This is a genomic window from Ruegeria sp. HKCCD7559 (assembly GCF_013110575.1).
Classification (GTDB): domain Bacteria; phylum Pseudomonadota; class Alphaproteobacteria; order Rhodobacterales; family Rhodobacteraceae; genus Ruegeria.
On sequence record NZ_WVQU01000001.1, the window covers coordinates 168,019 to 283,361 of the forward strand.

At 57.3% G+C, this 115,343-nt stretch carries 104 protein-coding genes and 5 tRNA genes (1 of these 109 running past the window's edge); 59 read left to right on the top strand and 50 right to left on the bottom strand.

Features of this window, described 5'->3' with window-relative positions; all coding sequences use genetic code 11:
• The 3 genes in view from GS605_RS00845 to GS605_RS00855 are tightly spaced (each overlapping or abutting the next) and all read right to left on the bottom strand, a layout consistent with a single transcriptional unit that may run on beyond the window.
• A protein-coding gene (locus GS605_RS00845) for an SDR family oxidoreductase (protein WP_171722786.1) crosses the window boundary here: on the bottom strand, positions 1-791 show its 5' portion. The gene continues 142 nt to the left of window position 1, outside the view; only the first 791 of its 933 coding nucleotides appear in the window; it begins with the start codon at positions 789-791; its stop codon lies off the left edge, out of view.
• On the bottom strand, positions 788-1,690 hold the full coding sequence (locus GS605_RS00850; RefSeq protein ID WP_171722787.1) for a bile acid:sodium symporter family protein: 903 nt from the start codon (positions 1,688-1,690) through the stop codon (positions 788-790). Before GS605_RS00850 ends, GS605_RS00845 begins: the two co-directional genes overlap by 4 nt.
• On the bottom strand, positions 1,687-3,003 hold the full coding sequence (locus GS605_RS00855) for an NAD(P)/FAD-dependent oxidoreductase (protein WP_171722788.1): 1,317 nt from the start codon (positions 3,001-3,003) through the stop codon (positions 1,687-1,689). Before GS605_RS00855 ends, GS605_RS00850 begins: the two co-directional genes overlap by 4 nt.
• A 65-nt stretch (positions 3,004-3,068) precedes the next feature.
• Here GS605_RS00855 and GS605_RS00860 point away from each other — a divergent pair, with 65 nt between their 5' ends.
• Entirely contained in the window at positions 3,069-3,728 is a 660-nt protein-coding gene (locus GS605_RS00860; RefSeq protein ID WP_171722789.1) for a TetR/AcrR family transcriptional regulator, read from the top strand.
• A gap of 256 nt (positions 3,729-3,984) precedes the next feature.
• Positions 3,985-4,680 carry a THxN family PEP-CTERM protein gene (locus tag GS605_RS00865; RefSeq protein ID WP_209832326.1) on the top strand — a complete coding sequence of 232 codons (696 nt, stop codon included), beginning with the start codon at positions 3,985-3,987 and terminating at the stop codon, positions 4,678-4,680.
• Between the two features lie 390 nt (positions 4,681-5,070).
• Here GS605_RS00865 and GS605_RS00870 read toward each other — a convergent pair whose 3' ends face one another.
• Together GS605_RS00870 and GS605_RS00875 are read right to left on the bottom strand one after the other, a co-directional pair.
• Positions 5,071-5,691 carry a pyridoxamine 5'-phosphate oxidase family protein gene (locus GS605_RS00870; RefSeq protein ID WP_171634247.1) on the bottom strand — a complete coding sequence of 207 codons (621 nt, stop codon included), beginning with the start codon at positions 5,689-5,691 and terminating at the stop codon, positions 5,071-5,073.
• 12 nt (positions 5,692-5,703) lie between these two features.
• Positions 5,704-6,168: a nuclear transport factor 2 family protein gene (locus tag GS605_RS00875; protein ID WP_171634244.1), complete on the bottom strand. Its 465-nt coding sequence runs from the start codon at positions 6,166-6,168 to the stop codon at positions 5,704-5,706.
• Positions 6,169-6,460: 292 nt separating this feature from the next.
• Here GS605_RS00875 and GS605_RS00880 point away from each other — a divergent pair, with 292 nt between their 5' ends.
• The 3 genes from GS605_RS00880 (at position 6,461) to GS605_RS00890 (ending at position 9,775) form a co-directional block, all read left to right on the top strand.
• Complete coding sequence (locus tag GS605_RS00880; RefSeq protein WP_171634241.1) at positions 6,461-7,024, top strand: TetR/AcrR family transcriptional regulator; 564 nt, start codon at positions 6,461-6,463, stop codon at positions 7,022-7,024.
• Positions 7,025-7,166: 142 nt separating this feature from the next.
• A complete protein-coding gene (locus GS605_RS00885) occupies positions 7,167-8,324 on the top strand; it encodes an acyl-CoA dehydrogenase family protein (protein ID WP_171228939.1) in 1,158 nt (385 codons plus the stop codon).
• A gap of 179 nt (positions 8,325-8,503) precedes the next feature.
• Positions 8,504-9,775, top strand: a complete 1,272-nt coding sequence (locus tag GS605_RS00890) for an FAD-dependent oxidoreductase (RefSeq protein ID WP_171722790.1) — start codon at positions 8,504-8,506, stop codon at positions 9,773-9,775.
• A 2-nt stretch (positions 9,776-9,777) separates the two neighbouring features.
• Here the strand turns inward: GS605_RS00890 and GS605_RS00895 are convergent, their stop codons facing one another.
• Positions 9,778-10,479, bottom strand: coding sequence for an SDR family oxidoreductase (locus GS605_RS00895; protein WP_171634230.1), 702 nt, complete (start codon positions 10,477-10,479; stop codon positions 9,778-9,780).
• A 103-nt stretch (positions 10,480-10,582) separates the two neighbouring features.
• Here GS605_RS00895 and GS605_RS00900 point away from each other — a divergent pair, with 103 nt between their 5' ends.
• Positions 10,583-11,434, top strand: a complete 852-nt coding sequence (locus GS605_RS00900; RefSeq protein ID WP_171634228.1) for a LysR substrate-binding domain-containing protein — start codon at positions 10,583-10,585, stop codon at positions 11,432-11,434.
• Here the strand turns inward: GS605_RS00900 and GS605_RS00905 are convergent.
• Entirely contained in the window at positions 11,425-12,327 is a 903-nt protein-coding gene (locus tag GS605_RS00905; RefSeq protein ID WP_171722791.1) for a LysR family transcriptional regulator, read from the bottom strand. The genes GS605_RS00900 and GS605_RS00905 overlap by 10 nt on opposite strands.
• Before the next feature lie 75 nt (positions 12,328-12,402).
• Here GS605_RS00905 and GS605_RS00910 point away from each other — a divergent pair, with 75 nt between their 5' ends.
• From GS605_RS00910 to GS605_RS00930, 5 genes are all read left to right on the top strand, one after another.
• Complete coding sequence (locus GS605_RS00910; protein WP_171722792.1) at positions 12,403-15,615, top strand: reductive dehalogenase; 3,213 nt, start codon at positions 12,403-12,405, stop codon at positions 15,613-15,615.
• Between the two features lie 125 nt (positions 15,616-15,740).
• Positions 15,741-16,607 (top strand): xanthine dehydrogenase family protein subunit M, encoded by an 867-nt coding sequence (locus GS605_RS00915; protein WP_171634219.1) that lies wholly within the window; start codon positions 15,741-15,743, stop codon positions 16,605-16,607.
• Positions 16,604-17,083 (top strand): (2Fe-2S)-binding protein, encoded by a 480-nt coding sequence (locus GS605_RS00920; RefSeq protein WP_152458906.1) that lies wholly within the window; start codon positions 16,604-16,606, stop codon positions 17,081-17,083. Before GS605_RS00915 ends, GS605_RS00920 begins: the two co-directional genes overlap by 4 nt.
• On the top strand, positions 17,083-19,338 hold the full coding sequence (locus tag GS605_RS00925) for a xanthine dehydrogenase family protein molybdopterin-binding subunit (protein WP_171722793.1): 2,256 nt from the start codon (positions 17,083-17,085) through the stop codon (positions 19,336-19,338). Before GS605_RS00920 ends, GS605_RS00925 begins: the two co-directional genes overlap by 1 nt.
• A complete protein-coding gene (locus tag GS605_RS00930; RefSeq protein WP_152458904.1) occupies positions 19,331-19,576 on the top strand; it encodes a MoaD/ThiS family protein in 246 nt (81 codons plus the stop codon). Before GS605_RS00925 ends, GS605_RS00930 begins: the two co-directional genes overlap by 8 nt.
• Here the strand turns inward: GS605_RS00930 and GS605_RS00935 are convergent.
• Positions 19,573-20,277, bottom strand: coding sequence for a DUF374 domain-containing protein (locus GS605_RS00935; protein WP_171722794.1), 705 nt, complete (start codon positions 20,275-20,277; stop codon positions 19,573-19,575). The two genes, GS605_RS00930 and GS605_RS00935, sit on opposite strands and share 4 nt — an antisense overlap.
• A 141-nt stretch (positions 20,278-20,418) precedes the next feature.
• On the opposite strand from GS605_RS00935, the gene GS605_RS00940 reads away from it, so the two are divergent.
• Positions 20,419-20,494: transfer RNA gene (locus GS605_RS00940), tRNA-Trp, on the top strand.
• 427 nt (positions 20,495-20,921) lie between these two features.
• Here GS605_RS00940 and GS605_RS00945 read toward each other — a convergent pair.
• Positions 20,922-21,689 (bottom strand): alpha/beta fold hydrolase, encoded by a 768-nt coding sequence (locus tag GS605_RS00945; protein WP_171634209.1) that lies wholly within the window; start codon positions 21,687-21,689, stop codon positions 20,922-20,924.
• 378 nt (positions 21,690-22,067) lie between these two features.
• Here GS605_RS00945 and lptF point away from each other — a divergent pair, with 378 nt between their 5' ends.
• A complete protein-coding gene (lptF, locus tag GS605_RS00950) occupies positions 22,068-23,207 on the top strand; it encodes an LPS export ABC transporter permease LptF (RefSeq protein ID WP_171722795.1) in 1,140 nt (379 codons plus the stop codon).
• A gap of 3 nt (positions 23,208-23,210) precedes the next feature.
• Here lptF and GS605_RS00955 read toward each other — a convergent pair whose 3' ends face one another.
• Complete coding sequence (locus tag GS605_RS00955) at positions 23,211-24,044, bottom strand: LysR family transcriptional regulator (protein ID WP_171722796.1); 834 nt, start codon at positions 24,042-24,044, stop codon at positions 23,211-23,213.
• Positions 24,045-24,145: 101 nt separating this feature from the next.
• Between GS605_RS00955 and GS605_RS00960 the strand changes: the two genes are divergently transcribed.
• Positions 24,146-24,748, top strand: coding sequence for an HD domain-containing protein (locus tag GS605_RS00960; protein WP_152458899.1), 603 nt, complete (start codon positions 24,146-24,148; stop codon positions 24,746-24,748).
• Positions 24,749-24,787: 39 nt separating this feature from the next.
• Here GS605_RS00960 and speB read toward each other — a convergent pair whose 3' ends face one another.
• The 10 genes from speB to GS605_RS01010 form a co-directional block, all read right to left on the bottom strand.
• Positions 24,788-25,630 (bottom strand): agmatinase, encoded by an 843-nt coding sequence (gene speB, locus GS605_RS00965; RefSeq protein ID WP_171722797.1) that lies wholly within the window; start codon positions 25,628-25,630, stop codon positions 24,788-24,790.
• Positions 25,627-26,796, bottom strand: coding sequence for a carboxynorspermidine decarboxylase (gene nspC, locus GS605_RS00970; RefSeq protein WP_171722798.1), 1,170 nt, complete (start codon positions 26,794-26,796; stop codon positions 25,627-25,629). Before nspC ends, speB begins: the two co-directional genes overlap by 4 nt.
• A 106-nt stretch (positions 26,797-26,902) precedes the next feature.
• Complete coding sequence (locus GS605_RS00975) at positions 26,903-28,126, bottom strand: saccharopine dehydrogenase family protein (RefSeq protein WP_171722799.1); 1,224 nt, start codon at positions 28,124-28,126, stop codon at positions 26,903-26,905.
• Between the two features lie 25 nt (positions 28,127-28,151).
• Complete coding sequence (gene speA, locus GS605_RS00980; RefSeq protein ID WP_171722800.1) at positions 28,152-30,041, bottom strand: biosynthetic arginine decarboxylase; 1,890 nt, start codon at positions 30,039-30,041, stop codon at positions 28,152-28,154.
• 101 nt (positions 30,042-30,142) lie between these two features.
• Positions 30,143-31,228 (bottom strand): DUF1513 domain-containing protein, encoded by a 1,086-nt coding sequence (locus tag GS605_RS00985; protein WP_171722801.1) that lies wholly within the window; start codon positions 31,226-31,228, stop codon positions 30,143-30,145.
• 3 nt (positions 31,229-31,231) lie between these two features.
• Positions 31,232-32,242: an imelysin family protein gene (locus tag GS605_RS00990; RefSeq protein ID WP_171722802.1), complete on the bottom strand. Its 1,011-nt coding sequence runs from the start codon at positions 32,240-32,242 to the stop codon at positions 31,232-31,234.
• A 3-nt stretch (positions 32,243-32,245) separates the two neighbouring features.
• Positions 32,246-33,793: a di-heme oxidoredictase family protein gene (locus GS605_RS00995; RefSeq protein ID WP_171722803.1), complete on the bottom strand. Its 1,548-nt coding sequence runs from the start codon at positions 33,791-33,793 to the stop codon at positions 32,246-32,248.
• Positions 33,753-34,238, bottom strand: coding sequence for a bacterioferritin (gene bfr, locus GS605_RS01000; RefSeq protein WP_170346155.1), 486 nt, complete (start codon positions 34,236-34,238; stop codon positions 33,753-33,755). The genes GS605_RS00995 and bfr overlap by 41 nt, the downstream gene beginning before the upstream one ends.
• On the bottom strand, positions 34,186-34,479 hold the full coding sequence (locus GS605_RS01005) for a bacterioferritin-associated ferredoxin (protein WP_171722804.1): 294 nt from the start codon (positions 34,477-34,479) through the stop codon (positions 34,186-34,188). The genes bfr and GS605_RS01005 overlap by 53 nt, the downstream gene beginning before the upstream one ends.
• Before the next feature lie 86 nt (positions 34,480-34,565).
• Positions 34,566-35,837 (bottom strand): imelysin family protein, encoded by a 1,272-nt coding sequence (locus GS605_RS01010; RefSeq protein ID WP_171722805.1) that lies wholly within the window; start codon positions 35,835-35,837, stop codon positions 34,566-34,568.
• Between the two features lie 249 nt (positions 35,838-36,086).
• Between GS605_RS01010 and GS605_RS01015 the strand changes: the two genes are divergently transcribed.
• On the top strand, positions 36,087-36,644 hold the full coding sequence (locus GS605_RS01015; RefSeq protein ID WP_171722806.1) for a DUF2796 domain-containing protein: 558 nt from the start codon (positions 36,087-36,089) through the stop codon (positions 36,642-36,644).
• A 472-nt stretch (positions 36,645-37,116) separates the two neighbouring features.
• Here GS605_RS01015 and GS605_RS01020 read toward each other — a convergent pair whose 3' ends face one another.
• Complete coding sequence (locus tag GS605_RS01020; RefSeq protein WP_171722807.1) at positions 37,117-38,067, bottom strand: GlxA family transcriptional regulator; 951 nt, start codon at positions 38,065-38,067, stop codon at positions 37,117-37,119.
• A 167-nt stretch (positions 38,068-38,234) separates the two neighbouring features.
• On the opposite strand from GS605_RS01020, the gene GS605_RS01025 reads away from it, so the two are divergent.
• The 4 genes from GS605_RS01025 to GS605_RS01040 are packed head-to-tail and all read left to right on the top strand — an operon-like array spanning position 38,235 to position 42,709.
• Complete coding sequence (locus GS605_RS01025; protein ID WP_171722808.1) at positions 38,235-38,945, top strand: GntR family transcriptional regulator; 711 nt, start codon at positions 38,235-38,237, stop codon at positions 38,943-38,945.
• Between the two features lie 7 nt (positions 38,946-38,952).
• Positions 38,953-39,870 carry a dihydrodipicolinate synthase family protein gene (locus GS605_RS01030; protein WP_171722809.1) on the top strand — a complete coding sequence of 306 codons (918 nt, stop codon included), beginning with the start codon at positions 38,953-38,955 and terminating at the stop codon, positions 39,868-39,870.
• 5 nt (positions 39,871-39,875) lie between these two features.
• Complete coding sequence (locus GS605_RS01035; RefSeq protein ID WP_171722810.1) at positions 39,876-41,372, top strand: aldehyde dehydrogenase; 1,497 nt, start codon at positions 39,876-39,878, stop codon at positions 41,370-41,372.
• On the top strand, positions 41,369-42,709 hold the full coding sequence (locus tag GS605_RS01040) for an FAD-binding oxidoreductase (RefSeq protein ID WP_171722811.1): 1,341 nt from the start codon (positions 41,369-41,371) through the stop codon (positions 42,707-42,709). Before GS605_RS01035 ends, GS605_RS01040 begins: the two co-directional genes overlap by 4 nt.
• Positions 42,710-42,719: 10 nt before the next feature.
• Here the strand turns inward: GS605_RS01040 and GS605_RS01045 are convergent, their stop codons facing one another.
• The 4 genes from GS605_RS01045 to GS605_RS01060 form a co-directional block, all read right to left on the bottom strand.
• The gene (locus tag GS605_RS01045) at positions 42,720-43,454 is read right to left on the bottom strand and encodes an SDR family NAD(P)-dependent oxidoreductase (protein ID WP_171722812.1); all 735 of its coding nucleotides are present in this window, start codon (positions 43,452-43,454) and stop codon (positions 42,720-42,722) included.
• Positions 43,451-44,182: an SDR family NAD(P)-dependent oxidoreductase gene (locus GS605_RS01050; protein WP_171722813.1), complete on the bottom strand. Its 732-nt coding sequence runs from the start codon at positions 44,180-44,182 to the stop codon at positions 43,451-43,453. Before GS605_RS01050 ends, GS605_RS01045 begins: the two co-directional genes overlap by 4 nt.
• Positions 44,183-44,197: 15 nt before the next feature.
• Entirely contained in the window at positions 44,198-45,301 is a 1,104-nt protein-coding gene (locus GS605_RS01055) for a mandelate racemase/muconate lactonizing enzyme family protein (protein WP_171722814.1), read from the bottom strand.
• A 72-nt stretch (positions 45,302-45,373) separates the two neighbouring features.
• A complete protein-coding gene (locus tag GS605_RS01060; RefSeq protein WP_171722815.1) occupies positions 45,374-46,921 on the bottom strand; it encodes a trimethylamine methyltransferase family protein in 1,548 nt (515 codons plus the stop codon).
• A 227-nt stretch (positions 46,922-47,148) separates the two neighbouring features.
• On the opposite strand from GS605_RS01060, the gene GS605_RS01065 reads away from it, so the two are divergent.
• From GS605_RS01065 to GS605_RS01075, 3 genes are all read left to right on the top strand, one after another.
• Positions 47,149-48,621 (top strand): NAD(P)/FAD-dependent oxidoreductase, encoded by a 1,473-nt coding sequence (locus GS605_RS01065; RefSeq protein ID WP_171722816.1) that lies wholly within the window; start codon positions 47,149-47,151, stop codon positions 48,619-48,621.
• Positions 48,622-49,608 carry an alpha/beta fold hydrolase gene (locus GS605_RS01070; protein WP_171722817.1) on the top strand — a complete coding sequence of 329 codons (987 nt, stop codon included), beginning with the start codon at positions 48,622-48,624 and terminating at the stop codon, positions 49,606-49,608. It begins immediately after the preceding gene.
• 72 nt (positions 49,609-49,680) lie between these two features.
• Positions 49,681-49,757, top strand: a tRNA-Met gene (locus GS605_RS01075).
• Between the two features lie 385 nt (positions 49,758-50,142).
• Here the strand turns inward: GS605_RS01075 and GS605_RS01080 are convergent.
• Positions 50,143-50,217 (bottom strand) — tRNA-Thr (locus tag GS605_RS01080).
• Between the two features lie 83 nt (positions 50,218-50,300).
• Here GS605_RS01080 and GS605_RS01085 point away from each other — a divergent pair.
• The 21 genes from GS605_RS01085 (at position 50,301) to GS605_RS01185 (ending at position 64,423) form a co-directional block, all read left to right on the top strand.
• Entirely contained in the window at positions 50,301-50,456 is a 156-nt protein-coding gene (locus tag GS605_RS01085) for a hypothetical protein (protein WP_171118532.1), read from the top strand.
• A 6-nt stretch (positions 50,457-50,462) separates the two neighbouring features.
• Positions 50,463-51,731: a UDP-N-acetylglucosamine 1-carboxyvinyltransferase gene (gene murA / locus GS605_RS01090; RefSeq protein ID WP_171634135.1), complete on the top strand. Its 1,269-nt coding sequence runs from the start codon at positions 50,463-50,465 to the stop codon at positions 51,729-51,731.
• On the top strand, positions 51,728-52,204 hold the full coding sequence (locus tag GS605_RS01095) for a DUF2948 family protein (protein ID WP_171722818.1): 477 nt from the start codon (positions 51,728-51,730) through the stop codon (positions 52,202-52,204). The genes murA and GS605_RS01095 overlap by 4 nt, the downstream gene beginning before the upstream one ends.
• Positions 52,205-52,726, top strand: coding sequence for a GNAT family N-acetyltransferase (locus tag GS605_RS01100; protein WP_171722819.1), 522 nt, complete (start codon positions 52,205-52,207; stop codon positions 52,724-52,726).
• A 61-nt stretch (positions 52,727-52,787) separates the two neighbouring features.
• Complete coding sequence (hisD, locus tag GS605_RS01105) at positions 52,788-54,089, top strand: histidinol dehydrogenase (protein ID WP_171722820.1); 1,302 nt, start codon at positions 52,788-52,790, stop codon at positions 54,087-54,089.
• Between the two features lie 98 nt (positions 54,090-54,187).
• The gene (locus tag GS605_RS01110; RefSeq protein ID WP_171722821.1) at positions 54,188-54,667 is read left to right on the top strand and encodes a UPF0262 family protein; all 480 of its coding nucleotides are present in this window, start codon (positions 54,188-54,190) and stop codon (positions 54,665-54,667) included.
• A gap of 3 nt (positions 54,668-54,670) precedes the next feature.
• Positions 54,671-55,123 carry a low molecular weight phosphatase family protein gene (locus GS605_RS01115; protein WP_171634118.1) on the top strand — a complete coding sequence of 151 codons (453 nt, stop codon included), beginning with the start codon at positions 54,671-54,673 and terminating at the stop codon, positions 55,121-55,123.
• Positions 55,124-55,125: 2 nt separating this feature from the next.
• Positions 55,126-55,524: a ketosteroid isomerase-related protein gene (locus tag GS605_RS01120; RefSeq protein ID WP_152458860.1), complete on the top strand. Its 399-nt coding sequence runs from the start codon at positions 55,126-55,128 to the stop codon at positions 55,522-55,524.
• On the top strand, positions 55,517-56,110 hold the full coding sequence (locus GS605_RS01125; protein WP_171722822.1) for a GNAT family N-acetyltransferase: 594 nt from the start codon (positions 55,517-55,519) through the stop codon (positions 56,108-56,110). The genes GS605_RS01120 and GS605_RS01125 overlap by 8 nt, the downstream gene beginning before the upstream one ends.
• 62 nt (positions 56,111-56,172) lie before the next feature.
• Positions 56,173-56,442: a DUF4242 domain-containing protein gene (locus GS605_RS01130; protein ID WP_171722823.1), complete on the top strand. Its 270-nt coding sequence runs from the start codon at positions 56,173-56,175 to the stop codon at positions 56,440-56,442.
• Positions 56,443-56,509: 67 nt separating this feature from the next.
• Positions 56,510-57,385: a carbon-nitrogen hydrolase family protein gene (locus tag GS605_RS01135; RefSeq protein WP_171722824.1), complete on the top strand. Its 876-nt coding sequence runs from the start codon at positions 56,510-56,512 to the stop codon at positions 57,383-57,385.
• A gap of 91 nt (positions 57,386-57,476) precedes the next feature.
• The gene (infA, locus tag GS605_RS01140; RefSeq protein ID WP_005978431.1) at positions 57,477-57,695 is read left to right on the top strand and encodes a translation initiation factor IF-1; all 219 of its coding nucleotides are present in this window, start codon (positions 57,477-57,479) and stop codon (positions 57,693-57,695) included.
• Positions 57,696-57,706: 11 nt separating this feature from the next.
• Positions 57,707-58,285 carry a nucleoside triphosphate pyrophosphatase gene (locus tag GS605_RS01145; protein WP_171722825.1) on the top strand — a complete coding sequence of 193 codons (579 nt, stop codon included), beginning with the start codon at positions 57,707-57,709 and terminating at the stop codon, positions 58,283-58,285.
• Complete coding sequence (locus GS605_RS01150) at positions 58,282-59,304, top strand: ribonuclease E/G (RefSeq protein WP_171722826.1); 1,023 nt, start codon at positions 58,282-58,284, stop codon at positions 59,302-59,304. Before GS605_RS01145 ends, GS605_RS01150 begins: the two co-directional genes overlap by 4 nt.
• On the top strand, positions 59,301-59,483 hold the full coding sequence (locus GS605_RS01155; protein ID WP_171722827.1) for a DNA gyrase inhibitor YacG: 183 nt from the start codon (positions 59,301-59,303) through the stop codon (positions 59,481-59,483). Before GS605_RS01150 ends, GS605_RS01155 begins: the two co-directional genes overlap by 4 nt.
• Before the next feature lie 79 nt (positions 59,484-59,562).
• Positions 59,563-59,637: transfer RNA gene (locus GS605_RS01160), tRNA-Phe, on the top strand.
• Between the two features lie 164 nt (positions 59,638-59,801).
• Positions 59,802-61,007 (top strand): integrase arm-type DNA-binding domain-containing protein, encoded by a 1,206-nt coding sequence (locus GS605_RS01165; RefSeq protein WP_171235721.1) that lies wholly within the window; start codon positions 59,802-59,804, stop codon positions 61,005-61,007.
• Complete coding sequence (locus GS605_RS01170) at positions 61,000-62,019, top strand: hypothetical protein (protein ID WP_171722828.1); 1,020 nt, start codon at positions 61,000-61,002, stop codon at positions 62,017-62,019. Before GS605_RS01165 ends, GS605_RS01170 begins: the two co-directional genes overlap by 8 nt.
• A gap of 117 nt (positions 62,020-62,136) precedes the next feature.
• Positions 62,137-62,337, top strand: a complete 201-nt coding sequence (locus tag GS605_RS01175; RefSeq protein ID WP_171235723.1) for an AlpA family transcriptional regulator — start codon at positions 62,137-62,139, stop codon at positions 62,335-62,337.
• A 59-nt stretch (positions 62,338-62,396) separates the two neighbouring features.
• The gene (locus GS605_RS01180; RefSeq protein WP_171235724.1) at positions 62,397-62,813 is read left to right on the top strand and encodes an AlpA family transcriptional regulator; all 417 of its coding nucleotides are present in this window, start codon (positions 62,397-62,399) and stop codon (positions 62,811-62,813) included.
• Positions 62,810-64,423, top strand: coding sequence for a tyrosine-type recombinase/integrase (locus tag GS605_RS01185; RefSeq protein ID WP_171235725.1), 1,614 nt, complete (start codon positions 62,810-62,812; stop codon positions 64,421-64,423). The genes GS605_RS01180 and GS605_RS01185 overlap by 4 nt, the downstream gene beginning before the upstream one ends.
• Before the next feature lie 153 nt (positions 64,424-64,576).
• Here the strand turns inward: GS605_RS01185 and GS605_RS01190 are convergent, their stop codons facing one another.
• Together GS605_RS01190 and GS605_RS01195 are read right to left on the bottom strand one after the other, a co-directional pair.
• Positions 64,577-67,621 (bottom strand): efflux RND transporter permease subunit, encoded by a 3,045-nt coding sequence (locus GS605_RS01190; RefSeq protein ID WP_171235726.1) that lies wholly within the window; start codon positions 67,619-67,621, stop codon positions 64,577-64,579.
• A gap of 3 nt (positions 67,622-67,624) precedes the next feature.
• Positions 67,625-68,974, bottom strand: a complete 1,350-nt coding sequence (locus GS605_RS01195; protein ID WP_171722829.1) for an efflux RND transporter periplasmic adaptor subunit — start codon at positions 68,972-68,974, stop codon at positions 67,625-67,627.
• A 290-nt stretch (positions 68,975-69,264) separates the two neighbouring features.
• Here GS605_RS01195 and GS605_RS01200 point away from each other — a divergent pair, with 290 nt between their 5' ends.
• The 3 genes from GS605_RS01200 (at position 69,265) to ppk2 (ending at position 73,312) form a co-directional block, all read left to right on the top strand.
• Positions 69,265-70,530 (top strand): MFS transporter, encoded by a 1,266-nt coding sequence (locus GS605_RS01200; protein ID WP_171722830.1) that lies wholly within the window; start codon positions 69,265-69,267, stop codon positions 70,528-70,530.
• Positions 70,531-70,697: 167 nt separating this feature from the next.
• Entirely contained in the window at positions 70,698-71,840 is a 1,143-nt protein-coding gene (locus GS605_RS01205; RefSeq protein WP_245223199.1) for a patatin-like phospholipase family protein, read from the top strand.
• A 683-nt stretch (positions 71,841-72,523) separates the two neighbouring features.
• On the top strand, positions 72,524-73,312 hold the full coding sequence (gene ppk2, locus GS605_RS01210; RefSeq protein WP_171722831.1) for a polyphosphate kinase 2: 789 nt from the start codon (positions 72,524-72,526) through the stop codon (positions 73,310-73,312).
• Positions 73,313-73,419: 107 nt separating this feature from the next.
• Here the strand turns inward: ppk2 and GS605_RS01215 are convergent, their stop codons facing one another.
• From GS605_RS01215 to GS605_RS01225, 3 genes are all read right to left on the bottom strand, one after another.
• Positions 73,420-75,204, bottom strand: coding sequence for a Na/Pi cotransporter family protein (locus GS605_RS01215; RefSeq protein WP_171235731.1), 1,785 nt, complete (start codon positions 75,202-75,204; stop codon positions 73,420-73,422).
• A gap of 277 nt (positions 75,205-75,481) precedes the next feature.
• A protein-coding gene (locus GS605_RS01220; RefSeq protein WP_371807718.1) for an IS3 family transposase occupies positions 75,482-76,635 on the bottom strand; the annotation gives its coding sequence in 2 pieces (ribosomal slippage) (positions 75,482-76,368 and positions 76,368-76,635; 1,155 coding nt in all).
• Positions 76,636-76,681: 46 nt separating this feature from the next.
• The gene (locus tag GS605_RS01225; protein ID WP_171722832.1) at positions 76,682-77,053 is read right to left on the bottom strand and encodes a hypothetical protein; all 372 of its coding nucleotides are present in this window, start codon (positions 77,051-77,053) and stop codon (positions 76,682-76,684) included.
• 299 nt (positions 77,054-77,352) lie between these two features.
• On the opposite strand from GS605_RS01225, the gene gltS reads away from it, so the two are divergent.
• Positions 77,353-78,588 (top strand): sodium/glutamate symporter, encoded by a 1,236-nt coding sequence (gltS, locus tag GS605_RS01230; RefSeq protein ID WP_171722833.1) that lies wholly within the window; start codon positions 77,353-77,355, stop codon positions 78,586-78,588.
• 622 nt (positions 78,589-79,210) lie between these two features.
• Here gltS and arcC read toward each other — a convergent pair.
• The 5 genes from arcC to GS605_RS01255 are packed head-to-tail and all read right to left on the bottom strand — an operon-like array spanning position 79,211 to position 85,302.
• Positions 79,211-80,149 (bottom strand): carbamate kinase, encoded by a 939-nt coding sequence (gene arcC / locus GS605_RS01235; RefSeq protein ID WP_171235734.1) that lies wholly within the window; start codon positions 80,147-80,149, stop codon positions 79,211-79,213.
• A gap of 2 nt (positions 80,150-80,151) precedes the next feature.
• A complete protein-coding gene (gene argF / locus GS605_RS01240) occupies positions 80,152-81,150 on the bottom strand; it encodes an ornithine carbamoyltransferase (protein ID WP_171235735.1) in 999 nt (332 codons plus the stop codon).
• A 55-nt stretch (positions 81,151-81,205) separates the two neighbouring features.
• The gene (locus GS605_RS01245) at positions 81,206-82,429 is read right to left on the bottom strand and encodes an arginine deiminase (protein ID WP_171230806.1); all 1,224 of its coding nucleotides are present in this window, start codon (positions 82,427-82,429) and stop codon (positions 81,206-81,208) included.
• Entirely contained in the window at positions 82,426-83,805 is a 1,380-nt protein-coding gene (locus GS605_RS01250) for an amino acid permease (protein ID WP_171235736.1), read from the bottom strand. The genes GS605_RS01245 and GS605_RS01250 overlap by 4 nt, the downstream gene beginning before the upstream one ends.
• A gap of 9 nt (positions 83,806-83,814) precedes the next feature.
• A complete protein-coding gene (locus GS605_RS01255; protein ID WP_171235737.1) occupies positions 83,815-85,302 on the bottom strand; it encodes a YfcC family protein in 1,488 nt (495 codons plus the stop codon).
• A 263-nt stretch (positions 85,303-85,565) separates the two neighbouring features.
• Here GS605_RS01255 and GS605_RS01260 point away from each other — a divergent pair, with 263 nt between their 5' ends.
• From GS605_RS01260 to GS605_RS01270, 3 genes are all read left to right on the top strand, one after another.
• On the top strand, positions 85,566-88,229 hold the full coding sequence (locus tag GS605_RS01260; RefSeq protein WP_245223188.1) for a cation-translocating P-type ATPase: 2,664 nt from the start codon (positions 85,566-85,568) through the stop codon (positions 88,227-88,229).
• 434 nt (positions 88,230-88,663) lie between these two features.
• Complete coding sequence (locus tag GS605_RS01265; protein ID WP_171230802.1) at positions 88,664-89,134, top strand: phosphate-starvation-inducible PsiE family protein; 471 nt, start codon at positions 88,664-88,666, stop codon at positions 89,132-89,134.
• A 105-nt stretch (positions 89,135-89,239) separates the two neighbouring features.
• On the top strand, positions 89,240-91,372 hold the full coding sequence (locus tag GS605_RS01270) for an adenylate/guanylate cyclase domain-containing protein (protein WP_171722834.1): 2,133 nt from the start codon (positions 89,240-89,242) through the stop codon (positions 91,370-91,372).
• A 238-nt stretch (positions 91,373-91,610) separates the two neighbouring features.
• Here GS605_RS01270 and GS605_RS01275 read toward each other — a convergent pair whose 3' ends face one another.
• A complete protein-coding gene (locus GS605_RS01275; RefSeq protein WP_171722835.1) occupies positions 91,611-92,408 on the bottom strand; it encodes a hypothetical protein in 798 nt (265 codons plus the stop codon).
• A 494-nt stretch (positions 92,409-92,902) separates the two neighbouring features.
• Here GS605_RS01275 and GS605_RS01280 point away from each other — a divergent pair, with 494 nt between their 5' ends.
• A complete protein-coding gene (locus GS605_RS01280; protein ID WP_171722836.1) occupies positions 92,903-93,361 on the top strand; it encodes a DUF6538 domain-containing protein in 459 nt (152 codons plus the stop codon).
• 274 nt (positions 93,362-93,635) lie between these two features.
• On the opposite strand, the gene GS605_RS01285 is transcribed toward GS605_RS01280, so the two are convergent.
• The 3 genes from GS605_RS01285 to GS605_RS01295 all read right to left on the bottom strand — a co-directional run bounded on the left by GS605_RS01285 (position 93,636) and on the right by GS605_RS01295 (position 95,348).
• Positions 93,636-93,710 (bottom strand) — tRNA-Gln (locus tag GS605_RS01285).
• Positions 93,711-93,800: 90 nt separating this feature from the next.
• Positions 93,801-94,790 carry an NADPH:quinone reductase gene (locus tag GS605_RS01290; protein WP_171722837.1) on the bottom strand — a complete coding sequence of 330 codons (990 nt, stop codon included), beginning with the start codon at positions 94,788-94,790 and terminating at the stop codon, positions 93,801-93,803.
• Positions 94,791-94,886: 96 nt separating this feature from the next.
• Complete coding sequence (locus tag GS605_RS01295; RefSeq protein WP_171723623.1) at positions 94,887-95,348, bottom strand: SH3 domain-containing protein; 462 nt, start codon at positions 95,346-95,348, stop codon at positions 94,887-94,889.
• Positions 95,349-95,546: 198 nt separating this feature from the next.
• Here GS605_RS01295 and GS605_RS01300 point away from each other — a divergent pair, with 198 nt between their 5' ends.
• From GS605_RS01300 to GS605_RS01325, 6 genes are all read left to right on the top strand, one after another.
• On the top strand, positions 95,547-96,533 hold the full coding sequence (locus GS605_RS01300; RefSeq protein WP_171630745.1) for a D-glycerate dehydrogenase: 987 nt from the start codon (positions 95,547-95,549) through the stop codon (positions 96,531-96,533).
• Between the two features lie 20 nt (positions 96,534-96,553).
• Positions 96,554-96,943, top strand: coding sequence for a GFA family protein (locus tag GS605_RS01305; protein WP_171630747.1), 390 nt, complete (start codon positions 96,554-96,556; stop codon positions 96,941-96,943).
• Between the two features lie 110 nt (positions 96,944-97,053).
• On the top strand, positions 97,054-98,841 hold the full coding sequence (ggt, locus tag GS605_RS01310; RefSeq protein WP_171722838.1) for a gamma-glutamyltransferase: 1,788 nt from the start codon (positions 97,054-97,056) through the stop codon (positions 98,839-98,841).
• Between the two features lie 93 nt (positions 98,842-98,934).
• The gene (locus tag GS605_RS01315; RefSeq protein WP_171630751.1) at positions 98,935-100,344 is read left to right on the top strand and encodes an FAD-binding oxidoreductase; all 1,410 of its coding nucleotides are present in this window, start codon (positions 98,935-98,937) and stop codon (positions 100,342-100,344) included.
• Positions 100,345-100,430: 86 nt separating this feature from the next.
• Positions 100,431-100,709, top strand: coding sequence for a hypothetical protein (locus GS605_RS01320; protein WP_171630753.1), 279 nt, complete (start codon positions 100,431-100,433; stop codon positions 100,707-100,709).
• Positions 100,710-100,851: 142 nt separating this feature from the next.
• Positions 100,852-103,359, top strand: coding sequence for an FAD-dependent oxidoreductase (locus GS605_RS01325; protein ID WP_171630755.1), 2,508 nt, complete (start codon positions 100,852-100,854; stop codon positions 103,357-103,359).
• A 43-nt stretch (positions 103,360-103,402) separates the two neighbouring features.
• On the opposite strand, the gene GS605_RS01330 is transcribed toward GS605_RS01325, so the two are convergent.
• The 3 genes from GS605_RS01330 to GS605_RS01340 all read right to left on the bottom strand — a co-directional run bounded on the left by GS605_RS01330 (position 103,403) and on the right by GS605_RS01340 (position 105,534).
• Positions 103,403-103,738, bottom strand: a complete 336-nt coding sequence (locus tag GS605_RS01330; RefSeq protein WP_152458825.1) for a carboxymuconolactone decarboxylase family protein — start codon at positions 103,736-103,738, stop codon at positions 103,403-103,405.
• Between the two features lie 72 nt (positions 103,739-103,810).
• Positions 103,811-104,464, bottom strand: coding sequence for a DUF938 domain-containing protein (locus tag GS605_RS01335; protein ID WP_171722839.1), 654 nt, complete (start codon positions 104,462-104,464; stop codon positions 103,811-103,813).
• Positions 104,461-105,534 carry an FAD-binding oxidoreductase gene (locus GS605_RS01340; RefSeq protein ID WP_171722840.1) on the bottom strand — a complete coding sequence of 358 codons (1,074 nt, stop codon included), beginning with the start codon at positions 105,532-105,534 and terminating at the stop codon, positions 104,461-104,463. Before GS605_RS01340 ends, GS605_RS01335 begins: the two co-directional genes overlap by 4 nt.
• Positions 105,535-105,720: 186 nt before the next feature.
• On the opposite strand from GS605_RS01340, the gene GS605_RS01345 reads away from it, so the two are divergent.
• Both GS605_RS01345 and GS605_RS01350 read left to right on the top strand, forming a co-directional pair.
• Positions 105,721-106,125, top strand: a complete 405-nt coding sequence (locus GS605_RS01345; RefSeq protein ID WP_253283249.1) for a hypothetical protein — start codon at positions 105,721-105,723, stop codon at positions 106,123-106,125.
• A complete protein-coding gene (locus tag GS605_RS01350; protein ID WP_171630763.1) occupies positions 106,122-107,354 on the top strand; it encodes an HlyD family secretion protein in 1,233 nt (410 codons plus the stop codon). Before GS605_RS01345 ends, GS605_RS01350 begins: the two co-directional genes overlap by 4 nt.
• Before the next feature lie 60 nt (positions 107,355-107,414).
• Here GS605_RS01350 and GS605_RS01355 read toward each other — a convergent pair whose 3' ends face one another.
• The 7 genes from GS605_RS01355 to GS605_RS01385 form a co-directional block, all read right to left on the bottom strand.
• Positions 107,415-108,560, bottom strand: a complete 1,146-nt coding sequence (locus GS605_RS01355; RefSeq protein WP_171722841.1) for an iron-containing alcohol dehydrogenase — start codon at positions 108,558-108,560, stop codon at positions 107,415-107,417.
• Between the two features lie 67 nt (positions 108,561-108,627).
• Entirely contained in the window at positions 108,628-110,010 is a 1,383-nt protein-coding gene (locus tag GS605_RS01360; protein WP_171722842.1) for an aldehyde dehydrogenase family protein, read from the bottom strand.
• A 94-nt stretch (positions 110,011-110,104) separates the two neighbouring features.
• On the bottom strand, positions 110,105-111,457 hold the full coding sequence (locus GS605_RS01365; protein ID WP_171722843.1) for a glutamine synthetase family protein: 1,353 nt from the start codon (positions 111,455-111,457) through the stop codon (positions 110,105-110,107).
• 90 nt (positions 111,458-111,547) lie between these two features.
• Complete coding sequence (locus GS605_RS01370) at positions 111,548-112,579, bottom strand: TRAP transporter substrate-binding protein (RefSeq protein WP_170343589.1); 1,032 nt, start codon at positions 112,577-112,579, stop codon at positions 111,548-111,550.
• A 67-nt stretch (positions 112,580-112,646) separates the two neighbouring features.
• Entirely contained in the window at positions 112,647-113,972 is a 1,326-nt protein-coding gene (locus GS605_RS01375; RefSeq protein ID WP_171205339.1) for a TRAP transporter large permease subunit, read from the bottom strand.
• Complete coding sequence (locus GS605_RS01380) at positions 113,972-114,490, bottom strand: TRAP transporter small permease subunit (RefSeq protein ID WP_152458809.1); 519 nt, start codon at positions 114,488-114,490, stop codon at positions 113,972-113,974. The genes GS605_RS01375 and GS605_RS01380 overlap by 1 nt, the downstream gene beginning before the upstream one ends.
• A 16-nt stretch (positions 114,491-114,506) precedes the next feature.
• Complete coding sequence (locus GS605_RS01385) at positions 114,507-115,268, bottom strand: N-formylglutamate amidohydrolase (RefSeq protein ID WP_253283229.1); 762 nt, start codon at positions 115,266-115,268, stop codon at positions 114,507-114,509.
• Positions 115,269-115,343: the final 75 nt, after the last annotated feature.

Below are 115,343 nucleotides of genomic sequence, written 5' to 3' on the forward strand. Positions count from 1 at the left end.
GACAGACCCAGCGGACGTGCAGCGGCCAAAGCCGATTTCAGCGCCCAAGCGGGCAGGCGCAGAACCGGTTTCCCCATCGCACGCGCCAGATCGGTCACGCCCATCGCGCCGTCCCCGGCGACGTTGTAAACGCCAACCGGCCCGTCGGTTGCCGCGCGCTTCAGGATGCGTGCCAGATCATGCGTCCAAATGAACACAAACGGGCTTTCGCTGCCGACGACGGCCAGCAGGCGGGGTTTGCGAAACAGGGCGGTGATCTGGTTTTCGGACCCGGCCCCCAGAACCGTGCCCACGCGCAGCACGACCTGTTCCAGATCGGGGGCGGCACTGCGAACCTCGGCCAGCATCTCTTCGACCTGCCTTTTGTGATCGGAATACGGAAACTCGGGGTTGCCGCGCAACGGATCATCCTCGCGCAGGGGCACGGGGTTGTCCGGGTGATAGCCGTAGGCTGCACCCGAGGATGTGACCACCAATCTTCGCACTCCGTTGGCAAGGGCCGCGTTCACCACCTTGCGGGTGCCCTCGACATCAACCGCATATGCCGCCGCCCGTTCCATTTTTGGCGGAGGCGTCACGATGGAGGCCAGATGCACTATGACATCAGGCTTCACGTTGCAGATCACGCGCGCGGGCGCGTCGGTCGTCACATCCAAGGGCAGATAGTGGACGTTTTCCGGCATGCTGTCGGGGCGTTTGATATCCGTTGCAAAAACATCGTGCCCCTTGAGTTCGGGCAACAGTGCCTGCCCGACCATACCGGCGGCGCCCGTGATCAGGATACGGCTCATCGCGCGGCCTCGGTTCGGGCCATGAACGACGCCAGGGCAATCCCCGAGATCGCGTGCCAGATGCCCCAGAACGCGGCCACCACGGCCATGCCGCCCAGCCCGTGAAAAAAGGCAAAGATCAGCACCAGCCCAAGGCCGGAATTCTGAATGCCGGTTTCGATGGTGATGGCGCGGCGATCGAAAGGGGACAGCCGGGTCAGAGTGGCCACAACCCAACCGCCCCCCAGCGCCAGGGCGTTGTGAAGGATCACAAGCCCGGCAACAGCCCCGGCAAAGCTGAGGAAGAACCCCCAGTTCGCGCCCAGGGCAAGTAAGATGAAAGCCGAAAAAATACCCATCGACAGGTATTGCAGCGGCGCACGTAACCGTGCGGTCAGGGCCGGGCGGCGCTGGTTCAGAGCGATGCCCAGGACCAGAGGCAGGATCAACATCAACCCGACAAGGATTGCGATTTGCACCGGGTCAATCTGGGTCTGTTGCAGGATCGCGCGTGTTGGCGGATACAACCCGCCCCAAAGCGCAATGTTGAAGGGCGTCATGAAAATCGCGCCGATGGTGGCAAAGGCGGTCATCGACACCGACAGCGCCGCATTGCCACCGGCGCGGTGCGTAATGAAGTTCGAGATATTGCCCCCCGGACAGGCTGCGACAAGGATCAGCCCAAGCGCAATAGACGGTCGAGGGGCCGTCACCCACACAAGTGCAAAAGTCAGCGCCGGCAGGACCAGGAATTGGGATACCAGCCCGACGATCACTGGCTTCGGCGCGCGCCTGAGGCGATCAAAATCCCTTGGTGTCAGATCGATCGCAATCGAGAACATCACGATCGCCAGTATCGCATTCAACAGCGTCAGAGAGGCCGGGCTGAAATTCAGCGTAATTTCGTCGATACCACTCATACGGCGGCTTTCCGCAGCCGTTCGATCCATCCGGTGACAGCCTTTCTGTAGGTGGCCTTGTCCACGTAGTAAGCCATTCGCGGCAGATCGATATAGCTCATGCCTCCGGTGGCGCGCGTATAGTCTTTTTGTTTTTTGGATTTCAGATCGGCCGCCACCGGGCAGCCCTTTTGAAGACCTTTGATATAGCGCGCCACCATTTCGGCCTGCTCGTGCCTGCCTTGCCAGCCCAGACCCGTGGCCTCGACCATGCCCAGCACAAAAAGATCGTCCCGTTCGGGGTGCATCGCGTTCAGGTACAGATGTGGAGCATCGCCCTGCCAGTTCAGCAGGCCCTGGTCGATGAACGGATAGTGCAGCTTGTATCCGGTCGCGGCGAGAATCATGTCATAGTCTGCGCGCGTGCCGTCCTTGAAATGCACGGTTTTGCCTTCCAGGCGGTTGATATCGGGGCGAATGCGCAGGTCGCCATGGCCCGCGTGATACAGGACAAGCGAATTCACCACCGGGTGGCTTTCGTAAAGCTGATAATCGGGCTTGGGAAAGCCGTATTTCTGCGGATCACCGACAAACCAACTGAGGATGAGGCTGTCCACCTTGCGCTTCAGCCACATCGGCAGGCGGATCTTGCCGCCCATCGTGTCGGCCGGTCTGCCGAAAACGTATTTCGGCACGAAGTAATAGCCGCGCCGCATCGACAGATCGCAGCGTTCTGCGTGATGGATTGCGTCAACCGCAATGTCACAGCCGGAATTGCCCGCGCCCACGACCAACACACGCTTGCCGTCGAACTGACTGGGGTACCGATATTGCGAGGCATGAATCAACTCGCCGTCAAACGTGCCGGGAAAGCTGGGCATATTCGGTTCCGACAAGGTGCCGTTTGCAATCAGAACCCCTGCGAATTCGGCCTGATGTTCACCTTGGGCGTCCCGCCAGCCAACACGCCAACCATCACCGGATTTGCCTAGCGGAGTGATCCGGGTGACTTCTGCATTGAACCTGTAGCTTTCACGCAGGCCGAAACGATCGGCAAAGGACCGGAAATAGTCGCGCATCGCCCGGTGCGAGGGGTACTCGGCCACCGCCTCATCCATCGGGAAATCCTCGAATTCGGTCATGCGTTTTGAAGAGATCAGATGCGCCGATTCATACATGGTTGATCTGGGGGCATCGATATCCCACAGACCGCCCACATCCGAATGCAATTCGAACCCCTGAAAGGCGATGCCCTGTTCCTTCAGCACCTTGGCTGCGGCCAAACCCATCGGCCCCGCCCCGATCAGGGCGAATGCGTTGCGCGTCTGTGTCATGAACCCTCCCGAAGTTCGTGACGCTTAACTTGAACGAACGACCAAAATAAGGCAAGATGAAATTCATGAGTCCAAAAAACATCGAAAAACCAAGGCAAAGAGCCCCGTCCAGGCGATCGCTTGAAACCAAGGCGCGGATCATGGATGCGGCTGAAACCGTCTTTGCCGAACGGGGATTCGAGGGTGCGTCGATCCGGGATATCGCGGCCTTGGCAGGGGTTCAGATTGGTCTTGTGCACCATCATGGTGGTGGCAAGGAGGAATTGTTTTACAAAACCGTGGCGCGGCGCGCGGACGCGCTGGCGCAGCTTCGGATCGACGCGTTGAACAGGGCCAAGGCCGTCGCTCCGCTGACGCTTCACAGCATTCTGGACAGCTTTATCCGACCCTATGTGGACCTGGCAGAAACGGGTGGGCCCGGATGGATGGCATATGGGCGGTTGGTGGCCCACGTATCGGTTGACCCCAGGTGGCGCGATATCGCAGCGGAATGTTTCGACCCTACCGCCCAGCTGTTCATAACCGAGATCGCCACGCTTTACCCGGATGTCGATCCTGCGGTTTTGGCAAGTGGCCAGGTTTATTCGGTCTCGGCGATGCTGGCCCATCTCAACAGCGGATGGCGGGTCAAAGCCCTGTCGCAGGGCGGTGACGTATCAGGCATGGAGCGTCTGGTGGACTTTTGCGCCGCCGGTATCGAAGCAATGGTACGATCCGACCATTGATGAACCACCACGCGGCGCCCGGTTGCGTGTTCAATCGTTCAGTTGGCGCCTTGTATCCGAAGTATCTGTTTCCAAAAGTTGGACAATTGGCGCCTACCAGATGATTGTGTCCTTTTCGACGCTCTTTGGGGCGTCATTCGCCTTGATTGAGGTGAAAACGTGGCGTCAATGTGGCGTTTGAGCTAGGAATATGATCCTGTTGTGCTGCTCTTTCCCAGAGTGGTTTGTAACGAGTATTCATACGTAAGGTGGGCACATGACTTTGATACGAAACATAGCTGCGATCGCTGTTGCAGGTGTGATGGCTGCAAGCGGTGCGTCGGCGCTGACCATTTCCAGCATCTCGCCCTCTTGGCAAAACGTAAATCCAAGTTCCGGCGTTACTGAAAGCACCTCTGGTTCTACGATTTCTCTTCGGTGGGGAAGTGGCAGCAGCTCAAGTGGTTACGATTTCACGCCAACTGGCACGCCAATTTCAGGTCTGTTGCCTGGAACGGCATTTGCTCTGGGTCAGTTCTCGCATCTGAATTTCCCGATCACTGGAACAACACTGAGCTCGGTCGACCTTCTTGTCGATATATTGATAAGCGGTGGCCCTCTGGTGTCCTCTTCGTTTGCCCTGACGCATAACGAGACATTGAATCGCCCAGCGAACTGTCCGGCGGATTCCACCCCTTGTGATGACATCGTGACCATTGCCAACAATTTGGGCTCTCAAAGCTTTAATTTCCGTGGACAAAATTATGTGTTCTCGGTCCTCGGTTTCTCTCAGGACGGCGGCAGCACCATTTCTAACGGCTTCAGCACAACGGAAAACATGCAAAACGTCGCAACGCTGTATGGGGAATACACGATTGCCCCCGTGCCGCTGCCCGCTGCTGGCTGGCTGCTTCTTGGCGGCATCAGCGGTTTGTTTGTGATGGGGCGTCGGAAAAAGCGCAGCACGGCCTGATTTGGCTTTACATGCTCTCACCATTATTGGTGGTGAGAGCAGACCCGGAACTGTGCCGACCTTTTTCGACCAGGATTTTCAGCCTGACAGCGCATGCGCCCCCTGGGTTCGACTTGATAGCTTTGGTTGGAATCGACAAGCGCGCTTGTTGGACACCTGTCGCGGTGACGCGCAGTCATCATTCTTGCTGCAAATGTTCGAACAAAATCTTGCTGAATACCGATGGCGGCGATGTTCGTACCGCACTGGGTGAAGCGAAAAAACCGAACATGATGATCAGAATGATCAGAGCAGTACCGGCAAGGCAAGCCGCCGAGAGGTGAAAGACCGAGCGAACCATTGCGACACTCCCTTCTCTTGATATCCGTAAATTTTGTGAGGGCTGAAACGTCAACCTGACTTTGCCAATTGCTGTTTCAGCCTTTGGTTTTCCGCCTGCAACTCTGCCAACTGCTGCCCCAGCCTGTTCAGATGAGGGCGCAACTCTGCTTCGGTGAAGCGCGGCGTGATGTGGCTTGGGCAGTTCCAGTCCAACGCCTCGACGCGGATGACCACGGCCCGTTCGGCCGGTGCCTCGGCCTCTTCCGGGTAAAGGGTGGCGGCCGCTGTTTCGCCTTCCGTGAACACGACACGCCCAAGGATCTTGAGACGGCGTCGGTTGGCGTAATCCATCAGGATCATTGCAATACGATCATTGCCGTCCAGATTCCCGCGCGAGATATACTGTTTATTGCCGGAAAAATCCGCATATCCGATGGTCTGAGGGCCAAGCACCTTCAGAAACCCTGTCGGCCCGCCCCGATACTGCACATAGGGCCAGCCGGTCTCGGACACGGTGGATTGATAGAACCCGTCCCGCGCCTGAATGAACTCTTTCTCGGGGTCTCCGATCAGATGGCCTTGCCGCGGGCCACCTGCAATGAACTTGGCATAGGTTCTGGCCGATCCCATCCTTTCTTGATGGGCGCGGACTGCGGGTGTGAAGGTCAGTTCGGAAAAAGCGCGGGGCATTGGAAAATCCTTTCAAAGACCCAGTTCGGACAACCCGGGGTGGTCATGAGGGCGTTCGCCCAAGGGCCAATGGAACAGCCTGTCATCTTCGGCTATCGGAAGATCGTTGAGCGAGGCATGGCGATGTGACATGCGCCCGTCATCGGCGAACTCCCAGTTTTCATTGCCATAGGATCTGAACCACTGACCGCTGTCGTCGCGCCATTCATAGGCATAGCGTACGGCAATGCGATTTCCGGCAAAGACCCACAGTTCTTTGATCAGGCGATAATCCAGTTCCTTCCGCCATTTGCGGGTCAGAAAGGCGTGGATGTCGGCATGGCCGGACAGGAATTCAGCCCGATTCCGCCATTGACTGTCATCCGTATAGGCGGGCGTCACGCGGTCGGGATCGCGGCTGTTCCAGGCATTTTCCGCCGTGCGCACTTTTTGAGTGGCAGTTTCCAACGTGAAGGGAGGCAAGGGAGTTCTGGACATTTCGCAAAGGCTTTCAGGTGAGGGAGGCGGCAAGAAGAGCCATGGTCAGAAGGAAGGGGACGTACTGAGGTGGAAAAATGCTGGCGCGACGTTTCATCGGTCAAATCCTCGGGTGTACAGATCGGTTAACTTATAGGCAAAGTGTACCGATCTGTAAACTTTTGCAAGTGGAAATTTCATGGTGAGACAAGGCGCCTGGTAAAACTATTTCAAAACAACGCTTTGGCCTGGGGTCATTGTACTTCACGCTCCATGGTAATATGTACAGAACGGTACACCATGGAGCCGAATCATGCGCCCAAACAAACGGGATGAGTTGGTCAGCAAGGCCCTGAAGGTCTTTTACCGCGACGGGTTTCACGCAACCGGCATGGACAAGCTGGTCGTGGAAACAGGCGTGTCCAAGACGTCGATGTACAAGCATTTCCGCACCAAGGAAGACCTGATCGTCGCCGCGCTGCGCTTGCGGGATGAGAACTTTCGCGACTGGTTCTTTCAGCGCATCGACGAGATGGCGGAAACACCGGCCGAGCAGATCATCGTCAGTTTCGATGCCCTGAAAGAGTGGTTCGAAGAGGACGGGTTCCGGGGCTGCATGTTCATCAAAGCCGGGGCCGAGTATCAGGACAAGGATCACCCGATCCATGTACAGGCCGCCGAACACAAACAGCTTTTGCTGGAACACTTCACGGCCATAGCCCAGCAGGCCGGCGCGCATGATCCTCGGAAGCTCGCGAGTCAGATCGTGTTGTTGCAAGAAGGAGCCATCGTTTCCGCCGTTCTGCTCAAGAACTGCGATCCGGCGGAAGACGCCAAGGATGCGGCCAAGCACCTTTTGGCCAAAGCACTGACTTAACCCCGCCAGCCAATAGGTATTCTCTGACATCGTAGGCCAGGGAACGTTGCGTTGTTCCGCAAAGGGACGCGGCGTCACAAGGATTGGCGTGAACCGAACACGGCGCTAGCCTTTTCCGGAAAGACCGATTGGAGGGCGTTCAATGTCACTTTTCACTTCGACTGCGGCATGGGTCACTGATGAACACCGCATGTTCGCGGATATGGCGGGTCGGTTCATGGATGACGAACTGTCGCCTAATATCGAAACCTGGGTTGAAAACGGCGTTGTGGATCGCGATTTCTGGCGCAAGGCCGGCGAAACCGGGCTGATGGCGGGTGCGATCCCCGAAGAATATGGCGGCGTCGGTGGCGGCATGGGCTTTGACGCCATCACGGCCTACGAACAGGGCGCGCGGGGTGATGCGGGTTGGGGTTATGGCATTCAGTCGATCGTGACCCACTATCTCACCGCGTATGGCAGCGAAGATCAGAAGAAGAAGTGGTTGCCCAAACTGGCGTCGGGTGAATTGGTCGGCGCGTTGGCAATGACCGAACCCAGTACCGGTTCGGACGTGCAGGCGGTGCGGACGACTGCCGAGAAGGACGGCAACTCCTACCGGTTGAACGGGTCCAAAATCTTCATCACGAACGGACAGACTGCGGATCTGATCATCGTGGCCGCCAAGACCGACAAAACCGCTGGCGCACGCGGCGTTTCGTTGATTGTGGTGGAAACTGACGGGTGTGAAGGTTTTCGCCGGGGGCGGAACCTCAAGAAACTGGGCATGAAGGGCAATGACACTGCCGAACTGTTTTTCGAAGATGTCAAAGTGCCGATGACAAACCTGCTGGGCCCCGAGGAAGGGCAGGGATTCTATCAGCTTATGAAACAGCTGCCGTGGGAACGGCTGAATATCGCGATCATGGCGCTGGGCGCGATCGATTTCGCCATCGGCGAAACCGTGAAATACGTGCAGGAACGCAAAGCCTTCGGGCAGCGGGTGATGGATTTTCAGAATACCCGGTTCAAACTGGCGGAATGCAAGACCAAGGCCGAGGTTCTGCGCAGTTTCATCAATGATTGTATCGGGAAACTGGAAGCAGGCGAGTTGGACGCGGCAACTGCTTCGATGGCCAAATACTGGGGGTCCGAGGTGCAGAACGAGATCATGCATGAATGCCTGCAACTGTTCGGCGGCTACGGGTTCATGATGGAATACCCGATTGCGCGTCTTTACGCGGATGCCAGAGTGCAGATGATCTATGGCGGCACCAATGAGGTCATGAAAGAGCTGATCGCGCGATCGCTCGACGTCTGAGCCCACCACGCGGGCCCTCCCGCCCGTCGTCTTCATTCCTGACGGAATGACTCCTCCGGTTGGGCCCGGCAGGCCCGGGCCTGCCGGGCCTGTTTCGTTGTCGCAGCACGGGTCAAAAGGCCGCTTGCAAAGGGGGGGTGTCGGTATGATGATCCGCCGACAAGACTCAGAGGCCCGACGTGAACGATCCCGAACAATCACTTTGGCAGACCACCTGCACCGAGACAGTCCCCGCACCGCCCCTGACCGCTGAAGCAGCGGTTGATCTGGCTGTCATCGGAGGTGGCTACACCGGCTGTTCAGCGGCTTTGACCGCTGCCCGCGCCGGCGCGTCGGTCTGCCTGCTCGAGGCGCAGGAAATCGGGTTTGGCGGTTCGGGGCGCAATGTCGGTCTGGTCAATGCGGGGCTGTGGCTGCCGCCGGATGACATCCGGGCGCATATCGGTATTGAACCGGGGAACCGTTTGATCGACTTGCTGGCCAAGGCGCCGGCGGATGTGTTTGCCTTGATCGATGAATATGGCATTGCGTGTGAGCCCGTGCGCAGCGGAACCCTGCATTGCGCTCATTCCGCGTCGGGTTTGAAGGACCTGCATACGCGTCATGCGCAGTTGAGCGAAGCCGGAGCGCCGGTTGTGCTGTTGTCGGCGGACCAGGCCGGTGAACGCACCGGCAGCCAGGCCTTTCACGGTGCCTTGTTCGATCCACGGGCAGGAACCATTCAGCCTTTGGCCTATGCGGTGGGTTTGGCGCGCGCGGCGTCACAGGCCGGGGCGCGGATACACACGCAAAGCCCCGTACAGACCATGACATATGAGGGCGGGCACTGGGTTCTGGTGACACCGGGCGGGACGGTTCGGGCAAGATCGGTCATTCAGGCGACGAATGCCTATCATCTTGCGCTGCCGGATACCGCGCCTGCCTATGTGCCGGTCTACTATTTCCAGTATGCCACGGCCCCGCTGACCGACAATTTGCGCGCCAGTATCCTGCCAAGGAAAGAAGGGTGCTGGGATACCGGGCTGATCATGACGTCATTCCGGCTGGATCAGGCGGGTCGGATGATCGTTGGCGGCATGGGGGATCTGGGACATGTCGGCCGGGTTGCACATTCCGGTTGGGTCCGGCGCAAGCTGGCCGAGCTCTATCCGCACTTGGCCGACCAGCCGTTGGAACACGGGTGGCACGGGCGGATCGCAATGACATCGGATCATATTCCAAAGATCACGCAGATCGGCCCCAACGCTTTGGCCGCACACGGGTATTCCGGTCGCGGCATCGGCCCGGGCACGGTGTTCGGCCGCATGATGGCCGAAAGCCTTCTGGCCGGTGATCCCTCGCTTCTGCCGGTTCCCGCCGTGTCGGAACACCGCGAAAACTGGACGCGCGTGCGCCGCGCATTTTTTGAATCCGGCGCGGCGCTGACGCATCTTGTAAAGGCGCGGTTCTAAGTTCAGACAGACCGGGTGATACCGCCGTCCACCCGGATATTCTGTCCGGTGATGTAACCGCCGCCTTCCGAGGCGAGCAGAGCGACGACCGAGGCGATCTCGTCGTAGCTGCGCCCATAACGACCCATCGGAATGCGGCTGCGGAATTCTTCTTTCTCGGGCAGGCTGTCAATGAAGCCCGGAAGAATGTTGTTCATGCGGATGTTCTCGGCGGCATATTTGTCCGAGTACAGCTTGGTGAAGGCGGCCAACCCGGCGCGGAACACGCCCGACGTCGGGAAAACCGGATCCGGCTCGAAGGCGGCAAAGGTCGAGATGTTGATGATCGAGCCTCCTCCCTGCGCCTGCATGATCGGGGTCACAAGCCGGGTTGGGCGCACCGCGTTCAGGAAATAGACATCCATGCCGGTGTGCCAATCCTCATCCGTCAATTCAAGGATCGGGGCACGGGGGCCGTGACCGGCAGAATTGACCAGAACGTCAACACGCCCCCAATGGGCCATGGCGGCATCGACAAGTTTCTGCAAATCCTCGGTGGACTGGTTCGAGCCGGTAATACCGACACCGCCCAGCTCTTTTGCCAAAGCTTCCCCTTTGCCCGAGGAGGACAGAATGCCGACCTTGAACCCGTCCGCCGCCAGCCTCCGGGCGGAATCCGCCCCCATGCCACTGCCGCCCGCTGTGATAAGTGCTACCTTTTCCATCTGACATCTCCGTTTTCAGTTGATCCCAAGATGGCTGTCGGACAGTGGTTTGACCAATCAGTTCTGCTGCCTCTATTCTGTAGAAAATCTACAGGATAACAGCATGACCGCCCTTCCACCCCTTAACGCCTTGCGCGCTTTCGAGGCTTCTGCCCGTCACTTGAACTTTCGACTGGCCGCCGAAGAGCTGGGCGTGACGCAGGGCGCCGTGGCGCAGCAGGTGCGCGGGCTTGAGGCGCGATTGAACGAGGTTCTGTTCGACCGCCTGCCGCGCGGGTTGCGCCTGACGGATGCCGGGCGGCGGTTTCACGCGCCCCTGCGACGTGCTTTCAGGTTGATCGAAGAGGCTGTGGCCGACTTGTCTCCGGACCGGCGGATCACATTGTCGGTCACGCCCAGCTTTGCCTCGAAATGGTTGGTGCCGCGTTTGTCGGGCTTCACGGACCTGTATCCGGACGTCTCGGTTCAGGTGGATGCGCGCGAGCGTCTGGCGGATTTCAGTTCGGATGGCGTCGATCTTGCAGTCAGGCAGGGTCGGGCGCCGTTTGCGGCGGAACTGGAGGCGGTGCCTTTGTTCTCGACCGAATTCATCCCGGTATGCAGCCCTTCTGTTGCGGGCGGAATCAGCACCTCTTCTGATCTGCTGACGCAAGTGCTGCTGAACGACACCCACGGATTGTGGCCCTTGTTCCTTGAACGGGTGGGGGTAAGCGGAAAACCCAGAATGATGAGCTTCAGCCAGACCAGCCTTGCGATCGATGCCGCAGTTTCGGGGCAGGGGATAGCACTGGCCAATGCGCCTCTTGTCGCGCCCGAGGTGGCCTCGGGCCGTCTTGTTCAGCCGCTTGCGGATGTCCTGGTTGCAGATCTGGGGTTTTACGTGGTTGCGCCCCGCAAGCCGCGCCAGCCGCAACTGGTCAGGATCATGCGCGACTGGCTGTTGTCTCAGGTCTGAAGAGACGCGGCGATCGCCTCGATCCGGGCCCGCAACCAGCGATGTGCCGGATCATTGGCCGACCTTTGGTGCCAGACCATGTAGATCGACACCGGGGCGCATTCGAACGGCAGTGGCGCGCAATCCAGCATGGCCAGCGGGCCCTGTTTCATCAGCGCCGTGTCGGTCGAGATCAGGTCGCTGCCCAGTATGAAGGCCGGGATGGCGTTGAAATGCGGCAAGGTCACCACTGCTGGCCTGATCTGGCTTTGATCGACGCCACGCATGACGGCGCGGGCATTGCGGCCATCGGCAAAGCGAACCTCGACATGATCGCAGTTGCAATAGGCGTCCCAACTGTCCGGCGGCGTGCGCTGTGTGGCGTCATAGAACAGCATCAGCGGGCTGGTCATCAGGCGTTTTTGAAAGATATCCGGCCCGTCCGGCGGCAACGGGGTCAGCATCAACTGGCATCTGTCACTGCGCAGCAGCTCGGGGTCGGGCACGCCTGAAGGAATGAATTCCAGCCGCAGACCTGCGTCTTCGGCACGTGTTTCTCGTAACAGCTGCGGAAAGATCAACTCGCGCGGCATGTCATTGGTGGCGATGCGGATCCTGATCTGTTCAGACTGCGGATCGAACGGCCGCCCTTCGGTCAGCGCCCGCATTCCGTCCAGCACCTTTTGTGCGGGCTCCTTCAGGGACAAGGCGCGCTCGGTCGGGGTCAGGCCCTGACCGGACCGAACAAACAACGGGTCGCCCAGCACCAGCCGGAGCTTGGCCAGCGTGTGGCTGATGGCCGATTGCGTGACGCCCAGCCGATCCGCAGCTTTCGAAACCGAGCTTTCCTCGAGAATGGTCAGAAAGGTGCGCAGAACCTTGCCGTCGAGATCAGTGAAATCGATTTTCTTCATACCGCTTATGATTATGCATGAATGGTTTCGCTGTCCATGACGGGGTAGGGGATGAGTGGCAACAGGAGGCGCATAATGGGATTCCGCTTTTTCTCGGACAAGAACCGGCCCGTTCACATGGGGCGATACCCGTTGGAGCGTTTGACCCGACAAGATACCATGCCGGATTTGTCGCGCGTGCCCGCCATGGGCGAACTGAGTTTCCTCCGGCCGGAACGGCCCTACAGCATCGTCAACGCCATGGGCGAGTTTCAGGCGATGCTGGACGCGATCCGCGACGGGTTGGTGAACCCGATTGCATCCGAGATCCCCTCAGATCCGCAGGAGCGCGCCAACCATCTGAAGGCATTTGGGTATTTCAACGACGCATCGATGATGGGCTGTGGGCCGTTGCCGTCGGATGCACTGCTGGAGGAACCACGCCGCAACCCCGATATCGACCGGCTTGCCCACGCATTGCGCACGCGCCAGACCAAAACGCTGGCCTCTGGGATCGATCTCATCATGGCCGATCTGAAAGACAGTATGGAGGCCGCGCCCAAGCCGATTGACGACCACCGTCACGCCATCGTCTTTCTTTACGAACACAACCGCGACCCTGACCCTTCCGAACCCGGTGCGGACTGGATCATCGACGCGCAGGATCATCGTGCCTGCCTGCTGGCAACCGAGAATGCCGTGGTCATCGCCAACTATATCCGACTGCTGGGTTTTGACGCCCGCGCGCACAGCATGATGTCGTCCGAAGTTGATCTGGGCAAGCTGGCCATGGCCGCCGGTCTGGCCTCGGTCGAGGGCGACCAGCTGGTTGCGCCTTGGCTGGGCACCCGGTTTGGCCTTGCTGCCGTGACGACCGAGATGCCCATCGCGCATGACCGGCCGCTGAGGCCCATGCCGCAACAGCCGTGGTTTCGGACCCAAGGTCCGGCATGGTGGCTGGGCACGGGATTTGCCAAGAACGCCCTCAACCGTGACCCATATGCCAAACGACGCTATGTGGACGGGGCCCATCCCTTCGAAAAGCTCAAACGGGTCGAGGCTCCGACAACCTATATCGACGAAGAGAATGTGGCCCGCGTTCCCAAGCGCGCCGACATGTTCGCCCGCGCCCAGTTCGGCGACATGGGCAAGTCATTGCAGGACGCCGCGAAAGGCGGGTACTACGTGCGCAAGGCCGCGCCCAGCTTTGCCCAGCGTCGCGCGCTGGGTGCATTCGTTCTGTTGCAGGATGGTGAAAGCGCCGAGGTCGCCGGACCCACCGATGCCGAGCGCAATGCGGCGAACATCAAGGCGGCGACCTATTTCCTTGGGGTCGATGCGGTGGGCCTCAGCCGCTGCCCGGAATGGGCGTGGTATTCTCATGACGCCACGGGCGAAGAAATCGTGCCGCCGCATGATCAGGCCATCAGCATGATCATCGATCAGGGCTATGAAACGATGGAAGGTGCCAGCGGTGACGACTGGATCAGCGTCGCCCAATCCATGCGCGCCTATCTGCGCTTTTCGCTGCTGGGCGGCGTGATTGCCCAACAGATCCGCAACCTGGGCTACAAGGCCAAGGCGCATACGGTGATGGATGGCGAGGTGCTGCAACCGCCGCTTTTGCTGCTTTCGGGGTTGGGAGAGGTCAGCCGGATCGGAGAAGTGATCCTGAACCCCTATCTGGGCCCGCGTCTGAAATCAGGCGTGGTGACGACCGACATGCCGATGACGCATGACAAACCCATCGATTTCGGCCTGCAAACCTTTTGCGAATCCTGCAACAAATGCGCCCGCGAATGTCCCTCGGGCGCGATCACCGCCGGACCGAAGCTGATGTTCAACGGTTACGAAATCTGGAAATCCGACAGCCAGAAATGCGCCACGTACCGTGTGGCGACCCCGGGCGGCGCGATGTGCGGGCGCTGCATGAAGACCTGCCCGTGGAACCTCGAAGGCCTCTTCGCTGAACGCCCGTTCCGCTGGGCTGCGATGAACATCCCCACCGCCGCGCCCGCGCTGGCCAGGCTGGACGATGCGGTCGGCAATGGCGGGCTGAACGACACCAAGAAATGGTGGTGGGATATCGAGTTGCAGCCCGACGGCGCCTATCGCCCTACGACGCACTTGTTGAACCGGCGCGATCTGCAAAAGGATCTGGACCTGAAATACGAGGATCAGACCCTAGCCGTCTATCCCGCTTATCTGGCTCCGCACCCATGGCCCTATCCCTTTGCAATGGACCGAGAGGCCGGGATTGCAGCCTATGAGGCCATGGTGACGGCTGACGAGTACAAGGCCCGCAAGGCAGGCGGGGACATGTCGATCATCCATCGCTATCAGATCGCTGGTGATGCGCCTGTGATGCGGGTCGCCGTGACCAAGGTTGAAAAGATGACGGCGGATGTCACGAAATACGAATTTGCATCGCTGGACGGTGCGCCCCTGCCGGGATGGACAGCGGGCGCACATCTGGACGTTCTGGTCGCGCCGGAATTCCTGCGGCAATATTCCATGTCCGGCGACCCGTCGGATCGTACGAAATATCAGATCGGAGTGCTGCGCGAGGATGACGGGCGCGGCGGGTCCGCGCTGTTGCATCGCATCTTCTCCGAGGGCCGAAAGGTTTTCGTGTCCAATCCGATCAACCACTTTGAATTGGATGAAAGGGCCACCAGAACATTCCTCATGGGTGGCGGCATCGGAATCACCCCGATGATCGCATTTGCCCATCGTCTGCATGCGCTGGGCCGCGAGTTCGAATTACACTATTCGGCCAGCACACGGGGCGGGGCGGGGTATCTGGATGATCTGGCCGCCATGCCCTGGGCGGATCGCGTTCATTACCATTTCTCGGATGAAGGCACCCGCGCCGACCTGAATGTAATTCTGTCCGGCTACCGGCATGGATGGCATGTCTATACCTGCGGGCCGGATCGTTACATGGACGGCGTGGTTCAGGCGGCCGAGCAGCAGGGCTTTCCCGAAGAGGCGCGTCACCTGGAATATTTCTCGGTTCCTGAAACGCCTGAATATGAAAACCACGCGTTTGAGCTCAAGCTTGCGCGTTCGGGCCGGACACTGCCCGTGCCCGCAGACAAGGACGCCGCACAAATTCTGAACGAAGCCGGTATTCATGTGGATGTGAAATGCGCAGACGGCATCTGCGGCGTCTGTAAATGCGGTGTCATTTCGGGCGAGGTCGAGCATCGGGATTTCGTTTTGTCCCGCAAACAGCGCGAAGGCGCCATGATCCTGTGCCAAAGCCGCGCGGCGGAACCTGATGGGGTGATCGAGATCGATCTCTGAACCCTGTCCAAAAGCGACATTTGGAAGTTGAATTTTGATCGCTCGGCCCATGGACGCCGGACGAGGGGTGAATTAACGTCGCCGCGAACCCAGATATTCCTGACCAACAGGTACGAGGTAGCTTCATGGATTATCACAGCCCTGCCAGCTTTGCCGAAGCTTCGGCTCTGGCCGCGAACGCGACGGGCATCACACGTTTTCTGGCGGGCGGTACGGATGTACTTGTGCAACTGCGCTCGGAACTGGTGACGCCCGATACGCTGATCGACATCAAGAAGATCGACGGCGTGCGTGACATCACCCGCAATGCCGACGGCAGTTGGACGATCGGCGTGGCCGTCACCGGCGCCGAGATGAGCGAGCACCCCGAGCTTGGCCGCGACTGGCCCGGTGTGGTCGAGGCGATGGACCTGATCGGTTCAACTCAGGTTCAGGGCCGCGCGACGCTGACGGGCAATCTGTGCAATGGCTCACCTGCGGCTGATTCCGTGCCCGCCATGGTGGCCGCAGGCGTGACCGTCACCGTAACCGGCCCCGATGGCACGCGTGACGTTGCGGTCGAGGACATCCCGACCGGGCCCGGCAAGACCTCGCTGGCGAAGGGCGAGTTGATCTCGGCCGTCAACATCCCTGCCCGAGGCAAGAATGGGGGCGACGCCTATCTGCGGTTCATCCCCCGTACCGAAATGGACATTGCGGTGGTGGGCGTAGGTGTGAACCTCCGTCTGGACGGTGAAGTCATCACCGAGGCGCGCGTGTCGCTGGGTGCCGTGGCACCGACCGTTCTGTTGGTTGAAGACTGTGCCAACGCGATCATCGGCAGCACTTTGGACGATGCCGCCCTTGACGCACTGGCCGCGGCCGCGTCCGCCGCCTGCAATCCGATCGACGACAAACGAGGTACGATCGCATTCCGTACCGAAGTCGCCGGCGTTCTGGCCAAACGTGCCGCAAAGATCGCCTATGCCCGCGCGAAGGGAGAAAACGCATGAGCAAGCTCCACGTATCCACCACCGTGAACGGGGACGCAGTCGAATACCTGTGCGACCCGCGCGAAACCCTGCTGGACTGTCTGCGCGACAAACTGAACCTGACCGGCGCCAAAGAGGGCTGCGGCACCGGTGATTGCGGCGCGTGTTCGGTCACCGTCGATGGCCGCCTTGTGTGCTCGTGCCTGATGCTGGGTGTCGAGGCCGAAGGCAAGCAGATCGAAACCGTCGAAGGGATTGCGGATGGTGACATCCTGCACCCGTTGCAGAAGAAGATGATCGAATACGCCGCGCTGCAATGCGGCATCTGCACCCCGGGCATTCTGGTGGCGGCGAAGTCGCTGCTGGAGAAGAACCCCAATCCGACCGAGGAAGAAACGCGCTATTGGCTAGCGGGCAACCTATGCCGCTGCACCGGTTACGACAAGATCATTCGCGCCGTGATGGACACGGCGGCTGAGATGCGGGAGGCGTCATAATGGCTCTGGACGATCGCAAAACTGACTTCACCTTCGTTGGCACCCGCCCCGATCGCCCTGACGGTCTGGACAAGGTGACGGGCCGGGCCAAGTTCGGTGCGGATATCTCGGCCCCCGGCATGTTGCACGGCGCGATTCTGCGCTCACCCCATGCCCATGCCCGGATCGTCAGGATTGATACCTCGAAAGCCGAGGCATTGAAGGACGTCAAAGCCGTCGTGACCCGCGCCGATTTCGCCGATGTCCCGTTCAAGCCCGGGCTTGAAGGCGAATTCTGGAATGTGCTGGAAAATGTCATGGCGGGGGAAAAGGCGCTCTATGACGGGCACGCGGTAGCTGCGGTGGCGGCCACATCTGCCTTGGCGGCACGTGATGCGCTGAAACTGATCGAGGTCGAATACGAGGTGCTGCCGCACGTCACCGATGTGGACAAAGCGATGGCCCCGGATGCGCCGGTGATCCGGGAAGGTGCTGCGGATTATTCGGTGCCGGAAGGGATGCACCCGAACGTCGTGCGTTATCACGAAAGCGGTCACGGTGACGTCGAGGCGGGCTTTGCCGAGGCCGATCTGGTTATCGAAGACAGCTTTGTCACCGAGGCGACCCATCAGGGCTATATCGAACCGCATGCCTGCCTGGGCATGTTGGGCAATGACGGCAAGGGCGAGTTGTGGTGCACAACCCAAGGTCACTGGATCGCGCAAAAGACCTGTGCGGCGCTGCTGGGAATCGAAACCTCTCAGCTGCGCGTCACGGCGTCTGAAATCGGCGGCGGTTTTGGCGGCAAGACCACGGTGTTCATCGAACCCGTCGCGCTGGCGCTCAGCCGCAAGGCCAACCGTCCGGTCAAGATCGTGATGACCAGGTCCGAAGTTTTTCGTGCCACCGGGCCGACCTCTTCGGCGTCGATGGACGTGAAGATCGGCATGAAGAAAGACGGCACGATCACGGCGGCGCAGGGTGTCTTCCGCCTGCAAGGCGGGGCCTTCCCCGGCGCCCCGGGCGATATGACGGCCATGTGTGCCTTTGCGCCCTACAACCTGACCAACGTCAAGCAGATCGGTTACGATGTGATGTCGAACCGTCCGAAACAGGCCGCGTACCGCGCGCCGGGCGCTCCGATGGGCGCCTTCGCCGTTGAATCCGTCCTTGATGAGCTCTGCAACAAGCTGGGCCTTGATCCTATTGATGTGCGTCTGAAAAATGCCGCGCATGAGGGCACGAAGGCCAGCTATGGCCCGACCTACGAACGCATCGGTCTGGTGGAAACGCTTGAGGCTGCCAAGGCGCATCCCCATTACGCGGCACCGCTGAAGCCGGGTCAGGGGCGCGGGGTTTCCTGCGGTTTCTGGTTCAACCACGGGGGCGAGACCAGCGTCTCATTGGCACTGTCCGAGGATGGTTCGGCGCAGTTGATGGTCGGCACACCCGACATCGGCGGGTCGCGCGCATCCATGGCCTTGATGGCGGCCGAGGTTCTGGGCATTCCGTATGAAAACATCCGCGTGACCATCGCCGACACGGCGACGCTGGGTTACAACGACGTGAGCCATGGTTCGCGCGTGACCTACGCGTCGGGCCTCGCGACGATCAAGGCCGCAAGACACGCGGTCGAGAAACTGTGCGAACGTGCGGCGGCCAAGTGGGGCATCCCGGTCGATGCGGTGAAATGGGAAGACGGCTGCGCGGTGCCCTCGGGGCCTAATGCGGGGGATTTCGACCCGATGCCTTTGGCCGACATCACGGCGGATATGGGATCGACCGGAGGCCCGATTTCGGGCCATTTCGAAGCAACCCCCGAAGGCGCGGGCGTATCCTTTGGCACCCATATCGTCGATGCCGAGGTCGACCCGGAAACCGGCAAGACATCGATCACCCGGTACACGGTCATTCAGGACGCCGGCAAGGCGATCCACCCGACTTATGTGGAAGGGCAGTTTCAGGGTGGCGCCGCACAGGGCATCGGCTGGGCACTGAACGAGGAATACATCTATGGCGAAGATGGCCGGTTGCAGAACTCGATCTTTCTTGACTACCGGATTCCCGTTGCCAGTGACCTGCCGATGATTGACACGGTGATCGTCGAAGTGCCCAACCCGGGCCACCCGTTCGGGGTGCGCGGCGTGGGCGAGACGGGCATTGTGCCGCCCCTGGCCGCCATTGCCAATGCGGTGTCCAATGCGGCGGGTGTTCGGATGAAGCAACTGCCGATGTCTCCGCCGCGCATTCTGGCGGCCCTGAAAGAAAATGGTTGAGGTCCACCTTTGGTCCGGCCTCCGGTCACTGACCGGGGGCCAGCAAGTGGTTGAGGTCGAGGCCAAAACCACCGGAGAGCTATTACGGGCTTTGGTCCGTGCCCACCCACAGTTGCAGGCCCCCATTGATGCAGGGGTCTCCATCGCGATCGACGGGCGCGTCATAGCCACCGGGCTTACCGAGCCGATTCCCGAAGGCAGTGAAGTCTATCTGATGCAACGTCTCAGGGGCGGTTAGGCGTCAGGTGACCAGGGCTCGCGCCCGACCATCCGGTCAGCTTCTGCCGTGATGTCGTTCATGTGCTGCTCCAGGCTCAGGCGCAGGGTCTCGATTTCCTCTTCGCTGGCCTTGCGGGGCACTGTTTCAGTCCATTCCCGGCACAGAAACACGCCTTCATTTCGCCAGGGGCGGGGCATCAGAAGGTGATCCCAGGTTCCCGCTTCGCGACCATGTTTCGTGGAAAAGGTGATACCGAATACGCGCTTGCCCGAGGTGCGCGCCCATACCAACGGAACCGTCGACAGAACCCGTTCGGGCCCGCGCGGACCATCTGCCGCGATCCCAATAGAGATACCCTGCTTCATCTTGCCCAGAACCTGACGTGACAAGGCGACGTGGCGTGTGTTGCTGGCCATGGCGATCGTGTCCATGCCAAACAGCTTTTGTACTCGGCCCACCATGCTGCCCGCCCGGGCAGAGGAGGTGATCGAACAGATGCGCCCCTTGTCCAGCGGGAAGAAATAGGGCGACTGCGCCAGCCGTTGATGCCACAGCACGACGATGACCGGCTCACCTTGTTCGGCCAGCTGATCCAGTTCTTCGTATCCGATGCGCTGCCAGCGTGTGTTGCGGTTGACCAATCGAATGTAAGTGGCGATCCGGCGGGCCACCCAGTTCAGCACGGCTTCGCTGTCTGCGATCTTCTTGCGGAGGTTCACACGGGGTTCCTTTTGCTGACCGGACCTTGTCTTAGCGCACTGCACATTTTGCGCAACTTGTTTGTCGGCTCAGATAGTGGCGTGGAATTCGAAAAAGCCTCTTGAGTCCGCCGCGCGGCTGTCATATCTGGGGCTCACCATAGGGGTATAGCTCAGTTGGTAGAGCGACGGTCTCCAAAACCGTAGGTCGCGGGTTCGAACCCTGCTGCCCCTGCCATCCGCATTAAAACACCATTCGGCAATCGTGCCTGGCGCGTTTCCAGCGCGCGCGGCTTTCGGCTATGGCCGGGGCGGACCGGCAATAAGAACGCATGCAGGCTTTGTGAGCCGCAGTGCAGCCAAACCCTATATGCCATCTAAAAATACCGGCCCAGAGTGTGAACAGCGTCACTGACTGACATCGGGAAGTCTGGTTATCTGAGGATGTCAAAGAGTTGGCGTTCAGGTTCTGCACAGAACGCAGGTTTTCAGTTTCTCCCTTGTGACTGGGGCGCGCTTGTGGTCGAGCGCGCCCTTTCCGTTTCTGGTCAGCAACCCATAGTGACGATATCAGAACGTGCAGAGAATCCGTCCAAAGACGGTACTTGAGCAGAACCTGCAAAATCGGGCTTTGCACCATAGAAAGGTGTTGGGCGACCGGTCAGTCAGGCCAGCAGCGCCAGATCCCCGATATTTGTCTTGTGCCGGGTCGGCATCGTTTTTGCCGGATGGCCGTCGATCGTCAGGGCGAGGTCCTCATAAAACCCGCCGCTGTCGAACCACCAGCGATGCGACTTCATCATCTTGCGCTGCCCTTTGGGGACGTCTCGTTGATATTGGTGGTCACAGAAAATATCCCAATGACCTTTCGAGGTCAGCTTCGGCATCCCGACACGACCAGCGCGACGCCGACCGCCGTGAACAATCCCACCGGCCAGGGCCAGCACCTTGTCTTTCCGGCTATAGTAATTGGTGAATCGCTTGCACCGTTTTTTCAGGACCAGATCGCCCCATGCGCCCTTTTCCAGCCATTCTGAATCGATGTCCGCTGACGCAAACATGACCTGATCCGCCGACCATATCTTGTTGCCTGGCCCGGCCGAATCCCCGAAGTCCGAGAAAGCGCGCAGTACCACCAACGCCCCCATGGAATGCGCGATCAGATGCACCTTGGGGCGTGGCGACATCCCCAACAGCGGCAAGATCCCGTCCCCCACCAGATGCGGCGCCACCGCCTTGGCATCGGAGCGGTCCGAGTCGTAGGTGTGCACCGATCCGTCGCTGGGCCAGTCAAAGGCAACGACCGCGCCCTGATACCCGTTGCCCCTGAGATTGGTTTCTATTTTCCCCAGCCGGTCCAGCATGTCCTTCTGGCTGGTGTTGAACCCGTGAACATAGATCAGGACGGCCGAATCCCCGCCCTCCTGTCGCACGAGATCCAGCCATTTGGTTTTTTTGATAATACTACCCTTACGAATTTTTCCACCAGGGCTTTGCTGGGTGATGTGAACATACCTGGTCTTTGCCGCCGGCTTAAACGTGAACTTTTTCTTCGGGGCGTTATAAGTGCGGCGTGAAAAAAACAGTGCCAAGTCGAAAACTCCCTTCTGAACAATTCCTGAATTGTGCCACGAACTGCCATTTTCACAAAGGGTTGGCCTTTAACCTCTTCGGGGCCAAATCGGCGTCGTTGGGAGAATGCGGGAATGCGCCAAGGTTGCATACCGGGGCATCCTGACGTCCAATGCCTGTTTCCTCTGCCGGCTTAATGCCCTAGTGTCCGCTGCAAACGAACACACGCACGAGGCCCCATGTCGCGTTTTGATGGATATTTCCTGCGGCAATTGCTGATTCTGTTTGGCTTTTTCACCCTGGTGCTTGTCGGTGTGTTCTGGATCACCCGGTCTGTCAGCCTGTTTGACAGGGTCATCAGCGGTGGGCAGTCGGCGATGGTCTTTCTGGAATTCACCGCGCTGACTTTGCCGACCCTGATCCGCACGGTCATGCCCATGGCGGTGTTTGCCGCCGCCGTCTATGCCACAAATCGCCTGAGCCGCGAAAGCGAACTGACGGTTATGCTGGCCACCGGATCCAGCCCTTGGCGGCTTGCCCGGGCGGTGCTGCTGTTCGGTGTGATTACCGGGGTGATGATGGCGATCATCAGCGTGTTCCTGCGCCCGGCCTCGGTTGAACAGCTGGAAATCCGGCAGGCTGAAGTGGCCGGAGATGTGACGGCTCAACTGTTGAACGAAGGCGAATTTCTGCACCCCGCCGAAGGTGTCACGGTTTACATAGGCAGGATTGATCTGGACGGCACACTTCATGAAGTCTTCGTGTCTGATCGCCGCGATCCTGAAAACGCGGTCAGCTATTCAAGCGTAACGGCCTATCTGGTCAACAATGATGCTGGCATTCACCTTGTGATGGTTGATGGGGTTGCATTGCGCCTGAACAAGGAAGGCAAGGTGTTGTCATCGACCCTGTTCCAGGACGCGTCCTACGACATCTCGGAACTGACGAATACAAATCCGATGGCCCGGCGCAGCCTCGAAGCCATTCCAACCGCCGACCTGATCCGCAACCGGGATGAGGTTTCAGCCACGGAGGGGTTCAGCCAAGGCAAACTGATCGAAGAGCTGCACCAGCGGTTCTCGTGGATTGCGATTTGCATCGCCGTGGCGCTGGCCGGGTATTCAACCCTGATGCTGGGCAGCTTTTCCCGGTTTGGATTGTGGCCTCAGATATTGGGCGCCTTCACCATTCTTGTGCTGCTTGAAGGTGTGCGCGGGTTTGTTTCCCCGGTGGTGATCGATGACCCGGAGCTTTGGTTTCTGCTGTACCTTCCCGCAATCATAGGGGTGCTGATCTCGGGCCTTTTCCTGCTTGTTGCTGGTCGGCCGCTTGTGCGAAAACGGCAGCGCGATCCCCAGATCATGCCGACACCGGCCTGAGTTCTAGCCGCGAAGATCCACCAAACAGCTGTGAATGTCGTCAAATTCCTCGCGATCACCGCGGGTGACCAGATACATGGGCAGCGGCAAGCTGATACTGTCCTCGACCCGCTCCAGAGCACCCGAGGCCAGATGTTCGGAAATGACGTAATCGGGGAAATAGCCGTTTCCGCCTCGGTGCAGAACATATCGCAGCGCCATCATGCAATTGCCAAGAAACACTGTCTGACCCGACGCCCGTCGCGCAGCCGATCTGACATGGTCCTGATAGACCTCGCCCAGTTCAAGGTTGACGAAGATCATGTCATCGTCCGTGCCGTCAGCCTGTGGCGTCCGGACCAGGGACAATAGCTCGGGTTCAAGCGCGTACCATGTGACACGCCGGTCCGCCGGCTTTTCATGTGTGATCGCCGCGTCCAGCACATGGGTTGCCACCGCTTCGACCATGTTCAGGTCGTGGTCATAGTTCAGCGTCAACAGCAATTTGCCAAAGCGCTGTTCAAACCGAACCGCCAGGTCCACCAGCAACGGATCCCAGATGCTGAGCTGGCCGCCCAACCGCAGTGCCGGGCGGTTCTGTGCCTGTCCCGGCAGGTCGCGCGATGCAAAGCCCCAAAGGGACAACATCTGTTCCGCATAGGGTTTGAACTGCCGGCCGAACTCGGTCAGCGCCGTTCCTCCGGCACCGCGCGTGAACAGCGCCCTGCCGGTTTCCTCCTCGATCAGGCGAATACGCGCGCTGACAGCGGTCTGCGTCACATTCAACTTGCGAGCGGCGGCATGAAAGCCACCGGCTTCGGCCACGCAGAGAAAAGTTTCCAGAGCTTTGAATTGCATGTCGAAAGTATTTTTTGATCATTGCGATAAAATCAATTCATTTTTTTGAAGGGTGGTTTCGAACTACGCTTTCGCTCAGGACACATGCCAAAGGATCAGCCATGCTGGACAAAAGCCACAAACCCACCTGGACCAGTTTCGAAACAGCCACCAAGGCCGACTGGGACGCCGTGATGGAGTATGAAGAGGCGTATAATGCGGCCCTGCCAGACCGTATCCTCGATGCCATCCGCTCGTTGGACGAAGAATGGACGCCCTATCCGGTCAACCGTTACCAGCACAGCCTGCAAGCCGCGACCCGTGCTTACGAGGACGGTGCGGATGAGGAACTGGTGGTGGCGGCGTTGATCCATGATACCGGCGATATTCTGTCGCCCTACAATCACGGAGAGCTGTCAGCGGCGATGATGAAGCCTTACGTCAGCGAAAAGACGTATTGGATTCTCAAGCATCATTGTGTGTTTCAGGGGTACTACTACAACCACCATCTGGGCGGCGACCGCAACGCGCGCGACAAATATCGCGACAGTCCTTATTGGGAAGATTGTCGCTATTTCTGCCATGAATATGATCAGAAGGCGTTTGACCCGAATTATCCGACCAAGCCGCTGGAGTTCTTCGAACCTATGCTGCGCCGCGTCCTGAACAGGGGCGAAGGCCATATGGAGTTGAACGAAACCGCCGATGACGGCAAAACCGGCTAGGAACCGGATCAGGCGGGCCAGCCCGGCCCGCCTGTCTGATCAGCAGCTCGCCATCAGGCGATAGACGATCTGAGCCGCGGTGAAATCCCAGGCGGCATTGCCGTCGGGGGCCAGTTCGACCACGTCGAAGCCGACGCATTTACGACCCTTCAACGCATGTTCCACCAGGCGAAGCGCCTGATAGTATCCCAGCCCGCCCGGAACAGGCGTGCCGGTCGCGGGCATCTGCGCCGGGTCCAGCCCATCAACGTCAAAGCTGACATAGACCAGTTCGGGGAAATCCTCGGGCAGGTCGACGGCATGGATGTTGCCGGTCACCAGCTCTTCGGCATCCACGTGGAAGACGAGGTTCCTCAGGCGGCTTTTGGCTTCCTCGGTGGAAAAGGCGCGCACGCCGAACTGGGCCAGTGGGATACCTTCCTCGGCCAGCAGATGCATCACCGAGGCATGCGAGTGTTTTTCGCCCTGATAGGCGTTGCGCAGATCGGCATGGGCGTCGATCTGCACGATACCGACGGGCTGGCCCAGGGCGCGGGTCACACCCATGACCGCGCCATAGCTGAGCGAGTGTTCACCGCCCAGCGTGACCGGCACCTTGCCGGCACGGACGGCGGCCTCGGTGTGCTGGGCGAGGCGCTCCATGACGTCCGGCAGCGGGCCGGCGCAATCCAGTGGGGCTTCGGTAAAGATGCCTTCGACGCAGGGTTCCGCGTGACCCGTGATGCGTTCGAGTTCATTGCTGGCCTCGATGATCGCTTCGGGGCCTTTGGCGGTGCCAGACCCGTATGAGACCGTGCGCTCCAGCGGCACCGGGATCACACGGAACCGGGCGTCTTCGCTGCGTTCGGCCTCGGTCAGTTCGCTGTCGAGGAAAATGCTCATGAAAGTCTGTCCTTAAAGTCGTCATAGCCGAATTCCCTGATGATCTTCAGGTCATCGGTTTCGCTGTTCCACAGGGCGATGGTGGGCAGGGGCACGCCGTTGAACGTGTTGGTCTTGACCATCGAGTAATGCGCCTGATCGAGGAAGGCAAAGCGCTGCCCGATCCGCAGCGGCTCGGCCCAAGTGTAGTCGCCGATCACGTCGCCCGCCAGGCACGAGGGGCCGCCGAGGCGGTAGGTGTGGCCAGCTTCGGCCTCGTCCATCAGGGCGGGCCGATAAGGGGCCTCGATCACGTCGGGCATGTGGCAGGTGGCCGAGATATCGGTGATGGCGAGGTTCATGCCATTGGTGGGCAGGTCAAGGATTTCTCCGACCAGAATGCCTGCGTCCAGGGCGACGGCCTCACCGGGTTCGAGGTAGACGTCGACACCATATGCCTCGCGTATGGTTTTGATGAAGGCGACCAGCCCGTCGCGATCATAGTCGTCGCGGGTGATGTGATGGCCACCGCCGAAGTTCAACCATTTGAGCTGACCCATGAAGGGGGCGAGTTTGGGTTCCACGGCGGTCCACGTGCGTTGCAGCGGCTCGAACCCCTGTTCGCAGAGCGTGTGCATGTGCAGCCCGTCCACGCCCTCCAGCGCCTTGGCGTCCAGCTGGCTGACCGGGGTGCCGAGGCGTGAACACGGTGCGCAGGGGTCGTATTTCGCAACCTCGCCTTCGGAGTGTTCAGGGTTGATGCGCAGCCCGACCTGCCGCCCCGCGGCCTGTGCCTTGGCAAGAAAGCGGTCTTTCTGCCCGGGGCTGTTGAAGATGATGTGGTCCGACAGGGCAAGGATTTCGTCGATGTCGGAATCCTTGTAGCCCGCGCAGAATGTGGCGACCTCGCCGCCATATTCCTCGCGGCCCAGCCGGGCCTCGTAGATGCCGCTGGCGCAGGTGCCGCCGAGATACTGTCGCACCAGAGGGGCCAGCGCGAACATCGAAAAGGCCTTGAGCGCCGACAGGACATGCGCGCCAGAGCGCTCACCGATATCGGCCAGAACCTCCAGATTTCGCTCTACCGCCTTTTCGTCGACGACGAAACAGGGTGACGGCACGCGTGTCAGGTCGAAGTGGCGGAAGGCTCCGGCGTCTCCGGCCTGTGTGGTCATCATGTCGGACATGTCGGGCGTCTCCGATTGTGAAAAGCCCGGGGGGCCTGCCCCCCGGACCCCCGGGGATATTTTTAGCCAGATGAAGCAGGGCGGTCGCGCGGACCGCCCCGAGGGATCAGAAGTCGACGGGGCCGTCGAGTTCGTGGACCTGCCAGGGAAGGCCGTGGGTGTTGAGCATGTCCATGAAGTCATCCGGGTCGAGCTGTTCCATGTTCCAAACGCCCGGTTCGCGCCAGTTACCTTTCAGCACCTGTGCTGCTCCGATCATCGCGGGGACGCCGGTCGTATAGCTGACCGCTTGTGATCCGACCTCGGCATAGCATTCTTCGTGGTCGCAGATGTTGTAGATGTAATAGGTCTTTTCGCCCGATCCGTCCTTGGCCTGACCCGTGGCGATGTCGCCGATGCAGGCCTTGCCCTTGGTTTCGGCGCCCAGATCGCCGGGATCGGGCAGCAGGGTTTTCAGGAACTGGATCGGGATGATTTCCTTGCCGTCATGCATCACCGGGTCGATGCGGGTCATGCCGACATTTTCCAGAACTTTGGCGTGAGTGATGTAAGCGTCACCGAATGTCATCCAGAAGCGGGCGCGTTCGATCTCGGGGAAGTGGGTGCTGAGCGACTCCAGTTCCTCGTGATACATCAGATACATATTCTTGGGGCCGATGGCGGGGAAGTCGAACTCGACCTTGTGGGTCATGGCGGGGGAGTGTTTCCACTCGCCACCTTCCCAGTGGCGCACTTCGGCCAGCACTTCGCGCAGGTTGATCTCGGGGTTGAAGTTGGTGGCGAATTCTTGGTCGTTGCTGCCGCCATTGGCGTCGAGCACGTCGATCTGGCGGATCGTGTCCAGCTTGTGTTTCTTGAGCCACTTGGCGAAGACGGATGTCACGCCCGGATCGAAACCCGAGCCGAGGATGGCGGTCAGGCCAGCCTGTTTGAACTTGTCCTGATAGGCCCATTGCCAGTGATATTCGAACTTGGCCTCATCCTCGGGCTCGTAGTTCGCAGTGTCGAGATAGTGGCACCCGGCCTCGAGGCAGGCGTCCATCAACACCAGGTCCTGATAGGGCAGGGCCAGGTTCACCAGGATCTCGGCACCGGTTTCCTTGATCAGCTTCACCGTGTCCTCGACCTTGTAGGCGTCAAGCTCGGCGGTGGCGATGTCAACGCCCACGCGCTCTTTCACCGATTTGGCGATGGCGTCGCATTTCGACTTGGTCCGGCTGGCCAGTGTGATTTCGGTGAAGATGTCCGAATTCATCGCCATCTTGTGCACGGCGGCGTGGGATACGCCGCCCGCGCCGACAACCAGTGTTTTGCCACTAAGTGAACCCATGGGGGTAATCTCCTCTCACAGGGGGTTATTCGTAATAGGTGTAGCCGTTGATCGAGTCGCGATAAGCGCTCATCAGGGTTTTGCGGTCCTTGGCTTTCAGAGTACCGGTCGAGATCGCCTCGTCCACCATTTTGCGGAAGGCGGCGACGCAGTCGGTGGGGTCGAATTCGACATAGGACAGCACCTGACTGATCGTGTCGCCCTCTTGTTCGTGCAGCAGGTCGAACCCTCCGTCAGCGCGCAGGTCGATGGTGACGACGTTGGTGTCGCCGAACAGGTTATGCAGATCGCCCAGCGTTTCCTGGTAGGCGCCGACGAAAAAGACGCCCATGAAATATTCATCATCTTCCGGCAGGGTATGCACCGGCAGACTGGGTGAAACACCGTCGGCCAGGATGAACCGGTCGATCTTGCCGTCGCTGTCGCAAGTGATGTCGGACAGGACTGCCCGGCGGTCGGGTGTCTGGTTCAGGCCCTGCAAGGGCACGATGGGATGCAGCTGGTCAATGGCCCAGACGTCCGGCAAGGACTGAAACAGAGAAAAGTTGCAGTGGTAGATATCGGCCACTTTCTCAAGCTGGTCGTCCACGTCGGTTTCCAGATCGTCACTGGCCGCCAGCGCCTTGAGGCGGGCCATCAGCGACAGGTAGATCCGTTCGGCCCGGGCCATCTGGCGCAGGTCTACATATCCACGGCGGAACAGGGCGCGCAATTCGTTGCGATAGAAGGTGGCGTCGTTCCAGCATTCCTGAAGACGGTCTTTGCTGAGATAGCCGTGCACCGCGGCAAGGTCTGAAACCATGTGGTGATCGTCGGCTTCAACCTCGGGGCCGTTGGGCGCATCATAGAGCGTGCTTTCCAGCACGTTGAACACCAGCATCGACGACGTCGCCACCACCGCGCGGCCGCTTTCGGTAACCAGCGTCGGGTGGTCCACCTCGGCCTCGTCCATGGCATAGGCCACGGTTTCCACCACATTAGCGCAATATTCCTCGACCGTGTAGTTGATCGAGTTTTCAGCCGCCTTCTTTTCACCGGTATAGTCCACCCCCATACCACCGCCGAGGTCCAGATGGGTCAGCGGCACGCCCTCGCGCGTCAGTTCGGTGTAATAGCGGCAGGCCTCGCCCACCGCGCGGCGCACGTCGTTGACGTCCTGCACCTGAGAGCCCAGATGCGAATGCTGCAACTTCAGGCAATGCAGAAGGCCCGCGTCGCGCAGCTTGTCCACCGTGGCCACCAGTTGATCGGTGTTCATACCAAAGGCGGACCGGTCGCCCGAGCTTTCTTCCCATTTGCCGCTGATCTGGTTGGTCAGCTTGACCCGCACGCCAATCAGGGGTTCAATGCCCAGCTCTTTGTATACTTCGATCACCGTGTCAGCCTCTTTCGGGCTTTCAAGAACGATCACCGTGTTGAACCCGATCTTGCGGGACAGGATGGCCAGCTGGATGAATTCGGCATCCTTGACGCCGTTGCAGACGATCAGCGCCTCGCTGGCCAGCCGATGTGCCAGTGCGATCACCAGTTCGGGTTTGGACCCGGCCTCGAGCCCATAGTTGTACTTCTTGCCGAATTCGACGATCCGGTCGACGACCTGGGCCTGCTGGTTCACCTTGATCGGGAACACACCGCGATAGCTGCCTCTGTAGCCGACGCGGGCGATGGCTTCGCGGAAGCTTTCGTTCAGATGCGCGATCTCGTGTTCCAGATAGGAAGAGACGCGCAGAACCATCGGGGCCTTGATGCCTCGGTCGTTCAGATCGCTGAGAATACCTGGCAGGCTGATCGCGCCAACATCGGGAGCCAAGGGATTGCGCAGACCTATCTCGCCCTGCTCCGTCACCTCGATGAGGCCTTTGCCCCATTTCTCAACTCCGTAGATCGAATGCGGTGCGTCGGGCGTCTGTTTCAATCAAGTCGGTCCTTAACGTTGGGGTGCCAGTTTCGCGCCCGGCAATACGGCAGCTGTTTGATTCTTCCAAGTCTAAACTATGTGACGGAAAAATCCGAATTTCATGCCGGTGGGCTGATCGGGACCAGATGGTTGTCCCACTGGCACTTCGCGCGGGTCCGGATCTCGGGGTGCGCAGTGGTCAACGCGCCGAACACACCGGTTCCGGTGGTGAAAACCAAATCGTTTGGGCCGGAACCAAGCCCGCAGACATCCTCAAGCTCGAACGCATCGCTGAATGTGCCACTGGCCACGTCGAACCGCTGCAACGCATTGCCGCGTGGACAGGTGATGGCAACGGTTGTGCCATCCGCCGAAAACGCGATGCTGCCCGCATAACCTTGCAGCGTGCTCTGATCCTGCACCGGCGCAGACAGAAGGTACGGGGTTTCCCCCTGACGGTGCAGGCCCAGCAAGGGCGGATGTTCGGCTTTGCTGCCCTGCCACTGCATCGCAAAGCCCACCAGCCCGTCGCGACGGACCGCCAGATGGCGGATCGAGTTCTTGTGAAGCGAAGGCGACAGCGACACCTGTTCCTGAACCAGGCCCGTTAGGGAAAGGTAGGTCAGGTTGGGCTTCATCGTCGGCAGGTTCAGCTTCGTGCGCCCGGTTTCGGGATGAGTTTCGATACCGCCATTGGCAATCACAAGCGTTTTCCCACCCGGCATCAACCGCATGTCATGCGGCCCGACGCCGCCGGACGGGAATTCGCCCAAGCGCGCAAAGGTTTCAGCGTTCCAGACGCCTATGATACCTTTTCCGGCCTCGTAATCGTTTTCGGTGGCAAAGAAAATCGCGCCGTCGGCTGAAAAAGTACCGTGACCATAGAAATGCCGGCCTTCCGGCGCCGTCAGCCGCGCGATCGGTGATCCCGTCACGCAATCAATCACCACGGCAAAGGTGCCCGGACGGCGCGCAAAGGCGACGGCCTGTGCTTTGACCGGATGTGCCGCCGCCGCATGCCCGCGCGCGGGCAGGGGCACGGAAAACAGAAGGGTTCCCTGTGCATCCAGACCGGCCAGTCGATACAAACCATCCGGAAACAGCGCTGCGGCCAGAAACTCCGGCGTGCCCACCGAGGCCCATCCATGGATCGGAGGAAGAGAGGTTGCAGCAAGCCCTGCAAGGAAACGGCGACGCGATGTCACGGATCAGTCTCCGTCCAGAGAATTGAAGCCTGCGCTGACGCCCAGCGTCGGGCCAAGTTCAGTCGAAGCAATTGCGCGAATATCGTGGATGGACTGTTGCAGGGCCTCGATACGGAACCGGGCCTGCGGATCCGCAACGCCGGCCAGCGCCGGGTCGTCAATGGGCTGGGCATTCTCAATGGCGCGCGCAAAAGCAGCATCCAGATCCGCGGCGATATCGGGATGATCAAAGGCCAATCGCGAGGCAAGATCACGAAGGGCCATCAGCGAAAGTTCGACATGGCGCAAGGATCGCTTCGACCGCCACGCTTCGGCGCGGTTCGGACGCGGGCGGTCGAACGTGCCCAACGGGCGACCAAGCCGAGTGTCGGCCGTGAATTCAAGACCCGTGGACAACGCCTTGAACAGTTCCTGCATCGCTTCGTCCTGCGTTCGGAAGCGGCCGTTCTCGCCGGGCCGGGTCAGGCTGGGGGCATAGCTTTGCCAGTCATCGGCCATCGCCTGCGCGTTGGCATCAATATCCGCCGCGATCGCCTGAATCAGCGCGCAGCGGTAATCCGCATTGCCCTGCTCTGCAAAGGCGGGATCGAACAGCATTCGTTCCAGCGCAAAAAACCCGCGCCCGGCTATGGATGTCTCGGCATAGGCTTCGGGGTCTTGCACGGCGTCATCCTCGGTTGCGATATGCTGGGACAGGGCTTTGGTGGTGAACCCTTTCGTGTCGGGCCAGAACGCCATGGCAAATGCACGATCATCGACCTCGGTCGGACCAAACCGCAGGTGACTGGCGGAAATCCAGCTGTCGAAGGCCGCATCATAAGCCGCGCGCAACGCAGGTGAGGTCGGATCGCAATCCACCCGCGATGCACTGACCAGAGCCCCGGTCGTTTCCGGCAGCTTGTCGAACCTGGGCAGTATATGTGTCTCGGCAACGTCCATCAGGATCGGTGCGCGGTCCTGAGCCTGTGCGGCAAGAGGCATCATCAACGCGGCAATAATCGTAAGAAAACGCATGGGTCAGAGGCTCTCCAGAAAACGGATCAGGGCGTCGCGGTCAGTTTTCGGCATCGACACAACCGCATCGCGCGCGGCCTGGGCTTCGCCGCCGTGCCACAGGATCGCCTCGAGCAGATTGCGTGCCCGCCCGTCATGCAGAAACTGCGTGTGGCCCGAGACGCGTTCGGTCAGACCTGTGCCCCACAAAGGCGGCGTCCGCCATTCGCGCCCCGTCGCGCGGGCCTCGGGGCGGTGATCCGCCAGACCTTCGCCCATGTCATGCAGCAGCAGATCGGTGTAAGGCCAGATCAGCTGAAAGCTGTGCTCGGGCCGATCTTCCAACCGGTGGGTGACATGGGCCGGAGTATGACACGATGCGCAGCCGGTCGTGTGAAACACCTCTTTGCCGCGCAAAACCTCGGGGTCGTCGACATCACGGCGGCCGGGCACGCCCAGATTGCGGCTGTAGAAATCCACCAGGTCCATGCCCTGCTGATCGATCTCGAACTCGCGGGTATCGGTGTCGCCATGCGGGGCCTCGACGCAGTTCACCTGCAAGTCCGTGCAGTCCCCCTGAGGTGCCGGGTAAAGCGGGCTTGAAATACCGATATCCCCGGCAAAGGCTGCGGCGGATTGCTCCATCACCGTCGGCATGCCTGCCTTGTGCCCGAACCGGCCCATCATCGGGGCGCCGTATTCAACAGACCAGACGATGTTCGGACGGCCCGAGATGCCATCCCCATCCACGTCGTCGGGATCAGCCTTGGCCAGAAGGTCTTCGACCGGGATCGCCTCGAGCAGGCCAAGCCCGATCATCTGTGGTGCGACCCGCGGGCTCAGCATTGCATCCGGGTGCAGCGGGCCATAGCCCAGATCAGCGGCCCTGTAAGTCGGGCGGCGCAGTGACGCGGTCTCGCCGTCAGAGAGTTCAACAGGGACTTCTTCGTAAGAGATATCCAGCCGATATTCCGCCGGATGCCCCGCAAGCGCGAAATCCTGCATCTGCCCGCCATAGTTGGGATCGGGCCGGGTGGCGATGTAATCTTCGATCTCGGCATACCCGTCTTCCGGCGCGCCGGGGATCGAGACCCGAAGGAACATCGAGACCGCGTTGTCATCGGGCCCGTTCGGTGTGTGCCCCCGCCCATCCTTTAAATGGCAACGCTGGCAGGATCGCGCGTTGTACAGCGGCCCCAACCCGTCAGAGGCCAATGTGGATGATGGTGACGACACCCAGATTTTCTTGAACAACCCGTTGCCGACCTTGAAATCCAGCTCCTGCTCGAAGCTCAGATTGCCCGAGGGTTGCGAGAACGCATCCGCGTCGTTGCGGACCCGGACAGTTGCCGCCCCGGCAGAGAGTTCTTCGAACGGCTGCGACACGCCAAAATCTTGCGGGGGTGCCGTCACGGCGGCAATGCGGGCGCGTTCCTCGTCGGTGCGGGGGGTGAATTTCAGATGCAGGTCCCGCAGCTCGGCTGCCAAGGAGGGGGTGGCCGCAAGGGCGGCCACTGACAGGGCAAAAAGACTATTCGCCTTCGTCCATTTTCGATGCGTTGAGTTGCGCATAATTGGCTTCGCCGATCCTTTCATACAGGTCGAGCTGCGTTTCGAGGAAGTCGATATGTCCCTCTTCATCGGACATCAACTGTTCGAACAGCGACATGGAGACAAAGTCGCCGGCCTCCCGACAATACTCGCGCGCTTCCTTGTAAAGTGCCCTGGCGTCGATCTCGGCCGCCAGGTCGCATTCCAGCGTTTCCTTCGGCGTCTGACCGATCCGCAACGGGTCCAGTTTCTGAAGGTTGGGGTGACCTTCCAAAAAGATGATCCGTTCGATCAGCTTGTCCGCGTGGCCCATCTCTTCGATGCTTTCCTCGCGGCTTTTCTTGGCCATATGGCCAAGGCCCCAGTCTTCTTGCAGGCGGTAATGCAGCCAGTATTGACTGACGGCAGTCAGCTCATGCCGCAGAGACTTGTTCAGATATTCGATGACCTTCGGATCGCCTTTCATCAGCCTTCTCCTGTGTTGCTCCGGCACGCAAAGTGCGGAGTTGCATGGGGACTTCCAGATTACCGCTGGCCCGCATTGTGTCTAGGAACAGCGGCATGCACCCGCCACAATCCGCCGATTTGCCAAGGGCATGGTAGATCTTGCCGGGGGTGATTATGGTCCGCGGATCCGCCGTGCGCATCCAATCGATGGCGGCACGGATGTCGTGATCGGATATGTTGGTGCAGTGGCAGACAATCATTGGTCTTGGCTCGTTTCGCCGCCCTGTCAGGCGATCAGTAAGGTTTGCAGGGGCCGGAAAGAAACCCTCTCCGGCCCGCTTGAAGATTAATGGAAGACGGCGTCCGGGTTATCCAGGCTGTCTGACCCTTCAAACGCAACCCCGTCCAGCTCCAGCGCGGTTACGATGCGCTCGATCGTTTTGGTCTGATCGATCAGGCCGTTGACGCCGCCCATGATCAGGGCCTCACCGCCTTCGTTACCGCGCTCAAGCATCTGGTCATAGGCAAATCCCGCCTCGGCCGTTGTCTTGATCTTGCCCAGGGCCTGCATGGTGGCGGCCAGTTTCGCTTTCATCTCGGTATCCAGCGCCGGATCGGTGGCGATGACCAGATCGGCCAGAGATGCGCCCGAAACCGGGGTGCCATCAATGCGGGTATAGCTGCCCAGATAGACGTTCTGGATGCCCAACCCGTCATAGTAATGGCTGTTGTGGGTGTTGTCCGAAAAGCAGTCATGTTCTTCTTCGGGATCGTTCAGCATCAGGCCAAGGCGCATCCGTTCGCCGGCTTGCTCGCCATACGAGAGAGAACCCATGCCGGTCAGGATCGCGCTGATGCCTGCTGCTTCGTTCTCCACAAGGGCTGCGCGCGCCGCTCCGCCGTCTTTCCACTGATCCGCCATCCAGGCCAGATCGCTGACCAGCAGTTCGGTCGCAGCGCTCAGATATTGCGCGCGACGGTCGCAATGGCCGCCGGTACAGTCCTCGCCCTGCGCATAATCGGTCGCTGGGCGGTTGCCGGCACCGGCGCCATGGCCGTTCATGTCCTGACCCCACAGAAGGAACTCGATGGCGTGATAGCCGGTTGCCACATTCGCCTCGATACCATCGGCTTCGTGCAAGGTGTCGCTCAGCAGTTCGGGGGTGATTTCGCTGGCATCAATGGTCTCGCCCGACAGTTGGAAACTGGGGTTGGCGATGACGTTCAGCACGGCAAATTCGTTTTCGTCCGTCGCGCCGCCGTAGGCCGCGTCGACATAGTCGATCAGCCCTTCGTCCAAGGGCCAGGCGTTCACCTTGCCTTCCCAGTCATCAACGATGGCATTGCCGAAGCGATAGACTTCCGTCTGCTGATAGGGGACACGCGCAGCAACCCAGGCCGCGCGCGCCGCGTTCAACGTTGCGTCCGAGGGATCGGCGATCAGCGCGTTGACCGCATCCTGCAATTTCCTGGCTGAAATCAGGCTGTCCTCAAATTTGGCTTCCGCAATATTGGCATAGGTGTTCAGTACATCTGCCTTGCTGGGGGCATCACCCGAGATCGCGGCGGTTGCCATGCAAAATGTCAGGGCGCTGGCAGTGGTGAATAACTTGGTCATAGGAGTTCGATGCTTTCCTGTCAGAACTGTCGGATCGCGCGGGGATGCCCCGCGGGTTTTGCGAAGAAATAACTGAGTGATTTAGTCGGCAATGTCAACCTGAGTTTTATTGTCGGATATAGGTGGTGATGGTTGAATCCCACGCTCCTCCCCAAATCTGGCGAGCTCCGATCCGAGGGTTAACGTTGCGTGGCAGGTGATTCGCGGTAAAATCACTGTTGTGATTCTGTTAAAGGCGGTTTTTGGTTAATGAAGTGCTCTGTTCTGGCGTTGTCTCTTTTTCCGGCAGCTCTTGCCGCTCAGGCGACGCAGATCACGCCCACCCATCAACATGGGTCCGGTCACTTGGAAATCGTGTTTACGGACACGGAATTTACGCTGTCGCTCAGGGTTCCAAGCATTGACATCATTGGGTTCGAGACCCCGGTGGCAAGTGATGACGAGCGTACGCGTGTCGCCATCGCGATTTCCGAACTGTCCAAACCACTGGATCTGTTTGTCGTCCCGCCCGACGCCGTGTGTTTTACCGCATCTGCAAACGTGATCCTGACGCATGATATTCCGGGGCAGCAGGACAACGCGGGCGAGGGGGGCACGTCATTCGCAACGGGCGAACATTCGGAATTTCAGGCTGACTACGTTGTTCAATGTCAGGACATGGATGCGCTGACCACGATGGAATTTGCGTATTTCCAGCGGTTCAACGGGACAGAGAAGCTGAACGTTCGCGTCGGATCAGGCGCGGCGACCAGCGCCCATGAAATCACGCGCGCCGCGCCCAGGCTGGATATGACGCAAATCCGTTAGAAATGGCGCTTGAGCGCCTGTTGGGCGGTTTCAGGCACGCAGCCGAATCTGTCGAGCCAAGATTGCCCCGTCCATCCGTGGGGTGCCGGGCAGAAAACGAACACCTCAGATCGAAGCAGATTGCTCCCCGGTGCGATCTTTAAATGCAGCAAGGACGAAACCTGTAATTTATATTTTTCACAAGTGGTTATGGCCTTTGAGGTTGCCGGACTTCGCTGAATCAAAAGTCTCCAATTGAGGCAAAGATTAACGAATAAGGGCACAAGAATCGCATGTATGACAAGTTCTCGCAAAACTTATGCCAATATCCAAATCTATTGGTACATCATCCTGCCGATCTGTTGACTAGTCCGGTTTTAATGAGGGGGTATCTCGGCAGGGTTAGGGGGATGCCCGTTCAGGCCCGTCATGGGCCGAAAAAGCGCGGCATCCCCTGCCGTTTCGATTGCGGCAAACCCACTACCACACAATGTCAGTCGATCTTGTTGCGTTGCGCGTGCGGGGTGACGCCAAAGCTTGATCGGTAGACGCGCGAAAAATGGCCCGGGTTTTCAAAGCCACAGGCCACGGCAACCTCGGTGACGGATGCTTCGGTCTGAAGCAACAATTTCTGGGCGCGCTCCAGCCGCATTTCCATGAAGTATTTCTTGGGCGACGTGTTGAGGTATTTTCCAAACAGCCGCTCAAGCTGTCGGGTTGAAATGCCAAGCTCTTCTGCAATGAACGAGGGGGAAACCGGGGTTTCGATACTGTCCTGCATGATGGTGATCGCCTTGGCGAGGTGCGCATTGCGCATTCCGTTGCGTGATTGCAGGGAAACCCGTTGTTTAGCTGTGGCATTGCGTACCGCGTTATAGACCATCTGATCCGCCACATCGATGGCCAGTTCTTCACCGTGATCGCGTTCGATCAGGTGCAGCATCAGATCCGCCGTTGCCGTTCCGCCAGATGCGGTAATGTGCTTTTCATCGGCCACGAACACGCTGCGTACCAGGTTGACCTCGGGAAAGGCCTCCATGAACGCGTCGTGATATTCCCAGTGGATTGCCGCTTGCATTCCGTCGAGAAAGCCAGCCTCGGCCAGCACCCATGCCCCCGAGCACAGGGCGCCGATTTTCGTGCCGCGCGCGCGTTCGCGGCGCAGGGTTGCAAGCAGGGGGCGGGTGACGTGGTCACGCATGTGAATGCCCGACAAGACAAACAGCTGATCACATTTGGCCAGACCCTGAAGGCCGGAATGCACCAGCGTGATGGATCCGTTCGAGCACACGGCCTGCTCGCCATGTTCTGATAGAAAGGACCAGCGGTACAGTTCATCGCCGCTCACAAGATTGGCGATCCGCAAGGGTTCGACTGCGCATGAAAACGCAAGGTGCGAGAACTCCTCGACAAGGACGAAAGTGATGTGCCGCGTCTGAGGCATGAGCAGTACCGTTTGCAAGCTGGGACAAAGCCCAGAACATGAGTCTATTTCGCAGGCCATATGCTGCACGAATTATTATTGTATACAAGTTGTATTTTTATGGAATACAAAACTGTGACCGCACGCGATTCGACCGCGTTCGCCGAACAGAAGGATGAGGCCAAAGCATGAAAGACGAAGCCAAGTCTCGCAAAAGCGCGCTGAAAGAGCACCTGAAAGTGTCCATCCTCACGCTGCGCCTGCGCCCGGGCGCCGATCTGGACGAGGCGCACTTGTCCGAGGAATTCGGCTTGTCGCGCACGCCGCTGCGCGAGGTGTTTCGACAATTGGCTGGCGAAGGCTATCTGGATCTGCGGGCAAACCGCAGCGCCCGGGTTTCGGAAATGTCCTACACCACACTGCGCGACTTCTTCCTTGCCGCGCCCATGGTATACGGAGCGATCCTGCGTTTGGCGGCTTTGAATGCGTCGAACGCCCAGATCAATGATTTGAAAGAGGCCCAGCAGGCGTTCAAGGCGGCCCTTCGGTCCGGGTCCGGCGAGGACCGAGCCTTGGCCAACAACCGCTTTCATGACGTGACCGGCGAAATGTCCGGAAATGTCTACCTGCTGCCGTCGTTCAACCGGCTGTTGATCGATCACGCCCGGATCGGCATGACGTTTTATCGGCCTCAGACGGCTGAGATGTCCGAGAACCTGTCTCAAGCAAGCCGCCAGCACGACGCCATCATCGCCGCCATCGAGGCGCGTGACGAGGCGGCTGCTGCGCAGCTGGCCGAAGATCACTGGAACCTGTCACGCGATCAGATCGAGATGTTCGTGATGCCTGACGCGCTGGATGTCCCGATGGGAATCCCGCCCCTTTCGAAACCTGCATGAGGACGGAATGAACCCGATTTTCAAGTTTGAGGGGATTTATACCCCTGTGGTCACGCCCTATCACGACGATGGCAGCGTGAATTGGGACACGCTGTCCGACGTGATCGAATACCTGGTCGAAAACGGCGTGCATGGCCTGATCTCGGGGGGGTCGACCGGAGAGAACTATGCCCAGACCGTCCACGAACGTGTCGAACTGGCCCGGTTCACGCATGAGCAGTTGAAGGGCCGGTTGCCATTGGTGGTTGGCACAGGCGCGATGCTGACGCCGGATTCGATTGCCCTTGCCGCTGGCGCGCGCGAAATCGGCGCCGATGCGATCCTGCTGGCCAGCCCGCCGTATTCGGTGCCGACAGATCGGGAAAACGCGCTGAATGCGCTGGCCATCGACAAGGCCGCGGACCTGCCGGTGATGCTGTACAACTACCCGCACCGCACCGGCACGATGATGGGTGAGGAATTCCTCGACCGCGTTGGCCGCAGTCGCAACTTCTGCGGCATCAAGGAAAGCTCGGGCGATATCAACCGGGTGCATTTGCTGGCCCGCGACTATCCGCATATCCAGCTTGGCTGCGGCATGGATGATCAGGCGCTCGAATTCTTTGCCTGGGGTGCGCCGTTCTGGGTGTGCGGCGGGTCCAACTTCCTGCCTGCCGAACACGTGGCTCTGTATCAGGCCTGCGTGGTCGAAGGGAATTTCAACAAAGGCCGCCGGATCATGTCTGCGATGATGCCGCTGATGCGGGTGCTGGAACAGGGTGGCAAGTTCATCCAGACCATCAAGCATGGCGTCACCATGAACGGGATCGATGCGGGCGCTATGCGGCCTCCGTTGAAGGGATTGAACAAGGACGACAAACGCGCGCTGGAACAGGTCACGCGCGTGCTGAAAAAGACAATCGCCGACATCGTGGCGGAAGGGTAAGAGACATGGATCTGCTGACACAGGACGAATACAAATCCATCGCCGCAGGCCTGAACCTGCCGACCGGGGCGTTCATCGACGGCGCATTCCGCCCGGCGATCTCGGGTGAGACGTTTGCAACCGTAAACCCGGCCACCGGCGACAAGCTTGCCAATATCGCATCCTGCGGTGCGGCGGATGTGGATTTTGCAGTCGAAAAAGCGCGTGAGGCATTCGACGATGGCCGCTGGTCGAAACTGCACCCGTCCGAGCGCAAGGACGTGCTGATCCGGTTGGCCAAGCTGATAACCCGCAATGCCCGCGAACTGGCGGTGATGGAAAGCATCGACAGCGGCAAGACCATCTTTGATTGCGAAACCGTGGACGTGCCCGAGACGATCCACTGTCTGAAATGGCACGCCGAGGCGATTGACAAGATCTATGATCAGGTCAGCCCTGCCAGTGACGATCATATCGCCATGGTGGTGCGCGAAGCGATTGGCGTTGTCGGTCTGGTGTTGCCGTGGAACTTCCCGCTGCTGATGCTGGCGTGGAAGATCGGGCCTGCCTTGGCGGCGGGATGTTCAGTGGTTGTGAAACCCGCGGCTGAAACCACACTGACCGCGCTGCGTATGGCCGAACTGGCGATGGAGGCTGGCCTTCCCCGCGGCGTTCTGAACATCGTACCGGGTGGCGGTGTCGACGTGGGCGAACCCATCGGGCGGCACATGGATATCGACATGGTTTCCTTCACCGGCTCGACGGTGACGGGCAAGCGGTTCCTGACCTATTCGGCGGAAAGCAACGCCAAGGAAGTGGTGCTTGAGATGGGCGGCAAGAACCCTGCCATCGTCATGGACGACGCCGAAAACCTAGACCGGGTGGCGGCGCATGTGGTGAACGGTGCGTTCTGGAACATGGGCGAGAACTGCTCTGCCTCGTCGCGCCTGATCGTGCACAAAGACGTGAAAGCCGAACTGCTGGACCGCATCGCGCATCACGCCAAACAGTGGAACATCGGCGACCCGCTGGATCCTGAAACCCGCATGGGCGCGCTGGTCAGCGAAGGGCATTACAACAAGGTCTGCGGATATCTCGATCAGGTTGAAAACGTGGTGATCGGCGGCAAGGCCGATAAAGGCTTCGTCGAGGCGACCGTCGTCGAAGTGCCGGGCAATGACGCCGTGCTTGCCCGAGAGGAGATCTTCGGCCCGGTCCTGTCGGTGATCGAAGTGTCGGGCTTTGACGAGGCCATCAAGATCGCCAATGACACCGACTATGGCTTGTGTGCCTCGATCTTTACCGCCAACGCCAAACGGGCCATTCGTGGTGCGCGGGCGATCCGGGCGGGCACCGTGACCGTCAACAGCTTTGGCGAAGGCGACATCACCACGCCGTTTGGCGGCTACAAGCAATCGGGCTTTGGCGGGCGCGACAACTCGATCCATGCGCATGATCAGTACACCCAGCTGAAAACCATCTGGATCGATCTTGCAGACGACGCCGGCGAGGCTATGGATTGACACGATACGAGGCAAAAAGACTGCCGCGGCAGACCGGTCCGGCGGGATGGAATGCCATCCTGCCGCCCCAGGACCCTCTACCAGAGCTCGAACAGGACCTGGCCGCCGACATCACCATTGTCGGCGGAGGGTTTGCCGGGCTGACGGCGGCGCGGCGATTGCACCAACTGGACCCTTCGCTGAAGATCGCCCTGCTGGAAGCGGGCCGATTCGCCGATGGTTCGGCGGGGCGGAACTCGGGGTTCATGATCGACCTGCCGCATGATCTGGCCTCGGACAATTACGCAGGCGATGGGCTGGAAGCGGATCGCGTCGCCATTGCCCTGAACCGCAAGGCCATCGCCTTCGCGACCGAGGTCGCCGCCGATTGCGACCTGCCGCAGGAAATGTTCGACCCTTGCGGAAAATACAATGCAGCCGCCACACGGGCAGGAGACGCCCATAACCGCGCCTTCGCCGAGCATCTGACCAAACTGGGTGAGCCGCACACGCTGTATGACCAAAAGCAGATGCAAGAGATCACGGGCAGCCCGCATTATGTTTCGGGGCTGTTTGCGCCGGGGACGGTGATGATCCAGCCCGCAGCCTATGTACGGGCGTTGTCGGGTCAATTGGCTGACCAAATCAACGTATTCGAGAACGCGCCAGTCACCAGCTTTGAAAAGCGGGGCGCAGGTTGGGTGGTCAACACCGCCAGGGCCAAAGTCAGCACCGGGCGGATCGTTCTGGCCAACAATGGCCATCTGGAAAGCTTCGGATTCTACCAACGGCAATTGATGCATATCTGCCTCTACGCCTCGATCACGGCCCCGCTGACCGAGGCGCAGATCAAGACACTGGGCGGGCAACCGCGCTGGTCGGTGACCCCGGCGGATCCGATGGGCACCTCGGTCCGGCGCATTTCGGGCAGCTATGGGGATCGCATCCTGATCCGCACCGGATCCAGTTTTCACCCGACGATAGAAACCACCCGGATGCGGTTGCGCAATGCCGGCTGGGTGCATGACCGGAAGTTCCGTGAACGCTTTCCGCATCTGCCCGATGTACGGATGGAGCATCGCTGGGCCGGGATGCTGTGCCTCAGCCGCAACGGATCCGCAGCGTTCGGCGAAGTGGCGGATGGCGTGTTCTCGGCCTGCTGCCAGAACGGCCTGGGCATCGCCCGAGGCACCCTGCAAGGCATGGGCATCGCGGAACTGGCGCTGCAAGGCGGATCAGAGATCGCGGATCACTTTCTGGCGCAGCCGGATCTTCCGCGATTGCCGCCCGAGCCATTCGCCTCGCTTGGGGCGAACAGCTATCTGATCTGGAAAGAATGGCGGTCCGGCAAGGAATGACGCGTGGGCATCAGGGCAAGCTCAGCTTGGCCATACGCCCACCATCTATCGTAAAGACCTGCCCGGTGATGAAACCCGCATCCCCGGACGCCAGAAACGCGACGAGCGCGGCAACTTCTTCAGACCGCCCTGTTCGGGCCACCGGGTGGATCTTGGCGATGTCGCGACGGAATGCGGGCGGGTCGGGCATGGATTCGATGAAATCCTCGTTCAACTCGGTATCGATCCAACCGGGCGCGACGGCGTTGCAGCGGATACCTTCGCCCCCGTGATCCACGGCAACGGCGCGGGTCAGGCCGTGCAACCCTGCCTTTGATGCGCAATAGGCAGCGTGACCAGGATTGCTGCCTAAGCCTTCGATGGATCCGGTGTTGACGATGGCGCCCTTGGTCTGGCGCAGATGCGGCAGCGCGGCCTTGATCATCAGGAACGGGGCGGTCAGGTTCACCGTCAGGTTGCGGTGCCAGTCCTCAAGGCTTATTCCTTCGACCGAGGCTTCCTGCATCATGCCGGCGTTGTTGACCAACACGTCCAGACGCCCGGCTTTCGCGATCACTTCGTTGACCACCTGTGCCGGGCTGTCGGGAAGGGTGAAATCTGCAGCAATGCCTTGGAATTCGGTGTCCTGACCACGTTGGGCGGTGAAGACCAGTGCGCCTTCGTCGTGCAAACGCCGGGCAATGGCCTTGCCGATGCCGCTGCGCCCGCCGGTGACCAGTGCCACCTTTCCATCGAACCGCCTCATGATACCGGTTTCCCTCCATTCACCTCAACCAGCGTGCCGCAAACATAACGCGACGCGTCCGAGACCAGGAACATGACAACATCAGCAATGTCCTCGGGCTCGGCGATCCGGCCCAGCGGCACGGTCCGGCCCAGTTCGGCCACGGCTGTATCGGGGTCAAAGCCCCGCGTTTCAAAGCCTGATCGCAGCATCGGGGTATTCACCTCATTCGGGCAAACGGCGTTGATGCGGATACCCTGATGGGCGTGATCCATGCCCATGCACTGGGTCAGGGACGCGATGGCCGCCTTGGTCATGCAATAGACCGCATGATTGGGGCCGGGGCGCAGCCCCCAGCAGGACGCGGTGTTGACGATGGCCCCGCCGCCAGCGTCCGCCATGATCGGAATTGCCGCACGACAAATGCGGAACGGGGCTTCGACATTGACACCCAATGACAGAGACCAATCCGCATCAGACGTATCCGTGACCGACCCGCGCGTGATGACGCCCGCATTGTTGATCACGATGTCAAGCCCGCCCAATGCGGACGCGGCTGCGCCGGGCAGCTGGTCTGCATATTCGGGAACAAGCAGATCACCGGGCAGATGTGCCTCGGCCTCGATGGCATCGACAGCCCGGTCGGCGACTGCGACCCGCGCCCCGGTATTGCGCAGGCGTTGAACGATTGACGCCCCGATGCCGCCAGCCGCGCCAGTGACCAGAGCCGATTTTCCTTTCAGGTTCATATTGTCATCCATTTCTTAGAATGATGCGACAGGTGTGCCGAGCAGGCTTTCATCAGGAACCACGCCCAGCCCCGGCCCGGTTGGCAGCGCGATATGCCCGGCGTCGACCCGGATGCCGTTTTCGGGATCGTAGTTGCCTTCGATATATGGCGCAGCCAGCCAGACGCCTTCCAGCAGGTCGGGCCGAACGGTTGCACCGATATGGGTGCATGCAGCGGCGATGATGTCCCCGCCCCAGCTGTCATCGCAGGTATGGGGCAGGTTGCGCGCCTCGCAGATATCACGGAAGGCGCGCATCGGGTGCAAGCCGCCGATGCGGGTGACCTTCATGCCGAACCCGTCGACCAGACCGGTGCCCGCCGCCGAGACCACGGTGTTCAGGCTGGTGCTGTTTTCATCCATATAGATGCCATGCGTGACCTGAGGCCGGATCTTCCTGAGATCTTCGATTGTGTTGCAGGGCTGTTCCATGATGAAGGGGATTTCGGGGCATTCGCGGCTGACCCGCAGGGCGTCTCGTGTGGTCCAGCCCCGGTTGCCGTCGACAGCCAGACGCATACCCGATCCCTTGACCACGTCCCAAACCTTTCGAATGGTTTCGATGTCGATCTCGACCGGGCGGCCTCCGACCTTGATTTGCAGACGCGGGTAGCCTTCGGCCATTTTCTCGGCAGCCAGTTTCGCGATGTCGTCGGGTGCACCGACGCCCGTGGCATAATAGGACGGCACCTTTTCCGAGACCGCTCCGCCCAGCAAATCGGAAACCGGAACACCCAAGTGTTTGCCAAGCAGGTCGTGCGCCGCAATGTCGATGGCGGCCTTGGCATAACCATGACCGTTCAACAGCCCATCCATCCGGCGATGCAAGGCCAGAGGCAGGACCTCTGTTCCGATCAGGCCCGGGGCCATTTCGACCAGAGCGGCGCGCGCCCCGGCGGCGTGCGCCTCGGCATAGGTCGGGCCAACCGGGCAGGTCTCGCCCCAGCCGGTCAGACCGTTGTCCGACACGATTTTGACCAGCGTGGTATCCAGCGCCCAGACCTGAGCGTTGGCCATTGTATAGGGCCCGTTTTTGACCGGCAGGTCGTGGCTGTAGATATGCAGTTCGGCGATCTTCATCTTGGTTTACGTGTCTTGAGTGGAAAAAAGGACCCACCCGGATGACGGGTGGGCAAGTACGGGGAGTGCGGATCAGTATGTTTGGTTCAACTCGTCCGCCGCCGGGATTTCCCTTTCGCGACGCGCGATATAGTCCACAAGGGCCTCGTTCTTGGCCTCGTCCAGCTTTGGTTCTTCATATTCGGCCAATAGTTTCCGCGCATGTTTCAGGGCGCGTTCGGTGATTTCCACCTCCCCCTCGGCCACCCATTGCTCGATCGAGTTGTTGTCGAACAGTTCCGGCATGAAGAACGCGGTCTGAAAGTTGTCCTGCGTGTGCGAATGACCCAGATAATGCCCGCCGGGCCCCACATCGGGAACCGCTGCCAGGGCCTGATCGAAATCGTGCCACATTGGGCCTTCCGCCATCCGGTAAGCCATCGCGCATTGTTCGGCGTCGACGATAAACTTGGCGACCGAACAGTGCATGCCCGCCTCGTTCCAGCCTGCCGAATGCCAGATATAATTGGCCCCGGCGTGAATGACCGCACTGAGCGTCGTGGCGGATTCGTACCCGGCCTGTGCATCAAAGGTCTTGGCCCCACCCAGAGTGTTCGAAGTGCGCCACGGTACGTCGTAGAAGCGCGCCATCTGGCCGATCATGAAGTTCATCAGGCTGATTTCGGGCGTGCCGGCCATCGGCGCGCCGGATTTCATCGAAACGGTCGACAGGTAATGCCCCCAGATCGCCGGGCAGCCCTTGCGGATCACCTGCGTATAGGCCAGCGCCGAAAGCGCCTCGGCGGTCAGCTGCGCCACGGTCGCGGGCACCGATGCCGGGGTGTTCGCGCCACCCAGAACAAAGGGCGAGCACAGAACCGGCTGATTGCGGCGGCAGAAGGCCCGCATCGCACCCAGCATGGTTTCGTCCCACACCAGTGGGCTGTTGCCGTTGCAGTTGCCGGTGGTGACCGGATGATCGTCAATGAACCCTTCGCCGAACAGGATATCGCACATATCCATCACATCCTCGGCATTCCTGGGCGAGGTGGTCATGCCCATGAAGGTCTTGTCCGAGTACTTCATCGACGAATAGGTGATGCGCAGGTGCCGCTGGCTGATCGGGTGGTCGTAGGGCTCGACAATGTGATGGGCCGAGCTGTGCAGCGCCGGCATCATGTGCGACAGCTTGTGGAACATCGCCAGATCATCCAGCGTCGGGTTCCGGCGCACGTCATCCAGATCGCGCAGGAAAGGGGCCCCGGTCATTGGCACGAAGATCGCGTGCTTGCCACCCAGTGCAAGGTTCTTTTGCGGATCGCGCGCGTGATAGGTGAACTGCGCCGGAATGGTCGAGATCAGCTCGCGCACCATATTTCGGTCCAGATAGACCAGTTCGCCGTCAACCTTGGCCCCGGCTTTTTTCCAGTCTTCCAGCGCGATGGGGTCGCGGAACTGAACGCCGACATTTTCCAGAATGTCCATCGCCGCATTGTCGATGCGCTCAACCTGGGTTGCGTCCATGACTTCGCACAGCGGGATGCCTCGGGTCAGGCCCGGCAGCATGTCGAAATTTGGAGCGGTGCGTTGGGCTCGGCGGGCAGAACGTCCGCCGGAACGCGTGACAGTGCGAGTGGTCAAGGGGCAATCCTCCAATTTTGAAACAAACTGACGGATTCGCGGCGCAACCACCTCTCTGATTGCGATATGTGCTTGCAATAAGCGACACGGGTCATTCCAAATAATTTTGTCCCTGCGTAACGAAAAAGACGCCGGGTCATTGTTACCTGTGTGACCTACTTCACAGCCAGGCAAGTGCATAAATCTGCAACAGATAAACGCAGGGTTGTTTCAGAAGGCACTCACTCATGCACCACAAAACAGAGATGCTGATCGTCGGCGCCGGGTTTGCCGGGCTGACGATGGCGCTTGAGGCGCGCAAGCGCGGTATCAAGGATATCGCGATTTTGGAAAAGGCCGATGATATCGGGGGGACATGGCGCGAAAATACCTATCCCGGTGTCGCCTGTGATGTGCCGTCGCATCTGTATTCCATGGCGACCCATCTCAACCCGCATTGGAGCCGCGCCTATGCCGGTGGCGCGGAAATTCAGGCTTATCTGCAAAATGTCGCGCGTCAGGAAGGGTTGTATGACCTGTGCCATTTCCGGCAGGAGCTGAAATCGGCCAGCTGGGATGGCGCATATTGGCAGGTCGAGACGATGGAAGGCCAGTGCTGGTCGGCGCGGTTTCTGGTCTCGGCCATTGGCGCACTTCATTATCCCAGCATTCCGGATATCCCCGGCGCCGACAGTTTTTCGGGGCCCAGTTTCCACTCGGCCGAATGGAAGCACGATGTCGATCTGACCGGCAAGCGCGTGGCGGTCGTTGGAACCGGCGCATCCGCCGTTCAGTTTGTACCCGAGATCGCCAAGATTGCAGGCCAGGTCACGATCTTTCAGCGCAGTGCGCCTTACGTGATGCCGCGCCCGGACGGCCCGATTGCGCCCTGGGTGCGCGGCCTTTACGCCCGGTTTCCCATATTGCCCCGCATTCGGCGCAAGCTGATATTCATGATCTTCGAATTTCGCCACCGCGTGTTTCGCGGCGAGGAACGCGCGGTGAATTTTGCCTTGGGAATGTGGCGAAAGGCATTGGAGCGCGCCATCACCGATCCGGTCGAACGGCGGACTCTGACCCCCGACTATCGGATCGGCTGCAAACGTATCCTGAGTTCGAACGATTGGTACCCGACCCTGGCCCGCGACAATGTCAGCGTTGTTCCGAAGGGCGTCGCTCGAATCGAAGGTGACACGGTCATCGCGGCGGATGGCACCCGGACCAAGGCTGATGTCTTGATCTGGGGCACCGGGTTTCACGTAACCGACGTGGTCGAGCGTCTGGACATTACCGGTACGGACGGGCTGACGCTGCGCTCTGCCTGGTCGGATGGCATGTGCGCGCATCTGGGTACCGCAGTTTCGGGTTTTCCCAATTTCTTCCTGCTTCTGGGGCCGCATACCGGGTTGGGGCACAACTCGGTCGTGCTGATGATCGAGGCCCAGGTTGGCCATATCGGCCGGGTCCTGAGCGAGATGCAGCGCGAAGGGTTGTCCGCAATCACTCCAGACGCCGCAAAACAGGCGGCGTTCACGCGGGAAATGCACAGCCGCCACGCGGACGGCGTCTGGCAGGCCGGCGGCTGTACATCCTGGTACATGGATGCGGAAGGCCGAAACACGACCTTGTGGCCCGGCACCGTTGCCGAGTTTCAGAAACGCATGGCACAATCAGGGTTGGAGCAATACGGACCCGCCGCCCCTGGCAATGGAGAAAACTGAATGACAACCGTTCTGATCGCAATCGCCGTCCTTGTTGCGGTTCTGTTTGTCTTGAACCTGTGGACCCGGAAGATTACCCGCCGGGGTCGTGAAACCGTGCCGCAGCTGGGTCAGATCACACCCGTTCGCGGCGGCAGCATCCACTATGTGGAAAAGGGAAATCCCGAGGCGCAGACCATCGTCATGATTCACGGTCTGGCCGGGCAGTTGCAGCACTTTACCTATGCGCTGGTGGATCTTCTGGCCGACGACTACCACGTTATCGCGCTGGACCGGCCGGGATGCGGGTATTCAACGCGCGATACGGCCGAGCTGGCGCAATTGCCCCACCAGGCTGGCATGATTGCCGAGTTTCTGGACAAAAAAGGCGTGGACCGCGCCGTTCTGGTCGGCCATTCACTGGGGGGCGCGGTTTCACTAGCGATGGCACTGGACCATCCGGCCCGGGTCGCCGGTCTGGCGCTGCTGGCGCCGCTGACGCACAAACTGCCCGAAACCCCGGCGATCTTCAAACCGCTTGAGATCCGCTCCGAATGGATGCGCAGCCTGATCGGCAACACGCTTGCCGTTCCCCTTGCGTCCAGAACCGCGCCGCACACGCTGAGCGCAGCGTTTGATCCGGAAACCCCGCCGGACGACTTTCTGGACCGGGCAGGCGGCGCGCTTGGCCTGCGGCCTTCCGCCTTTGTCACGGCCTCTCAGGACGTTGCCGGGGTCGATGCAAGTATCAATGCGCAGGTCGCGCGCTATCCGAAACTGACTGTCCCCGGGGGCATCTTGTATGGCCGTCAGGACGCGATACTGTCACCGCCGCTGCACGGGCCGACAATGACCGAGTTCGGGCTGAGTTACGAAGAGCTGGACGGGTTCGGCCACATGATTCCGATCACAGAGCCCGAAATCTGTGCCGTCTTCATCCGCAGGATGACCGACGCGACCACATCCCCTCGAACATCCTTGCAGGCCAGGCCATCAGAGCAGGCGTGAAAGAAATCTTGAGGTTGGTTGATTTCCCTCTTGACCCTCCCGGGCCCCTCGCTTACATCGCCTCTCACTCACGGCGGAGTAGCTCAGTTGGTTAGAGCAGCGGAATCATAATCCGCGTGTCGGGGGTTCAAGTCCCTCCTCCGCTACCAAAACCCTTCCCATTTTGTTGAATGGTTTGAGGCCGCAACGCCGGGGATCCTCCTTCGCTTGTGTATCTACGTATCCAGCCGGCAACACCCGTCTTTGTGCAGATGCTGCCAGCTTGTTCTGGCGTGCCTTGTGCGTCAGATCCGCCCCATGCCGTTAAACAGCCGGGGGTCTGCGTCCTTGATCGCCCGGCGGCCGTGCTTTACCCGTGTGTGTTGTCGATCACGGCGATATCCCCGTCCTGCCAGTTGATTTCGACCGTGCAGCTTTCGGCGATGTCGTGTTCTTCGTTCGTCAAGAAAACCTCCGCCGCCCCAAATCAGGGAATTTACAGGAAGTGTCCCGAGAGTCCGAGCATATCTACAACATCGACTAAATCGGAAATCATGGTGCTGCTGGAGAGAATTGAACTCTCGACCTCTCCCTTACCAAGGGAGTGCTCTACCTCTGAGCTACAGCAGCGCTGTGGGCGGGTGATTAGACTCAAACGAAACGCGGCGCAAGGGTGTCTGGACGGTTTTTTTCGCCTCCTGTAGAGAAAGATCATGACGAATAAAAATTCACCCAAAAAACAAGGCAAATCCGGGGATGCGCGCGAAGAGCGGCTGAAAGCGGCGCTGAAGGCCAATATGGCCCGGCGCAAGGCGCAGGCCAAGGCGCGGGCGACCTCTGGGGACAAGGCCGACAAGGACAAGGGATAAGAGCAGATGGATTCGATTCTGGTGACGGGCAACGGCCCGCTGAATGGTCAGATACCGATTGCGGGGGCCAAAAACGCGTGTCTGACGCTGATGCCTGCAACCTTGCTGAGCGAAGAACCGCTGACGCTGACGAACGCACCACGCCTCAGCGACATCAAGACCATGACCGCTCTGCTGCAATCACTGGGGGCCGAGGTGTCGTCGCTGCAAGATGGTCAGGTGATCGCGATGTCGAGCCATAGCCTGACCAGCCAAACGGCGGATTATGACATTGTGCGCAAGATGCGTGCCTCGAATCTGGTGCTGGGCCCCTTGCTGGCGCGGTTCGGGCAGGCGGTTGTTTCTCTGCCAGGTGGCTGCGCGATTGGTGCCCGTCCGATGGACTTGCATGTGGAAGGGCTCGAGGCGCTGGGCGCCGAGATCGAGCTGAAAGACGGGTATCTGCACGCCAGGGCTCCGGGAGGGCTGAAAGGCGCGGTGCACGAGATGCGCTTTGCCTCGGTCGGTGCCACCGAAAACATCGTCATGGCGGCGACGCTGGCCAAGGGCACCACGGTGCTCAAGAACGCCGCGCGCGAGCCCGAGATCGTCGATCTGGTCGAATGCCTGCGCAAGATGGGTGCGCAGATTTCGGGCGAGGGCAGCTCGACCATCGAAATTCAGGGCGTCGACCGGCTGCACGGTGCCACCCATCAGGTTGTCACCGACCGGATCGAACTGGGCACCTATATGCTGGCCCCGGCGATTTGCGGTGGCGAGGTCGAACTGCTGGGCGGGCGCATGGCGCTGGTTGAATCCTTTGCGGCCAAGCTCGACGCGGCGGGGGTCAGTGTCACCGAAACCCAAAACGGCTTGAAAGTGGCGCGCAAGAACGGCCGTGTGCAGGCTGTGGATGTGGTGACCGAACCCTTCCCGGGCTTCCCGACCGACCTTCAAGCGCAGATGATGGCGCTGATGTGCACGGCTGAGGGCACCTCGGTTCTCGAAGAACGCATTTTCGAAAACCGCTTCATGCATGCCCCGGAACTTGTGCGCATGGGCGCGAATATCGAGGTGCACGGCGGCACTGCCACCGTCACGGGTGTCGAAACCCTGAAAGGCGCCCCGGTGATGGCGACGGATCTGCGGGCTTCGGTGTCGCTGATCCTCGCCGGATTAGCGGCAGAAGGTGAGACGACGGTAAGCCGGGTCTATCATTTGGACCGCGGATATGAACATGTGGTGCGCAAGCTGGAAGGCGTGGGCGCAAAAATCGAACGGATCAAGGGCGAATGACGGACGCAAGTTTTGAAGACGGGCGCGAAGCCCCGCTGAATCTGGGGGCTGAGGATGCAGATGACCTGAAGGTGATCTCGACCCTGGTGCAGGATGCGGTTTTTCCCGTGACCGAGATGAAATGGCAACCGTCGCACCGCCGCTTTGGCCTGTTGCTGAACCGTTTTCGCTGGGAAGACAAAGATGCCGCCGCCCGCCGTGACCGCCCGTTTGAACGGGTGCAGTCGGTGCTGGTCTTCGATTCCGTTCTGTCCGTGTCCAGTCAGGGCATTGATCGCAGCGAGAAAGACATGGTCATGTCGCTGCTGTCCGTCGAATTCGAACCCGGTGAGGATGGCGCGGGCCAGGTCTTGCTGACCCTGGCGGGTGACGGCGCGATCCGCCTGACGGTCGAGGCGTTGGATGCCACGCTCAAGGACGTCACGCGCCCATATCGGGCCCCATCCGGCCGGGCGCCGCAGCACCCCGAATAGATGCAGAACAAGCGCGGCATTTCTCAGGCGTTTTCAAATGTGCCCGAGGGTATTGCCCTGCGTCCCGCGACCGTGTTCGATGTGTTCGACATCAGTCGCGTGCTGATACGGTCGATCACGCAGCTTTGTGTGGCCGATCACAACAACGATCTCGACCATCTGGAACAATGGACCGCGAACAAAGACCCGGCGACCATCCGGGGCTGGTTCAAGCCGGGATCACAGATCTGGCTGGCCGAGCGTGAAGGGCGGGTGGCCGCGGTCGGTGGGTTGTTCGAAACCGGCAAGATCACCTTGCTCTATGTTGACCCGGATCACGTCGGCAGCGGGGTGGGGGCCGCGTTGCTCAACCGGCTGGAACGGCAACTGGCTGCGTGCGGCTGTACCGAGGTGCATCTGGACGGCACGAAAACCGCCCGGGAATTCTATTTGCGCCACGGCTGGAAGGTCACCGGTCAATGCAGTGACAGTCGGGACCTGACCTGCTTTGCCATGCGCAAATCGCTGCACCCCCAGGGCTGAGGGTTGAGGCCGCGCCCCTTGGGCGATATGTCCCGTGGCGCAACGCCCGGAGTGCCAGATCATGCCCGTTTTCCTTGACGCCACATCACCCGATTTCGAAACCGCCTTTCAGGCCCTGCTGTCCGCCAAGCGCGAGGACAGCCCGGATGTGGACGCGGTTGTGGCGCAGATCATCGACGATGTCCGCAACCGGGGCGACGCGGCAGTCATTGAATTGACCGCGAAATTCGACCGGTTGGAGCTGACGCCCGAAACGCTGGCCTTCAGCGCTCAGGAAATCGCGGACGCGGTGACGCAGGTCTCGGCCGAGGATCGCGCGGCGCTGGAACTGGCCGCCGCCCGCATCCGGGCCTATCACGAAAAGCAGATGCCTAGTGATCACAGCTGGACGGATGAGGCCGGGGCCACGCTGGGCTGGCGCTGGTCGGCGGTTTCTGCCGCAGGGCTTTACGTGCCGGGCGGGCTGGCTTCTTACCCGTCATCGGTGCTGATGAATGCCATCCCGGCCAAGGTGGCGGGGGTTGAACGGCTGGCCATCGTGGTGCCCACCCCGGACGGGCAGGTGAACCCGCTGGTGCTAATGGCAGCGCAGCTGTCGGGTGTGGACGAGGTCTATCGCATCGGCGGCGCGCAGGCCGTGGCGGCGCTCGCCTATGGCACCGACACCATCGCGCCGGTCGACAAGATCACGGGCCCGGGCAACGCCTTTGTTGCGGCGGCCAAGCGCCGTGTCTTTGGCAAGGTCGGCATCGACATGATTGCGGGCCCTTCCGAGATTCTGGTTATCGCCGACAAGAACAACGATCCCGACTGGATCGCGCTGGACCTGCTCAGCCAGGCCGAACACGATGAAAGCGCGCAGTCGATCCTGATCACGGATGATGCCGCTTTTGGCCAAAGCGTCGCTGAGGCGGTCGAAAAACGCCTCGAAACCCTGCAACGCCGCGCCATCGCCGGGGCCAGCTGGCGCGACTTCGGCGCCATAATCACCGTCCGTGATCTGGATCAGGCTGCAATCCTATCGAACCGTATCGCCCCGGAACATCTGGAGCTTTGCGTCGCAGACCCGGTGGCGCTGAGCGAAAAAACCATCCACGCCGGGGCCATCTTTCTGGGCCAGTACACACCTGAAGCCATCGGTGATTATGTGGGCGGTCCCAACCACGTGTTGCCCACCGCGCGTTCGGCACGGTTTTCGTCAGGCCTCAGCGTGATGGATTTCCTCAAACGCACCACGCTCAGCCAGATGACCCCCGAAGCCCTGCGCGCCATTGGTCCTGCCGCCGAACAGTTGGCGTGCTCGGAAAGCCTCGAGGCGCATGGCCTCTCGGTCACCGCGCGCCTGAACCGCCTGAATGGCTGAAATGACGCAAAGACCTGGCGCATATGGCGTTTCTGTGCGTTGCCCGTTGAATATCATTGCTATAGGTCTGTGCTGACGCAAGGAATGTGACTGTAAAGATGACCCGCATCTCGCATATCGAACTGGATGATAGAAATCTGCCGCCGCCCACGCCCGAGATCGAGCAGGAACGCAAGGTTGCCATCTATGATCTGCTGGAAGAAAACAGCTTCTCGCTGCCCAAACGCGACGACCGCGTTGTGCCCGAAGGCCCCTATCGCCTTCAGCTTTCGATCCGCGACAAACGGCTTGTCTTCGACATTGAAACCGAGGCCAACGAAAAAGCGGCCGAGTTTCACCTGTCGCTCGGTCCCTTCCGGCAGGTGGTCAAGGATTACTTCCAGATCTGCGAAAGCTATTTCGATGCGGTGAAATCACTGCCGCCCAGCCAGATCGAAACCATCGACATGGCCCGCCGGGGTATCCACAACGAAGGCAGCCGCGTGTTGCAGGAACGGCTGGAAGGCAAGGCAGATGTCGACACCGACACCGCCCGTCGCCTGTTCACGCTGATCTGCGTTCTGCATTTTGGGGGCTGACGCGTGAAGCCTCTGCCGCAGTCGGTCTTGTTCTGTTGCGACCACAACGCGGTTCGGTCCCCGATGGCCGAGGGGCTGATGAAGAAATTCTATGGCACCGGCACCTATGTTCAGTCCGCCGGTGTGCATAACGATCTGGAAATCGACGGCTTCAGCATCGCCGTCTGCCACGAGGTCGGCGTAGAACTGTCCCGCCACCGCTCGCGCTCCTTTGACGAGATGCAGGAATGGGGTGATGACCTCAGCTCGTTTGATCTGGTGGTAGCGCTTTCACCCGCCAGTCAGCGGCAGGCGCTGGAACTGACCCGGGTTTTTCACCTCGATGTCGATTATTGGCCAATAATGGACCCTACCGGGTTGGGCGAGACCCGCGAAGAAAAGCTACATCACTACCGACAGACCCGCGATCAGATCATCAAACATCTGAAAGACCGCTGGGGCGAACCTACGGAGTGACCATGAACCAGACCGTCAAAACCTATTTCGAAGCCTTCAATGCCGGTGACGTGGATGCCATGCTGGCCTGCCTGTCCGATGACGTGGCCCATCACGTGAACGAAGGCCAGATCCGCATTGGCAAGGACAAGTTCGCCGCGTTCTGCGCGCATATGAACCGCTGCTACAAAGAAAACCTGACCGACATCGTCGTGTTCGAAGCCGAAGGCGGCACCCGCGCCGCAGCCGAATTCATCGTCAACGGCACCTACTTGGAAACCGATGATGGCCTTCCGGATGCGCATGGCCAGACGTACCGCCTGCCTGCCGGTTCGTTCTTCGACCTGAAGGATGGCAAGATCACCCGCGTCACCACTTTCTACAACCTGGCAGACTGGACCAAACAGGTTTCGAATGGCTGAGGTCACCGACGTCCGCCCCCTGACCGGAGCGGCACTCGGGGCCGCTCTGGACGATGTCGCCCGCCTGCGGATCAGAGTGTTTCACGCCTGGCCCTACCTCTATGACGGCGATCTGGAATACGAACGCAAATACCTGCAATCCTACCGCGACAGCGACAAGGCCATCGTGATTGGCGCCTTCGACGGCGACCGCCTGATCGGCGCCTCGACCGGCGCACCGCTGACTGACCACGCTGACGATTTCGCGGCGGCCTTCGAGGGCTCCGGGCTTGACCTGCATGACATCTTCTATTGCGCCGAATCGGTGCTGTTGCCCGACTATCGTGGGCAGGGTGTAGGCCACAGGTTCTTTGACGAACGCGAAGCCCACGCCCGCGCGCTGGGTTTCACCAAATGCGCATTCTGCGGCGTGCAACGCCCGGCAGATCATCCGATGCGGCCCGACAATTACCGCCCGCTGGATGCCTTTTGGCGCGCGCGGGGATACACGCCTTTGCCCGGTGCGATCGCACAGTTTTCGTGGAAAGATATTGGCGAAGAAGGCGAATCGAAGAAACCCCTTCAGTTCTGGATCCGGGATCTCTGAACGCCAAACGCAAAAAAATTCCCGAATCATGGTAGTGTTGGGTTTTCTGTGGGGGAATTGCCATGAAACGCTATGTTATCGAACGCGATCTTCCGGGTGTCGGTTCCATGTCCGGTGACGAACTGTGCGGCGCGTCTGCGAAGTCGAACGAAGCGCTGGCGCAAATACCCGGCGTGCAGTGGGAGCATTCCTATGTTGCTGGTGACAAGACCTTTTGCATCTATCTGGCCGAGAGCGAGGACGCGATCCACAAGCATGCGGAACTCAGCGGGTTCCCGGCCAACACGGTCACCGAAGTGACCACGATCATCGATCCGACGACCGCAGGGTAATTGGGCTGTACTCCGGTCTGCGTCCGCGACTAAGGTCACGCGAATTTGACCGAACGGGGACGCTGCCATGAAAGTCGCAACTGCCGCCTACAACCTCGACTGGCTGAATAGCTGGGCGCAATTCGAAGACAAGCTTGAGGGGTGGGTGTCCCAGGCCGCAGGGCAGGGGGCCGAATTGCTGGTCTTTCCCGAATATGGCGCGATGGAGCTGTCGACCCTCGAAGGGGCCGAGATTGCCGGCGATTTGGAGCGGTCGATCCGGGCCGTGTCCGACCGGATGGAGGATGTACAAAACCTGCACACCCGCCTCGCCAAGACGTACAAAACCTACATTCTGGGTGCGTCGGCGCCGGTTGTTGATGGCCCCGGGCGTCCGGTGAACCGTGCCGCCTTCTACGCGCCGGATGGCAGTTTCGATAATCAGGACAAACAGATCATGACCCGGTTCGAACGCGAGGATTGGGACATCGCCCCGGGCGGCCCGCTCAAGCTGTTCGACACCGCACTGGGCAAGATCGGTGTGTTGATCTGTTATGACAGCGAGTTTCCGTTGCTGGGCCGCGCGCTGAGCGAGGCAGACCTGATCCTTGCGCCATCCTGTACCGAAGCGCTTTCGGGTTACTGGCGCGTGCGGATTGGCGCAATGTCAAGAGCTTTGGAAAATCAATGCGTTACGGTCATGGCCTCGCTGGTCGGGAACAACCAGTGGTCCGAGGCGGTGGATATGAACACCGGGACCGGAGGCGTCTTTGGCCCGCCCGACAAGGGGTTCCCGGCCACCGGTGTGCTGGCCGAAGGCACTTTGAATCAGCCGGGCTGGACCTATGCGGATGTCGACCTGTCAGCCATCGCCGAGGTCCGCGCGGACGGTCACGTGCTGAACCGAACCCATTGGGAGGAACAGGCCGCCCGAGTCGAATCGGTCACAATATCCGCTCTTTAGGTGATTCCGCCCTTGAAATAAGGCCGAAATAGGCTCATTTAAGCGCACACCCCCGCAGATTCTGCGGGTGCAACGTAATGATGGAGACAACATGGCCAAGGAAGATACGCTCGAATTTCCCGGTGTCGTGAAGGAACTCCTGCCTAATGCGACGTTTCGGGTCGAGCTGGAAAACGGCCATGAGATCATCGCACATACGGCAGGCAAGATGCGCAAGAACCGCATCCGTGTTCTGGCCGGCGACAAGGTTCAGGTCGAGATGACCCCATATGATCTGACCAAGGGTCGGATCAACTATCGCTTCAAGTAACGCCTGCCGCAATGGCGTTCATTCTCGGATCGGGCAGCCCAAGACGGCTGGACCTGCTGGCCCAGCTTGGCGTGCGGCCCGATGCCATTTGCCCTCCTGACATCGACGAAACGCCCTTGAAGGGCGAGCTTCCGGTTCCGTATTGCCACCGCATCACGCGCCAAAAAGTGCAGGCTGTTCCGGCAGATAGAGGTGACGTTACCCTATGTGCAGATACCACCGTGGCCTTGGGGCGTCGGATTCTGGGAAAGCCCGAGGATGCGGGGCAGGCGGCAGAGTTTCTGCATTCCCTGTCTGGTCGTCGTCACCGCGTGATCACCTCGGTTGCGGTCCGGCGCGGAGACCGTGTGCTGCAGCGTGATGTCGTCTCACAGGTCAAGGTCAAACGTCTGTCGGATGTCGAGATCAACGCCTATCTGGCGACCGGAGACTGGCGCGGCAAGGCAGGCGCCTATGCGATTCAGGGGCCCGCGGGGGCTTTCATTCCATGGATTTCGGGGTCGTTTACCGGCATCGTTGGCCTGCCCCTGTCCGAGACCGCGGCCTTGCTGCAAGGCATCGGCTATCCACTGTATCGAGAGGCATCATGAAAGGTCGCACCATTGTTCTGGACCACATCCAAGGCCGCGAAGCGGCTGCGCTGATGGTCGACGGCAAGTTGGATGACTTCTTGATCGCCACAGACGCACCCGCGCCCGGCACGATCTATCGCGCCCGCGCTGATCGCCCGGTCAAGGGGCAGGGCGGAATGTTCCTGACCACACCAGATGGCCCTGCTTTCCTGCGACAAGTCAAAGGCTTGGGTCCCGGTGCCCTGTTGTTGGTACAGGTTACCGGCTTTGCAGAGCCCGGCAAAGCCATACCGGTGAGCAATCGCATCCTCTTCAAAAGCCGCTATGCGATTGTTACGCCGGACGCTCCGGGCCTGAACATTTCGCGCAGTATCAAGGACGAGGACACACGCGATCAACTGCTTGAAATCGCCCACGAGCAGATGGGTGACAGCGCCTATGGATTGATCCTGCGCTCCTGCTGCGCTGGTGCGGATGCCGAAGAGATCTCGGAAGACCTCTCGGCCATGTTGACGCAGGCCGAGCAGGTGATGAATGACGACGGGACCGAGCCTGAACTTCTCAGCGAAGGTGACAGCCCCCATATCCTTGCCTGGCGCGACTGGACCGACCCGGCCGAAGTCGTGACACAGGCGGGCGGGTTCGAAACCCACGGCGTTCTGGATGCGCTGGATACCGTGCGTGGAGCGTCCGAGCCTTTGCCGGGCGGAGGGTATCTTTACATCGAACCCACACGCGCGTTGGTCGCCGTGGATGTGAACACCGGAGCGGACACCTCGCTGGCGGCGGGCACCAAGGCCAATTTCGCCTGCGCCAAGATGCTGCCCCGTGCTTTGCGCGTACGTGGGCTGGCTGGTCAGATAACGCTGGACCTCGCTCCCATGCCAAAGAAGGATCGCCGCGGGTTTGAGTCCGCTTTGCGTGCCGCGTTCAGATCAGACCCGGACGAGACGATTCTTGCAGGCTGGACCCCGCTGGGCCACTTTGAGTTGCAGCGAAAGCGTGGTCGCGTTCCTGTAATGGAGATCCTGAAATGAACTGCCCGATTTGCGGAGGCGAGACCGAGCAGAAGTTTCGTCCGTTTTGTTCCAGGCGGTGTGCGGACATTGATTTGGCCAAGTGGCTGAACGGGTCCTACTCGGTTCCGTCGCAGCGCGAAGATGACCTTGAAGCCGAGGATGACACGCAGGACTTCACGCCAAGGCGACCGCATTGAAAAAATGTGAAAAAGCCTCTGGACACCGCTGGTAGCAAGTCATAGAAGGCCCCCACCCAACGACGAACGTCGTTCCCGTGCCCGGGTAGCTCAGGGGTAGAGCAGTGGATTGAAAATCCTCGTGTCGGTGGTTCGATTCCGCCCCCGGGCACCACTTTAACATCCAGTTGCGTCCGATTTTGACTGGTAGTAGCTTGTAGTTGCAGGATTTCTACTGTCGGATTGACCGATGTTGTCCTGCCACGTGCGCTGTAATCTACCCCCAAATGGGGTACCAAATTGGGGTACGTGCCACCTGGTGACTGGAAGGTACCCCCAATGCCTGTCTTGAGCGACGCACGGATTCGGGCTCTGAAACCTAAGGAGAAGCCCTACAAGCAGGCCGATTTTGACGGGCTTTATTTGCTGGTGAAGCCGAACGGTTCGAAACTCTGGCGCTTTAAGTATCGTTGGCTCCAAAAGGAAAAGCTGCTGGCGCTGGGCAAGTATCCTGAAGTGACACTGGCCGATGCGCGACGGAAACGGGACGACGCCCGCAGCCTGATCGCAAATGGCGAAGATCCTTCCAGCGTGCGCAAAGACAAAAAAGCCAGAGAAGAGGCAGAGAACAAAGCCACTTTCTCCAAGTTGGCGATAGAACTGCTGGAAAAGAAGCGCAGCGAAGGCCGTGCCGAAGCAACGCTGACTAAGACCGCCTGGTTTCACCGGCTACTTTCCGCAGACATCGGGAAAATGCCGATCACACAAATAACAGCACGGGATATTCTGGTTCCGCTGCAGAAGATGGAAAAAAAGGGCAATCACGAAAGCGCCGTACGGATGCGGTCTGCTGCCGGGGCCGTCTTTCGCTATGCCATCGCCCTGGGACTCGCCGATAACGATCCGACCTATGGTTTAAAGGATGCCCTGATCAGGCCCCAGGTACAGCACCGCGCGGCAATCACTGATCCGGCGCAGGCCGGTGCATTGCTACGGGCTATCGACGGGTTTTCCGGTCAAAGAACGACGCGCCTCGCATTGCAACTGCTGGCGTTGACTGCCCTGCGCCCCGGAGAGTTGCGAATGGCGGAGTGGGATGAGATCGATGAAGCCAGAATGGCGTGGACCGTTCCGGCACATCGCGCCAAGATGCGGCGGCCTCACACAATACCGCTGTCCCGCCAAACCTTCGATCACTTGAAGGAACTTCGCGACCTGACGGGCTGGGGCAAGTTACTCTTTCCATCGGTACGTTCATCCAAGCGCTGCATGAGCGACAATACTTTGAATGCCGCGCTGCGCCGCATGGGGTATGAGAAGGACGAGATGACGGCGCATGGCTTTCGGGCAATGTTTTCCACATTGGCCAATGAATCAGGCTGTTGGCATCCGGACGCCATTGAGCGAGCACTCGCCCATGTGGAAAAGAATGAAATCCGCCGGGCATACGCACGCAGCGCACACTGGAATGAGCGAGTTGAGTTGGCACAGTGGTGGGCAGATCAGCTTGATACGATGAAGAAGGAAAAACTGGGACATGATTGAATGTGAACAGGCCCCGGTAAAACCTGCTGAACACTTGATGCAGGCTTGGATCTATCAGAACAGTTGGTCTCTTGAAGAAGCCGTCCTGTTGGCGCTGGGCATCTCGCCAGAAGATGCCGGAACCGCACAGGTGCTGGAAGACCATAGCGCGCTATTGACCAGAGCGAAGCGGTCAGGTGAACGATTTGGCGCACCCGAGTTCTGGCTTTGGTGGGCGGAACGTAACAACCTGCCGTTCCATACGGATTGGTGGCTTGCCGTCACGCCGGAAGGCCCGATCGCTTTTGATGGCCAGCATTTTGCTCATCGCAGACAGGAAGTGCTCTCCCCCAAGTACGCCAGACAGGAACGACGTCTGATCGGGGAGTGGGCTCGAAAACCCTATTGGACAGCCCGCGAGGCAATCGATTTGTCCCTGAATTTCAAACCATTCACTACAGATGGTTGGCGTGGGAGCGGCCCGGAAACCGGGGAGACGATTCGTGAGCGTGACGACAGGTTCCTGATTTTGGAAAGGGCGTTGGAGATAGGGGAGATCAGTGAGAAGGCGCCTGCCAAGGACTATCTGCACTGGCTGGCGAAACGGGGGTATTATGTGTCCCCTGCATGGCGGCGTGCTGTGGGGATGCCGGGTCACAACAACCGGCACCCGGATAAGGTGGTCGAGAATACAGAAACCGTCGCAGAGAACGAGAAACTTCGAGATATGCTGCGAGCGAAAGATGAGCGCCTGTCTGAATTGGACGCAAAACTAGAGGCCTCTTCCTCTGCCGAAAACAGCCGGGCTCAAAAGTCTGCTAGCACTACACGGATCGCAACGCTTCAAAAAGCCCTCATTGCTTGCGCAGTGGACGGCCACAGTTATACGCCCATTCAAAAACGCTCTGAAGTGCCGAAGCAGATTGCGGACAAAGCTGCTGAACTTGGCTGCGGGGTGGACCAGCAAACGGTTCGTAGGCTTCTAAAGGAGGCCAGTGAGTTGCACGTCAACAGCAACTATTGGAGCGACTGAACCCCTTAAAAGTATAATTCACATCGTGGATCCACGATCGAGTTTCGTGGATCCATGCTGCACAAGATCGGACCTCGTCAGCCTTAGAGCATCTGTAACAAACATAGATGGCTTACGATGCGTTTTGACGATCTTCCCGACGACGCGCTACTGCGCGAAAAGCAGATTCTGTATCCCCACGGTCCCGTACCTGTATCCCGTTCGACGTGGTGGGCAGGCGTCCGCGCTGGGCGCTTCCCCCAGCCAGTACACCTCGGGCCTCGTACCACAGCTTGGCGTGTTGGTGACATCCGCGAACTCCTGCGGGAGGGCGCCTGATGCACCAGTTCCCGAACTTTTCTCTTCCCAAAACCGGGCATCTCTGAATGGAGGTGCGGATGGTTAAATACAGGCACGATTCCGCAATGGGGGATCTGTTCGCAGATCCCTCTAATGCCGCATCGCACCCGTCCGAACGTGTCACGGACAAGGGCGAGGCACAGGTTCAGAATCAGTCGCAATCAAACCCGCCTGCTCTGACGTCAGTGCAGGTTGCCGCATTGGAAGCAAAAGAGGCTAAAAACCTCGGCGAAGACGAGCGCTATCTCAAAGACGTCGAAGTGGCCAAACGCTTCGGCATCGCCCGCCAAACGGTCTGGAAGCGCGTGGAGCTTGGTGTTCTGCCAGCACCGATCAAGCTTCCCCCGAACAGCAGTCGCTGGCGCCTGTCCAGCCTGCTCGCGTTTGAGGAAAAACTGGCTGAGGCATCGGACCAAACCAAAAAGAAAAGTCGCAAATCGGGGCGCGTGATATGACGCGGGCCCACTACAAAGTGAAGGTCTGCCAGGACCAGGTCTATTCGGTGGAAGAGCTTTGCAAAATCTACAACGTTCGCCGCAATGCCATCACTGACTGGATGAAATCCGGACTGCGGAAATCGGACGATCAGCGCCCTTTTGTTTTTCGTGGGGCTGAGCTGCAACGCTACCACAATGGCCAGAAACGCAAACCGCTGGCTAAACTGAAGCAGGGTGAGTTCAATTGTTTGAGCTGCGGCAGCGCAGGTTATCCTGCTCCTCAGTCGATCTCGCTCAGGACAACCTCCAGTAGTCGGTATATGGCAGTGGGTGTCTGCGGTGCCTGCGATGCCCAGGTAACAAAGTTACTGAAAGCGACAGAATACGACAGCATGAAAAAATGCCTCATGTCGGGTACCAGCCTGGCTCTGATAGACGAAAGTAATTGTGAGATCCCAGCTGATACCGGGAACAAACCCGACTTTCGCGAGACGGTTTGGTACCCGACAAACGATCGGATCGTGCATGAGTGGCAAATCTATGCTGGGCGCTTTGAGACTTCGACCAAACGCGCCCATCTGCGGAGCATCCGCATGCTGGAGGTTTTCCTAGGAGGCAAAGCCTTCGAAAAGGTCACGCCAAAGGACGCCGCAGACTATCGTGATCATTTGGTCAATCTTGGCCAAACGCTCAAAGAGCATGGCGGTTTGGGTAATTCTACCATCCGGCACCACGCGTCGCAGGTTCGCCAGTTCTTCGAATGGCTCCGGCTTCAGGACGGCTACAAGCGTTTGAGTCAAAACATCCCGCTCTATCTGGAGCTTCCAAAGGCGGTACACGCCAAAACCCTGCCGCGTGATGATCGCGACTATTTGACGATCGAGCAGGCGGAAAAGATGTTGGAGGAGATGCCAGATCGCACAATTGCAGAGCGTCGTGATCGTGCCATGGTGGCTTGTGCTTACACCAGTGGGTTACGTGCCGCAGCGCTCACTACACTTAGACTGAAACACATTGACCTCTATAAAAGGGAACTAGTTCAGAACGCCTTAGAAATGCGCGCGAAAAATGGGAAGAGCTTTCGCATTGTATTCTTCCCGCGCACTGAAGCCTTCCAAGAGGTCCTTGTAAACTGGCTTTCGGAGTTGGTCGTACTGGGTTTTACCCAAGACGACGCTGCCTTCCCTGAGCTTGCACATCTGAAACAACGCGGTTCAGAGATCAGCCCCGTACCCCCTATGAAATCGTCCTCAGCCGTGAGCTGTGCCTTTAATCTCGCCACCTCCCAGATCGGACGCAAATGCACACCGCACTCTGTTCGTGATACGCTTAAGGCGCTTGGGGATGAGCTTTGCACCTCTCCCAAAGACCGCAAAGCCTGGTCCCTAAACCTTGGTCATACGAACGAAAAAATTACTGAAATCTACTATGGAAAAATGTCGGACCATCAACGTCGCAGCATTATCGAAGGGCTTTCTACTGGTAGTTTGCTAACCGCCAAGGAAAACGCAATGGTGCTCGATTTTTATGAAAGCCGCTTCGAACGGGGCAGTGACGAGTACAACATGGCCAAACGTCTGGCCGAAAGGCGTGCGGCTGCCCGCGATGGAGATGAGGTGCTGGAGTAGGGGTCATTTAACGCGCTGACCGCGAGCCGCATAGATGCGCAGAAAGCAGACCGTGGAATTTACGAGAACGGCCTAAAAGAAGTTGTCTTTCACCAAACGAAGAACATGCTGGGGTGTGGTCAGGCAAGCATATGGGAATTTTCAGATCAGTGATTAAGCCGCTGTTTCGTCTTCATTTATTCTAAAGAACACTGAGTACAAAGTTGGCACTACTATCAGTGTAAGAACGGTCGCAAAACTCAAACCGCAGATGATCACCACTGCGAGTGACTCGAAAAACGGATCCCACAGCAAAGGCATTACTCCAAGAACAGTAGTAAGTACGCCCAGTGACACTGGGCGGACGCGTAGAACAGCTGAGTCAACAACAGCCTGCAGCCGAGGTTTTCCACCAGCAATCTGAGTATCGGTTTCGTCAATAAGGACGATAGCGTTTTTGATTAGCATCCCTGTTAGAGACAAAACACCCAGTATTGCCATAAATTCGAGCGGCGTTCTGGTTGCCGCGAGCCCCCAGACGACTCCAATGAGAGCCAGAGGTACTGTCAACCATATGATAAGTGGCTGACGGATTGCGTTAAACAAGAAGAAAACAACGACAATCATCGCTCCGAACCCAAGCGGCATAGTCGAAGCCAAACCGTCGTTTGCGCTTTGCGAGTCCCCATACTCACCACCCCATTCAAGAGAATACCCACTTGGCAATTTGATTGCCTCTACCAGTGGTCGGACATGAGCGAAAAGATCGCCTGACAGTACTTCTGGTGCGTTGTCGGCTTGTGCGGTGATTGCAAGCTTACGGTCTATGCGCCTAAGGTTCCCAGCTTCAAAAACAAGTTCAAATCGGTCTACAACTTGAGATATTGGAATGTATCCTCCGGCTACGTCGCTATAAACTTGGATGTTTTTTAGGTCACTGATCTTGTTTCGGTCGGTTTCGAATGGGCGCATAACTATGTCCAACAAGTTGTCGCCTTCGCGGTAAACCCCTATCGGCGCCCCTACTTGATGCCAGTAAACGGCCCTTGATATTTCCGCTTGGGTGAGACCCAGCCTGCGGGTGTTTTCTGTGTCAATAACTGGCCGAATTACCTGTTTTTGCTCGCGCCAGTCGTCTTTTATCGCGATGGCTCCGTTTTCAGCGAATATCAGTTTTGCCTGTTCAGCTAGTTCGCGAAGTACAACGGGATCGGGTCCAGAAAATTCGGCTTCGATTTTCGATCCACCACCAGGGCCCAGTACAAATTTCCAAACTTTTGCATATGAGTCAGCGTAGTTTTGGTCAATCCAAGACTGAATTTCCGGCTGTAGTGCATCGATCTGCCGATAATCCTCTACGTCCACCAAAATTTGACCATAGGCAGGGTTCTGGTCTTCACTATCGTATACCAACATGAAGCGTAAATGCCCGCTGCCCACAGACAGATTTGTAGAGGTGACACCTGGTAGAGTTAAGAGATGCGCTTCAATCTCTCGCATGTCCTGACTGGTTTGTTCAATGTCGGTTCCCTCTGGCAAAAAGTAATCCACTACAAATTGCGCTCTGGTGCTGTTGGGAAAGAAGCCCGGGGGTACTAACGCAAACCCTGCGATCGCAGAGAGAAAGAGCGCAACAACAAGCCCCACCGTAAGGTACCGGAATCGGATCGCATACGCGAGGAGCGAACGATAACCACGGAGAATCGCGTTCTCTGCAGGCGGTTTTTCCGAGGTAGGCTTCAGCAGTAGAGTGCAAAAATAGGGCGTGAGCCATATCGCCACCAACCACGAAAAAAGCAATGAGATCGAGATGGTCCAGAAGAGGCTCCCGGCGTATTCTCCAGTGTTGTCCGGTGAAAAGCCAATTGGGGAAAATGCCAAGAGTCCTACAACTGTTCCTCCGAGTAGCGGCCATTTGGTTTGATTTACGACAGAGATAGCAGCGTCGCTGGTGGCTTCACCGCGTTGAACGCGGACCAACGTACCTTCGACAACGACAATAGCGTTATCGACCAGCATGCCGAGCGCAATAATCAGCGCGCCTAGTGAAATCCTTTGCATGTCGAGCCCTAAGAGCTGCATGCCGGTAAGCGTGCCTGCGACTGTGACCAACAGAATACCCCCCATGAGTATTCCGGATCTTAACCCCATAAAAATAAGCAATATGCCTACAACGATGATGAGCGCCAGAACCACGTTCATGACAAAGTCGTTGATCGATTCTTTTACCGAAGCAGACTGATCAGAGATTGGCAAAATCTGGATTCCGATTGGTCTTAGGTTCTCCAACTCGTTTATCCGTTGCTTTACGGCTTCGCCCATGTTCACAACGTTTCCGCCTAGGCTATTGGAGATTCCAATTCCAATCGCAGGCCGACCATCTCGAAATAGTAGGGGGCTTGCGGGTTCAACGTAACCGCGCGACACGGTTGCGATATCTGAAAGTCGAAATGATGCTCCGCTACTTGGCACAGAAACGACTAGGTCTTTGATAGCGTCAATTGAGGCTATTGCCGCCGACGGCCGTATCTCTATGCGACGCGAGTTGGACTTGAGAGAACCCGAGGGCGCTACGAGGTTTTGTCCCTCCAGAACTTGGCCAATTTGCTGTGGTGATATTCCAAGTTCTATTAACCTTGCAGGTGCATATTCTACAAAGATCGCTTCATTCTGTTCACCACTTAAGATCACCTTGGAAACACCACTGACTGCAACCAACTCCCTCTGGAGCTCCTTCGCGTACTCATGGAGCTCAGCTATAGAATAGCCATCGCCAACAATCGCAAAATACAATGCATACACGTCGCCGAAGTCATCGTAGACCTGCGATCGGAGTGCGTTCGGCGGAAGACTTGTTTGGGCGTCAAGTATCTTTGCGCGCAATTGAGCAAATCTTGCGTGAAGCGACGGAAAATCAGGCGTCGTGGGGATTGTAAATTCGACTGTCACAGTGCTGAGTCCGGGTGATGAGACTGACTTTACCTCTTTTACCCCTTGGAGCTCTTGTAGAGCATTTTCAATTACCTCGGTGACTTCTTCTGAGACTTCTTCTGCAGTGGCACCCGGATAAGGGGTTATGACCTGAGCTTGTCTGATTATGAACTCAGGATCTTCGAAACGAGGAAGAGTTAAGTATGCAAAGTAGCCAGCCACCAAGATGAGAATGGTCACCAACGCCGAAATAAGGCGTTTCTCAATTGCAAACCTTGCAAGATCCATTTGCTACTCACCAACTTTTGAGATTGGGCGAACCACCATGTCATCCTGCAGTTCGCTCAATCCTGCAGTGACAATCATGTTCCCTTCTTCAAGACCCGATCTCACGAACACGAAGTCGTCAGATATTTCCCCCAATTCAACCGGTCGACGACTAACGGTATTGCTGGATCCATCAAGCAGCCAGACATATGGGGAACCGTCGGGGCTTGCCGCTAGAGCCGAAAATGGAACGACAACTTGCGTATCGCTTTGCCTGTTTGCCCTAATAATCACGCGCGCTACCATCCCAGGTAGTACAACCAAGTCTTTAGGAGGAGTTACTGATAGACGACCACGATAGGTTTGTGTCGCTGCGTCAGCTTGCGTGGTAAACTCGACGAGATCTGCGTTCATTTCAACTCCCGGCAAGGAGTCAAAAGTAACCACACTTACAACATTGTCGAAGCCGATTGACGACATCGCGATTATGTCAGCGCCGGGTAAGTCATAGCTTACATCTACAGTCGATAGGTCTTGGATTAAGGCGATGGTTTCACCGGCTTGAACATTTCGGAAATTGTCCACGTTGCGCTTGGCAATCGTTCCATCGAATGGCGCTCGAAGCGTTGCATCAGAAAGGTTGTTTTTTGCCGACTGAATTTGTGTTTTAAGGCCGCGGATTGCCGCTTCTGCTGCAATTATTTCTTCCGGCCTCCCACCGACTCGACCAATTGTAAGCTGCTCCTCTCGCGACACCAGTTCGGCTTCTGCCAGACGAAAAGCAGCTTCACGTTGTTGGTACTGCGCAGTAGGAATTATACCCCTTTCCAAAAGCTGAGCAGAGCGGATGTATTCCTCCCGAGCTTGGTCTCTTTGGGCTTGAGCTGCCTGAACCGAGGCTTCTAAAGCTGTAATTTCTTCAGGGCGTGCACCTGACCTCAGCACAACCAAATTCGCCTCTGCCTCTTCTAGTTGGCTGTTGAGCCTTGCAACCTCGACTTCGAAGTCGCGCGTATCTAGTTGGGCAACAATACCTTCCCGCACTACACTGCTTGAGGCCCTAATTGGTAACTCTGTAATTCGTCCACTTACACGAAAAGAGAGTTCAACCTCCCTCGAAGGGTAGACAATAGCAGGATAAACTCTTTCAAAGTCAGACGAGGCTTTTACAACAGTGAATACTTTTGCTGGTCTTACCGTTGCGGGGGTATCTTGTGCTGCGGCCACGATGGGAAAAGCACTAAACAAAACAGCCGCAAGTGTCCCTAGGAAGTTCAGAGGCATATTTTTCACCTGCTTATTCGAAGCTGCTACCTTGTTGGGCATGAGAGGCTTCGCGGGAGAAGAGATCGATTGAAACAACTCTGCCAGCATCAGAGGCTTTTCACAAATTAATGTGAGCCAAAATGGCTCAGCATAAAAATAGGTTAATGGATGAAGTTTATTGTTGTATTGCTGAGCTTAAGCCGAAAGTAGGTCATAATACTTTTGCGAAAGTCTGAAGTTCCACTGTGGCATCTGGCGGTCTTAGTGTCAGTAGAGCTCAATGTTATCAACACAAAGAAGTAGCATTGATTTGTGGAAGATACTGCGCGTCTACTTGAGTAGAAGCGACAAGTAAGAAAAACTTACCGAGCCTCGGTGCAACTTGGAGCTAGGGTGCATTGGCAATCAGAAACCAAGTTCTCAATCTTCAATCACTCTTCATTGCAATGGCTGCTGTTCAACTGGCCACTGCTGGATCTGGTACTTTGGTTCCGCTCGCGTTTTCTGAAATTGGGGCGTCTCAAGAAGCCGCCTCGTTTGCGGCGTCCGCATACTCTGCAGGATTTTTAGTTGGGTGTTTTGTTGTCGCCAGATCGATTGCTGATATTGGCCACATCCGTGCATTTGCTTCTGGAGCAGCTATCACGATAGCGGTGGCCATCCTGTTCTCAGTTTCCGCTAGCACCCCGTTCCTTGTCTTTTTGCGCTTCCTAACCGGATTGGCGACTGCAGGACTCTTTTCGATCGGTGACACTTGGCTCAATGAAACTGTGGAGGACAAGAGCCGTGGAAGAGTTCTCGCAGTCTATGCGATAATAGTCGGTGTTGTCGCCGTGTTCAGTCAGTTTTTAGTTTTTGTCGTGCCTGGAGATATTCGAGAGGCATTCGTTTACGTTGCTTTGTTTTACTGCGTTTCGATTGTGGTTATCTCGACCACTCGCTCATCTCCTCCCAACAATGAATCCAACGTACCCATTCGAATGCGCGGATTATTCAAAGACGCCCCGGCCGCAGCCATAGGCGTGTTCGCCATGGGGATGGTGTCTACAACTTTGTTGAGCGTAGTCCCCTACAATGCTGCTCAGCTAGGGGTCGCCATTTTTGATGTGGCCCTTATGGTCGCCATAGTTTACCTCGGGCGTGTCCTTTTTCAGTTTCCGCTTGGATGGCTATCCGACAAGATGGACCGGCGGATAGTAATCTTGATAGCTACGGTCACCGCGACAGTAGTTCTTCTTCTTATGGCGGTTCTGGTCGACGTGGACTACGACCATAGCGTCAATTCATTCGACTACAACTCAATCGGTTTCGCGGTGCTTTCCATCATATTGGTGTTGCTGGGTGGTAGCTTGCTCACCCTTTATTCTTTGCTTGTGGCGCACGCGTTGGACCGAACGGTTCCGGTTTTTGTGTCTTCGGCGGCGGTAACCATGTTATTGGTTTGGACTTTAGGATCTATTACCGGTCCCCTGATCGCGAATGCCGCTACAACTTACTTCGGTGACATCGCGCTCTATTGGGTGAATTTTGCAGTAATGCTCTGTTTTGCTTTGTATTTGGGACAAAGGATATGGTCAGTTGAACCTGTGTCTCGTGCTGAGCAGACGTCCCACACCGACGTCCTACCAACCAGTACAGAAATGGCCCCTTCAGAGAAACGTTGACTCTATGATAAATACGTTTTCATTTAGTATGCTATGCTTTAGCGCGGCCCAAAAGACTGCAACGCTCAATGCGCTTTGAGGGCCAAAACGACGAACAAGAGTATTGGTCCAAGACAGTGTACTGGCCTTTGTTTTAGTTTTATCCAATGGAGCTGGGAGTGGAGAAGATGGGGCGCATGCATTGGAGTAAGCTGTGTGTTTTCCTACTGCTGTTTTTCCAACTAGGGTGCTCAAGTATTTCCAGAAACCCGGTAGACGAGACAGATCTCAAGAACCCGCAGGTCCCAGGCATCGAAGGCGCTCGTTATTGGGCTGATGTCGCTCCTTCCAATATCAGTGAACTTCTTGAAGAGGCCCATCGTCAAAGGCGCGCTTCGAAACTTTCTTCAGATTACACACTAACACTATCGGGCGGTGGCGAGGATGGAGCCTTCGCCGCCGGTATTCTGTCCGCATGGAGCGAGTCCGGCACGCGCCCAGAATTTATGGTCGTTACAGGGGTTTCTACAGGCGCGTTGGCCGCGCCATTCGCCTTTCTGGGTTCCGACTATGATTTTGATCTCAAAGAGCTTTACGGTGGGCTACCACCGTCGCGGATATTCAGGGGCCGATTTGTAACAGGCATCCTAAGTGGTTCCTCTGTCAAAAGCTCTGACCCGTTAAAACAACTTATCGAAACTTACATAACCGACGATTTTCTATCGCAGATTGCCAAAGAACATCGTCGCGGACGGCGGTTGTTGGTTCAGACGGTGAGTTTGGATGCACAAAGACCAGTGCTGTGGGATCTGGGCGCCATCGCGAACAGTAATTCACCAAACGCAAAAAAGACATTTGGTGATGTCTTGCTCGCATCCGCGGCAATTCCGGGTGTTTTTCCTCCGGTTTTAATTGATGTTGAAACTGAAGAAGGTGTCCGGGATGAACTGCACGTTGACGGTGGTGTATATTCTCAAACCGCGTACGTGCCGGGATGGGATATCCCCAGAAAATACGCGCGCGGCGGAAAACTATACGCGATACGCAACGGGAAAGTGGAACCTGAGTTGAGGGTAACAGAGACAGGGGTCTTCAAAGTATCAGCGCGATCACTTTCCACGCTTATCAAAGCTCAAGGTGTTGATGATTTAAGATTAGCCTACAAGCTCAGCCTTCAAAGAGGCGCAGAATACCGGGCAACATGGATTGGAGCGGACTTCGACCATCCTCTAAGCGAGCCGTTCGACCCAGAATATATGCGGGCGCTGTTTGATTACGGTTATTTGCGCTTTAAGTCGGGGAACCTTTGGAGCGATCATCCGCCGAGGTAATGCACAGTTGTTGTCTAGTAGAACGTAGCTTAATCTGGCTTGTCAGCTAAATCACAGTCTTTAAAGTATCTAATTATGTCGATGAGTGAATCTGAGCGCAATCGGTTAAGACTATGGCGCCGCTGGCAAATCAGCTTTGATCATTTCAAGTATCCTCCTCCTATGCAGAGGGTGCATCAAGCTCTTGTTATTCATCCCCAACCATGGACCACTCGGGGTTTAGCTAAGTATACTAACCTCCCTCAGACCAGCGTAAGACGGCAGCTTCATCTTCTGACTAACCCGAACATACAGCGTGTTGACGATGGGTTTCAAATCACAGAAATGGGTTTGGCTTTAAACTGGACTGTACACCGCGAGCTTACAAAGTTCGTCCGAGGAGGGCATCGTTTCAGCCAAGAGCTAATTCTTGCCCACAAGCAATCAACTGGTGCGAACGGTGCGGGTGGGGCCGATTATGAATGGCTGTCCACACATGTCTGGTGGCCAATAATAGAAGCGCCGGAAATTCTGGACGCTTAGGTTGTTGGATAGTTTGACTTGCCAGACTGTGGTGGTCTGGACGAGAGAATTGCCAGTTGATTGTAAAGTTTAGCGCCTAGGTGATTTCGAAGACTCTAGGAAACGAACTCACCTTAAACCCACCTAAATTAACTACTACTGTTAAGTGGGAGGAGAAGGAAATGGCGACAAAGACAAAAATCTCCAAAAAGTCCTATGAGGCAGAACTAAAGAGATTGCAGGTCGAGCTTTGCCACCTCCAAGGTTGGGTGCAACGAACAAAAGCGAGAGTTGTTGTAGTATTCGAAGGGCGCGACGCTGCAGGAAAAGGCGGCGTCATCAAACGCATTACCGAGCGTGTAAGCCCACGAGTGTTTCGGGTCGTTGCGCTTCCCGCTCCAAGTGATCGGCAAAAAACCCAGGTCTACGTGCAGAGGTATTTTGAGCATCTCCCTGCAGGAGGTGAGATCGTCCTTTTCGATCGCAGTTGGTACAACCGCGCGGGTGTTGAGCGGGTCATGGGTTTCTGTACAAACAGTGAATACGAAAACTTCCTTACAGATGTACCTGGATTTGAACGATACCTGGTCAGAGAAGGGATCATCCTTCTGAAGTACTTTTTTGACGTCACTAGAGAGGTTCAACAAGAACGGTTTAAGGATCGCATGATCGATCCAAGGAAGCACTGGAAGTTGAGCCCGATGGACTTGGAGTCATGGGCGCGTTGGTGGGACTACACCGAAGCCTATGAACGTATGATTGCGGAAACAGACAGCGATCACGCGCCTTGGTTCCGTGTCCCGGCAGACAACAAACGTCTTGCCCGGCTGAACTGCATCTCACATTTACTTCAATCGATACCTTACGACGAGGAACCATTCGTTCTCCCTGAATTGCCAAAGCGTCGAAAACACAGGAAAGGTGCTGCAAAGTCTATTTCGTTCGAACATACCGTCCCGCAAAAATACTAAGCAACCCTAGGGTGGGAGCAAATCCTTTCAAACACCATTGTAACCAAAGGCTGCTTCATATCTGACGTCACAAAGGTGATGGTTCTGCTATTCAACGTGCAAACAGCTTATGTTGCGTCTGTGGCGACTTCGATTGGAAGTTGTGTTTTTGCGACGCGTTTGGTCAGTGTATACATGTGGCGCAATTGCTCGATAAATGTCATTAGCAATCGAACGCGCTCTAAATATCGGGGTTCGTCGATGTTCAGTCGCTTTGCGTGTCTTTCGAACAACTGGTCGGAAAGAGTTCGAATATCGTCTTTGAGCAATAGTACTTCTTGAGCGGAACGTTCGTCTTTGTTGCCAACAGCGCGAACTGCGAGCTCTAAGCTCTCTCTTACACATTTCCAAAGACCCTGCACCATATCTCTGGTTGTTTCGCTACTTTCGGCATAGTCGCCATCGATGAAGTTCTTGATCAACTCCACCATGTCCGTTTCGACGATGTCAGCTGTACTCTCAATATTCATAATCGCTGCGACAAGTTTGTGATGTGTTTCGCTTTCACTTTCCGTGAGTGAACTTTGCAGAAGGCGACCGAGATATTTCATGATTTCCGAAGTTAGAATATCCACTTCATCGTCTCGTCTTGCGACCGCGTCTAACGCATCTCTATCGTGATGTTCAGCTCCCTCACCCAAGGTGTCCATCATTTCCAAGGCGATGTGCCCAACCCGCTCAATCTCTCTTCTTGCGTTTTCAAGAGCAATCGTTGGCGCTTCCAGAGCTCCATCATCAAGGAACTCGGGTTGGATGATTTTTTCTTTTGGCTCAGGCCGTTCTGGGACCAGTCTTTCCGCGAGACGTGCGAAGGCCGTTGCGAAACCTATAAAAATTATAGTGTTGAGGACATTGAAAATGGTGTTGGCATTTGCGATCTGCCGAGGAACCTCTGCTGCAAGTTTGTCTTTTCCAATTAGACTGTCCGCGGCGGCGGGCGAAACATTTACGGCTATGTCAGCAAGTATTCCTAGAAACGGAAGCCAAATTAGAACACCGGCAATATTGAACAAGACATGGACAACGGACGCGCGAACGGCTTCGACTGGCTTACCAAGTGCCGCAAGCAAAGCGGTGACACAGGTCCCGATATTTGCACCCAAAGCCAAGACTATCCCAGCCTGAAGAGACAGCAATCCTTCGCTTGCCATCGCGATGGCGATACCAACAGTGGCAGCGGAGGATTGAACCAACCCAGTGAATAGAGCGCCCGCCAAAATACCAAATAGTGGCTGTTCCATGCTAGCGAGGATTTCCAGAAAGGGTTCGTAGCTGCGCAAAGGCTTCATGCCATCACTCATCAGACCCATTCCGTAGAAAACCAATCCGAGGCCCATTATCATCATACCTATGTACTTGGGGCGCTCGTTCTTGCTCCCAAACGTCATAAAAAAGCCAAGAGCAACTGCAATCAGAGAATACGCAGAAAGGTCAAATGCAAGTAACTGCGCAGTGACAGTGCTGCCAATATTTGCTCCCATGATAACGCCGACGGATTGCGCCAACGTCATGACGCCGGCTGTAACGAAGCCCACAACAAGTACTGTTGTAACAGAAGAGGAATTAAGAATACCGGTGACAAAAGCACCAGTCGCAGCGCCCATGAATCGGTTCACAGTAAGCTTTTGAAGGACATCTCTGAGAGTGTTTCCAGCAGCCTTCTTCAGACCCTCAGATAAAAGGTCTAACCCTGCCAAAAATAGCGCCAAGCCGCCAAAGAGCCCCATGCCCAGTTGGAGCCAATCTAATCGTTGCTCCGCTAATTCCGCGGATTGAGCAAAGGCTGCGTTGAAGCTCAAGAAGGCAAAAAAAACAAAAAAGTATGGCAGCAAACGAGTTGTCTTATTCGACATTGAGAAGGCTCCCGCTGCAACTGAAAATCATAGGCACAGATTAACTAAGTTGTTCCAATGCCGGTTGTTGTATTCAAATATACATCTAGTTTGCGGGAGCGGACAACAGCCGGGTTCTTGTGTTTTTAGCTGGTCATTTCAAATTTACTCAAAGCAGTGATCGAAAAAATCGTCGATTTCACCTGAAAGCAATATCTCGGCTTCTTCCTCGGTGTATGATGCTGGTATTTTCCCAGTGTGAGCTACTCCCCAATGTTTGGACAGTTTCCAGCGTGATTTAAGCTACTCTTTGCTCCTGCTGACCGGGTTGGGTTACGTCTTTTCTCAGCCAGTAGACCACGGCTGGGGGTTTGCCGCCAAGGGCGGAATGGGGGCGCTTGCGGTTGTAGAACTCGATCCACTTGCCGACACCGGTCCTGGCCTCTGATCCGGTCTCCCATGCGTGCAGGTAGACGCATTCGTATTTCAGGCTCCGCCAGAGGCGCTCGACAAAGATGTTGTCGAGGAAACGGCCCTTGCCGTCCATCGAGATGCGCACGCAGGATCGGCGCAGCCGGTCAGTCCAGGCAAAAGACGTGAACTGGCTGCCCTGGTCGGTGTTCATGATCTCGGGCGGGCCGAACCTGGCGATGGCCTCGGTCAGCGCCTCGACACAGAAGTCGGCCTCCAGCGTATTCGAGATGCGCCAGGCCAGCACCTTGCGCGTGTGCCAGTCCATGATCGCCACAAGATAGAGGAACCCCCGCCGCATCGGCAGATAGGTGATGTCGGCGGCCCAGACCTGGTTGGGCCGATCCACCCGCAAACCGCGCAGCAGATATGGATACGTCTTGCGCCCCTTCGCCGCCTTGCTGGTGCTGGGCTTCTGATAGATCGGCATCAGGCCCATCAGCCGCATGAGCCGGCGGATGCGCTTTTCATTGACCAGATGGCCTTCGTTGCGCAGGTGCCAGGTCATCTGCCGGACGCCGAAGAACGGCGTCTCAAGGAATTGTTCATCAATTTGGCGCATGAGCATCAGGTTCATCGCCGTCTCGCCCTTGGGCGCGTAGTAGAACGACGACCGCGAGATCGACAGCAGCCTGCACTGCTTGCCGATCGACAGGTCGGGGTTGTCCGGTTCGATCATACCCCGCCTCACTTCATGCCCCAAGGTTTGAGCTTTCGTGACAAAAAATCGTTGGCCACGGCCAGCTCCCCGATCTTGGCGTGCAGCTCTTTCAACTGCTCTTCGTCAATCTCGGGCTTCTTGGCGCTACCGCGCTCGAACACGCCGGATGCGCCTTCCAGCAGCGCCTTCTTCCAGGCATGGATCATCGTCGGATGAACCCCGAACCGGCTCGCCAGCTCGGCCACCGTCTGTTCGCCCTTCAGCGCCTCAAGCGCCACCTTCGCCTTGAATTCCGGCGAATGCTGCTTCCGTTTCGACATCTCTGATCTCCTCTTCGTCGAAGACCAGCAGACAACAAATCATAGCTTACGTCAGTGTCCGATTTTCGGGGGGTAGCTCAGTGGTTTTGAAGCCAACATATTTTTGCGCATAAACAAGGACTATCCCTTGTGCTAACTCATGGAATATTTGGCTTTCGTTTTTGTCTACTTCGACACCTTGTTTCATGATTTCAAATACACAGTTTTCAATGTCGTTTAGGACTGTCTCTTCACCAAGAAAAACGTAAGAATATGTGTTTCCTTCTGCGGTTGCGCAATTACCAGTAAAGGCGAGTAAGACGATACCAATGGCGTATTTATTGAGTTTTTTCAAGTTGATAACCCCTCTGAGTTTAATTGCTTGGTACCCGGTTCGCATGTTTTTTCGAAACCAAACATAGCAGTAGGATCGTTTCATTGCACATCTCATTTTAAAGTGGAAAGAATACATCCTCTTTGGCATTGCGCTTGAACGGATAGCACTAACCGGTACGAGCCTTTTGCGGGCGTTCAGTTGACCCCCAGGTGAACTAGACCGGCTCACCCGCATTTTAGGAAGACCAATCTGCGAACACCGTTTTAATTTCATATTCAACTTTTGTTGTCCTGTTGCACCGCTGTTTAAAAGTACTCTAACGTTTGACCATATCTTCTGGGTGCACGTGTTCGGCTTGTTTCTTGATTGATTTGTTGTGCTGCGAAGTTAGGAGAAAGCTCATGGTAGAACCAATAGTGGTGGATAGTTTTATTGCTGTGACGCTGGGCATCGTCGTGTACTTTCTAGGTTCAAGGCTGACAGAGCGCTTTGAGTTGCTGCGCAAGTACTCGATCCCAGAACCGGTTTCGGGGGGCTTGCTGGCGGCACTTGTAACGTTAGGCGTTGTGACTATGACAGGGCGTGAAGTGATCTATGATCTGGCCTCGCGTGACTCATTATTGATCTATTTCTTTACCACCATTGGGCTGAACGCTAGGTTTTCGGACCTAGTTAAAGGAGGACCTCTACTGGGCGTTATGCTTGTCCTTACAATTGGGTACATGTTTGTCCAGAACGGAATAGGCGTTCTTGGTGCTTCGCTGTTCGGGTTGCCCTCTCAAGCTGGTGTGATGATGGGGACAACGTCTCTGATTGGTGGTCACGGAACAGCGATAGCGTGGGGCCCAGTGGTGGAAGAACAATACGCTGTGGCGGGCGCGGCGGAACTCGGAATAGCTGCGGCCACAATCGGATTGATCATGGCGAGCCTAATTGGAGGACCAATCGCCAGCTACTTAATTGCGCGCGACCGGCTCGAACCAAGCGCGAAAGAGAAAACGGCGATTTCCAGTGCCAAGGAAAAGGCTTTTGAGGTGACAGCTCCTACCGATCTAAACGGTGGCCCGACGAATCCTGGAATGATGAGAGCTATTCTTTGGACACATGTAGCGATTGTGATTGGTTACATAGCAGATGAATCGCTGGAATTAACCGGAGCAAACTTACCGCTCTTTGTGCCATGCCTTCTTTCTGGCATTTTACTTGCAAACCTGACGCCCAGAGTTTTTCCAAAGATCAAGACGCCAACGGGGACCGCCTCCTTACAACTATTGCAAGACTTCTCGCTAGCGGTGTTTCTTTCAATGTCTCTAATGAGTATGCAACTTTGGACTTTGGCGGGTTCCGCTGGTGTTTTAGCCATCACTATGACGCTTCAAGCTGCGGCTGCGGCTGCTTTCATCATATTCGTTGTCTATCGAACCATGGGGCGAAACTATTTTGCTGGCGTCATGTCAGCGGGTTTCGCAGGTTTCGCTCTTGGAGCTACCCCAACGGCCATCGCAAACATGACGGCTGTTACGCATAAGTATGGCCCATCTCCGCTTGCCTTCATTGTGCTGCCGCTAGTTTCGGCTTTCTTTGTAGATATTGCTAATGCTTTTATTATCCAATTGTTCGTCTCGAACCTACCATAGGGGGTGGTTTCATGAAATTTGGTGGCCTGTAAATGACTGTTGCAGCCAAAGTGATAGCGTAGCAGAACGTCGTCGGACACCGGTCGTATCGCTTTAAGCCGCCTCCCCGGTTTTAAGCCTGCCAAATATGATCTTGATAGGGCTCCTGCGATTGTAGCAACGCTTTTCGTATTTTGCGGACTTCTTGCATTGCTATTGTCTTGGGTTAAAGACACGTATCACTTTGCCTCTCAGTCCGCCTTACGGCCCTTGTCAAAACCCAATTCAACTGAAAAGCTCACTTCATTATTTGTGCATTTCATGCCGGCGTGGACCGGTTAAATAGCGAAGTGAGTTGTGCTTGGTATGTTCTAGATGTCAAATGCTCTTACAGAGCTCGTTCCATATCCCGACAAACGATGCCAACGGTTTGAAGAAACGTGAACTCCCTTCGAACCAGTATCATTCACTGGAGTTAAAAGCGTCAGTCGACGCCGCTTCTTGTTGGGTTCATGGCAAAAATTAAGTGCCAGCCGACAAGACGAAAAGGGCAGTCAAAAGAAAGCAATTCGGTGGGCCAGCTCAGAGAGTATTGTCCACATCAGAGAGGGCTTTAAAACAATTTTTCTTTGGGCCCATTGTATCAATGAAACCTGGTCTCTCCCGCGCTTTCAGAAACCGTAGTTCCTTTTTCACCGCGAACTGCTGCGGGAACATCGGCTAGGGCGCAAATGATCGCTCGGCCGCCCGTTGATCGCGCAAAATCTTGCGCGGCTTGAACCTTTGGCCCCATCGATCCTGCAGGAAAATCATATTCATCCAACGCATCCGGAGTGATCGATCGAATACCCTTTTGTTCAGGCGTTCCCCAGTTAAGGAACACGGCCTCTGCATCCGTAGCAATAACAAAGAAATCCGCGCCAAGGTTCTGCGCCAGAAGACAAGAGGCAAAGTCCTTGTCGATGACAGCCTCGACACCGACCAGTTTCCGTTCAGCTCCTGCCTCGTACATTGTCGGAATACCACCGCCGCCGGCAGCGATCACTGTCGCGCCTTTTTCCAACATCCAACGGATTGGTTCGACCTGAAAGATACGTTTCGGGCGGGGCGATGGCACAACGCGTCGCCAGTACTCGCCATCCGGTTTCACCGTCCAGCCCTTGTCAGCCGCCTCTTTCTTGGCGTCCGCTTCGGAGTAAACCTGCCCGATGAACTTGGTCGGGTTGTCGAAGGCTGGGTCGCTGGGGTCGACCTCGATCATGGTCAACAGGGTGGTGATGTGATGCTCGAAGGGCAGGATATTCCCAAGCTCCTGCTCGATCATGTAGCCGATCATGCCCATCGTTTCGCCGACGAGGACGTCCAGCGGGTACTCCTCGACATCCGTATACGTAATCTCTTGCAGGGCTAGCATCCCGACCTGCGGACCATTGCCATGAGTGATGACGGTTTCGTGCGCTTCGCAGAGCGGGGCGAGGGCTTTGGCGGCAATCTTCGCATTCCTGCGTTGATTGTCCGCCGTCATAGCCTCACCCCGTTTGAGAAGCGCGTTGCCGCCAAGTGCTACAACAACGCGTCCCATGATCAGGCTCCCAATGTCGCGACGAGGATCGCCTTGATGGTGTGCATCCGGTTTTCGGCTTGCTCGAATGCGATGTTCATATCGCTTTCGAAAACATCCTCGGTTACTTCCATCTCGGTGATGCCGAATTGTTCGTAAATGTCCTGTCCAACCTTGGTTTCCAGATTGTGGAAGGCAGGCAGGCAGTGCATGAACTTGACGCCCGGATTTCCGGTTTTCTTCATCAGATCCATGTTGACCTGATAAGGACTCAGCAGCTTGATCCGCTCGGCCCAGACCTCTTTCGGTTCACCCATGGACACCCAGACATCGGTGTGGATGAAGTCCGCGCCTTCCACGGCCGAGGTGTCATGCGTGATCGTCAACCGCGCACCCGATTTTGCGGCGCGTTCCCTAGCCAGTTCACGCACATCGTCATGGGGTTGCGTTTCTTTCGGAGAAATCATCCGCACATCGCAACCCATGATCGCGCCTAACATCAGAAGCGAGTTGCCCATGTTCGACCGACAGTCGCCCGAATAGGCATAGACGATGTCCTTGCGGGGTTTGTCGGCGTGTTCGATCATGGTCTGCATGTCCGCGAGCATCTGGGTCGGATGCCAGTCGTCGGTCAGGCCGTTGTATACCGGGACACCGGCATAATCTGACAGAGTCTCAACCATGTCCTGGCCCGCACCACGAAATTCTATCCCGTCGAACATGCGTCCCAATACGCGAGCCGTGTCCTTCATCGATTCCTTATGCCCGATCTGCGAGCCCGATGGATCGAGATAGGTGATGTTGGCACCCTGATCATAGGCGGCCACTTCAAAGGCGCACCGGGTACGGGTCGACGTTTTTTCGAAGATCAAACAGATGTTCTTGCCGGTCAGCGACGGCTGTTCGGCGCGGGCGTATTTCGCGCGTTTAAGGTCACGGGCCAGATCCAGCAAGTACAACATTTCACGCTGGCTGAAATCGGCGATTTTCAGATAGCTACGGCCTTTTAGATTGAATGCCATTTTGTCTCTCCCTAACAAAAATCAAAGGGCGCAGGCGGCTGCACCCATAGTAAATTCAATAGGCGGGGTCGCGGTCGATCGGGCAGGTCATACAATGGCCGCCACCACGACCGCGTCCCAGTTCCTGACCTGAGATTTCGATCACTTCGACGCCAGCTGCGCGCATCTTTCCGTTCGTGAACGTATTACGCGCATAGCCGACGACAACACCCGGCGAGAGGGCCACAACGTTGTTGCCATCATCCCATTGTTCGCGCTCGGCCTGGAACTCGTTGCCACCGGTCGAGATGACTTCAAGTGAGTTCAGCCCCAGGGCTTCCTTGTAAACGTCGAACAGGTGACCTTCTTCGACCCTTGCATCAAACAGTTTCTTGTCGTCCGGGCGCAGCGATATGCAAGTGATCTGATCCGCTACTTCCGTGAATGCAGTCACTTTGTCGTGGTCAAGACAAGTGAAGACGGTATCCAGATGCATGGCCGCGCGGCTTTTTGGCATCGCGCAGGCGACTACTCTCTCTGCCCCGCCTTTCTCGAATAGTGCCTGCGCGAGAAGGGTAACGGCTTGACTCGTCGTTCGTTCACCCATTCCGATAAACACAGTTCCTTTACCTACAGGCTGCACGTCACCGCCTTCGACTGAGGCATTGGCAAAATCCTCATCGCTGTCGCCCCACCAGATATCAAACTCGGCTTCCTTAAACATCGGATGGAATTTATACACCGCACGCATCATTAAGGTCTCAGGTTTGCGAGCGGGCCAAAACATCGGGTTCGTTGTCACACCGTTGAATATCCAACACGAAGGATCGCGTTGGAAAAGGGCGTTAGGCACAGCGGGCAATACGAACTCACTCTGGGTGATCAAATCGTCGAATTTTGGGTCAATGGTTCCCTTGGGCAATTCCGCGAATATGATACCCCCAAGCATGTGGCGCGCGAGATCCGCGGCTTTCATCTCGTCCAACCAAGCCCTCATCTCAACAGACACGCCAAGGCCAACAATTTTTGGAATGATCAATCGATCAAGCATGAAAGATCTAGCGCTACTATCAGTAAGCACTTCAGCCAAAAGATCCTGAATGTCATAAACCTCGACCCCGCGTTCGCGCATGAGCGAGCAGAACTCGGCGTGGTCTTTGCGAGCTTGTTCGACCCAGATCACGTCATCGAACAAAAGCTCTTCGCAATTTCGCGGTGTCAGTCGGTCATGCGCCAGTGAAGGGCGCGAGACAATCACCTTGTTGAGCTTTCCGATCTCGGAATGAACGCCGAGCTTCATTGCAACTCTCCTTTCGAACTATCCGTTTTCTGAATGTCTTCAATTTCATTGGCCTGGCTCCAGCGGACCCAGACGTGGATGGGCACGCCCATAAGCAACAGGACGGAGCCAACCAAAACAGTTTCAGCGCCTGAGCCGATGAAGGCCCAGACCGAATAAACGAACCCAAGCGCGCCCAGCACGGCGACCTTCGCCAGTTCCGGGCCATGCAAGACCTGCCCGCCTTTCAGACGGATCAAAATCTCGGCCACAGAGCAGATGGCATAGGGCAACAGGCTGGCGACAACGGCGAGCAAAATGACAAAGTTGAATGCGGCGACCAGCCCTTGCGCATAGTTCATGATGATCAGAACCGAGGCTAGCGCGTTCGACAGGATTAACGCATTAGCAGGCGTTCCAAATTTGGATTTTTGGCCCAAGGCTGCAGGGAAGACGCGATCCAATGCGGCACCGTAAGGGACCTGGCCACTGAGCAGCGTAAAGCCATTCAAAGTGCCAAAGGTCGAAATCACCGCGCCCACCGCAACAAGGACGCCGCCAATGGAACCAAACATCACCTCACCGACGGCTGCCAGAGGCGCGGCGGAAACAGCGAGCAACTCGGCAGGAATGACGCCCATCGAAACGGCGGTCACTGAGATATAGACGCTTGCCGCAATAATCACGCCGATCACGGTGGCGCGTGGAATGGTCTTTTCCGGCTCGATAACATCGCCAGAGGGAACGGTCGCAGATTCAAGGCCCAGGTAGGCCCAAAGCGTCAGAGCTGCCGCGGCAGAAATCGCCGTAAACGCCGTGGTGCCACTTTGGTTTACCGGAACATAGTTCTCGGTGTTGATCCAGAAGATACCCAATGTGCCAATCAATATCAGCGGCGCGAGTTTGAGAACGGTGGTCACGATCTGAACCAAACCAGCGCCTTCGACCCCTCGGATGTTAACCAAGGTGAGCGTCCAGATTGCAACCAATGCGGTCGAGAGGCCGTACATCGGCACTTCGATGATAATCGGGAACAGGAATCCCAGATATCCCACCAACGCGACTGCGACTGCGGCGTTCCCGGTCCAAAGTGCGATCCAATACCCCCATGCAATAATGAAGCCTGCAAAGTCGCCGAATGCTTCTTGCGAATAGGCATAGGGGCCACCGGGTTTCGAAACGACGCGTGACAGCCTTCCGAATATGATCGCAAGAACAAGCGCCCCTGCCGAAGTCAGAATCCACCCACCAATTGCAATTGGCCCAAACGGTGCAAGTGACGCTGGTAGAAGGAACACTCCCGACCCGATCATGTTTCCTACAACCAAAGCGATACAGGCCGTCAGCCCTAGGGCACCCGATGTCGAAGTCGTCTCTGGAGCGGAGCGATCGGTCATTGCGACGGCTCAGTTCGATGTTGTGTCTGAAGTCTCGGTTGTGGACCCGTCGATCCCCGGATCGGTAATTGCCCCTACGGTAAGTGCCGCGCAGATGATCGCTGCAAGAATTACAAGCAGCGGGAACACAAAGCGTAGCCACCTGTCATAAGACACGCGGCCAATGGCTAGCCCCCCCATGACGACAGCAAATGTCGGGTTGAATAGGTTCACCCATCCGTTTGCCGATTGGTACGCTGTGACCACCAAATCGCGGCCTACACCGGCGAAATCTGCAAGTGGGGCCATGATCGGCATCGAAAGCGTGGCCAGCCCAGACGAGGACGGCACCAGGAATGACATCAAAACCTGAATGCCGAACATCGCGTTGATAAAAGCAAACTCGCTCAGCCCCGAAACAAACCCCTCGGCTCCGGCTAATATTGTGTCGGTGATTTTGCCCGCGTCCATAATGACGACAACACCGCGCGCGACGCCAATGATCAGGGCAACGCCCAGCAAATCGCGCGCGCCATCAACGAAGGTTTCCACAAAGGTCCCTTCGTCCATTCTGGACCCTTCATCCGTTTTTCCGACCCACCAGACGATAATAGACATAACAAGGAACAGGCCAGACATCTCGGCCATCCACCACCCCAATACCACGACACCATAGATCATTATTGCAAACGTAACTCCAAACAGGAGCAGGATGACGGAACGGGTTCGTGTCAACTCTGGCAAAGCATCATCGCCGGCGGACCCCTTAAGAAAATGCTTTCTGTTTTCCTCGGCTTGATCCGCAACCACAGATGCAGAGGGGTCGGCTTTTACTCGCTTTGCGTATCTCATGACAAAAGCGATACCAGCTGCCAAGCAGAGTATGAGGATAATGAACCTCAAAACGATGCCATTGGTAAACGGAATACCAGCGCCTTGCGAGGCGACGACTGTCGCAAATGCGTTGAAGGTAGAGCCAAGAGTACCTATTCCAGCTCCTAGCAGGATCACTGCGACACCGGTGAGTGAATCATATCCCGCACGTATAAAGACCGGAATAATAAGAGCATAAAATGCCAATGTTTCCTCAGCCATGCCATAGCTGGTGCCGCCAAATGCAAAAGCAATCATCAGAATTGGAATCATTAAAATCTCGCGGCCTTCAAGCCTGAGCAGCAACCACCCAATGCCAGCGTCGATGGCACCAGTCTTGGTCACGACCATCAGGAAGCCGCCAATAACCAAAACGAAGAGAGCGACATCAATTGCTGCACTTGAAGAGCTTCCGAGAAGCCCAGGGTCGTACATCCCCGCAATTGGTGCGAGAATTACCGAAGTCAGTCCTTGGGGGTTAGACTCGACTTCGTGATAAGTGCCCGGAACAGGAGCTTCGCTGCCCAGAGCTTCGTTCATCTGACGTTCGTATTCGCCCGCAGGAATGACCCAAGTTAGAACCGCTACAATAGCGATAAGAGCAAACAGGATTGTAAATGCAGTAGGAAACTTGAATTTGGACATAGTAGACTCTCGCGTTGGTAGCAGAGCGACATAAAAAAACGAGCATGTATTTAGATTCGTTTCAAATTTTGGCGAGCCAAAATGGCTCAACGTAAAGTGAAAAATCGAGGGTAGGAAGTAGACTATCGATGATTCGCGTTACGTGTACGCGAAAATTTGCACCCACGTCGTAACGAAAAGGGGCTTCTATGCAGCATGCTTCCCATGCCACGGACGACCGAGCCGCACTTCCGACAGCACCTTGGGCAATCGAGAGAACTGCTTTGACCGAGACACTAGCTGTAGATCCTAAACACGGCTTGAGCTCGGAAACCGCAAAGGAACGCCTCTCCCGATACGGATTGAACCGTCTATCAGAAACCGAGGCTGACCCGGCGTGGAAAATGCTGCTCGTTCAATTTAAGAGCCCGCTTCTAATAATCCTTATGGTGGGAGCGGTTATTTCGGCTTTCACTGGACATTGGATCGACGCCGTGGCGATTTTTGTGATCGCAATCTTCAATGCCTTCATCTCGTTTTGGCAAGAGTTCAAGGCAGAACAATCACTCGCCGCACTTCGCGAGATGTCGGCCCCTCAGGCTTTGGTAAGAAGAGATGGTGACCAGGTACAAATCGCTGCTTCTGATCTGGTTCCCGGCGACATATTGATAGTTAAAACAGGTGATATCCTCGCCGCTGACATTCGCTTTCTTCAAGCCAGCAGAATGCAGGCCGACGAAGCTGCACTGACCGGAGAGTCCGAACCTGTGGACAAACATGATCGCAAGATCAACGATCGGGAGGTCGTTCTTGCCGATCGCCTCAACATGGGCTTCATGAGTACCCTTGTCACAGGTGGAACCGGCGAAGGCGTCGTAGTTGGAACTGGTATGAGAACCGAGGTTGGCCATATCGCGGATCTGATGTCAGCAGCTAAGGAACCAAAGACGCCGCTGCAGCTCAAAATCGAAGCGCTTTCGAAGGTACTTATTATCGCGGCGCTTATCGTCGTGGCTATCGTCATTGGCATCGGCGTTATCAACGGTATGGACCTCGCTGAAATGCTAAATACAGCAATTTCTCTGTCAGTAGCTGCCATTCCAGAGGGCCTACCAACTGTCGTCACAATACTTTTGACGCTCGGATCTCAGAACATGGCTTCGAATAACGCTCTGGCGCGAAAACTGTCTTCGGTGGAAACGTTAGGCGCCACGTCTGTTATCTGCTCGGACAAGACTGGAACTCTTACACAAAACCAAATGCAGGTGATGCGCATTTGGGCTGGGGGCGAAACCTGGGACGTTAGTGGCGCTGGCTTTGACCCGTCAGGGGAATTTCTGGACTCGAAAAACGAAGCCACAAAGGTCGAAGAGGGGACACCGTTATGGCCTGTGCTGATGATCTCTGCTTTTTGCAATGATGCCCGGCTGATTGGTGAAGGCGCTGACACCTCAGTGCAAGGTAACCCGACTGAAGGTGCGCTTCTGGTCGCTGCGGCAAAGGCTGGAATTGATGTCGAAGAATTGAGGGCTCGTCGGAGTGAGGCTCTTCAATCTTTCCCCTTTGATTCAACACGAAAAATGATGTCCGTCTTTGCACAGCTCCCCGACGGGCGGACTGTTTTGGTTGCAAAAGGAGCGCCTGACGTAATTTTGTCGCGAGCGGTTAAGGTCCGCATTGGCGAGGAGGAGTGCCAAATAACGCCAGAACTACGAGCTGACATAGAAAATGTCATTGACAGCTTTGGCGAGCGGGCTCTCAGAACTTTGGCGGTAGCGTATCGCGAAGTTTCTCCAGACGAACTGGATCACAACAACCCAGAACAGGAAATCGTGCTCGCTGGTATCCATGGTATTATGGATCCCCCCCGACAAGAAGTCCCGCATGCCGTAGCAGAAGCCACTAGTGCCGGAATCCGTACGGTTATGATTACTGGGGATCACGCGGTCACCGCCAAGGCTATAGCCGAGCAAATCGGCGTACTGTCGGGTTCACAGCAAGCAGTATTCACGGGTGCCGAGCTCGACCAAATGAAAGATGAAGATCTAAATAGCGCTGTGAAGAACGCAGCTGTATTTGCACGCGTGACGCCCGAGCACAAACTTCGCATCGTTAAAGCACTTCAGACCAATGGTGAAGTGGCCGCGATGACAGGAGATGGCGTGAACGATGCGCCTGCGCTTCGCGCGGCTGACATAGGTGTCGCCATGGGGATTACCGGGACACAGGTTGCCAAGGACAGCGCCGCGTTGATTCTTCTGGATGATAACTTCACGACTATTGTCACGGCGGTTCGTGAGGGCCGGAGAATCTTTGACAATCTACTGAAATTCGTCCGGCAAGCTCTGACTGCCAACGTTGCGGAAGTTACAACCATTCTTTTCGCTTTTCTGCTGATGGGAGCAGATCCCCTCCTTCCCATCACACCGCTTATGATCCTCTGGGTGAACTTAGTTTCAGATGGCTTACCAGCACTGGCGCTGGGATTTGAAAAAAGCGAGCCTGATCTAATGAGACGTCCGCCACGCCCGCGCGACGAGGACATGTTTGGCGGTGGAATGAAAGAGCGGATTCTGATCAGGGGCAGCGCATTGGGTCTTCTGACCTACTACGTGTTTCAAGAGTTTCTCGAACGCGGCGCCTCTCTGGAGCACGCACAAACAGCTGCCTTCATGACTCTCATATTTGCGCAAATCTGGCATGTATTTGACGCGCGAACTACAACGACACTTTACCGCAAGTCGCCGCTTGGCAACACAATGCTCCTAGGCGCAGTCGGCATTTCAATCGTTTTATCGTTGTTGGCAATTTACTCTGCTCCGGGCCATTTCGTTCTGGGCACGGTTCCATTGCCTCTTTCACATCTGTTGGGAACGTTCTTTGTCGCGGCGCTTCCAACACTCGTGCTTTCCGGTCTGAAAGAGATGTTCAATCTTAAATTCGTTTGAGTGGAAAGAGTGTGGGTTTAAATTGTTAACCCTAATATGGTGGTCACTTGTTTTGTTTGGAAAGGAGGATCTTGCTAAGTTTGTCGACGGAGTGATCTAACCTCTTTGGCCTCTCGGAGTGGTTTGCGACGCGTCTTTAAGCGAACTCAAGAATAGTCATCGGCTTCTGTCGATTGGCAAGTAGCGTAATAAACAATTCGTGGTTTCTTTTGTGGTTGACCATGAGTATTTCGGAATTTCTTTCGACGGGGCTAGCGAGCCAGTCCTTCAGGACAAAAGACATCTGGCGTTAGAGTGAAGCCAAAAATCGTCGAGGTAAGCTCGGCTGAAATGAAGCACTGATGGTACAAGATATTTCCTTTGGGGAGCAAGCGATGGTGGCGCAGAGAACGCCCGTTTGGATTCTTGACTTAGCAAAGAGGGGGAGGTGATAAATGGAACACAAGGATCCATTTATAGAGAAACTTCAGGTCATAATTCGGTTTGCCGTCCGTATTCTGGCCGTTATGATGGTTCTGGTTATACTACTTGGCGTCTTGGATGTGGCCTGGACCCTATATCAAAAACTAATCAATCAGCCTGTATTCATACTAACAATCTCTGAAATATTAGCTACTTTTGGCGCCTTCATGGCGGTGCTAATTGCCATCGAAATATTCGTAAACATCACAATCTATCTTCGCGACGATGTAATCCATGTTAAGATAGTGGTTGCGACGGCGCTCATGGCCGTCGCACGAAAGGTCATTATACTCGATACAGAAAAAACCAGTGGACTGGATTTGGTCGGCCTGGCACTTCTAGTGGTTGCTTGTTCACTCGCCTATTGGCTGGTTCACGATATGCCGTCCTTTAGTGTTCGGTTTGGGCGAACGAAAAGCGCCGAACAATCCAAGGAAGAATAGTAGTGCCAATTCTTTTTGTCCTCAGGGAACAATGCACTCAAGACACTTATTTGTATGGCGATGAGTGGGTGAACTTCTATTGCAACATTTTGACTAATTGAGAGCATGAAAGTACGTCTCCATATCGGCGTTGCGACTTTATTCACGTTCCTCACGTTAGCCGTAACAACAATGCTTGTTGCCATTCTTTATTTTGGCAACAAGGAACTGGCCATTCGTACCGTTAAAGAGAGGATGGTCGAGGCCAGAAGTCAGTCAGTCGATGAGATGCTAACCGTAGTACGTGGAGCGGGAAGTGTCGTGTCTTCCGCGTCCGTCTTTCTTTCAAATTTTTCGGAGTATGCTGGCTCACGTGCAGGTTTGGACGTGCTCTATTCGCAGATTCAAGGCAATGAGCACTACTATGGCTTGTATTTTGGAGAAGAGAAATCCGGAGACTTTTATCAGAATATAAACCTTCCAAAACACTGGAAAACTTTTGGACCAAGCGCGCTGCCAGTGCCGGAAGGAGTAGATCGCGTCCAACGGATAATTTCCGAACAATCTGGTGAGCGCCTAGAAGCTTACTTTTGGTCGAATGGCAGTTCGTTAGCCACCCCATTTCTTAGTGGAACCACTGTCTATGATCCTCGAACGCGCCCTTGGTATCGCGGGGCGTTCGAGCAAAGCGGCGTTTACGTTTCGCCGCTTTATCAGTTTGAGAGCACAGGGCGTCTGGGCGCAACGTTCTCAAAAACCGTAGTCGACAACGACGGAAATATGCTTGGCGTCGTTGCGCTCGACATAACAATATCGGCACTTTCGCAAATCCTAGATGATATCAGGATCGGCGATCATGGTTTGGTTTTCATGCTGGATCGCGAAGGTCGCCTACTTTCGTACACCAGCACGCGGTCCGAAGGTGGAGAGCCGCGCTTCGTAAGTTCCAATACGAACGGGTCAATTGAAGGTAGTAGCAAAATTATTGACAGTGTCATTGAAAGATGGCGAACCAGTCAGCAGGATTTTTTCCGCGTAGCTCCAGCATCCGATGAAAGAAACTATATCGCATCTGTGATGCCAATTCCTGAAGTCTTCGGTGCCCAACCTACTCTCGGGCTAATAGTGCCGGAAGATGAGTTTATCGGAGAAATAAAAAGAAACACGACTCGCGCCATGCAAATAGGTGTACTTGCTTTGGTTCTGGCTGTCTCATTTACCTTTGTAGTCGCCCGTCTTTTGAGCAAAAATCTTGTTCGCGTGGCAACGGAAGCGAGAAAAGTCAGTAACTTTGAGCTAAGTGAGAACTTGAACCTGAAATCAAATATTCAGGAAGTCGCCGAACTCGGAGCAGCCATTGCAAGTATGAAAGCTGGATTGTCGAGTTTCGGTGCGTTCGTACCAAAGGAGCTGGTGCGCTCTATCCTTTCAAAAGCAGAGAGAATTAGTGTTGGGGGAGAGTCGCGCGATGTAACCCTTATGTTTGCCGACCTCAAAGGGTTTACGCGCCAGACCGAGGGACTTGAACCCGAAGTTCTGATGTCTGCTTTGTCCGAGTATTTCGAAGCAATGGAAAAAGAGATATCCGGTAATCAGGGTACAGTGGATAAGTACATTGGAGATGCCATTATGGCTCTATGGAACGCTCCACTCGATGATTCTGATCACCCTGTTCATGCTTGTCGAGCAGCTTTGGCGTGTTTACTGGCTGAGGCGAAACTCAATTCTGACAATGGAGCGTTACCCTTACGTCCGTTGCACACACGTTTTGGCCTACACACCGGTCGCGTAGTGGTCGGTAATGTCGGGTCTCTCTCAAGATTGCAATACACTGCGCTTGGTGCTGCCGTTAATTTTGCTTCCAGACTAGAAGGGTTGAACAAAGTTTACGGTACAAGGATTCTTATATCGGAAGACGTGGCTGTTCATGTCAAGAACAGGTTTTTGCTGCGCGAAATTGACTTTGTCGTGCCTGCCGGGACTAGCTTTCCTAGTCGTATCTTTGAACTAATCGCGGAAAAAGATGATGAGGGTGGTTTTCTGGTGAGCGCAGCCAAGAAACGCGAACTCGAAGAATGGCGCGCATGCTATGCCTTGTATCAGTCTGGAAAATGGGCTGATGCATTAGACGCCCTCCAGAGGCATCGAGAAATCGCAGCTAACAAGCGTCTTGTAGATGTCTTTATCGAACGTTGCAGCAGTTTTGCGTTTAAACCACCGGCCGCTTGGGATGGTGTTTACCGTTTCGAGAGGAAATGAATGAGAAGCGCAGCAAACCATCATTCCGATGGGCCTCAGGCCAATCATGCGCTTGCAATCAAATTGCCCCCGTCAAATCAGGCCAACCAAAAACGGGCATTGCTTCGGATAGCGGCGTATCTTCAGTCCGAGCCAGAAAACGGGCAACCTTAGTACCAAGTCTACCACAAGCATCGCCAGAAAGATCTAAATTCGAAGTGTTCCTCTCGTGGCGAGGATGGGAAAATCGCGGGTCATTTCACGAGAAGTCTTTAAGAGCTCTGTGCCAAAGGCTGCCGGGCTCCGGATGCTCGATATTTTCATTGGACTTTTTGTGGATATGCAAACCGATGTGGCAAGGATCATCGTAAAAGAATTGCCAGGGAACGTCGCGAAAAACGTCAAAATTCTTCGCGTCAGACCAATGATAGAAGGTCGCTGGTGGTTGTGCATGACCATAAAGGTCGTGTCTTTTCGCAAGCTGCCGGAAGGCCTCGTTGCCATAGATCGTAATCCCAAGGTCCGAAGCGGAATAGGATGTTCCGGTCAGGCGATACCACATTGGACGCAAAATGCGGCGTTTATATTCAAGCCAGTCTGGCACCAGACTATCCTGCTCAAGTAGACGCTCATATTCTCCAATAATCGGGTTTCCGGGGGGAAGGTAGAAAACAGATGCGCCGATTCCGCCGGATACCTCTCGCACGAAATAGACGTCATCTGAAGGATATTCAAAGGGGCGAAACATCAACACATCACTATCAAGCCACAAACCTCCGCCAGCCCGTTGCAGAAAGACCCTGAAAAAATCACTGAATTGAACAGTTGGCAGCCAGGTAGCTTGATCTTTTTTCGCCACAGGCACCAGCCGCTGGACTAACGCCCGATCAAGTACTTCGTTGCCGTCCCTGATTTCGACGCCAGGCGGTGCATTCGGAATGTCCCCATAGGTGTATAAGGTGACAGGCATATCTGTGGCGAGCATTGAAGAAATACAAACCCGGTCAACTAACCTCAAAGGGCCGTCGAACCACATTGTGGCCAGCTTGTTTGCCATTTTTCTCGTTTTTCTTAAGCCTGAAAAAGTAGCTTTCCAAAGGATAATCTACAAACGGACCTGGTGTCACTTTCTAACAGCTTTTTTGACGGGTTTTGTGTTAAGGGCTTGGTTCGCAAAGTGGTCGCAAATGCATGCATCAGCGAATGATCAGATTGTTGCCTTCAATGTTCAAATCTATGAAGCAGGCTCGCTGCCAGATTGATCGCTAAGCTCGTATCATACAAAAGACTGGTTTTTTTTAGGGCGTCGTTGTGCTCAAGGTCAAAATTGGTCGCTACATGGTGTATGGTCGCGGTAAGTACACTGCAAATGCAGGCGAGGCAGTTTCTTCACTGGGGGTACCATTCGGGGTATCGAGTAGTATTTGCTAATATTTTGTAATTTAAAAATATACACTTACTTTAACTTATGTATTCCGCCCCCGGCACCACTTCCTCAGGTAAGCCCTTGGCTTCACTCCGGCTTTTAACAGCAGGTTGGAGCCGTAGGCCATGGCAGAGACCATTTCACCCAAGTACACCTTCGTGAAAGAGGGTGTTTTTTACTTCAGTCGCCGCATCCCCAAGGAGCTTTGCCGCTACTACTCTTCTTCTCGGATCGCATTTTCTTTGCGTACTCACTCGGTAAACGTAGCGGCGACGATAGCAAGAAGAGCAGCTGATCAACTGGATGAGTATCGGTTTCATCTGAAGTCGAAGGATGCGCAACTGCGTGGAAAGTACATGTTGCGTCTTGGCGCAGCCAACTCCGCCGTAGCGCCAGTTGTTCTAAACGAGACTTCTGCTGCTTCTGTGCTGTTGTCAGAGGCAGTCGAGATTTATCTTACACAGAAAGGTCAAGGACGCCCCGTGACGTTTCACCGGGGTGCCGAGAGAACGTGCGGCTACGTGATTGATGCCTGTGGCGACAAACACCTTGAAGTCTATATCAAAGCCGACGTGAACGGGTGAACAACCTGACGGTCTGACCGCGGATTACCTGATCAGGTCGGGCTTCCCGGCAATCTGGTCAGGTGAGCACAAGCAGCTTGCTGAACTCAGATCTACAGACTCTCCCAAGGTCACCAAACTCGTACCGCCGGAATGGCGAACTGAGACTGCGGCCCGAAATCGACCATTGTTGCGCATAAGCTCGGGTCTCAGCTGGAGTAGCCGGATGATAACCTGCTGAAAACACGCGCTAATAGGCGGCCAAATTCTCAGTGCGTGATTCTAGAGAAAATCATGGCTGGGGTGGTAGGATTCGAACCTACGATACACGGTACCAAAAACCGCTGCCTTACCACTTGGCTACACCCCAACAGTGAGCGGCTATCTACGATTGTTGTTGGCGGGGATCAAGAGCGTTTTGTCAAAAAAACTCAGGTTGAACCGATTTTTTTCAGGGCAGTCATTGGGTGTCGATCAACACGGCTCCGGTCCGGTTTCCATCCTGCACCATTGCATGCGCAGATGCGCATTCTTCCAGTGCAAAGACCTTTTGAACAGGGCAGGTCAAAGCGCCATCCGTCAATGCCTTGTGAAGGGTCTTCACGGCATTGGTACGAAGATCCAGCGGAAGAAGGTAAATCAAAATGGTCTCAAGCGTCATGGCTTTGAACATCATCGGTCCGAATGGAAACACGGGGGCCATGTCTTGGGCAGAGCCATAGGCGTTGATGCGACCGTTCTCGGCAATGACCGCGGCGTTTGTTTGAATATTCCGGCCGAATTCGACGTCGATAATTCGGCCGATTGTCTTTCCTTCATTTGCATCGAGAATTTCGGAGGAAAGATCCTTGCTGGCGTAATCAATCACGATATCTGCGCCGGCTTCTCGGACCCGGTCAAAGTTGCGAGGGCTGGCGGTAGCGATCACGCGCGCGCCTGCCCATTTGGCAAGCTGAACGGCCAGAAAGCCGACGGTGCCCGCGCCACCGTGTATCAAGATCGTTTGCCCATCGGGGCAGCCGCCTGAAAACACCGCGTGGCAGGCGGTAAGACCGGGAATGCCCAGAATCGCGCCGGTCTGCATCGACACCGCATCCGGCAGAGCCACGGCCTGGGCATCGGGAAGGGTGATGTGGCTGGCGGCGGTGCCGAAAGGGCGTTGCCATTGCCCGTTCCAGATCCACACGCGCTGCCCGATCCGAGATACGGATACTCCGTCGCCAACGGCCGAAATCACACCAGCGCCGTCACTGTGCGGGATGATCAGGGGGAACGGAGGCTCTGTCACGCCCGGTCTGGTCCCGGCGCGGGCTTTGACGTCGGAAGGGTTCACTCCGGAAAAGGACAGCTCTACCGTGACCTCGCCCGGACCCGGCGGGACCGGAGAGAGGTCCTGTATCCGCAGGACATCGGCCGGGTCTCCGAAGTTGGAATATGTAACTGCGCGCATGATCGCCTCCGTTTTGGTCGAGTTTCACAGCATATCGGCAGGAAACTCAAACACCTTGTCGCGTGTCCGCAACGCGGGGGAAGGTCGGCCCTGTGGTTATTCGCGAATCTCGGACGGGTCGACCCCCCAAAGGTTCGACTTCAAGGTCCAACCCCGATACCCGCCGGCGGTGATCCGGCACCAGTCCAGCGAACAGGTTCCCAGTCGGGCCACGACCCCGGATTCGAAATGCGCGTTCACGGGGGAGGTTGGATCGGGTCGGGTATAGACAGGCAGCATCTCGGATTCAATCAGCACTGTCCGAACACCCGACAACAGGGCGTAGTGAACCCAGCCTCCGGCGCCGTCGCGGTCCTGAACCCGTCGCCAGTTGCCGTATTCGGCAGTGACCTGAAGCGGCATTCCGCGCCGTTTGAACACCCAGTCGATTCGATGTGTCAAAGAAGGTCCGCGTCGCACGTTGCCTTCTGCTGCTTTCATCGAGACATAACGGGGCAGGGGGAGGTTGGTGACGGATCCTCGTTTCACGTCGGCATGAGCAGCCCATGCGCCGAACATGATCAGAAATACGGATAGTGCCGCCAGACAGCGGCGATTTACCGGTCGAATACCACTCACTGACTGCCTGCTCTTATGCCTGTTGATCCGGTTCCGAAAAAAGGTCGACTCAATGCCAAAGGGGTTCTTGTGCCCCGCCTTATCCTGCGCCACGATGCCATGGCGCGCGTCCGTTTGCAAAGCAGTGGGAGGGCCGAGGTGCCAAGAGAACGTTTGAGTGTTGTCGTTACGCGACGGTTGCCCGAAGCGGTCGAAACACGTTTGAGCGAGTTGTTTGATGTGCGCTTGCGCGACGATGACACTCCGATGACGCGCGAAGAACTGGTGGCCGCAGTGCAGGACGCCGATGTCCTGGTGCCTACGGTGACCGATGCGATTGATGGCGGTCTGCTGGGGCAGGCGGGCGAAAGGCTGAAGCTCATCGCCAATTACGGTGCCGGTGTCGACAATATTGACGTGTCCACAGCGCGCCAGCGTGGGATTCTGGTGTCGAACACGCCGGGGGTTCTGACCGATGACACCGCCGACATGACCATGGCCCTGATTCTGGCCGTTACCCGACGCATTCCCGAAGGTCTGAGCGTGATGCAGCAGGGAGATTGGTCCGGCTGGGCGCCCACCGCGTTTCTGGGAGGCCGCATCGGTGGTCGTCGTCTGGGCATTCTGGGCATGGGCCGGATCGGGCAAGCGGTGGCGCGGCGTGCGAAAGCGTTTGGAATGCAAGTCCATTATCACAACCGCCGCAGGTTGCGCACCGAGACCGAGCAGGAGCTGGAGGCAACCTATTGGGAAAGCCTCGATCAGATGGTCGCGCGGATGGATGTGATCTCGGTCAATTGCCCCTCAACGCCGTCGACCTTCCATCTGATGAACGCACGTCGTCTGAAACTGATGAAACCATCGGCAGTGATCGTGAACACGTCACGTGGTGAAGTTGTGGACGAAAACGCTCTGACCCGGATGATCCGCGCAGGTGAAATTGCGGGGGCGGGGCTGGATGTCTACGAACAGGGCACTGACGTGAACCCGCGCCTGCGGCAGCTGCCCAATGTGGTTCTGTTGCCTCATATGGGATCAGCCACGCTCGAGGGCCGGGTGGAGATGGGCGAGAAGGTCATCATCAACATCAAGACCTTCGAAGATGGCCACCGCCCGCCGGATCAGGTTGTGCCAGCAATGCTCTAGCGCTCTGGAAAGGAGCAGGAATGGACGTCTATGAAGGAGGGTGCCGTTGTGGAAATCTGCGCATCAGGGCTTCGGGTCGTCCTCTGCGGGTCGGAATCTGTCACTGTTTGGACTGCCGCAAGCATCATGGCGCGGTTTTCTATGCGGCGGCCGTTTTCCCGGACGACAGAATAGAGGTTTCCGGCGAAGCGCGTGGTTATGCTAACAGGTATTTTTGCCCCGGCTGCGGCTCTCCGGTCTTTGCGCGCAGCGGAACCGAAGTGGAGGTGCATCTTGGATGCCTTGATGCGCCAGATCAGTTGGCGCCAACATATGAAAGCTGGGTCATCCGGCGTGAAGCTTGGTTGCCCGAGTTCCGCGGTATGACCCGCTATGATCAGGATCGATTGGTGGGCGACGCAAAGGCTTAACGCGTGCTGCGGACACCGGCCATTTGCTGATGGCGTGCAGGTTGGACTTGTTCAGAGCGTGTTCGGCGCGCAGTTTTGATAATCAGGGATGTATCGGAGGATTTGATCAGATGAGACGTGTTTCAGTTCTACTGTTTTCTGCATTTTGTTTTGCAACTCCGGGGGTCGCTCAGGAAGCGGCCGATGCCGTTGCGCCCGAAACGGCCACGGAAGGGCAGGTACAGGCCATGACCGACGAGGTCATCGCGGCGCTCGAGGCCAAACTGGATGGCGTTCCGGTCACGTCCCAGAACTGGATGGTTGCCGCGGCCAACCCGCTGGCGGTGGAAGCCGGTGCCAGAGTATTGCGCGCAGGTGGGTCTGCCGCAGACGCCATGGTTGCGGTGCAGGTCGTGCTGGGCCTGGTCGAACCGCAATCCTCGGGCTTGGGCGGCGGTGCGTTTCTGGTCTGGTACGATGCAGCGACCGGTCAGATGACAACTCTGGACGGGCGAGAAACGGCGCCGCTGGCGGCTACACCGACCGTGTTTCAGGACGAAAACGGTGAGCCGCTGAAATTCTTCGATGCGGTTGTCGGTGGGCTGTCCGTGGGGACGCCGGGCACACCTGCTTTGCTGGAAGAGGCGCATCGCCGCTGGGGGCGTTCCTCGTGGCCCGGATTGTTTGCCGATGGAATCCGGTTGGCGGATGAAGGGTTCCTGGTGTCCCCGCGTCTGGCCAGCCTGGTCGAAAAAGATGCCGAGCGTTTGTCGCGCTTTCCGGAAACGGCCGCGTATTTTCTGCCGGGGGGCGCACCGCTGCAACAGGGGCAGCGCCTGATGAACCCGGCTTATGCTGAAACACTGCGTGTGCTGGCCCGCGATGGGGCGGCCGGATTCTATGGCGGTGAGATTGCCGCGGATATCGTGCGCACGGTTCGCAACGCTCCGGGCAATCCTGGTGTTCTGTCCGGTGCGGATCTTGCGCTGTATCAGGTGATCGAGCGCGAGCCGGTTTGCGCGGAATACCGCGCCTATGAAGTCTGCGGCATGGGCCCGCCGTCGTCGGGTGCGCTGACCGTCGGGCAAATTCTGGGGATGCTGAACGGCTATGATCTGGCGGCTATGGGGCCGGAAAGCGCCGAGGCCTGGCGGTTGATCGGGGACGCTTCGCGCCTCGCCTTTGCGGACCGGGGCCGGTACATGGCTGACAGCGATTTCGTGCCCATGCCGACCAAGGGGCTGGTTGATCCGGCCTACCTGTCGCAACGAGCGGAATTGCTGAACACCGAAGGCGCGCTGGCAGATGTCGGGCCCGGTCAGCCGGAGTTCGACCACGCGCTGAACTGGGCGGATGATGTGTCGCTGGAGCTGCCTTCGACCTCGCATATCTCGATTGTAGACAGCTATGGCAACGTGCTGTCGATGACCACGACCATCGAAAACGGCTTTGGCTCACGTCTGATGACGAACGGGTTCCTTCTGAACAACGAACTGACGGATTTTTCGTTCAAGACCCACAGCGATGGTGTGCCGATCGCCAACCGGCTGGAACCCGGAAAACGCCCGCGTTCGTCCATGAGCCCGACCATCGTGATGCAGGATGACGCGCCGGTTCTGGCGATTGGCTCGCCGGGCGGCAGTCGGATCATCGGCTATGTGGCCAAATCGATCATCGCATGGGCCGACTGGGGCATGGATGTGCAACAAGCCGTGTCGCTGCCGCATCTTGTCAATCGTTTCGGAACATATGATGTCGAGGCCGGGACCGCTGCCGAAGGCTTTTCCGACGGGCTGACCCAGTTTGGGTTCGAGGTAAACCCGCGTGACCTGACATCTGGCCTTCACGCCATCGAAATCGGAGACGGGCTGAGCGGTGGTGCCGACCCCCGTCGCGAAGGTATTGCGCTGGGCGAATAGGGCCTCGGTATTTGTGGGGATTGCCGGCGTTTGGCGGGCCATTTAGTGATGGACTGAACGGCCCGCAACGTGCTGGGACAGGGGAGGATGACGATGGTGCAGGCGACCGCTTTGCCTCGGAATGAAACAGGTATTGAAACCGTCATAGGCGTTCTGAAACAACGTTTTGGCGACAGGTTGCAAACGGGTACCGCGATCCGTGAACAGCACGGGCACACCACGACCTGGATCGAAAACCAGAGCCCGGATGCTGTGGTTTTCCCGCATACTACGCAGGACGTGTCGGAAATTGTCAAAACCTGTGCCGCGCACCGGGTGCCGGTGATTCCCTTTGGCACGGGAACGTCGCTGGAAGGGCATGTGAATGCGCCAGCAGGGGGGATCTCGGTCGATCTGATGCAGATGGACAAGGTGCTGGCTGTCCACGCCGAAGATCTGGATTGTGTCGTGCAGCCCGGCGTCACGCGCGAGGCGCTGAACACCCATTTGCGGGATCAGGGTTTGTTCTTTCCGATTGACCCGGGGGCGAATGCCTCGCTGGGCGGTATGGCTGCGACCCGCGCGTCGGGCACCAATGCGGTGCGATACGGAACGATGCGGGACAACGTTCTCAGCCTCGAGGCGGTGATGCCGGACGGCCAGATCATCCGTACCGGTCACAGGGCCAAGAAGTCATCGGCCGGGTATGATCTGGCACGCCTTCTGATTGGGGCGGAAGGCACGTTGGGTATCATCACCGAGCTGACTCTGCGCTTGCAGGGCATCCCCGAAGCGATCAGCTCGGCCAGGTGTTCCTTTCCTTCGGTCGATGCCGCGTGCCGCGCGGTGATGATGACCATTCAGTATGGCATTCCGGTCGCCCGAATAGAGTTGCTGGATGAAATGTCGGTTCAGGCGGCAAACGCCTATTCCGGGCTGAGCCTGCCGGAAACGCCATTGCTGCTGCTGGAATTCCATGGCTCTGAAAGCGGTGCGGCGGAACAGGCTGAAACCTTTGGTCAGATCGCCCGGGAATTCGGCGGTACAGATTTTGCTGCGACCTCGACCACCGAAGAACGGAACAAGCTTTGGCAGGCGCGCCATGATATGTATTGGGCATGTCTGCAACTGCGCCCCGGCGCGCGTGGTATTTCAACGGATGTCTGCGTGCCGATCTCGCGCCTGGCGGAGTGTGTGACAAGCACTCAGCAGAAGGCAGCTGATCTTGGCTTGCTCGCGCCAATGGTGGGGCATGTGGGGGATGGGAACTTTCACTCGCTTCTTTTGATCGACATGCAGAACGCCGAAGAAGTCGCCAAGGCCGAAGAGTTTGTCGGGTGGTTGAACGACCTGGCAATTTCAATGGAGGGCACCTGTACAGGTGAACACGGAATCGGTCAGGGCAAGCGGCCATACCTCATCAAGGAACTGGGCGCCGCCACGCAGTATATGGCCGCAATCAAGGCTGCTTTGGACCCCGAGAACATCATGAATCCCGGCAAGGTTTTGGCGGGCCAATCCTAGCGGTTTTCGCGTTCTGGCCGGCATTGCGCCTTCAAATCGTCCACATGTTCTGGTCTCACCGACTCGGTTAGGAACAGGTGGCCGACATGAGCGCAAAATATCTGGCAGGGTTTGCAGCGATCTGCGGGATCGCCGTTGTTGGGCTGGACTATTATCAGCAGGCCAAGGCATCCGAAAACGGGCTGGGCTTCAAAGGTTATGTTACCTCGGTATCCGCGCGTGTCGGGATTTCGGAAAGTCGGCTTGAAGCTGATGCCCAACCTTCACAGCCCGAGGAACCTGCGGCGAAGACACCGTCAGAGGAAGTTCGGAAACTTGTCTGCACCACGATCGGGACAAGCAAGCGCTGTCGCTCCAGCGGTTGAGATCACGGGTTTCATGTCAGATCTGCGACCCGCATTCGATCATCGGGTCGTTTTTTTCATATCACTGGTCGGATGAATGTCGCGCGATCCCCCTCAAGTGCGCCATATGGTGTCAACTGATTTCAAGGGGAGACGCCCGGTTATGAAAACCCAAGTCAAAGCACTGGTTGTTGGCGGCGGCGCCGTTGGGACCTCGATTGCCTACCATCTGGCCAAAGCGGGCTGGGATGATGTGATGTTGATCGAACGGGACGAGCTGACGTCCGGGTCCACCTGGCACGCGGCTGGTCTGCTGCCATTGTTCAACATGTCCTATGCGACAACTCACATCCACAAGTACTCGGTCGACTTCTACAAGACGCTGGAAGAAGAAACCGGGCTGAACGCGGGCTTTGCCGTCGTCGGCAACCTGCGCATGGCACAGACGCAGGAGCGCATGGATGAGTACATGCTCTACGCCTCCACCGCCGAAACCTGCGATGTTGCCTATGAGTGGCTGACCCCCGAGCAGATCAAGGAACGTTGGCCGTTGATCGAGACATCGGATCTGAAGGGCGCAATCTACCATACCGAAGACGGGTATATTAACCCGGCTGATGTGACGCAGGCGATGGCCAAGGGGGCCCGTCAGCGTGGCGTCGAGATCGTGCGCAAGATGCAGGCGGATGCCTTCCACTGGAACGGCACCCATTGGGAAGTCACCTGCACCAAAATGGTGGAAAAAGGCGGCAACCTTGTCGAAAGCGACGAAAAGGTTGTGATCACTGCCGAACATGTCGTCACTGCATCGGGCAACCACGCACAGCGCACCGCCAAGATGCTGGGCATCAAGATGCCGGCGATCCCGGTCGAACACACGTTTATCGTCATGGACAAGGACCCTGAACTGGTCAAATGGCGCGAAGCAGGCAACCCGGAACACCCCGTCGTGCGCGACGCCGACAATGAATCCTACGCCCGTGAAGAACGCGGCGGCTGGATTCTGGGTATCTATGAACATGGCGCCCCCGCGCGGTTTGAACACGGTGTACCGGACAGCTTCCGCGCGGATCTGTTCCCGCTGGATTTGGATCGGATTGCGGATCAGTACATGGCGATGGCCGAACGTGTGCCGTCCTGTGCTGAATCCGGCCTGAAAGACGATTTCAACGGCCCGATCTGCTATACGCCTGACGGCAACCCGCTGGTCGGTCCTGCGCCGGGCCTGCGCAACATGTGGCTGGCCGAAGGTTTCAGCTTTGGTATCACTGCCGCAGGCGGCACCGGCTATTATCTGGCGCAGATGATGGTCGATGGCGAAGCCGAAATCGATATGGCCTCGCTGGACCCCAAACGCTATTCCAGCAACTGGATGACCACCGAGTTCGCGGCCCGCAAGAACGAAGAGTGCTATGAGCACGTCTATATCCTGCACCACCCGGACGAAGAGCGTGAAGCCTGCCGTCCGCTGCGGACCGTTCCGGCCTACGACCGTCAGAAAGCGCGCGGTGCCCAGTTCGGCTGGGTCAACGGCTGGGAACGTCCGAACTACTTCGGCCCTGTCGATGCGCCCGAGAACTTCGACAAAGAAGCACGCTCGTTCCGTCGTGGCGGCTGGTGGCAATATGCCGTCGAAGAAGCCAAGGCGATCCGCGAAGGCGTCGGCCTGATCGACGCATCGGCCTTCACCAAGCACGTCGTCAAAGGCCCCGGTGCGACTCAGTTCCTGGATTGGTTCACCTGCAACAAGCTGCCCAAGGTTGGTCGTATCAACCTGACCTACGCGCTGACATCGCACGGCACCACCCGCACCGAATACACCATCGTCCGCAATGGCGAGAACAACTATTACCTCGTCTCTGCCGGTGCCTGGACCGAGTACGACGCCGATTATCTGCGCAAGGCGGCCGAGGACAAGATGGAGGAGTTCGGATATATCGAGATCCAGGACGTGACCACGCAATGGGGTGTTTTCGCCATCGCCGGACCCAAGTCGCGTGACGTTCTGAAAGAGGTCATCAAAGATGCCGATCCGGAAACCGCACTGTCCAACAAGCGCTTCCCTTGGCTTTCGGCGCGCCAGATCGAACTGGGCATGTGCCCGGTCAACGCGATCCGCGTGGCCTATACCGGTGAGCTGGGTTGGGAACTGCACCACCCGATCGAGATGCAGAACTACCTGTTCGACCTGCTTGAAAAGGCCGGTGAGAAGCATGGTATGAAGCTGGTTGGCGCGCGAGCCCAGAACTGGCTGCGTCAGGAGAAATCCTATCGCGCATTCGGCACCGAACTGGGCCGCGACGCGACTCCGCTGGAAGCCGACCTGCCGCGTTTTGTCGACCTGTCCAAGGACTTCTACGGTAAGGCCAAGCTGGAAGAGACCGGCGTGCGCGTCAAATGCTGCACCCTGCTGATCGACGGACCGGACGATGCCGATCCGTGGGGCCGCGAGGCGCTGTACACACCAGAAGGTGAGCGCGTGGGTCGATTGACCTCGGGCGGCTACTCGGTGGCGTTCGAGAAATCCATTGGCATGGGTTACGTGAAGCCCGAAATGGCGGTCGAAGGCACCAAGCTGCAGGTCAAAATTCAGGACAAGCTGTGGGATGCGGTCGTCACCTGCGACAGCCCCTACGATCCGAAAAACGAAACCATCCGCAAGGACGGTTGATCTAAGAAAGGCCCCGAAAATCTTCGGGGCCTTTTCTTTTTTGTCATCCAGACAGTTCGTCGAAGCATTCCAGCGCCTTGGCCGCGTACATCATGGCTGGGCCGCCGCCCATCTGGATCGCCATGGCCAACACGTCGGACACTTCTTCCCGGGTCGCACCGGCCTTGATCAAAGCTTCGGTGTGCAGGGTGATGCAGGGTTCGCATCGCAGGGTGACTGACATGCCCAACGCAATGAATTCCTTGGTCTTGTAGTCGAGCGTCCCGCCCTCTTTGACGGCTTTGCCAAGCGCTCCGAATGCGCGTGTCGTATCGGGAATGGATCCGTTCAGGTTTCGCAAACTCTTTCGTGTTGCCGAGAGTTTTTCTTGCCATGCCATTGCTGAGTGCCCTTCTTCATATCTGGCAACTGGAATATGAATTGGGTTGCGGCTGTTTGACTTTGATCTCGATCAGACGTCAGGGCGTTCGGCAATGAACGCTAGATTGTTGGCAGGCATTTCGACCGGTGCCAACGCGAGCAGGCCGACGTTTTCGAACAAATTCAGAATGTCCACGTCGTTTTTATAGCCGATTTCCGGGTCTTGCTTAATCAAAGCCTTATGAAAGCGGACATCCCCGTCACTGGTGAGTTGGCCCGAGCGTTTGAACGGGCCGTACAAGATAAACCGCCCCTTTGGTGACAGGGATTGTGCGACTTCTGAAATGATGGTTTTGGTTTCCTGCCAACTGATCAAGTGAATCAAGTTTATCAAAACGATCAGATCCTGGCCGTAAAACCGCCTGTGCCAGCCTGATGTCGCTGCATCCAGTTCTGCGACCGGCGCGACATTGGGTAGGTTGCGGGTATAGGCATCGATACTCACGCGCCGCTCAGGGTCAACTTCCGAAGGCTGCCAGGTCAGCCCGGGCAGCACTTCGGCGAAGGCCCTGACATGCTGACCAGTCCCGCTTGCGATTTCCAATGCGTGGCCCTGGGGCGGGCCCCATTCTTGCAACACAGCACACAGGGCGTCCGTGTTCCGGGATGCTGCCGGGGCCACCAGCTTGCCATCTTCAGACGCATTGGCGACGCTTGCAGACGAGGGGAGGCTGCGTTTGATCATCGTTCCAGCCTGTCAGGGGTCAACATGCCTATTATGTCAGGTTCTAGCTCGGGTGTGTTTCCGACAACAAGATCGCACAGCAGTTGCGAGGCCGCCGGTGAGGTTTGAAAACCATACCCGCCCTGGCCGCCACACCAGACAAACGAAGGGTCCAGCGGGTCGCGCCCAAGCACCAAGGTCCCGTCTGGGGCAAAACTGCGCAATCCTGCCCAATTCGTTTCAACTCTTGTGACGGGCTCGGTCATCAGCTCCTCATACCGTGCCAGACCTTCTGCCAGCACCATATCATCGGCATAAGCATCCTGTGGCGCAACCGGATCGGCTTCGGATGGTGAAACCAGCAACTTGCCCGCATCCGGTTTGGCGTACCATGTTTCGCCGGCGCCCAGCATCATCGGCCAGATGGAAACGTCATGCCCTCCGGGGGCGGGAAGACGCGCCATCGACCGACGGCGAGGTGTGAGGCCGATACCGGGCAGCCCCGCAAGCTGTGCAACCTCATCCACCCAGGCCCCTGCTGCGTTGATCAGAGTGCGGGCTTCAAAGATCTCACCGGCCTCAACCACCCAGTGCTTTTCTTTTCGAATGCCGGTGACTCTGCTTTTCGTCGAAACCGTTCCATCGTTTTGCCGGATGGTCCGGGCGAAATCCTGCAACAGGCGATCCGTATCGATGTCAAAGGCCGCTTCGCTGATGGCTGCAAACCCGACCTTGTCCGGATCCAGAATCGGAACGCGCGATATCGCCTGATCCATCGGTATTTTCACCATGTTCAGATCGGCGCAATCGGCTTCGAACATGTCGGGCTGGTCAATTGCCCCGACCAGCATCAATCCGCGCGGGGTCAGGTAACCGCCATTCTGCGTATGAAGAAAGGCAGCCCCCGCTTTGTTCAATGCGACGACCGAAGGCGGTCCATAGCTTTCTTCGAACAACGCCGCTGACCGGCCCGAGGCGTGATAGCCCAGGGCATCTTCCGCTTCCAGAACCATCACGGTTCCGTGCTGCGACAGGCGCGCACCGGCGCTCAGCCCGGCGATGCCGCCTCCGATTATCAGGAAATCAATCATGACTTGCGATCCATCCTGTACAGAGACGCTACAGGTTCCTTGAGTTTCATGCTGACGCCAAAGCTCCTCATTCGCCACGCGTTTGGTTTTCCGGACTATAAGCAGCCTTGAAATTGTGCTTCAACCCGGTCAAAGAAGTATCAAAATAAACAGGAGGGTAAGGTGACCGCAGCAGACGTTCATCCAATGGCCACAGGGCATATTCCAGGATATGTTGTCGCAGCTGACGGAAGCGATTACCTTTTCTCCGCCATGGTCGTTTTTTTCGTCGTTCTGGTGGTGCTGATCGGTGTCGGATACCTGACGCTGCATTCGGTTCCTGAAAAAATGGCCCACGAAAACAATCACCCGCAATTTCAGTTGGTGGGTATTCTGGCGCTGCTGGCGCTATTTACCCATAATGGGCTTTTCTGGGTTGCTGCAATATTGGTCGCAGGGTTTCAGTTTCCGGATTTTGCCACCCCGCTTCGAAACATTGCCGATGCCATTCGTTCTCTGGGTCGGTCACCTGTTCTGGAACCAGTGCCTGAAACAACGGTGCCAGCATCGTCAGAATCCAAACCCAGCGACGCGCAGGAGCAAGCCATATGATCGAGACCATGCTCTGCGCCCTGATAACGGTGCTGCCCGACTATCTGTTCCGCCGTTTTGTACAGGGCAAGCGGATCGGTCACGAGATTACCTTGTTCACCATGTGGTACGAACTGCGCTGGGGTTTGACCACCTGTGCCATTCTGGCGCTGACCGTCATTACCACACTGTTTTATTTTCATCCGGCCAGCAAAACCGCGGCATCCTATTTCCGAACGGTGACCATTCTGCCGCAATTGGGCGGTCGTGTTTCCGAGGTTTTCGTCAAGAACAACGAACTGGTAACCGCAGGACAACCGATTTTCCGGATCGAGGATTTCAGCCAGACTGCTCAGGTTCAGGCGGCAAATGCGCAGATTGCACAGGTGCAGGCCTCGCTTAAGGTTGCGGAAACCGATTTGGCCGAGGCGGAAGCTGGAATTGCAGGTGCCAAGGCAGCGCTTGCGCAGTCTCTGGAGGATCTTGAGCGCAACACAACCTTGCGAGATGAGGGTTCAAGCGCCGTAAGACTGGCCGAGATTGAGAGGCTGGAAAACCTTGTCGCCGAGCGAGAGGCCCAGGTTCTTGCAGCGGAATCCAAACGTGCTGCGGTTGAGCAGCAGATCGAAGAACTGATCCCCGCGCAGCTGGCCAGTGCCATTGCGCAACTGGATGCTGCGCAGACCGAGTTGGACAAGACGGTGATCACCGCGGGCGTCACAGGGCGGGTCGAACAGTTCGGCCTTCAGGTCGGTGACTACGTAAGCCCATTGTTGCGCCCCGCGGGCATTCTTGTGCCATCGCACACAGGGCATGATCGTTTTCAGGCCGCTTTCAACCAGCTCTCTGCCCAGGTTATCAAGCCGGGCATGATTGGTGAATTGGGCTGCATGACAAAGCCATTCACCGTGATCCCCACCGTGGTGGTCGAGGTGCAGGATGTCATCCCGTCGGGCCAGATCCGCCCATCGGACGAATTGCGGGACGTGCAGACCAACAACAATCCGGGCTCGATTCTGGTCTATATGGAGCCGCTATACAAAGGTATGGCCGATGACATTCCGCCGGGCAGCAATTGTCTGGCCAATGTCTACACAGACAACCACGAGCGGCTGGAGCACGAGGATCTGGGCTTTTGGGAGGCGGCCTTTCTGCACGTGGTCGACACGATCGGCGTGGTACATGCCGCGGGTCTGCGCCTGCGTTTGATCCTGATGCCGGTGAACACTCTGGTTTTGACCGGGCATTGATCTTATCTTGGCAATCTGAACGCGAAGGGCCCGGCAAGTTTCGCCGGGCCCTTTGGTTTCTTACAGCGCTGCTTTGAACAGCTGCGTCAGGTTGTCTTTCGTCAACTCAATCGGGTTGCCGCCGCATGACGGATCGATGATCGCCCCTTCGACAAGCTCTGGGATAGAAGCTTCGGTCACACCCAGGTCGGACAATGTGCGGGGGATGCCAAGGCTGTCGTTGAAATTCTGCACGAAGGCGCGGAAACCATCGAAGCCGCCGTCGATGCCCAGATATGCCGCAGCTTGCTGAAACCGGTCTGCAATGGCCGGGGCGTTGAAGTCCAGCACAGCGGGCATGCAGACCGCGTTCGTGGTGCCATGATGGGTGTTGAATACCGCGCCAATTGGGTGGCTCATCGCGTGGATCGCGCCAAGGCCCTTTTGGAAAGCCGTTGCGCCCATGGCAGCGGCGCTCATCATCTGGGCGCGGGCCTCGATATCGGTGCCGTCTGCATAAGCACGGGGCAAATACTCTTTCACCAGTCGCATACCCTCCAGCGCGATGCCCTGGCTCATCGGGTGATAATGTGGGCTCGAGAAGGCTTCGACGCAATGCGCGAAGGCGTCCAGGCCTGTTCCTGCCGTGATGAACTTGGGCATCCCGACGGTCAGCTCCGGGTCGCAAATCACCACGGTTGGCAGAACCTTGGGATGAAAGATGATCTTTTTGGCATGGGTCTTGGAATTGGTGATGACGCTCGCGCGGCCCACTTCCGATCCTGTCCCTGCGGTGGTCGGAACGGCAATGATTGGCGCGATCGCGTTGGCATCGGCTCGTGTCCACCAGTCGCCGATATCCTCGAAATCCCAAACGGGGCGCGTCTGACCGGCCATGAAAGCGACCATCTTGCCCAGATCCAGCCCAGAGCCGCCGCCAAAGGCGATCACCCCGTCATGGCCACCTGCGTTATAGGCCGCAACTCCGGCTTCAAGGTTCTTTTCATTCGGGTTGGGGTCCACATCGCTGAACAGGCCGCGGCCCAGTCCGGCGGCTTCCATGATGTCCAGTGTCGAGCCGGTGATGGGCAGATCGGCCAGCCCCTTGTCCGTGACCAGCAATGGTTTCTTCATTCCGGCGGCGGCGCAGGCTTCGGGCAATTCCCTGATGCGCCCGGCTCCGAATTTGATGGCGGTCGGATAGGACCAGTTTCCAACAAGTGTCATGTCAGGTTTCCTTTGCAAAATAAGGCCTGCTTCGGCGAGGGGGTGGGTCCGAAGCAGGCCGTCGTCCTTAGCCCGTTACCTTTTTGAGGTGGTAGGATTTGGGACGTGTCAGGTTGTGATATCCGATGACGGACAGACCGCCGCCGCGCCCGGTATTCTTGCAGCCCGTCCAGCACAGGCCGGGATCCAGATAATCGGCGCGGTTCATGAACACGGTCCCCGTTTCGATCCGGTCACCCACCCGCGCCGCACGATCCACATCGCGGGTCCACAGGCTGGCAGTCAGGCCAAACTCACTGTCATTCATCAAGGCGATGGCCTCCTCATCCGAGGACACTTTCATGATGCCCACCACGGGCCCAAAGCTTTCGTCCCGCATCACGCGCATGTCATGAGTGACATTGGTCAGGATTTGCGGTGTCAGGTACGCGCCACCGTCGTCTTCAGCAAAGGTGTCGATATGCGCGACCGCACCGGCTGCAACCGCCTCGGCGATCTGGGCTCGCACCTCATCGGCAAACCGCACATTGGCCATCGGGCCAATCGTTGTCTCGGCATCCAACGGGTTGCCCAGCTTGTAACCCTTCACGATGTCCACCGCCTTGGCGACAAAGTCATCATAAAGGCTCTCGTGAACATAGATCCGCTCGATTCCGCAACAACATTGGCCCGAATTGAACATCGCACCGTCAATCAGCGTGTCGACCGCGGCATCCAGGTCGGCGTCATCCATGACATAGCCGGGATCCTTGCCGCCCAGCTCGGTGCCGACGCCGGTAAACGTGCCCGCCGCGGCACGTTCCATCGCCCGACCGCCGCCGACTGATCCGGTGAAGTTCACGAAATCAAATGCGTTGCCCGCGATCAGGTCGTTGGTCACGTCATGGCTCAGGAACACATTCTGGAATACGTCCTCGGGCACACCTGCCGACTGGAACGCCTTTGCCATGCGCTCGCCCACCAGCAGCGTCTGTGTCGCGTGTTTCAGGACGACCGTGTTGCCCGCGATCAGCGCCGGTGCGACCGTGTTGATCGCCGTCATATAGGGATAGTTCCAGGGCGCCACCACAAAGACCACCCCATGAGGAATGCGCTTGATGTAGCGTTTGAACGTTTCGTCTTCGCCGACGGCGATATCTGCCAGGGACGTCTCGGCAATCTCCGCCATATGGCTGGCACGTTCGTTGAATCCACCGAACTCGCCGCCATAACGCACTGGGCGACCCATCATATGGGCCAGTTCCGGCACGATCTCATCGTTCATGGCGCCAACGGCGGCCACACCCGCCATCACAAGATCGATCCGCTCCTGCAACGGACGAGCTGCCCATTTCGCCTGAGCAGCCCGAGCACGCGCCGCGGCCCCGAACGCGGCCTCTCGCGACAACACTTCACGTTCGGCATAAACCGATCCGTCGATCGGCGAGACACATTTCAACATCTGCCCCATTTTCACTCCATTTCCGAAAGAAACAGGATCCCTGCTTCATCTGGCCCAAAATATCCCGGGGGTCTGGGGGCAGAGCCCCCAGCGTGACCCGACCTCACGCCCGCTCGAACCCGCGGGCAATTTCCCAATCCGTGACCACGCGTTCGAACTCCTCGATCTCAACCTCTGCGGCACGGGTATAGTGGTCGACGACGTCATCGCCCATGGCCGCGCGCAACATGACCGATCCGTGCAGCGCATCCCGCGCCGCACGAAGGTTGCCCGGGATCATGGCAGTCTCACCCTGATAAACGTCGCCCTTGGTCGGCGGTTGCAGATCCAGCCCTTCCTCGATGCCCGCGACCCCTGCCGCCAGCATGCCAGCCATCGCCAGATAGGGGTTCATATCTGAGCCCGGAATTCGGCACTCGACGCGTACGGCCTTGGTGCCGTCACCGCACAGGCGGAACCCGGCGGTGCGGTTGTCCACAGACCAGATGATCCGCGTTGGCGCGAAGGTGCCTTTCATGAAGCGTTTGTAACTGTTGATGTAAGGTGCCATGAAATAAGTGTAATCAGGGGCATATTTCAGCAGCCCAGCCATATAGCTTTTCATCAGCGCCGACATGCCCAGATCGTCCCCGGCGTCATAGAAGGCAGGCTGTCCATCCGCCCACAGTGACTGGTGCACGTGGGACGAGCTGCCGACTTTCTCATGGTGCCATTTCGGCAGGAACGTCGCTGCGTGACCATGTTGCCACGCGATCTCTTTCACAGCGTTCTTGGCGATCGAATGATACTCGGCCGTTTCCATCGCGGGCGCGTATTTGATGTTCAGCTCTTCCTGTCCGGTCTCGGCCTCACCTTTGGAGTTCTCAACCGGAATGCCCGCATCCCACAGATGGTTGCGGATCGGACGCATCACATGCTCTTCCTTGGTGGTCTGAAGGATGTGATAGTCTTCGTTATAGCCCGAGATCGGCTCCAGATCCCGAAATCCTTCCTTGCGGATCTGGTCAAAGCTTTTCTCGAACAGGAAAAACTCAAGCTCGGTCGCCGTCATGGCGTCATAACCCATGGCTTTCAAACGGCTGACCTGTTTTTTCAGGATTGAACGCGGCGCGTGCGGCACTTCCTCGTGCGTGTGATGATCCAGCACGTCACACATCACCATCACCGTGCCTTCAAGCCACGGCACCGGGCGCAGGGTGCTGAGGTCCGGTTTCATGACATAATCGCCATAGCCCCGTTCCCAACTGGTCGAGGCATAGCCATCGGGTGTCGCCATCTCCAGATCGGTGGCCAGAAGGTAGTTGCAGCAATGGGTCTCTTCCCATGCGCCAGCCACGAAATGGCCCGCGTGAAAACGCTTGCCCATCAACCGGCCCTGCATGTCCACCATGCAGACCAAAACCGTATCAACCGAACCTTCGGATACCTGCGTTTTCAGATGTTCGAACGTGAGCATGTGCCACCTTTGTCTTTGCCGAAATCCTTCATCGGCCATTCGTTCTGTCAGACCCGCCCCCATGCAAGGGGCGGGTCGCTTGGCCAATTCTTAGCCGTAGCGGTAGGGCCGTCCAGCCTTGAGCATGTCGGCGTTGTACTGTTTGAAGATTTCAACAACCTTCGCCTTGGTTTCGGATTCGGCTGCGATCTCGTCCCAGAAGGCAACGGCAGCGGCTTCGACGGTTGCCCATTCTTCGTCCGGAATCGACGTCAGCTGCATCTTGTCTCCGTTGACGCGCAGGCTGGCTTCGCCGCCCCAGTACCACCACTGACGATAATAGTGTGACTGATCGGTGCAGACGCGGAACAGGGTCTGCAAATCTTCGGGCAGCTCGTTCCAGCGATCCATGTTGGCAAAGAACGAACCGGCCCAGGCGCCCGAGATGTTGTTGGTCAGGAAGTAGTTGGTCACATCCGCCCAGCCGACTGTGTAGTCTTCGGTGATGCCGGACCACGCGATGCCGTCCAGCTCTCCGGTTTGAACCGCGACTTCGATGTCTTCCCAGGGCAGGGTGACCGGCACAACGCCGAACTGAGACAGGAAGCGGCCCGCGGTCGGGAAGGTAAACACACGTTTGCCCTGAAGGTCCGCCAGGCTGTTGATCGGGTCCTTCGTTGCAAAGTGGCACGGGTCCCAGGCACCGGCCGAGATGTGCTTGACGCCGACTTTCGAGTATTCCTCGTCCCAGATCTCGTTCAGCCCGTACTGGTTGAACAGAACCGGCACGTCCAGCGAGTAGCGCGAGGCAAAGGGGAAATAGCCGCCGAACACGGTGACCTCGGTGGGCGACGCCATCGAGTCATCATCCGACTGCACGGCATCAATCGTGCCGCGCTGCATGGCGCGGAACAGCTCGCCCGTCGGAACCAGCTGGTCGGCATAGAACAGCTCGATCTGCATCCGGTCTCCGGCGATCGTGTTGAACATCTTGATGGCCGGGTCGATCACGTGTTCGGCCAGCGCCGGGCCGGCATAGGTCTGCATCCGCCATCTGATGGTCGATTGCGCCAGTGCAGGCGTCGCCAGAGCAGCGGCGGGAGCGGCCGCAGCACCTTTCAGAAATGTACGTCTGTTCGTCATTCTCTCTCTCCGTTGGTCAGTTTCGATTGTGCGGGGATTGCCCGCGAAGCCCCGGTTTGATCCGGGATCATTTGTTGTAGATGTATTCAGGCAGCCACAGCGCGATCTGCGGGAATGTCATGATGATCGCCAGCGCCAGCGTCATCACCATCACGAAGGGCAGGATCGAACCGTAGATGTCGCGCAGCGATATCTCTGGCGGCGCCATCGCGCGCATCAGGAACAGGTTGTAGCCGAAGGGCGGCGTCATATAGGCGATCTGGGTGGTGATCGTGTACAGAACCCCATACCAGATCAGGTCGAACCCCAATGCACCCACGAGCGGCACGTACAAAGGCGCGACGATCACCAGCATGGCCGTATCGTCCAGAAACGTGCCCATCAGAATAAAGCTGAGCTGCATCAAGATCAGGATCACCCACGGGTTGAGGCCCAGCCGTTCGGTAAACAGGTTCTCGATTGCCCGAACGGCGCCCAAACCGTCGAAAACAGCGCCAAAGGCAAGCGCAGCCAGAATGATCCACATGAACATACAGGTGATGCCCAGCGTTGACCGTACAGACGTCTCGAAAACCTCACGTGTCATACGGCCCTTGAGGATGGCCGCGGCGAACGCCGTCAACGCACCGATGGCCGAGCTTTCAACAAGCGAGGTCCAGCCGTTGACGAAGGGCACCATCATCGCGGCAAAAATACCCAGGGGCAGCAGGCCCGCGCGCAACAGGCGCAGTTTCTCTGCCATGGGCACGTCGCGCTCCTCGGCTGACAAGGCGGGCCCTAACGCCGGGTTGATGCGGCAGCGGATCACGATGTAAAGGATGAACATTGCGGCCATCATCAGCCCGGGAAGCAGCCCTGCAAGCCAGAGCTGCCCGACAGGCTGGCGCGCGATCATCGCGTAAAGAACCAGCACGACGGAGGGTGGCACAAGAATACCTAATGACGATCCGGCTTGTATCACCCCGGTCACCATTTTCTTGTCATAGCCGCGTTTCAGAAGTTCCGGCAGCGCAATGGTCGCGCCGATGGCCATGCCTGCGACACTCAGCCCGTTCATGGCCGAGATCAGCACCATAAGACCGATCGTGCCAATCGCGAGCCCACCGTTCAGGCCGCCCATCCAGACGTGGAACATCTTGTACAGATCGTCTGCAATTTTGGATTCGGCCAGAACATAGCCCATGAAGATGAACATCGGCAGGGTCAGCAGCGGGTACCATTTCATCAGCTTCATGGCGGCCGAAAAGCCAATGTCATAGCCGCCGCGATCCCCCCACAGAAACAGGGCGGCCATCACGGCGACAAATCCAATCGCGCCAAAAACGCGCTGCCCGGTCAGCAGCATCAACATCATGGTCGAAAACATCAGGATGGCGATCAATTCGTAAGACATCAGATCACCTCGCGCGGGATGTCATCGCCCCTGAGGCGCAGAATATCTTTGAACAGTTCCGAGATCGCCTGAAGCAACATCAGGAACAGACCCACGACCATGATGACCTTGATTGGCCACAGATATGGACGCCACGCGGTCGGGCTGCGTTCGCCATATTGCAGCGAATAGCTCAGAGAGTCGTATCCGCCGTAGATCATCACGCCCAGGTAGATGATTAGAAAAAGGACGGTGATCGCATCCGTCCACGCGCGACGACGGTCGGACCATTCGCCGTACAGAAGGTCCATGCGGACGTTGGACCCCATCTGGATCGAATAGGGGCCGCCCAGAATGTAATAGGCGACCATTGCGAACTGGGCCATTTCCAGGGTCCAAAGCGATGGCAGGAAAAAGGTTTTTGAAATCGAGGACCAGAGCAGAATGCCCATCATGACGAAGATGCCGTACATGACGAAGCGTCCGATCCAGCGGTTCGTGCGGTCAATGACCGCCACATATCCCCGCATGAAATTCATCCCGATACCTCTGCTCTCATGGTTTCGCCTCTGCGTGCGATAAGTCTTGGATGACCGATTGCAGAATTGGCGTCAGCAATCCCGCAATGCGGTTCACGCCGTCTGCTGTGTCGATCAGATCGTTTCGAACTTCGATCATGACATTTGGAAGCCCGCGCCGGACCGCGTGTTCGCGCAACGTGTGCGTGACGCCATCCGTGGCCGAGTAAGGTTCGTTCAAAGCCACGCGCAATCCCGAGCTTTCCGCGTGGCTCAGCATCAGCTGTGCGGCGCGGTCGTCTTCGTCATGAAGAATCCCCAGCTCCACCGTTCGGGGGGTTCCCTTGTAGACGGGCGTGAAACTGTGGATCGTGATGACAACCGGAGGTTCGGGCCGTTCGTCCAAAGTGGATGAAACCAGTGTTTTGAAAGGTTCATACACGTCGCGAACCCGCTGGGCGCGCTGAGCATCTGTTAGGTTCATGTTTCCGGGAATGGAAAACACTTCGCTGACCTGCGGCATGGCATCGTCGCGTTCGGGCGGGCGGTTGCAGTCATAAACAAGGCGACTGACGCGCGAGTGGACCAGCGGCGCATCCAAAGCGCCCATCAGCTCCACCGACAGGTCCAGCGCGCCGATGTCCCAGGCCGCGTGAGAGCTGGCCGCCGCCTCATCCAGCCCCAATCCATCCAGCGCGGCCGGAATAAACCGGCTTGCATGTTCGCATATCAGCACGGCAGGCGCGCAACCGTGCGCATTGAGCAAGCGGGCTGCCGGGGCTTCGGTCGGCAAAAGCAATGATGACTCGGTCTCGTGACACATAGGTAGCATTTGTTACAGCAACTTCTCACCTGTCAAGAAAATTTCTGTAGA

What these genes read in the sequence shown, in the direction of transcription:
- GS605_RS01280 (WP_171722836.1), top strand. Translation starts at nt 92,903, where the DNA reads ATGGCAGAGACCATTTCACCCAAGTACACCTTCGTGAAAGAGGGTGTT.
- GS605_RS00990 (WP_171722802.1), bottom strand. Translation starts at nt 32,242, where the DNA reads ATGCGTTTTCTTACGATTATTGCCGCGTTGATGATGCCTCTTGCCGCA.
- GS605_RS01035 (WP_171722810.1), top strand. Translation starts at nt 39,876, where the DNA reads ATGGATCTGCTGACACAGGACGAATACAAATCCATCGCCGCAGGCCTG.
- GS605_RS00895 (WP_171634230.1), bottom strand. Translation starts at nt 10,479, where the DNA reads ATGGAAAAGGTAGCACTTATCACAGCGGGCGGCAGTGGCATGGGGGCG.
- GS605_RS01155 (WP_171722827.1), top strand. Translation starts at nt 59,301, where the DNA reads ATGAACTGCCCGATTTGCGGAGGCGAGACCGAGCAGAAGTTTCGTCCG.
- GS605_RS01340 (WP_171722840.1), bottom strand. Translation starts at nt 105,534, where the DNA reads ATGATTGATTTCCTGATAATCGGAGGCGGCATCGCCGGGCTGAGCGCC.
- GS605_RS01195 (WP_171722829.1), bottom strand. Translation starts at nt 68,974, where the DNA reads ATGCTGGCAGAGTTGTTTCAATCGATCTCTTCTCCCGCGAAGCCTCTC.
- GS605_RS01270 (WP_171722834.1), top strand. Translation starts at nt 89,240, where the DNA reads ATGAAAGTACGTCTCCATATCGGCGTTGCGACTTTATTCACGTTCCTC.
- GS605_RS01325 (WP_171630755.1), top strand. Translation starts at nt 100,852, where the DNA reads ATGAAAACCCAAGTCAAAGCACTGGTTGTTGGCGGCGGCGCCGTTGGG.
- GS605_RS01365 (WP_171722843.1), bottom strand. Translation starts at nt 111,457, where the DNA reads ATGCTCACGTTCGAACATCTGAAAACGCAGGTATCCGAAGGTTCGGTT.
- GS605_RS01370 (WP_170343589.1), bottom strand. Translation starts at nt 112,579, where the DNA reads ATGACGAACAGACGTACATTTCTGAAAGGTGCTGCGGCCGCTCCCGCC.
- GS605_RS01175 (WP_171235723.1), top strand. Translation starts at nt 62,137, where the DNA reads ATGCGTTTTGACGATCTTCCCGACGACGCGCTACTGCGCGAAAAGCAG.
- GS605_RS01120 (WP_152458860.1), top strand. Translation starts at nt 55,126, where the DNA reads ATGAACCAGACCGTCAAAACCTATTTCGAAGCCTTCAATGCCGGTGAC.
- gltS (WP_171722833.1), top strand. Translation starts at nt 77,353, where the DNA reads ATGGTAGAACCAATAGTGGTGGATAGTTTTATTGCTGTGACGCTGGGC.
- GS605_RS01050 (WP_171722813.1), bottom strand. Translation starts at nt 44,182, where the DNA reads ATGAACCTGAAAGGAAAATCGGCTCTGGTCACTGGCGCGGCTGGCGGC.
- GS605_RS01275 (WP_171722835.1), bottom strand. Translation starts at nt 92,408, where the DNA reads ATGGCAAACAAGCTGGCCACAATGTGGTTCGACGGCCCTTTGAGGTTA.
- GS605_RS00875 (WP_171634244.1), bottom strand. Translation starts at nt 6,168, where the DNA reads ATGTCCAGAACTCCCTTGCCTCCCTTCACGTTGGAAACTGCCACTCAA.
- GS605_RS00900 (WP_171634228.1), top strand. Translation starts at nt 10,583, where the DNA reads ATGACCGCCCTTCCACCCCTTAACGCCTTGCGCGCTTTCGAGGCTTCT.
- GS605_RS01290 (WP_171722837.1), bottom strand. Translation starts at nt 94,790, where the DNA reads ATGCGCGCAGTTACATATTCCAACTTCGGAGACCCGGCCGATGTCCTG.
- GS605_RS00860 (WP_171722789.1), top strand. Translation starts at nt 3,069, where the DNA reads ATGAGTCCAAAAAACATCGAAAAACCAAGGCAAAGAGCCCCGTCCAGG.
- GS605_RS00870 (WP_171634247.1), bottom strand. Translation starts at nt 5,691, where the DNA reads ATGCCCCGCGCTTTTTCCGAACTGACCTTCACACCCGCAGTCCGCGCC.
- GS605_RS01250 (WP_171235736.1), bottom strand. Translation starts at nt 83,805, where the DNA reads ATGACCGATCGCTCCGCTCCAGAGACGACTTCGACATCGGGTGCCCTA.
- GS605_RS01245 (WP_171230806.1), bottom strand. Translation starts at nt 82,429, where the DNA reads ATGAAGCTCGGCGTTCATTCCGAGATCGGAAAGCTCAACAAGGTGATT.
- GS605_RS01215 (WP_171235731.1), bottom strand. Translation starts at nt 75,204, where the DNA reads ATGTCGAATAAGACAACTCGTTTGCTGCCATACTTTTTTGTTTTTTTT.
- GS605_RS01030 (WP_171722809.1), top strand. Translation starts at nt 38,953, where the DNA reads ATGAACCCGATTTTCAAGTTTGAGGGGATTTATACCCCTGTGGTCACG.
- arcC (WP_171235734.1), bottom strand. Translation starts at nt 80,149, where the DNA reads ATGGGACGCGTTGTTGTAGCACTTGGCGGCAACGCGCTTCTCAAACGG.
- GS605_RS01095 (WP_171722818.1), top strand. Translation starts at nt 51,728, where the DNA reads ATGACGGACGCAAGTTTTGAAGACGGGCGCGAAGCCCCGCTGAATCTG.
- lptF (WP_171722795.1), top strand. Translation starts at nt 22,068, where the DNA reads ATGTCGCGTTTTGATGGATATTTCCTGCGGCAATTGCTGATTCTGTTT.
- GS605_RS01345 (WP_253283249.1), top strand. Translation starts at nt 105,721, where the DNA reads ATGGCCACAGGGCATATTCCAGGATATGTTGTCGCAGCTGACGGAAGC.
- GS605_RS00960 (WP_152458899.1), top strand. Translation starts at nt 24,146, where the DNA reads ATGCTGGACAAAAGCCACAAACCCACCTGGACCAGTTTCGAAACAGCC.
- GS605_RS01265 (WP_171230802.1), top strand. Translation starts at nt 88,664, where the DNA reads ATGGAACACAAGGATCCATTTATAGAGAAACTTCAGGTCATAATTCGG.
- GS605_RS00850 (WP_171722787.1), bottom strand. Translation starts at nt 1,690, where the DNA reads ATGAGTGGTATCGACGAAATTACGCTGAATTTCAGCCCGGCCTCTCTG.
- speB (WP_171722797.1), bottom strand. Translation starts at nt 25,630, where the DNA reads ATGAGCATTTTCCTCGACAGCGAACTGACCGAGGCCGAACGCAGCGAA.
- GS605_RS01045 (WP_171722812.1), bottom strand. Translation starts at nt 43,454, where the DNA reads ATGAGGCGGTTCGATGGAAAGGTGGCACTGGTCACCGGCGGGCGCAGC.
- GS605_RS01320 (WP_171630753.1), top strand. Translation starts at nt 100,431, where the DNA reads ATGAGCGCAAAATATCTGGCAGGGTTTGCAGCGATCTGCGGGATCGCC.
- GS605_RS01190 (WP_171235726.1), bottom strand. Translation starts at nt 67,621, where the DNA reads ATGGATCTTGCAAGGTTTGCAATTGAGAAACGCCTTATTTCGGCGTTG.
- GS605_RS01130 (WP_171722823.1), top strand. Translation starts at nt 56,173, where the DNA reads ATGAAACGCTATGTTATCGAACGCGATCTTCCGGGTGTCGGTTCCATG.
- GS605_RS01355 (WP_171722841.1), bottom strand. Translation starts at nt 108,560, where the DNA reads ATGACACTTGTTGGAAACTGGTCCTATCCGACCGCCATCAAATTCGGA.
- GS605_RS00910 (WP_171722792.1), top strand. Translation starts at nt 12,403, where the DNA reads ATGGGATTCCGCTTTTTCTCGGACAAGAACCGGCCCGTTCACATGGGG.
- GS605_RS00930 (WP_152458904.1), top strand. Translation starts at nt 19,331, where the DNA reads ATGGTTGAGGTCCACCTTTGGTCCGGCCTCCGGTCACTGACCGGGGGC.
- GS605_RS00975 (WP_171722799.1), bottom strand. Translation starts at nt 28,126, where the DNA reads ATGGGTTCACTTAGTGGCAAAACACTGGTTGTCGGCGCGGGCGGCGTA.
- GS605_RS01085 (WP_171118532.1), top strand. Translation starts at nt 50,301, where the DNA reads ATGACGAATAAAAATTCACCCAAAAAACAAGGCAAATCCGGGGATGCG.
- GS605_RS01170 (WP_171722828.1), top strand. Translation starts at nt 61,000, where the DNA reads ATGATTGAATGTGAACAGGCCCCGGTAAAACCTGCTGAACACTTGATG.
- GS605_RS01145 (WP_171722825.1), top strand. Translation starts at nt 57,707, where the DNA reads ATGGCGTTCATTCTCGGATCGGGCAGCCCAAGACGGCTGGACCTGCTG.
- argF (WP_171235735.1), bottom strand. Translation starts at nt 81,150, where the DNA reads ATGGCATTCAATCTAAAAGGCCGTAGCTATCTGAAAATCGCCGATTTC.
- nspC (WP_171722798.1), bottom strand. Translation starts at nt 26,796, where the DNA reads ATGTCCGACATGATGACCACACAGGCCGGAGACGCCGGAGCCTTCCGC.
- GS605_RS01165 (WP_171235721.1), top strand. Translation starts at nt 59,802, where the DNA reads ATGCCTGTCTTGAGCGACGCACGGATTCGGGCTCTGAAACCTAAGGAG.
- GS605_RS01360 (WP_171722842.1), bottom strand. Translation starts at nt 110,010, where the DNA reads ATGGGGCAGATGTTGAAATGTGTCTCGCCGATCGACGGATCGGTTTAT.
- GS605_RS01135 (WP_171722824.1), top strand. Translation starts at nt 56,510, where the DNA reads ATGAAAGTCGCAACTGCCGCCTACAACCTCGACTGGCTGAATAGCTGG.
- GS605_RS01330 (WP_152458825.1), bottom strand. Translation starts at nt 103,738, where the DNA reads ATGGCATGGCAAGAAAAACTCTCGGCAACACGAAAGAGTTTGCGAAAC.
- murA (WP_171634135.1), top strand. Translation starts at nt 50,463, where the DNA reads ATGGATTCGATTCTGGTGACGGGCAACGGCCCGCTGAATGGTCAGATA.
- GS605_RS01225 (WP_171722832.1), bottom strand. Translation starts at nt 77,053, where the DNA reads ATGAAACGATCCTACTGCTATGTTTGGTTTCGAAAAAACATGCGAACC.
- GS605_RS01350 (WP_171630763.1), top strand. Translation starts at nt 106,122, where the DNA reads ATGATCGAGACCATGCTCTGCGCCCTGATAACGGTGCTGCCCGACTAT.
- GS605_RS01255 (WP_171235737.1), bottom strand. Translation starts at nt 85,302, where the DNA reads ATGTCCAAATTCAAGTTTCCTACTGCATTTACAATCCTGTTTGCTCTT.
- ggt (WP_171722838.1), top strand. Translation starts at nt 97,054, where the DNA reads ATGAGACGTGTTTCAGTTCTACTGTTTTCTGCATTTTGTTTTGCAACT.
- GS605_RS00920 (WP_152458906.1), top strand. Translation starts at nt 16,604, where the DNA reads ATGAGCAAGCTCCACGTATCCACCACCGTGAACGGGGACGCAGTCGAA.
- bfr (WP_170346155.1), bottom strand. Translation starts at nt 34,238, where the DNA reads ATGAAAGGCGATCCGAAGGTCATCGAATATCTGAACAAGTCTCTGCGG.
- GS605_RS01005 (WP_171722804.1), bottom strand. Translation starts at nt 34,479, where the DNA reads ATGATTGTCTGCCACTGCACCAACATATCCGATCACGACATCCGTGCC.
- GS605_RS01185 (WP_171235725.1), top strand. Translation starts at nt 62,810, where the DNA reads ATGACGCGGGCCCACTACAAAGTGAAGGTCTGCCAGGACCAGGTCTAT.
- GS605_RS01015 (WP_171722806.1), top strand. Translation starts at nt 36,087, where the DNA reads ATGAAGTGCTCTGTTCTGGCGTTGTCTCTTTTTCCGGCAGCTCTTGCC.
- GS605_RS01100 (WP_171722819.1), top strand. Translation starts at nt 52,205, where the DNA reads ATGCAGAACAAGCGCGGCATTTCTCAGGCGTTTTCAAATGTGCCCGAG.
- GS605_RS01305 (WP_171630747.1), top strand. Translation starts at nt 96,554, where the DNA reads ATGGACGTCTATGAAGGAGGGTGCCGTTGTGGAAATCTGCGCATCAGG.
- GS605_RS01065 (WP_171722816.1), top strand. Translation starts at nt 47,149, where the DNA reads ATGCACCACAAAACAGAGATGCTGATCGTCGGCGCCGGGTTTGCCGGG.
- GS605_RS00905 (WP_171722791.1), bottom strand. Translation starts at nt 12,327, where the DNA reads ATGAAGAAAATCGATTTCACTGATCTCGACGGCAAGGTTCTGCGCACC.
- GS605_RS00865 (WP_209832326.1), top strand. Translation starts at nt 3,985, where the DNA reads ATGACTTTGATACGAAACATAGCTGCGATCGCTGTTGCAGGTGTGATG.
- ppk2 (WP_171722831.1), top strand. Translation starts at nt 72,524, where the DNA reads ATGGCGACAAAGACAAAAATCTCCAAAAAGTCCTATGAGGCAGAACTA.
- GS605_RS01295 (WP_171723623.1), bottom strand. Translation starts at nt 95,348, where the DNA reads ATGTTCGGCGCATGGGCTGCTCATGCCGACGTGAAACGAGGATCCGTC.
- GS605_RS00880 (WP_171634241.1), top strand. Translation starts at nt 6,461, where the DNA reads ATGCGCCCAAACAAACGGGATGAGTTGGTCAGCAAGGCCCTGAAGGTC.
- GS605_RS00995 (WP_171722803.1), bottom strand. Translation starts at nt 33,793, where the DNA reads ATGCGCAACTCAACGCATCGAAAATGGACGAAGGCGAATAGTCTTTTT.
- GS605_RS01375 (WP_171205339.1), bottom strand. Translation starts at nt 113,972, where the DNA reads ATGTCTTACGAATTGATCGCCATCCTGATGTTTTCGACCATGATGTTG.
- GS605_RS01150 (WP_171722826.1), top strand. Translation starts at nt 58,282, where the DNA reads ATGAAAGGTCGCACCATTGTTCTGGACCACATCCAAGGCCGCGAAGCG.
- GS605_RS01110 (WP_171722821.1), top strand. Translation starts at nt 54,188, where the DNA reads ATGACCCGCATCTCGCATATCGAACTGGATGATAGAAATCTGCCGCCG.
- GS605_RS00885 (WP_171228939.1), top strand. Translation starts at nt 7,167, where the DNA reads ATGTCACTTTTCACTTCGACTGCGGCATGGGTCACTGATGAACACCGC.
- GS605_RS01055 (WP_171722814.1), bottom strand. Translation starts at nt 45,301, where the DNA reads ATGAAGATCGCCGAACTGCATATCTACAGCCACGACCTGCCGGTCAAA.
- GS605_RS01020 (WP_171722807.1), bottom strand. Translation starts at nt 38,067, where the DNA reads ATGCCTCAGACGCGGCACATCACTTTCGTCCTTGTCGAGGAGTTCTCG.
- GS605_RS01380 (WP_152458809.1), bottom strand. Translation starts at nt 114,490, where the DNA reads ATGAATTTCATGCGGGGATATGTGGCGGTCATTGACCGCACGAACCGC.
- GS605_RS01010 (WP_171722805.1), bottom strand. Translation starts at nt 35,837, where the DNA reads ATGACCAAGTTATTCACCACTGCCAGCGCCCTGACATTTTGCATGGCA.
- GS605_RS01315 (WP_171630751.1), top strand. Translation starts at nt 98,935, where the DNA reads ATGGTGCAGGCGACCGCTTTGCCTCGGAATGAAACAGGTATTGAAACC.
- GS605_RS00855 (WP_171722788.1), bottom strand. Translation starts at nt 3,003, where the DNA reads ATGACACAGACGCGCAACGCATTCGCCCTGATCGGGGCGGGGCCGATG.
- GS605_RS01070 (WP_171722817.1), top strand. Translation starts at nt 48,622, where the DNA reads ATGACAACCGTTCTGATCGCAATCGCCGTCCTTGTTGCGGTTCTGTTT.
- GS605_RS01025 (WP_171722808.1), top strand. Translation starts at nt 38,235, where the DNA reads ATGAAAGACGAAGCCAAGTCTCGCAAAAGCGCGCTGAAAGAGCACCTG.
- GS605_RS01125 (WP_171722822.1), top strand. Translation starts at nt 55,517, where the DNA reads ATGGCTGAGGTCACCGACGTCCGCCCCCTGACCGGAGCGGCACTCGGG.
- GS605_RS01205 (WP_245223199.1), top strand. Translation starts at nt 70,698, where the DNA reads ATGGGGCGCATGCATTGGAGTAAGCTGTGTGTTTTCCTACTGCTGTTT.
- GS605_RS01335 (WP_171722839.1), bottom strand. Translation starts at nt 104,464, where the DNA reads ATGATCAAACGCAGCCTCCCCTCGTCTGCAAGCGTCGCCAATGCGTCT.
- GS605_RS01180 (WP_171235724.1), top strand. Translation starts at nt 62,397, where the DNA reads ATGGTTAAATACAGGCACGATTCCGCAATGGGGGATCTGTTCGCAGAT.
- GS605_RS00915 (WP_171634219.1), top strand. Translation starts at nt 15,741, where the DNA reads ATGGATTATCACAGCCCTGCCAGCTTTGCCGAAGCTTCGGCTCTGGCC.
- hisD (WP_171722820.1), top strand. Translation starts at nt 52,788, where the DNA reads ATGCCCGTTTTCCTTGACGCCACATCACCCGATTTCGAAACCGCCTTT.
- GS605_RS00955 (WP_171722796.1), bottom strand. Translation starts at nt 24,044, where the DNA reads ATGCAATTCAAAGCTCTGGAAACTTTTCTCTGCGTGGCCGAAGCCGGT.
- infA (WP_005978431.1), top strand. Translation starts at nt 57,477, where the DNA reads ATGGCCAAGGAAGATACGCTCGAATTTCCCGGTGTCGTGAAGGAACTC.
- GS605_RS00925 (WP_171722793.1), top strand. Translation starts at nt 17,083, where the DNA reads ATGGCTCTGGACGATCGCAAAACTGACTTCACCTTCGTTGGCACCCGC.